Origin of the sequence: Sphingopyxis sp. Geo25 (genome assembly GCF_949769135.1) — a bacterium.
Classification (GTDB): Bacteria; Pseudomonadota; Alphaproteobacteria; order Sphingomonadales; family Sphingomonadaceae; genus Sphingopyxis.
In genome coordinates, this window is the sequence record NZ_CATKOZ010000001.1 from 111,841 (window position 1) to 222,449 (window position 110,609).

General features: G+C 65.9%; 113 protein-coding genes (2 of these 113 only partly in view). 62 read left to right on the top strand and 51 right to left on the bottom strand.

Annotation, left to right across the window (positions count from 1 at the left end; all coding sequences use genetic code 11):
• Positions 1-735, bottom strand: the 5' end (the start) of a protein-coding gene (locus tag QOL68_RS00545; protein ID WP_282945957.1) for an ABC transporter transmembrane domain-containing protein. Its footprint begins 1,047 nt before the window's first position; 735 of the gene's 1,782 nt are visible here — the first part of the coding sequence; the start codon lies at positions 733-735; its stop codon lies beyond the left edge, outside the window.
• Between the two features lie 129 nt (positions 736-864).
• A complete protein-coding gene (locus QOL68_RS00550; RefSeq protein ID WP_058455539.1) occupies positions 865-1,122 on the bottom strand; it encodes a YjhX family toxin in 258 nt (85 codons plus the stop codon).
• 272 nt (positions 1,123-1,394) lie between these two features.
• On the opposite strand from QOL68_RS00550, the gene QOL68_RS00555 reads away from it, so the two are divergent.
• A complete protein-coding gene (locus QOL68_RS00555; RefSeq protein ID WP_282945958.1) occupies positions 1,395-2,615 on the top strand; it encodes a polyhydroxyalkanoate depolymerase in 1,221 nt (406 codons plus the stop codon).
• Between the two features lie 64 nt (positions 2,616-2,679).
• On the top strand, positions 2,680-3,669 hold the full coding sequence (locus QOL68_RS00560) for a dipeptide epimerase (protein WP_282945959.1): 990 nt from the start codon (positions 2,680-2,682) through the stop codon (positions 3,667-3,669).
• On the opposite strand, the gene QOL68_RS00565 is transcribed toward QOL68_RS00560, so the two are convergent.
• Both QOL68_RS00565 and QOL68_RS00570 read right to left on the bottom strand, forming a co-directional pair.
• The gene (locus tag QOL68_RS00565; protein WP_282945960.1) at positions 3,666-4,130 is read right to left on the bottom strand and encodes a pyridoxamine 5'-phosphate oxidase family protein; all 465 of its coding nucleotides are present in this window, start codon (positions 4,128-4,130) and stop codon (positions 3,666-3,668) included. The two genes, QOL68_RS00560 and QOL68_RS00565, sit on opposite strands and share 4 nt — an antisense overlap.
• Positions 4,131-4,197: 67 nt before the next feature.
• The gene (locus QOL68_RS00570) at positions 4,198-4,593 is read right to left on the bottom strand and encodes a VOC family protein (RefSeq protein WP_282945961.1); all 396 of its coding nucleotides are present in this window, start codon (positions 4,591-4,593) and stop codon (positions 4,198-4,200) included.
• 87 nt (positions 4,594-4,680) lie between these two features.
• On the opposite strand from QOL68_RS00570, the gene soxR reads away from it, so the two are divergent.
• A complete protein-coding gene (gene soxR / locus QOL68_RS00575; RefSeq protein WP_282945962.1) occupies positions 4,681-5,151 on the top strand; it encodes a redox-sensitive transcriptional activator SoxR in 471 nt (156 codons plus the stop codon).
• 50 nt (positions 5,152-5,201) lie between these two features.
• Here soxR and QOL68_RS00580 read toward each other — a convergent pair whose 3' ends face one another.
• The 9 genes from QOL68_RS00580 to QOL68_RS00620 form a co-directional block, all read right to left on the bottom strand.
• Entirely contained in the window at positions 5,202-5,876 is a 675-nt protein-coding gene (locus tag QOL68_RS00580; RefSeq protein ID WP_282945963.1) for a hypothetical protein, read from the bottom strand.
• Positions 5,877-5,966: 90 nt separating this feature from the next.
• Positions 5,967-6,257, bottom strand: coding sequence for a putative quinol monooxygenase (locus QOL68_RS00585; protein ID WP_058455544.1), 291 nt, complete (start codon positions 6,255-6,257; stop codon positions 5,967-5,969).
• Positions 6,258-6,275: 18 nt separating this feature from the next.
• Entirely contained in the window at positions 6,276-6,824 is a 549-nt protein-coding gene (locus tag QOL68_RS00590; protein ID WP_282945965.1) for a carboxymuconolactone decarboxylase family protein, read from the bottom strand.
• Positions 6,825-6,861: 37 nt separating this feature from the next.
• Positions 6,862-8,043 carry an acetyl-CoA C-acyltransferase gene (locus QOL68_RS00595; protein ID WP_204992390.1) on the bottom strand — a complete coding sequence of 394 codons (1,182 nt, stop codon included), beginning with the start codon at positions 8,041-8,043 and terminating at the stop codon, positions 6,862-6,864.
• Positions 8,044-8,106: 63 nt separating this feature from the next.
• A complete protein-coding gene (locus QOL68_RS00600) occupies positions 8,107-8,565 on the bottom strand; it encodes a MaoC family dehydratase (RefSeq protein WP_282945968.1) in 459 nt (152 codons plus the stop codon).
• 95 nt (positions 8,566-8,660) lie between these two features.
• The gene (locus QOL68_RS00605) at positions 8,661-9,875 is read right to left on the bottom strand and encodes a mechanosensitive ion channel family protein (RefSeq protein WP_282945970.1); all 1,215 of its coding nucleotides are present in this window, start codon (positions 9,873-9,875) and stop codon (positions 8,661-8,663) included.
• Positions 9,876-9,892: 17 nt separating this feature from the next.
• Positions 9,893-10,903, bottom strand: a complete 1,011-nt coding sequence (locus QOL68_RS00610; protein WP_282945972.1) for a DNA topoisomerase IB — start codon at positions 10,901-10,903, stop codon at positions 9,893-9,895.
• A gap of 37 nt (positions 10,904-10,940) precedes the next feature.
• Positions 10,941-12,323 carry a putative O-glycosylation ligase, exosortase A system-associated gene (locus tag QOL68_RS00615; RefSeq protein WP_282945974.1) on the bottom strand — a complete coding sequence of 461 codons (1,383 nt, stop codon included), beginning with the start codon at positions 12,321-12,323 and terminating at the stop codon, positions 10,941-10,943.
• Entirely contained in the window at positions 12,316-12,480 is a 165-nt protein-coding gene (locus QOL68_RS00620; protein ID WP_204992393.1) for a hypothetical protein, read from the bottom strand. Before QOL68_RS00620 ends, QOL68_RS00615 begins: the two co-directional genes overlap by 8 nt.
• A 110-nt stretch (positions 12,481-12,590) precedes the next feature.
• On the opposite strand from QOL68_RS00620, the gene QOL68_RS00625 reads away from it, so the two are divergent.
• Entirely contained in the window at positions 12,591-13,811 is a 1,221-nt protein-coding gene (locus QOL68_RS00625) for a TIGR04063 family PEP-CTERM/XrtA system glycosyltransferase (protein WP_204992394.1), read from the top strand.
• Positions 13,812-13,869: 58 nt separating this feature from the next.
• Entirely contained in the window at positions 13,870-14,706 is an 837-nt protein-coding gene (locus tag QOL68_RS00630) for a hypothetical protein (protein ID WP_282945977.1), read from the top strand.
• Positions 14,707-14,716: 10 nt separating this feature from the next.
• Here the strand turns inward: QOL68_RS00630 and QOL68_RS00635 are convergent, their stop codons facing one another.
• Both QOL68_RS00635 and QOL68_RS00640 read right to left on the bottom strand, forming a co-directional pair.
• The gene (locus QOL68_RS00635; RefSeq protein ID WP_282945979.1) at positions 14,717-15,028 is read right to left on the bottom strand and encodes a hypothetical protein; all 312 of its coding nucleotides are present in this window, start codon (positions 15,026-15,028) and stop codon (positions 14,717-14,719) included.
• Positions 15,025-15,270 (bottom strand): hypothetical protein, encoded by a 246-nt coding sequence (locus QOL68_RS00640; RefSeq protein WP_282945982.1) that lies wholly within the window; start codon positions 15,268-15,270, stop codon positions 15,025-15,027. The genes QOL68_RS00635 and QOL68_RS00640 overlap by 4 nt, the downstream gene beginning before the upstream one ends.
• 136 nt (positions 15,271-15,406) lie before the next feature.
• Here QOL68_RS00640 and QOL68_RS00645 point away from each other — a divergent pair, with 136 nt between their 5' ends.
• Positions 15,407-16,075 carry a S24 family peptidase gene (locus tag QOL68_RS00645; RefSeq protein ID WP_058455555.1) on the top strand — a complete coding sequence of 223 codons (669 nt, stop codon included), beginning with the start codon at positions 15,407-15,409 and terminating at the stop codon, positions 16,073-16,075.
• Positions 16,076-16,099: 24 nt separating this feature from the next.
• Here the strand turns inward: QOL68_RS00645 and QOL68_RS00650 are convergent, their stop codons facing one another.
• Positions 16,100-16,405 (bottom strand): hypothetical protein, encoded by a 306-nt coding sequence (locus tag QOL68_RS00650; RefSeq protein ID WP_282945986.1) that lies wholly within the window; start codon positions 16,403-16,405, stop codon positions 16,100-16,102.
• A gap of 184 nt (positions 16,406-16,589) precedes the next feature.
• Here QOL68_RS00650 and QOL68_RS00655 point away from each other — a divergent pair, with 184 nt between their 5' ends.
• Together QOL68_RS00655 and aqpZ are read left to right on the top strand one after the other, a co-directional pair.
• Positions 16,590-17,891 (top strand): methyl-accepting chemotaxis protein, encoded by a 1,302-nt coding sequence (locus QOL68_RS00655; RefSeq protein WP_282945988.1) that lies wholly within the window; start codon positions 16,590-16,592, stop codon positions 17,889-17,891.
• 87 nt (positions 17,892-17,978) lie between these two features.
• The gene (gene aqpZ, locus QOL68_RS00660; protein ID WP_282945990.1) at positions 17,979-18,704 is read left to right on the top strand and encodes an aquaporin Z; all 726 of its coding nucleotides are present in this window, start codon (positions 17,979-17,981) and stop codon (positions 18,702-18,704) included.
• A gap of 34 nt (positions 18,705-18,738) precedes the next feature.
• Here aqpZ and galU read toward each other — a convergent pair whose 3' ends face one another.
• The 6 genes from galU to QOL68_RS00690 all read right to left on the bottom strand — a co-directional run bounded on the left by galU (position 18,739) and on the right by QOL68_RS00690 (position 23,680).
• Positions 18,739-19,602, bottom strand: a complete 864-nt coding sequence (gene galU / locus QOL68_RS00665; RefSeq protein ID WP_204992400.1) for a UTP--glucose-1-phosphate uridylyltransferase GalU — start codon at positions 19,600-19,602, stop codon at positions 18,739-18,741.
• A 74-nt stretch (positions 19,603-19,676) separates the two neighbouring features.
• Positions 19,677-20,174: an outer membrane lipoprotein YfiB gene (yfiB, locus tag QOL68_RS00670; protein ID WP_282945993.1), complete on the bottom strand. Its 498-nt coding sequence runs from the start codon at positions 20,172-20,174 to the stop codon at positions 19,677-19,679.
• A gap of 7 nt (positions 20,175-20,181) precedes the next feature.
• Positions 20,182-21,426 carry a diguanylate cyclase DgcN/YfiN gene (dgcN, locus tag QOL68_RS00675; RefSeq protein WP_282945995.1) on the bottom strand — a complete coding sequence of 415 codons (1,245 nt, stop codon included), beginning with the start codon at positions 21,424-21,426 and terminating at the stop codon, positions 20,182-20,184.
• Complete coding sequence (gene yfiR / locus QOL68_RS00680; protein ID WP_282945997.1) at positions 21,423-21,959, bottom strand: regulatory sequestration protein YfiR; 537 nt, start codon at positions 21,957-21,959, stop codon at positions 21,423-21,425. The genes dgcN and yfiR overlap by 4 nt, the downstream gene beginning before the upstream one ends.
• A 138-nt stretch (positions 21,960-22,097) precedes the next feature.
• A complete protein-coding gene (gene msrA / locus QOL68_RS00685) occupies positions 22,098-22,631 on the bottom strand; it encodes a peptide-methionine (S)-S-oxide reductase MsrA (protein ID WP_058455561.1) in 534 nt (177 codons plus the stop codon).
• Positions 22,632-22,687: 56 nt separating this feature from the next.
• A complete protein-coding gene (locus QOL68_RS00690) occupies positions 22,688-23,680 on the bottom strand; it encodes a M48 family metalloprotease (protein WP_282945999.1) in 993 nt (330 codons plus the stop codon).
• An 87-nt stretch (positions 23,681-23,767) separates the two neighbouring features.
• On the opposite strand from QOL68_RS00690, the gene QOL68_RS00695 reads away from it, so the two are divergent.
• From QOL68_RS00695 to rpsI, 4 genes are all read left to right on the top strand, one after another.
• Complete coding sequence (locus QOL68_RS00695) at positions 23,768-24,811, top strand: COX15/CtaA family protein (RefSeq protein ID WP_282946001.1); 1,044 nt, start codon at positions 23,768-23,770, stop codon at positions 24,809-24,811.
• Complete coding sequence (locus QOL68_RS00700) at positions 24,808-25,593, top strand: hypothetical protein (RefSeq protein ID WP_058455564.1); 786 nt, start codon at positions 24,808-24,810, stop codon at positions 25,591-25,593. The genes QOL68_RS00695 and QOL68_RS00700 overlap by 4 nt, the downstream gene beginning before the upstream one ends.
• Before the next feature lie 181 nt (positions 25,594-25,774).
• The gene (rplM, locus tag QOL68_RS00705; RefSeq protein WP_282946003.1) at positions 25,775-26,254 is read left to right on the top strand and encodes a 50S ribosomal protein L13; all 480 of its coding nucleotides are present in this window, start codon (positions 25,775-25,777) and stop codon (positions 26,252-26,254) included.
• A complete protein-coding gene (gene rpsI, locus QOL68_RS00710) occupies positions 26,254-26,751 on the top strand; it encodes a 30S ribosomal protein S9 (protein WP_282946004.1) in 498 nt (165 codons plus the stop codon). The genes rplM and rpsI overlap by 1 nt, the downstream gene beginning before the upstream one ends.
• 242 nt (positions 26,752-26,993) lie before the next feature.
• On the opposite strand, the gene QOL68_RS00715 is transcribed toward rpsI, so the two are convergent.
• The 3 genes from QOL68_RS00715 to ispG all read right to left on the bottom strand — a co-directional run bounded on the left by QOL68_RS00715 (position 26,994) and on the right by ispG (position 30,420).
• Positions 26,994-28,037, bottom strand: a complete 1,044-nt coding sequence (locus QOL68_RS00715) for a phosphotransferase family protein (RefSeq protein WP_282946006.1) — start codon at positions 28,035-28,037, stop codon at positions 26,994-26,996.
• On the bottom strand, positions 28,034-29,125 hold the full coding sequence (locus tag QOL68_RS00720) for an Rv3169 family protein (protein WP_282946008.1): 1,092 nt from the start codon (positions 29,123-29,125) through the stop codon (positions 28,034-28,036). The genes QOL68_RS00715 and QOL68_RS00720 overlap by 4 nt, the downstream gene beginning before the upstream one ends.
• Positions 29,126-29,268: 143 nt before the next feature.
• Positions 29,269-30,420, bottom strand: coding sequence for a flavodoxin-dependent (E)-4-hydroxy-3-methylbut-2-enyl-diphosphate synthase (ispG, locus tag QOL68_RS00725; RefSeq protein ID WP_282946010.1), 1,152 nt, complete (start codon positions 30,418-30,420; stop codon positions 29,269-29,271).
• Positions 30,421-30,679: 259 nt separating this feature from the next.
• Here ispG and QOL68_RS00730 point away from each other — a divergent pair, with 259 nt between their 5' ends.
• The 4 genes from QOL68_RS00730 (at position 30,680) to QOL68_RS00745 (ending at position 41,071) form a co-directional block, all read left to right on the top strand.
• A complete protein-coding gene (locus QOL68_RS00730) occupies positions 30,680-31,432 on the top strand; it encodes a TorF family putative porin (protein WP_282946012.1) in 753 nt (250 codons plus the stop codon).
• Between the two features lie 317 nt (positions 31,433-31,749).
• Entirely contained in the window at positions 31,750-35,928 is a 4,179-nt protein-coding gene (gene rpoB / locus QOL68_RS00735) for a DNA-directed RNA polymerase subunit beta (RefSeq protein ID WP_282946014.1), read from the top strand.
• 53 nt (positions 35,929-35,981) lie between these two features.
• Positions 35,982-40,262, top strand: a complete 4,281-nt coding sequence (gene rpoC / locus QOL68_RS00740) for a DNA-directed RNA polymerase subunit beta' (RefSeq protein ID WP_282946017.1) — start codon at positions 35,982-35,984, stop codon at positions 40,260-40,262.
• Between the two features lie 107 nt (positions 40,263-40,369).
• The gene (locus QOL68_RS00745) at positions 40,370-41,071 is read left to right on the top strand and encodes a TonB-dependent receptor (protein WP_282946019.1); all 702 of its coding nucleotides are present in this window, start codon (positions 40,370-40,372) and stop codon (positions 41,069-41,071) included.
• A 97-nt stretch (positions 41,072-41,168) separates the two neighbouring features.
• On the opposite strand, the gene QOL68_RS00750 is transcribed toward QOL68_RS00745, so the two are convergent.
• Both QOL68_RS00750 and QOL68_RS00755 read right to left on the bottom strand, forming a co-directional pair.
• Entirely contained in the window at positions 41,169-41,348 is a 180-nt protein-coding gene (locus QOL68_RS00750; RefSeq protein WP_058455575.1) for a PspC domain-containing protein, read from the bottom strand.
• A gap of 61 nt (positions 41,349-41,409) precedes the next feature.
• Positions 41,410-41,538, bottom strand: coding sequence for a hypothetical protein (locus QOL68_RS00755; protein ID WP_282946023.1), 129 nt, complete (start codon positions 41,536-41,538; stop codon positions 41,410-41,412).
• Between the two features lie 267 nt (positions 41,539-41,805).
• On the opposite strand from QOL68_RS00755, the gene recF reads away from it, so the two are divergent.
• The gene (gene recF / locus QOL68_RS00760; protein WP_282946025.1) at positions 41,806-42,921 is read left to right on the top strand and encodes a DNA replication/repair protein RecF; all 1,116 of its coding nucleotides are present in this window, start codon (positions 41,806-41,808) and stop codon (positions 42,919-42,921) included.
• Positions 42,922-43,007: 86 nt separating this feature from the next.
• On the opposite strand, the gene QOL68_RS00765 is transcribed toward recF, so the two are convergent.
• Together QOL68_RS00765 and QOL68_RS00770 are read right to left on the bottom strand one after the other, a co-directional pair.
• On the bottom strand, positions 43,008-43,856 hold the full coding sequence (locus QOL68_RS00765) for a metallophosphoesterase family protein (RefSeq protein ID WP_204992414.1): 849 nt from the start codon (positions 43,854-43,856) through the stop codon (positions 43,008-43,010).
• Entirely contained in the window at positions 43,853-44,701 is an 849-nt protein-coding gene (locus tag QOL68_RS00770; RefSeq protein ID WP_282946044.1) for a diacylglycerol/lipid kinase family protein, read from the bottom strand. Before QOL68_RS00770 ends, QOL68_RS00765 begins: the two co-directional genes overlap by 4 nt.
• Positions 44,702-44,866: 165 nt before the next feature.
• On the opposite strand from QOL68_RS00770, the gene QOL68_RS00775 reads away from it, so the two are divergent.
• Genes QOL68_RS00775 through QOL68_RS00785 form a run of 3 tightly spaced genes read left to right on the top strand, consistent with a single transcriptional unit; the run spans position 44,867 to position 47,339 of the window.
• Positions 44,867-45,793: an alpha/beta hydrolase gene (locus tag QOL68_RS00775; RefSeq protein WP_283404268.1), complete on the top strand. Its 927-nt coding sequence runs from the start codon at positions 44,867-44,869 to the stop codon at positions 45,791-45,793.
• The gene (locus tag QOL68_RS00780) at positions 45,790-46,578 is read left to right on the top strand and encodes a nucleotidyltransferase family protein (protein ID WP_282946048.1); all 789 of its coding nucleotides are present in this window, start codon (positions 45,790-45,792) and stop codon (positions 46,576-46,578) included. The genes QOL68_RS00775 and QOL68_RS00780 overlap by 4 nt, the downstream gene beginning before the upstream one ends.
• A complete protein-coding gene (locus QOL68_RS00785; protein WP_282946050.1) occupies positions 46,575-47,339 on the top strand; it encodes a phosphocholine cytidylyltransferase family protein in 765 nt (254 codons plus the stop codon). Before QOL68_RS00780 ends, QOL68_RS00785 begins: the two co-directional genes overlap by 4 nt.
• Here QOL68_RS00785 and QOL68_RS00790 read toward each other — a convergent pair.
• From QOL68_RS00790 to QOL68_RS00810, 5 genes are read right to left on the bottom strand one after another with little or no spacing between them, the layout of a single operon-like run.
• Positions 47,327-47,755 carry an HIT family protein gene (locus tag QOL68_RS00790; protein ID WP_282946052.1) on the bottom strand — a complete coding sequence of 143 codons (429 nt, stop codon included), beginning with the start codon at positions 47,753-47,755 and terminating at the stop codon, positions 47,327-47,329. The genes QOL68_RS00785 and QOL68_RS00790 overlap by 13 nt on opposite strands.
• Positions 47,752-48,858: a CDP-alcohol phosphatidyltransferase family protein gene (locus tag QOL68_RS00795; protein ID WP_282946054.1), complete on the bottom strand. Its 1,107-nt coding sequence runs from the start codon at positions 48,856-48,858 to the stop codon at positions 47,752-47,754. Before QOL68_RS00795 ends, QOL68_RS00790 begins: the two co-directional genes overlap by 4 nt.
• Before the next feature lie 19 nt (positions 48,859-48,877).
• Positions 48,878-49,996, bottom strand: a complete 1,119-nt coding sequence (locus tag QOL68_RS00800) for a CDP-glycerol glycerophosphotransferase family protein (RefSeq protein ID WP_282946056.1) — start codon at positions 49,994-49,996, stop codon at positions 48,878-48,880.
• A complete protein-coding gene (locus QOL68_RS00805) occupies positions 49,987-50,700 on the bottom strand; it encodes an HAD-IB family phosphatase (protein ID WP_282946058.1) in 714 nt (237 codons plus the stop codon). The genes QOL68_RS00800 and QOL68_RS00805 overlap by 10 nt, the downstream gene beginning before the upstream one ends.
• Complete coding sequence (locus QOL68_RS00810) at positions 50,697-52,325, bottom strand: lipopolysaccharide biosynthesis protein (RefSeq protein ID WP_282946060.1); 1,629 nt, start codon at positions 52,323-52,325, stop codon at positions 50,697-50,699. Before QOL68_RS00810 ends, QOL68_RS00805 begins: the two co-directional genes overlap by 4 nt.
• Before the next feature lie 66 nt (positions 52,326-52,391).
• Between QOL68_RS00810 and QOL68_RS00815 the strand changes: the two genes are divergently transcribed.
• The 14 genes from QOL68_RS00815 (at position 52,392) to QOL68_RS00880 (ending at position 67,464) form a co-directional block, all read left to right on the top strand.
• On the top strand, positions 52,392-53,174 hold the full coding sequence (locus QOL68_RS00815; RefSeq protein WP_058455585.1) for a succinate dehydrogenase iron-sulfur subunit: 783 nt from the start codon (positions 52,392-52,394) through the stop codon (positions 53,172-53,174).
• Positions 53,174-54,154 carry an MBL fold metallo-hydrolase gene (locus QOL68_RS00820; protein ID WP_282946063.1) on the top strand — a complete coding sequence of 327 codons (981 nt, stop codon included), beginning with the start codon at positions 53,174-53,176 and terminating at the stop codon, positions 54,152-54,154. The genes QOL68_RS00815 and QOL68_RS00820 overlap by 1 nt, the downstream gene beginning before the upstream one ends.
• A complete protein-coding gene (locus QOL68_RS00825; RefSeq protein WP_282946064.1) occupies positions 54,151-54,642 on the top strand; it encodes a PaaI family thioesterase in 492 nt (163 codons plus the stop codon). Before QOL68_RS00820 ends, QOL68_RS00825 begins: the two co-directional genes overlap by 4 nt.
• A complete protein-coding gene (gene zapE / locus QOL68_RS00830; protein WP_282946065.1) occupies positions 54,639-55,787 on the top strand; it encodes a cell division protein ZapE in 1,149 nt (382 codons plus the stop codon). Before QOL68_RS00825 ends, zapE begins: the two co-directional genes overlap by 4 nt.
• A gap of 274 nt (positions 55,788-56,061) precedes the next feature.
• On the top strand, positions 56,062-57,024 hold the full coding sequence (gene mdh, locus QOL68_RS00835; protein ID WP_282946067.1) for a malate dehydrogenase: 963 nt from the start codon (positions 56,062-56,064) through the stop codon (positions 57,022-57,024).
• An 86-nt stretch (positions 57,025-57,110) separates the two neighbouring features.
• On the top strand, positions 57,111-58,001 hold the full coding sequence (gene sucD / locus QOL68_RS00840) for a succinate--CoA ligase subunit alpha (protein WP_215350449.1): 891 nt from the start codon (positions 57,111-57,113) through the stop codon (positions 57,999-58,001).
• An 81-nt stretch (positions 58,002-58,082) separates the two neighbouring features.
• Positions 58,083-60,905 carry a 2-oxoglutarate dehydrogenase E1 component gene (locus QOL68_RS00845; RefSeq protein WP_282946071.1) on the top strand — a complete coding sequence of 941 codons (2,823 nt, stop codon included), beginning with the start codon at positions 58,083-58,085 and terminating at the stop codon, positions 60,903-60,905.
• Between the two features lie 95 nt (positions 60,906-61,000).
• On the top strand, positions 61,001-62,230 hold the full coding sequence (odhB, locus tag QOL68_RS00850; RefSeq protein ID WP_282946074.1) for a 2-oxoglutarate dehydrogenase complex dihydrolipoyllysine-residue succinyltransferase: 1,230 nt from the start codon (positions 61,001-61,003) through the stop codon (positions 62,228-62,230).
• Positions 62,231-62,273: 43 nt separating this feature from the next.
• Complete coding sequence (locus QOL68_RS00855) at positions 62,274-62,576, top strand: hypothetical protein (protein WP_282946076.1); 303 nt, start codon at positions 62,274-62,276, stop codon at positions 62,574-62,576.
• 45 nt (positions 62,577-62,621) lie between these two features.
• The gene (gene lpdA / locus QOL68_RS00860; RefSeq protein ID WP_282946078.1) at positions 62,622-64,019 is read left to right on the top strand and encodes a dihydrolipoyl dehydrogenase; all 1,398 of its coding nucleotides are present in this window, start codon (positions 62,622-62,624) and stop codon (positions 64,017-64,019) included.
• Between the two features lie 168 nt (positions 64,020-64,187).
• Positions 64,188-64,811 carry a trimeric intracellular cation channel family protein gene (locus QOL68_RS00865; RefSeq protein WP_231729339.1) on the top strand — a complete coding sequence of 208 codons (624 nt, stop codon included), beginning with the start codon at positions 64,188-64,190 and terminating at the stop codon, positions 64,809-64,811.
• A 79-nt stretch (positions 64,812-64,890) separates the two neighbouring features.
• Complete coding sequence (locus QOL68_RS00870; RefSeq protein WP_156416447.1) at positions 64,891-65,148, top strand: hypothetical protein; 258 nt, start codon at positions 64,891-64,893, stop codon at positions 65,146-65,148.
• 33 nt (positions 65,149-65,181) lie between these two features.
• A complete protein-coding gene (locus QOL68_RS00875; protein WP_282946085.1) occupies positions 65,182-66,507 on the top strand; it encodes an oxygenase MpaB family protein in 1,326 nt (441 codons plus the stop codon).
• Positions 66,508-66,561: 54 nt separating this feature from the next.
• Positions 66,562-67,464, top strand: coding sequence for an alpha/beta fold hydrolase (locus tag QOL68_RS00880; protein ID WP_282946087.1), 903 nt, complete (start codon positions 66,562-66,564; stop codon positions 67,462-67,464).
• 128 nt (positions 67,465-67,592) lie between these two features.
• Here QOL68_RS00880 and sppA read toward each other — a convergent pair whose 3' ends face one another.
• The 3 genes from sppA to proB all read right to left on the bottom strand — a co-directional run bounded on the left by sppA (position 67,593) and on the right by proB (position 71,677).
• Positions 67,593-69,578 (bottom strand): signal peptide peptidase SppA, encoded by a 1,986-nt coding sequence (gene sppA, locus QOL68_RS00885; RefSeq protein ID WP_282946089.1) that lies wholly within the window; start codon positions 69,576-69,578, stop codon positions 67,593-67,595.
• Positions 69,579-69,656: 78 nt separating this feature from the next.
• Positions 69,657-70,556: an SDR family oxidoreductase gene (locus QOL68_RS00890; RefSeq protein ID WP_282948239.1), complete on the bottom strand. Its 900-nt coding sequence runs from the start codon at positions 70,554-70,556 to the stop codon at positions 69,657-69,659.
• Between the two features lie 17 nt (positions 70,557-70,573).
• On the bottom strand, positions 70,574-71,677 hold the full coding sequence (gene proB / locus QOL68_RS00895) for a glutamate 5-kinase (protein ID WP_282946091.1): 1,104 nt from the start codon (positions 71,675-71,677) through the stop codon (positions 70,574-70,576).
• A 131-nt stretch (positions 71,678-71,808) separates the two neighbouring features.
• On the opposite strand from proB, the gene QOL68_RS00900 reads away from it, so the two are divergent.
• Positions 71,809-72,870, top strand: a complete 1,062-nt coding sequence (locus QOL68_RS00900; RefSeq protein ID WP_282946093.1) for a class I SAM-dependent methyltransferase — start codon at positions 71,809-71,811, stop codon at positions 72,868-72,870.
• Here QOL68_RS00900 and obgE read toward each other — a convergent pair whose 3' ends face one another.
• Entirely contained in the window at positions 72,871-73,917 is a 1,047-nt protein-coding gene (obgE, locus tag QOL68_RS00905; protein WP_282946095.1) for a GTPase ObgE, read from the bottom strand.
• 40 nt (positions 73,918-73,957) lie between these two features.
• Complete coding sequence (locus tag QOL68_RS00910; RefSeq protein WP_502957383.1) at positions 73,958-74,542, bottom strand: TetR/AcrR family transcriptional regulator; 585 nt, start codon at positions 74,540-74,542, stop codon at positions 73,958-73,960.
• Positions 74,543-74,626: 84 nt separating this feature from the next.
• On the opposite strand from QOL68_RS00910, the gene QOL68_RS00915 reads away from it, so the two are divergent.
• The 3 genes from QOL68_RS00915 to QOL68_RS00925 all read left to right on the top strand — a co-directional run bounded on the left by QOL68_RS00915 (position 74,627) and on the right by QOL68_RS00925 (position 77,103).
• Positions 74,627-75,517 carry a metal-dependent hydrolase gene (locus QOL68_RS00915; protein ID WP_282946096.1) on the top strand — a complete coding sequence of 297 codons (891 nt, stop codon included), beginning with the start codon at positions 74,627-74,629 and terminating at the stop codon, positions 75,515-75,517.
• Positions 75,518-75,951: 434 nt separating this feature from the next.
• Positions 75,952-76,512, top strand: coding sequence for a class I SAM-dependent methyltransferase (locus QOL68_RS00920; protein ID WP_282946097.1), 561 nt, complete (start codon positions 75,952-75,954; stop codon positions 76,510-76,512).
• A gap of 9 nt (positions 76,513-76,521) precedes the next feature.
• On the top strand, positions 76,522-77,103 hold the full coding sequence (locus QOL68_RS00925; RefSeq protein WP_282946098.1) for a GNAT family N-acetyltransferase: 582 nt from the start codon (positions 76,522-76,524) through the stop codon (positions 77,101-77,103).
• Here QOL68_RS00925 and QOL68_RS00930 read toward each other — a convergent pair.
• Both QOL68_RS00930 and QOL68_RS00935 read right to left on the bottom strand, forming a co-directional pair.
• Positions 77,100-77,546 (bottom strand): NfeD family protein, encoded by a 447-nt coding sequence (locus QOL68_RS00930; RefSeq protein ID WP_058455603.1) that lies wholly within the window; start codon positions 77,544-77,546, stop codon positions 77,100-77,102. The genes QOL68_RS00925 and QOL68_RS00930 overlap by 4 nt on opposite strands.
• A 1-nt stretch (position 77,547) precedes the next feature.
• Entirely contained in the window at positions 77,548-78,462 is a 915-nt protein-coding gene (locus QOL68_RS00935) for an SPFH domain-containing protein (protein WP_058455604.1), read from the bottom strand.
• Between the two features lie 84 nt (positions 78,463-78,546).
• On the opposite strand from QOL68_RS00935, the gene QOL68_RS00940 reads away from it, so the two are divergent.
• Both QOL68_RS00940 and QOL68_RS00945 read left to right on the top strand, forming a co-directional pair.
• Positions 78,547-79,356: an HpcH/HpaI aldolase/citrate lyase family protein gene (locus tag QOL68_RS00940; RefSeq protein WP_282946101.1), complete on the top strand. Its 810-nt coding sequence runs from the start codon at positions 78,547-78,549 to the stop codon at positions 79,354-79,356.
• A 68-nt stretch (positions 79,357-79,424) separates the two neighbouring features.
• Positions 79,425-80,927: a M28 family peptidase gene (locus QOL68_RS00945; RefSeq protein WP_282946103.1), complete on the top strand. Its 1,503-nt coding sequence runs from the start codon at positions 79,425-79,427 to the stop codon at positions 80,925-80,927.
• Between the two features lie 89 nt (positions 80,928-81,016).
• Here the strand turns inward: QOL68_RS00945 and QOL68_RS00950 are convergent, their stop codons facing one another.
• Positions 81,017-82,390 (bottom strand): class II 3-deoxy-7-phosphoheptulonate synthase, encoded by a 1,374-nt coding sequence (locus QOL68_RS00950; protein ID WP_204992446.1) that lies wholly within the window; start codon positions 82,388-82,390, stop codon positions 81,017-81,019.
• Positions 82,391-82,653: 263 nt separating this feature from the next.
• Between QOL68_RS00950 and QOL68_RS00955 the strand changes: the two genes are divergently transcribed.
• The 10 genes from QOL68_RS00955 (at position 82,654) to QOL68_RS01000 (ending at position 91,044) form a co-directional block, all read left to right on the top strand.
• Positions 82,654-83,331 (top strand): cyclic nucleotide-binding domain-containing protein, encoded by a 678-nt coding sequence (locus tag QOL68_RS00955; protein WP_058455608.1) that lies wholly within the window; start codon positions 82,654-82,656, stop codon positions 83,329-83,331.
• A gap of 45 nt (positions 83,332-83,376) precedes the next feature.
• Positions 83,377-83,724, top strand: coding sequence for an ArsC family reductase (locus QOL68_RS00960; protein ID WP_282946107.1), 348 nt, complete (start codon positions 83,377-83,379; stop codon positions 83,722-83,724).
• On the top strand, positions 83,721-84,794 hold the full coding sequence (locus tag QOL68_RS00965) for a glycerophosphodiester phosphodiesterase (protein ID WP_282946110.1): 1,074 nt from the start codon (positions 83,721-83,723) through the stop codon (positions 84,792-84,794). The genes QOL68_RS00960 and QOL68_RS00965 overlap by 4 nt, the downstream gene beginning before the upstream one ends.
• Positions 84,791-85,726 carry an aldo/keto reductase gene (locus QOL68_RS00970; RefSeq protein WP_282946112.1) on the top strand — a complete coding sequence of 312 codons (936 nt, stop codon included), beginning with the start codon at positions 84,791-84,793 and terminating at the stop codon, positions 85,724-85,726. The genes QOL68_RS00965 and QOL68_RS00970 overlap by 4 nt, the downstream gene beginning before the upstream one ends.
• Before the next feature lie 56 nt (positions 85,727-85,782).
• Positions 85,783-86,646, top strand: a complete 864-nt coding sequence (gene panB / locus QOL68_RS00975) for a 3-methyl-2-oxobutanoate hydroxymethyltransferase (protein ID WP_058455612.1) — start codon at positions 85,783-85,785, stop codon at positions 86,644-86,646.
• A gap of 100 nt (positions 86,647-86,746) precedes the next feature.
• Positions 86,747-87,550, top strand: a complete 804-nt coding sequence (locus QOL68_RS00980; protein ID WP_282946115.1) for a tetratricopeptide repeat protein — start codon at positions 86,747-86,749, stop codon at positions 87,548-87,550.
• Positions 87,551-88,885: an outer membrane protein assembly factor BamB family protein gene (locus tag QOL68_RS00985; protein ID WP_282946117.1), complete on the top strand. Its 1,335-nt coding sequence runs from the start codon at positions 87,551-87,553 to the stop codon at positions 88,883-88,885. It begins immediately after the preceding gene.
• A 45-nt stretch (positions 88,886-88,930) separates the two neighbouring features.
• The gene (der, locus tag QOL68_RS00990) at positions 88,931-90,307 is read left to right on the top strand and encodes a ribosome biogenesis GTPase Der (protein ID WP_282946119.1); all 1,377 of its coding nucleotides are present in this window, start codon (positions 88,931-88,933) and stop codon (positions 90,305-90,307) included.
• Positions 90,297-90,524, top strand: a complete 228-nt coding sequence (locus QOL68_RS00995; protein WP_282946121.1) for a sulfurtransferase TusA family protein — start codon at positions 90,297-90,299, stop codon at positions 90,522-90,524. The genes der and QOL68_RS00995 overlap by 11 nt, the downstream gene beginning before the upstream one ends.
• 124 nt (positions 90,525-90,648) lie before the next feature.
• On the top strand, positions 90,649-91,044 hold the full coding sequence (locus QOL68_RS01000; protein ID WP_058455617.1) for an Hpt domain-containing protein: 396 nt from the start codon (positions 90,649-90,651) through the stop codon (positions 91,042-91,044).
• Here QOL68_RS01000 and QOL68_RS01005 read toward each other — a convergent pair.
• Complete coding sequence (locus QOL68_RS01005) at positions 91,041-92,294, bottom strand: DUF418 domain-containing protein (RefSeq protein WP_282946123.1); 1,254 nt, start codon at positions 92,292-92,294, stop codon at positions 91,041-91,043. The genes QOL68_RS01000 and QOL68_RS01005 overlap by 4 nt on opposite strands.
• Before the next feature lie 155 nt (positions 92,295-92,449).
• On the opposite strand from QOL68_RS01005, the gene QOL68_RS01010 reads away from it, so the two are divergent.
• A complete protein-coding gene (locus QOL68_RS01010; protein WP_282946124.1) occupies positions 92,450-93,229 on the top strand; it encodes a Coq4 family protein in 780 nt (259 codons plus the stop codon).
• Between the two features lie 77 nt (positions 93,230-93,306).
• Here the strand turns inward: QOL68_RS01010 and QOL68_RS01015 are convergent, their stop codons facing one another.
• The 6 genes from QOL68_RS01015 to QOL68_RS01040 all read right to left on the bottom strand — a co-directional run bounded on the left by QOL68_RS01015 (position 93,307) and on the right by QOL68_RS01040 (position 98,386).
• Positions 93,307-93,708 (bottom strand): hypothetical protein, encoded by a 402-nt coding sequence (locus QOL68_RS01015; RefSeq protein WP_282946126.1) that lies wholly within the window; start codon positions 93,706-93,708, stop codon positions 93,307-93,309.
• Complete coding sequence (locus QOL68_RS01020; RefSeq protein WP_282946128.1) at positions 93,705-94,439, bottom strand: DUF72 domain-containing protein; 735 nt, start codon at positions 94,437-94,439, stop codon at positions 93,705-93,707. Before QOL68_RS01020 ends, QOL68_RS01015 begins: the two co-directional genes overlap by 4 nt.
• Before the next feature lie 120 nt (positions 94,440-94,559).
• Positions 94,560-96,815, bottom strand: coding sequence for a phosphoribosylformylglycinamidine synthase subunit PurL (gene purL / locus QOL68_RS01025; RefSeq protein ID WP_282946130.1), 2,256 nt, complete (start codon positions 96,813-96,815; stop codon positions 94,560-94,562).
• A gap of 83 nt (positions 96,816-96,898) precedes the next feature.
• Positions 96,899-97,183: a hypothetical protein gene (locus QOL68_RS01030; protein WP_282946132.1), complete on the bottom strand. Its 285-nt coding sequence runs from the start codon at positions 97,181-97,183 to the stop codon at positions 96,899-96,901.
• Positions 97,184-97,313: 130 nt separating this feature from the next.
• The gene (locus tag QOL68_RS01035; protein ID WP_282946134.1) at positions 97,314-97,724 is read right to left on the bottom strand and encodes a DUF2177 family protein; all 411 of its coding nucleotides are present in this window, start codon (positions 97,722-97,724) and stop codon (positions 97,314-97,316) included.
• Positions 97,725-97,726: 2 nt separating this feature from the next.
• Positions 97,727-98,386 (bottom strand): metal-dependent hydrolase, encoded by a 660-nt coding sequence (locus QOL68_RS01040; protein WP_282946136.1) that lies wholly within the window; start codon positions 98,384-98,386, stop codon positions 97,727-97,729.
• Positions 98,387-98,470: 84 nt separating this feature from the next.
• Between QOL68_RS01040 and QOL68_RS01045 the strand changes: the two genes are divergently transcribed.
• From QOL68_RS01045 to QOL68_RS01070, 6 genes are all read left to right on the top strand, one after another.
• Positions 98,471-98,719: an exodeoxyribonuclease VII small subunit gene (locus QOL68_RS01045; RefSeq protein WP_058455626.1), complete on the top strand. Its 249-nt coding sequence runs from the start codon at positions 98,471-98,473 to the stop codon at positions 98,717-98,719.
• A 35-nt stretch (positions 98,720-98,754) separates the two neighbouring features.
• Positions 98,755-99,645, top strand: a complete 891-nt coding sequence (locus QOL68_RS01050) for a polyprenyl synthetase family protein (RefSeq protein ID WP_282948241.1) — start codon at positions 98,755-98,757, stop codon at positions 99,643-99,645.
• Positions 99,645-100,151, top strand: coding sequence for a pantetheine-phosphate adenylyltransferase (gene coaD, locus QOL68_RS01055; protein ID WP_282946139.1), 507 nt, complete (start codon positions 99,645-99,647; stop codon positions 100,149-100,151). Before QOL68_RS01050 ends, coaD begins: the two co-directional genes overlap by 1 nt.
• Before the next feature lie 84 nt (positions 100,152-100,235).
• Entirely contained in the window at positions 100,236-100,982 is a 747-nt protein-coding gene (locus tag QOL68_RS01060; protein WP_058455629.1) for a peptidylprolyl isomerase, read from the top strand.
• A 24-nt stretch (positions 100,983-101,006) separates the two neighbouring features.
• Positions 101,007-102,062 carry a tRNA preQ1(34) S-adenosylmethionine ribosyltransferase-isomerase QueA gene (queA, locus tag QOL68_RS01065; protein WP_282946142.1) on the top strand — a complete coding sequence of 352 codons (1,056 nt, stop codon included), beginning with the start codon at positions 101,007-101,009 and terminating at the stop codon, positions 102,060-102,062.
• A 164-nt stretch (positions 102,063-102,226) separates the two neighbouring features.
• On the top strand, positions 102,227-102,829 hold the full coding sequence (locus QOL68_RS01070; RefSeq protein ID WP_282946144.1) for a PEPxxWA-CTERM sorting domain-containing protein: 603 nt from the start codon (positions 102,227-102,229) through the stop codon (positions 102,827-102,829).
• A 112-nt stretch (positions 102,830-102,941) separates the two neighbouring features.
• Here the strand turns inward: QOL68_RS01070 and QOL68_RS01075 are convergent, their stop codons facing one another.
• Positions 102,942-104,063 (bottom strand): YfiM family lipoprotein, encoded by a 1,122-nt coding sequence (locus QOL68_RS01075; protein WP_282946146.1) that lies wholly within the window; start codon positions 104,061-104,063, stop codon positions 102,942-102,944.
• A 417-nt stretch (positions 104,064-104,480) separates the two neighbouring features.
• Here QOL68_RS01075 and QOL68_RS01080 point away from each other — a divergent pair, with 417 nt between their 5' ends.
• From QOL68_RS01080 to tgt, 3 genes are read left to right on the top strand one after another with little or no spacing between them, the layout of a single operon-like run.
• The gene (locus QOL68_RS01080) at positions 104,481-106,682 is read left to right on the top strand and encodes an EAL domain-containing protein (protein ID WP_282946147.1); all 2,202 of its coding nucleotides are present in this window, start codon (positions 104,481-104,483) and stop codon (positions 106,680-106,682) included.
• A 58-nt stretch (positions 106,683-106,740) separates the two neighbouring features.
• The gene (locus QOL68_RS01085) at positions 106,741-107,229 is read left to right on the top strand and encodes a hemerythrin domain-containing protein (RefSeq protein WP_282946148.1); all 489 of its coding nucleotides are present in this window, start codon (positions 106,741-106,743) and stop codon (positions 107,227-107,229) included.
• Positions 107,230-107,273: 44 nt separating this feature from the next.
• The gene (tgt, locus tag QOL68_RS01090) at positions 107,274-108,398 is read left to right on the top strand and encodes a tRNA guanosine(34) transglycosylase Tgt (RefSeq protein WP_282946149.1); all 1,125 of its coding nucleotides are present in this window, start codon (positions 107,274-107,276) and stop codon (positions 108,396-108,398) included.
• Here tgt and QOL68_RS01095 read toward each other — a convergent pair whose 3' ends face one another.
• The gene (locus QOL68_RS01095; protein ID WP_156416445.1) at positions 108,399-108,569 is read right to left on the bottom strand and encodes a NepR family anti-sigma factor; all 171 of its coding nucleotides are present in this window, start codon (positions 108,567-108,569) and stop codon (positions 108,399-108,401) included. It lies immediately after the preceding gene.
• Positions 108,570-108,765: 196 nt separating this feature from the next.
• On the opposite strand from QOL68_RS01095, the gene QOL68_RS01100 reads away from it, so the two are divergent.
• Both QOL68_RS01100 and QOL68_RS01105 read left to right on the top strand, forming a co-directional pair.
• Positions 108,766-109,557, top strand: coding sequence for a response regulator (locus QOL68_RS01100; protein WP_204992467.1), 792 nt, complete (start codon positions 108,766-108,768; stop codon positions 109,555-109,557).
• An 85-nt stretch (positions 109,558-109,642) separates the two neighbouring features.
• Positions 109,643-110,609, top strand: partial view of a bifunctional [glutamine synthetase] adenylyltransferase/[glutamine synthetase]-adenylyl-L-tyrosine phosphorylase gene (locus QOL68_RS01105; protein ID WP_282946151.1) — the start only. 1,742 nt of this gene lie beyond the right edge of the window; the window shows 967 of its 2,709 coding nt (coding positions 1-967); its start codon is at positions 109,643-109,645; the stop codon falls past the right edge of the window.

Here is a 110,609-nt window from a genome sequence, read left to right on the forward strand (position 1 = left end):
CTTGGCGGTCGCGAAATTGGCCTCGACCGCGTCGGCGAAGCGGCCTGCCTCGCGCTGTTCCTGCCCGAAGGCCTGGACGATCTTCATGGCGCCGAGCTGTTCGGCGGTGGTGGCGCCGATGTCTGCGACGCGGTCCTGACTCGAACGCGAGACCTTCTGGAGGCGGCGGCCCAAGAGGACGATCGGCAGGATGATGACCGGGATGCCGACCAATATCCCCGCGGTGAGCTTCGGCGAGAGCGAGAAGAGGTAACCGATGCCGCCGATCCCCATCACCGTGTTGCGGAGCGCGACGGAGACGGTGGTGCCGACGGTCTGCTCGATAATTGCCGTATCGGCGGTCATGCGCGAGGCGATTTCGGAGGGGCGGTTTTCTTCGAAGAAGCCGGGCGCGAGGCGGAGAAGATTCTGCTGCACCGCCTCGCGGACGTCGGCGACGGTACGTTCGCCGAGCCAGCTCACGAAATAGAAGCGGAGCGCGGTGGCGAGCGCGAGGATCACGACGATCACATAGAAGAAGCGGAAATGCGGTGCGACGTCGCCGCCACCGGCGACGAAGCCCGAATCGATCATTTCCTTGAACTGGTAGGGGATCGCAAGCGTCGCGAGCGCGGCGATGCCGAGCGCGATCGCCGCGATCAACAGTTGCAGCGGATATTTGCTGGCGTGATGCCAGACCATGCGCAGGCTCGACAGCTTGCGGGGCGGGACGGGTGGGTCGGATTTGGTCGCCATTGTCATCGCCCTAGCAGCCGCGCCGGTGCCGCTCAACGCCGCAAAGTGGCGTGCAGCTTCATGCGCCATGAAGCTGCGCTGCGCAAAGGGAGCGCGGACGCGAACCCGCGCTCCCCCCAATATGCGCGATCAGCGGTTGTCGAGCTGCGCGCGTACCGCGCGCAGGCCCGCCTGCGTGATCCGGTACGGCATGCCGCGGTGCGACGCGATGAAGCCGCGGCGGCGGAGGCGCTGGAACAGTTCAAGGCCCCCGTTTTCAAGGATATGGCCGTCGCGCGTAACGCAAAGCGCCTCGACAAGGCGGCCGCCATCATCGCGCCGGTGGCGGATCATGCCACCCTGCGCCAGCACGTGCAGCACGCGCTGTTCCGATTTCGAGATGTTCATTGGGATATTGTCCGAGACTATAGGCAACAACAGGCGCGCCGACCCATGGGCCAACGGCGTTTGCACCATCCCGTCCACCGGGATGTTAGCGGTTGCCCGCAATCTCAGACATATTCACTCCGAAGGACGCACCGGCGTCCGCCGTTGCATGATATTGCCGATGAAATGTCGGTGCAATGGCTTTGATGCATTGCACAATGACACCGATAGCCTAGACTGGTCCGAAAGCAGGCGCCGCCAGAGCGCCGCCCCGGACGCAAGGACTATCGATAATGCTGTATCATGCCTTTGAAATGCACAAGAGTTGGCTCGCGGGGGCCAGCGCGCTGGCGACCGCCGGCGCACAGGTGATTCAGCATCCCGCGAATCCCCTCGGCTATTTTGGCGGCAGCCCGATGTTCGCCTCGGCGCTCGAAGTCTTCGCCCATGCTGCCGCGCCGCGCGGCAAGCCGGGGTTCGAACTTTACGAGACCGTGTCCGAAGGCGAGACCGTCCGCGTCACCGAAAAGGTCGAGGCGCGAAAGCCCTTTGGCCAGCTCAAGCATTTCACGCACAAGAAGAGCGCGGGCAAACCCAAGCTGCTGATCGTCGCGCCGATGTCCGGCCATTATGCGACGCTGCTGCGCGGCACGGTCGAGCGGATGATCGGCGAGCATGACGTCTGGATCACCGACTGGCGCGACGCGCGCAACGTGCCGCTCGAAGCCGGCAAGTTCGACCTCGACGACTATATCGATTATGTCATTTCGTGGCTCGAGCACATCGGGCCGGGCGCGCATATGCTCGCGGTGTGCCAGCCCTCGGTGCCGAGCTATGCGGCGGCCGCGATCATGGCGGCGGACAAGCACAAGTGCCGGCCGAAGACGCTGACCATGATGGGCGGGCCGATCGATACGCGCAAGGCGCCGACCGCGGTCAACGAACATGCGATGACGCGGCCCTATGCGTGGTTTCAGGAAAATGTGATCGTCACGGTTCCCGCCTGGTATCCAGGCGCGGGGCGGCGCGTCTATCCGGGCTTTTTGCAACTTGCGGGCTTCATGTCGATGAACCTTGGCAATCACATGATGAGCCATTGGTCGATGTTCAAACATCTGGTCGAAGGCGATGGTGAAAGCGCCGACAAGACCAAGGAATTCTATGACGAGTATCGGGCGGTCTGCGACATGACCGCTGAATTCTACCTCCAGACGGTCGATGTCGTGTTCCAGCGCCACGCACTGCCCAAGGGCGAGATGCTCCATCGCGGCAAGCCGGTCGATCTCACCAAGATCGCCGATATCGGGCTGCTCGCGATCGAGGGCGAACGCGACGATATTTCGGGGCTAGGCCAGACGAAGGCGGCGCTGACGCTCGCCAAGTTGCTGCCGACCGACAAGAAGAAATATTTGATGGCAAAGGGGGTCGGCCACTACGGCATTTTCAACGGCCGCAAGTGGCGCGACGATATTGCGCCGGTGGTCGAAAAGTGGATCCGCGCCAACGGCGCCTGATAGCCGACGGCCCATTGCCGCAAAGCCCGCTTGCGAAACGTCGAAACGGCCATAGGAAGGAATGATGGCCGTTCATCTGAAAAGCGCGCGCGTCGAACGCTGGCCGGTGGCGGGAAGCTTCATCATCAGCCGCGGCGCGACCGCCCATGTCGATGTGGTCGTCGCCGAGGTCGAAGGCGAGGGCGCGATCGGGCGCGGTGAGGGCACGCCGGTCTATTATCTCGGCGAAGATGCCGTCGGATGCCGCGACCAGCTTTTGCGTGTCGCCCCCTACATCGCTGAAATGGGCGCGGCCGAGGCACGGGCGGCTGTGCAGGAATTGATGCCGCCCGGCGCCGCGCGCAACGCGATCGATTGCGCGCTGTGGGATCTCGAGGCGAGGCAGCGTGGCCTCCGGCTGTGGCAGCTTGCGGGATGCGATGGTCCGCCGACCGCGCGGACGACGGCCTACACCATATCGCTCGGCTCGCCCGGCGCGATGGCGGAGGCCGCCGCCACCGCCGAGGCCGACGGCTACCATTTGCTCAAGATCAAGCTGACCGGAGAGGGCGACCGCCTGCGCGTCGCCGGCGTGCGCAAGGGCGCCCCCAATGCGCGACTTATTGCCGACGCCAACGAAAGCTGGGGCCAGATCGATATCTTGAGCGAGGCTGAGGCGCTCGCCGATATGGGCGTGGAGATGATCGAGCAACCGGCGCCGGTCGGCGCCGACGCATTGCTTGACCCAATCTACGCCCCGATTCCATTCGTCGCCGATGAAAGCTGCCATACCGCGGCTGATGTCGCGCGGATCGGCCCTTTCTACGACGGGGTGAACATCAAGCTCGATAAGGCGGGCGGGCTGACCGAGGCGCTGCGGCTCGCCGACGCAGCCGACGCGGCGGGGCTGTCAATCATGGCCGGCTGTATGCTCTGCACCAGCTTGGCGGTTGCGCCCGCTTTCGTACTCGCGCAGCGCGCACGGTGGGTCGACCTCGATGGGCCTGCCTTACTCGAACGCGACCGCGAGGGCGGCTTCGAGTTCCGCGAAGGGCAGATAGCGCCGTCGGTCTAGAGCGCCACTTCCGCGTGCTTGCCGAGGTCGCCTTCCTTCATCGTCATGCCGGTCGCGAGTTTGAACATGCCCTTCAGGCTCGGCTCAGCGGTCCAGATTTCGGCGTCTTCGAGGTCGAAGCGGAGCAGGACGAGTTTGGGATCATCCTTGCCGCCTTCGTACCAGGCCGCGATGCTGTTGTTCCAGAGCTTGTCGAGGACTGCGCGGCTGTCCTCGCGGCGCAACTCACCCGAAATAGAGGCATAGAGATCATGGCCCTTCGACGCGAACTGCGCCATCGCCGGGCCGCCGCCTGCGATGCGATTGTCGGTCGCGGTGAAGAACCAGAAGGCACTGTGGGCGTCCTTGTCGAGCTGCGCGTTCATTGGGATATGATGCAGCCGCTCGCCGGGCAGGCCGACCATGACATAGGGGCTGGCGTCGAGCGCCTTCCAGAATTGCGTGGTAATGTCGTCACTCATCGGTCGAGACTCCTGCTGTTCCCCCTGACAAGCGATGAACGCTTGTGAATGCAGGATGTTGCGCCGTTCAGCGCAGGCGCGGCTCCGCATAGCTGACGACTTCATATTCGATGCCGTCGGGGTCGAAGAAATAGAAGCGGCGGCCGGGTTCGTAATCGCCGTGATTGAAGGGGGTCAGGCCCACCGCCTTCACGCGCATTTCGATCGTATCGAGATCATCGACCTGCACCCCGACATGGTTGAGCGGCTCGCCCTTCGGATAGCGCGCGTCGGCGTGCTGGCCATCGGGGCCGGTATAGAGCGCGACATAGGCGGCATCGCTGCCGAGGTGGATCGTGCGGCCGCCGTCGCGCGCCGGGCCGCGCCAGCGTTCGTGCCAGCCGAAGATGGCCGACAGGATGCCCGCCGTGCGATCGGGGTCGCTGACGGTCAGGTTCACATGTTCGATGAAGGGGTGCGTCATGGTTCTGCTTTCGTGATTCGGGTTGACGCAGCGGGTATGAAAGTTCAAGTGAGGTTTAGGTCAAGCGGAAAGCGAATGAACACGGCCATGCATCGGACCGACCTGATCGCGATCGGCGAATTGGCGGCGCGTACCGGCACCGCCGTGTCGGCGATCCGTTTCTACGAAGCGAAGGGTTTGCTCGAGGCGCTGCGTACCGCCGGCGGGCAGCGGCGCTTTCTGCGCGCCGACATCCGCCGCGTGTCCTTCATCCTGATCGCGCAGCAGATGGGGCTGAGCCTCGATGAGATCGCGGGCGAGCTTGCGCGCCTGCCTGCGGGACGCACGCCGAACGCCGCCGACTGGACGCGGATCAGCACCGGGCTGCGCGAGCGGATCGATGCGCAGCTCGCGGCACTGGCGCGGACGCGTGAGCTGCTCGACCAATGCATCGGCTGCGGTTGTCTGTCCTTGAAGAAATGCGGGCTTTATAACGCGCAGGACAAGGCGTCGCAGCGCGGTGCAGGGCCGCGCTATCTGCTCGGCGACAGGGCTGGAGAGATTGCGGAGGTGGGTTGAGGCCCTGGGGCGCTGATGGCGGCTTTGGGGTGGGAAGCGGACGGATCCCTCTAGGCGGGAAGAGCGCGGAACGGCCCAGCTGAACCCAACTGAATTTCGACCCGATGCCGAATATAATCATCTGGATGGTTTCGAGCGATATGCATCGCTTCGGCTATGAGTGCTGAAGCGTCATAGGAATAGTCGTTTTCATCTAACGACAACATTGGGATGATGCGCTGACGAACATATGTGCTGTCGGTATCAACGAACTGCCGAAGCATCGCGTCCTTGAAACGCTGGCGTGCATCCCGGTAACGCTGTTCGCCCTCGTCGCCTCGAACCCAGTACGCCGCGCTAACTGCTCCCCCCTGCTCATTTTCCGATCCGCTCGAGAGAAGCTTCGTAAGCTGCTCCATAACGCGCCTAGGCCCCATCGCCCTCACAGCGGGCTCCACGAAAAGGCGATTTGCACTCGGATTCCGTTCGTTCACGCCCTTCTGTAAAAATACAGCAGCGAGATGTTTGGGTGCGGCTTGCCTGTGGAAAACAGCGTGAACAAAGGTCCGTCGGTCAGAATCCTCTAGGGACTCTTCAACCCAGCGCCAGCCCTCCGAAACATCCAATGACGCGCCGTTCCGCGCGGCTTTACGGGTCTCAATGACGATCAGTCTCGCTGGACGGTCATCAAAAGGGTTCTCATCCTCAGACTTCACCCATCGCTGAAATTGGCTTTCCCAGTCCACACAGCCCCTCTTTCGAGCACCTTATTCCATCGGACCTCAATGTCCGCAACCGGTCGAAAGCGGCCCTACGCCGCTTCAAGGCAGATGCCCTCAAACCGCCGGCAGGCTTTCGATTTCGGGTGCGCCCGCCAGGCACGGACCGAGCTTGGCGCCGAGGCTGCGGAAATGATCCGACGCACGGTGCGCGGCGATCGCGGCCTCGTCGTCATAGCATTCGAGCACCTTGTAAACGCCGGTCTCGGCCGTGCGGAAGAGCTTGTAATAGCTGTTGCCGGGCTCGTTGGCGCGCACGGCGGGGGCGAGTTCGGCGAAGACGCCTTCGAACTCGGCTTCCTTGCCGGGTAGAACGCGGATGGTCGCGATAACTCCGATGCCGCTCATATCTCTCTCCCTAAATGCTCAGGCCTTGAGGTCGGGATCGACCTCCCAGCCGTTTTCCACCTGGATGCCGAAGCTGTTCAGCATCATCGAAACCTGTGTGTACTGGCCGACGGTCATGACCAGGTCCATGCGGCCCTTGTCGCCGAGCGGGGCAAGCGCGGCCCAGCTGGCGTCGCTGACGAAATGGTTCGAAGTGAGGTCGTCGGTCGCGCGCAGCATCGCGCGGTCGATGTCGCTCCAGTCTGCGGCGTCGGGACCGGCCTTGATCCGTTCGATCTCGTCCTCGGTGAGGCCGATATCGAGCCCGATGCGCTTGTGCTGCGTCCACTCGTAGCCCGAGCGGCAGTTGTAGCCGGTGCGCAGGATGACGAGTTCGCGGTCGCGTTCCGACAGCGCGTTGCGGCGCGACAGGATATAGCTGCCCCAGCCGAGGAAGGCGGTCAGCGCTTTCGGGGCATGGGCTAGGGTGCGGAAGATGTTGAGCACCTTTCCGCCGCCGACTTTGCCGCCGCCATTGTCGAGGAAGGGCGACAGCGCCGCGCGCTGGTCGGCATCGAGCCGGTCCAAATCGACCGGCTCGATACGCGGTTTACTTAAGCGCAAATCAGAAGACCTCGAACAGGCCCGCTGCGCCCTGGCCGCCGCCGATGCACATGGTGACGACGGCATATTTGACGCCGCGGCGCTTGCCCTCGATCAGCGCATGGCCGACGCAGCGCGCGCCGGTCATGCCGAAGGGGTGGCCGATCGAGATCGAACCGCCGTTGACGTTGAGCAGCTCGTTCGGAATGCCTAGCTTGTCGCGGCAGTAGAGCACCTGCACCGCGAAGGCTTCGTTGAGTTCCCAGAGGCCGATGTCGTCCATCTTGAGCTCGAAGCGTTCGAGCAGCTTCGGGATCGCGAAGACGGGACCGATGCCCATTTCGTCGGGCTCGGTGCCCGCGACCGCCATGCCGACATAGCGGCCGAGCGGCTGGAGACCGCGCTTCTCGGCGACCTTGGCTTCCATCACGACACAGGCCGATGCGCCGTCGGCGAGCTGGCTGGCGTTGCCCGCAGTGATCGTGTGGCCTTCGCCCATCACCGGCTTCAGACTGGCAAGCCCTTCGAGCGTCGTGTCGGCGCGGTTGCACTCGTCCTTGTCGGCGACGACGTCCTTGAAGGTGACTTCCTTGGTCTCCTTGTTCACGACCGCCATGGTGGCGGGGCAGGCGACGATTTCGTCGTCATATTTGCCCGCGGCCTGCGCGGCGGCAGTGCGCTGCTGCGACTGGAGCGAATATTCGTCCTGATATTCGCGGCTGATGTTGTAGCGCTTCGCGACAACCTCGGCGGTGCCGATCATCGGCATATAGGTGTCCTTGTGCATCGCGATCAGCTCGGCGTCGGTCTCGATGAACACCTTGCCGCTGCCGCTGACCTTCGAGATCGACTCGATCCCGCCGGCGACCGCGATGTCCTGGCGATCGACGATGATCTGCTTCGCGGCGGTGGCGATCGTCATCAGGCCCGACGAGCATTGGCGGTCGATCGACATGCCGGGGACGGTGACGGGCAGGCCCGAACGCAGCGCGATCAGGCGCGCGACGTTCATCGTCTGCGAACCCTGCTGCATCGCTGCGCCGAAGACGACATCGTCGATCTCGCCGCCTTCGACCCCGGCGCGCTCGACCGCGGCGCGGACCGCATGGGCGCCCAGCGTCGGGGCGAGGGTGTTGTTGAAAGAGCCGCGCGCCGCCTTGGTCAGCGGGGTGCGGGCGGTGGAAACGATGACGGCGTCACGCATGATATCTGTCCTTCTGCTTGGATCCGGTTGTCTTTTCGGGGGAGGTCGGCCGGATATTTCGGTTCAGACGAAGAACTGGCTGATCCATTCGGCAATCAGCGCGGGCTTTTCCTCGCCTTCGATCTCGATCGTCACTTCGTTGGTCTGCTGCCACTGGCCGGGGCGCTTCTCTTCGAGTTCGAGCAGTTTCACGTGGCTGCGGATCCGCTTGCCGGCCCGGACGGGGGACAGGAAGCGGACTTTGTTGCCGCCATAGTTGACGCCCATCTTCACGCCGGCAATCTTGGGTCCGTCGGTGCTCGCGCCGAGCATCGGGATCAGCGACAGCGTCAGAAAGCCGTGTGCGATCGTCCCGCCGAAGGGCGTCAGCTTCGCCTTTTCCTCGTCGATATGGATGAACTGGAAGTCGCCGGTGGCTTCGGCGAACTTGTTGATGCGGTCCTGATCGACGAGCACCCATTCGGACGTGCCGATATGCTCACCGACCTTAGCTTGCAGGTCCTGCGGCGTGATGCTGGCCATGACTCATCCCCTCTGATCGTTCGTTCGGGGCGCGTTCTAGGCCTGTCTTGCGGCGTTGCACAAGGCCCAAGGTTCGGCGCTATGGCGCCGTAGCGTCAGTCGGGCTTCGTGGTCTTTGCCGAGCGCGCCTTGGGCTTCGGGGACTCGGCAAAGGGCATGATCATCGTACCGTCGGGCGCGGCGGTGAAGGTCGTTTGCGTCGGATAGGCGAACTCATAGCCTGCTTTCGCCATCGCCTCGAACAACCGGATGCCGACATCGGTCCGCGCCGCGGCGACGACATCGAAGTCGTCGCTGAAGACGTCGAAGAGCAATTCGAAATCGAGACTGGACGGTCCGAAGGTCAGGAAACTCGACCGGATGAATTCATGGCCCGCGGCGACGACCTGCGCCTCGAGCAGGGCAGGCAGGTCGCGCAGCATTTCGGGCGTCGTCTGATAGATGACGCCGATCCTGAAGGTGATCCGGCGGCGATGGAGATGCGCGAAATTGGTGATCTCCTTGCTCAGCAAATTGGTGTTCGAGATCACCAGCAATTCACCGTTGAGCGAGCGGAGCCGCGTACTCTTCAGGCCTATGCGCTCGACTGTCGCGGTACTCGTGTCATATTTGATCGTCTCGCCGACGCGGAACGGGCGGTCGAAGATGATCGACAGCGACGCGAAGAGGTCCGAGAAAATGCCCTGCGCGGCAAGACCGATTGCGATGCCGCCGATCCCGAGCCCGGCGATCAGCCCCGTGACGTTGACGCCCATATTGTCGAGGATGACGATCGCCGCGATCGCGAACAGCGCGACGCTGATCAGCAAGCGGATGATTCCCATCGCATTGCTGAGCGTCTCGTTGTTCCCCTCGGCGGCGCGGCGCTGGATCAGGCCGAGGATGATCTCGCGCACCCAGATCGCAACCTGCAACACGACCGCGATCGTGAAGACGAACTGGACGATCTGCATGATCGCCGCCGGCGGCTGCGCATAGCCTGCGACCATGCGGATGGCGACGATCGCGATGACGGTCGATCGCGTCTTGTGAATCACGCGGCCCGCGATGTGGGTCAGCGTGAGGTCACCCTCGGCCGACTGCGCATGTTTGAGCGCGAAGGTGCGGACCATCGAAAGCAGGAAATAGATGAGCAGCCCCGCGCCGACCGCGATGCCGATCTGCAGCCAGTGGCTGTTCACCCAGGCGGCGCTGATATCCCAGTAGTGGCGGAGATCCTCGAGCGGGTTGGTTGCTGCGGCCGGCGCCTTGGTGGCCGCGGCCGTCGTGGTGGTGGCCGAATGGGCGGCGGGAAGGATGGCAAAGGTCACGTCGTCCTCTTGGCGGATCAGGCGGAGCGGAGCAAGACTGCGGCGTCGGGCACGCGTTCGAGCCACGCGAGAAAGCCGCGTTCGTAGCGCGAGAGATATCGGGTTGCGCGCGGCAAGGCGCCCGCATCCGCAGCAAAGGGGCGCCGATCCTGCGCCGCCGCGATCATTGCCGGGTGGACATACGCCTTTCGCGCGACCGCGGGCGTGTTCCCGAGCCGGTCGGCGACATGGGCGACCATCGCCTTCAGTGTCGGCGGTCCGGGCGCGTCATACAGGAAGGCGAAGGCCTCGACGCTCGCCGACCAGGTGCGGAAATGCTTGGCGCTGAAATCGGCCCCCATCGCCTCGCGGATATATGCGTTCACATCGGCGGAGCCAACCGCGCAGAGCCCGCCCTCATCCTGATATTGGAACAGATGCTGGCCGGGCAGATCCTGCAGCCGGCGGACGAGCGTCGCAAGGTTCCGGTCGCTGATCGCCACCTCGCGCATCAAGCCACCCTTGGCGCGATAGCTGAGGCGGAGCGTCTGCCCCGAAAGCTTCGCATGACGCCGCCGCAGCGTCGTTGCGCCGAAGCTCTTGTTCGCGGCGGCATATTGCTCGTTGCCGACGCGCAATGCGGCGAGATCGAGCAGCCGGACGACCGCGCCGACGATCCGCTCCCGACACAGCGTCCGGCGGGCCAGATCGTCCGCCAGCCGCGCGCGGAGGAGCGGCAGGGCGTGGCCGAAGGAGGCGCAGCGATCATATTTGTCCGCTTCCTGCGCGAGGCGGAATTCGGGATGGTAGCGATACTGCTTGCGGCCGCGCGCGTCATAGCCGGTCGCAAGGATATGGCCGTTCGGCGCGGGACAGAACCACGCATCCTCATAAGCGGGGGGCAGGGCGACCGAATTCAGACGGCGAATTTCCGCGGCGTCGCGGATGATCCGACCCTGCGCATCGCGGTAGCGCCAGCCGCCATCGATGCGCTGGCGGCTGATGCCGGGCAGGCTGTCGTCGACATGGATCAGGCGCGCGATGGACATGGGGCAATAGCGCCCCGCCCCCGCCGATGGTTCCGCACTAGCGTTCGGCCGGAAAGGCGTGGCGCGCGGGAACCTGCGCCGGACGTGCCATCAGGGGGCGCCAGCCCGACTGCTGCTCGCGCCGCCCGCAATAGGTCGAAAGCCCGATTTCGAGCGCCAGCATCATGTAGATGAAGGGCTGGAAGGCGATGCCCACGAACAGCGACCCGACCATATAGACGATATGCCCGTGCTGCAGCGCGGTGGCGAGCGGCGCGATCCATTGTTCCTCGGCGCGGCGGGTCTTGAGATAGCGCCGCCGCAGCTGCTCCATGCGGAAGAGGCCCGCCGCCTGCAGCACCAGCCAGAGGATCAGGCCGGGATAGCCCTGTTCGCCCAGCATTTCGAAATAGCTCGAATGATAGGCGCGCGCCTTGTCCTCATAGACCGATGGCAGGGCTTCCTGCGGCGCGGCGTTGGCGTTGCTGCTCGCCGCGCGCTCGACGCGGAGGTGGTTTTGCAGATAGGCGTTGAAGCCGCCGCCGAAAGGGTGGTCCTTCGCATATTCCCATGTCCACGCCCACACCGCGACGCGCGTCGAGGCCGATTCGTCGGCGCGGTGGTCGCGGATCGTTTCCATCCGTGCGGTATAGCTTTGCGGCAGGAAGGGGATCGCCGCGGCGGCGAGCAGCCCGGCGCCGACCATGTAGAGCAGGCGGTGCCTGACCGCGCGCAGCGACAGGATGGCGAGCACGATCAGGCAGACGAGGCCGGTGCGCGCCTGCGTGCCGACGGGCAGCAACATGCACGCAAAGCACAGCGCGAAACAGAAGAGCGAGACGCGCCAGTCGGGCTGGAAGACCGTGCCATGCTTGCGGTACCACAGGATCAGCGGGATGATCGCGATGCCGACCGTCGACATGATCGACCCCTCGTAGAGCCCGTAATTCTCGCTCAGCAGCAATTGCAGAGAGCCATAGCCGCCCCCGCCCGCCGCAGTCTTGATTCCCCCCGCGATCGCGATTGCTGCCGCCGACAGCAACATGATCAGCGCGAGCGCCTCGATCCGCAGCTTGGTGCGCAGGGTCAATGGCAGGAAGATCGCCCAGACGAGCGCTTTCCACACCCAGCTCCATTTGTCCTGCGCCTCGACCGGGAAATCGGCGTTGACCGTCGTCGCCCAGCAATAGAGCAGCAGGATCACGAGCAGGCTCTGCCGGCCGGACCAGCGCGTGTCGCGCTTGTCGTCGAAGACCAGCCAACCGACGATTGCGAGCCCGAAGACGATCAGCGAGATCGGAATCGAATTGATCAGGAAGTAGCTGAGCTTTTGCGGCGCGACGATGTCGATGTAGCAAAAGCACAGCACGAACAGGAACGGCTTGCGAAAGCCGACCCCGATGAAGGCGAAGAGAAAGGCGACAAAGGCAAGGTCACGCATCGCCGTGCGTATCCCCCGCCGGAACTTCGGCATCGCGCCGCTGCTGCCACAGCTTGCGCGGGCTGACCTCGTGATCGAGATCGTCACGATAAAGCAGGCGCCACAGCGCGATCGCGATGAGGATGTGGGTCAGGGCAATCGAGAAATTGTCGACCATCGTGCGGCGTGCCCTCGCTCTTTCTTCGCGACGCGAAACCCGGTCGTCGCGGGGAGGATAGTAGAACGGGGTTGACGCCGCGTTAAGGCTGGTGTGCCAAGGGGGCGGCCATGACCCGCATCCTACACGTCCTAGACCACAGCCTGCCCGCGCATAGTGGCTATACCTTCCGCACCCGCGCGCTGATGAAGGCGCAGGCCGCGAAGGGGTGGGATGTCGCGGGCGTGACCGGAATCCGGCACCCGCTTCCGGGACCGGCGGTGGAGACCGTTGACGGGCTGACCTTCTTTCGCACGCCGCCGATCAAACCGGCGCCTTCACCCTTGCGCGAATGGCGCGAAATCGGCGCGCTCGCCGCACGGACCGAGGCGCTGGTCGCCGAATGGAAACCTGACCTGCTCCACGCGCATTCGCCCGTGATGGACGGGCTTGCGGCGCTCCGTGTCGGCAAGCGGCTCGGCATCCCGGTCATTTATGAAATCCGCGCCTTCTGGGAGGATGCGGCGGTCGGCAACGGGACCGGGCGCGAGGGCAGCGCTCGTTACTGGCTGACCAGGCAACTCGAAACATATGCGGTCAAATCGGCCGATGCGGTCGCGGTGATCTGCGAAGGGCTGCGCGGCGACCTGATCGCGCGCGGTACCGATCCCGCGAAGATTATCGTGTCGCCGAACGGCGTCGACCTCGACCTGTTCGGCAGCCCGCCGTCGCGCGACGATGCGCTGGCGGTCGAGCTTGGTCTGGGCGCGGATGATCCCTTGATCGGCTTCATCGGCAGTTTTTACGATTACGAGGGGATCGACGACCTGATCGCGGCGATGCCGGCGCTGATCGCCGCCGAGCCGCGCACGCGCCTGCTGCTGGTCGGCGGCGGGCCGATGGAGGCGGCGCTCAAGGCGCAGGCCGCCGCCTCGCCCGTCGCCGCCCATATCGTCTTCGTCGGCCGCGTGCCGCACGAGCAAGTCGAACGCTATTATTCGCTGATCGATATCCTTGCCTATCCGCGCAAGAAGATGCGGCTGACCGATCTCGTCACGCCGCTGAAGCCGCTCGAGGCGATGGCGCAGGGCAAGCTTGTCGCCGCATCCGATGTTGGCGGTCACCGCGAACTGATCGAGGACGGGGTGACGGGCAGCCTGTTCGCGCCCGACGATCCGGCGGCGATCGCGGCGGTGCTGGCCGATCTGCTCGCGCGGCGCACCTTGTGGGGAGAGCGGCGGCGTGTGGCACGTGCGTTTGTCGAGGCCGAACGGAATTGGTCGTCGAATATTTTGCGTTACGAACCTGTTTACCAAAATTTGCTAGGCAATCCGGGGTCGCGAACTGGTTGAGGACATTCTGGCGGGGCCAGAGTGACCCGGACCGAGGGTGCGAAAGACGTGGGACGATATGGACGACGATAGCGAAGCGCCGAAGACAAGCCGCCTGCGGGCGATGCTGCGCGCCCTGCAAACGACGCTTCCGGCGGTGATCGGCGCTGCCGCGCTCACCTTTCTTTTTGCTGCGGTCATCCCGATGGCATGGGTCGCCGGGATCAGCTGGAATCTCTATCTCGACCGCCTGTCGGACTTGTTCGTGCCACCCGTCGGTAACGGCGCTCGGCTCGCGCTTGCCCTCGCCATGTCGGCGATCGCCGCGCTGATTGCAGCTTTCGTCGCGCTGTTGATCAACGAACCCGAGGCCTCGGGTCTCACGGCGCTGCGCCGCAGAGCCAGCCGGGTGGTCGAGGAAGAGGCGAGCGATTATGTCCCGCCGCGTCGCCGCGCTGACCTGCACCCCGACGATTTGCCGCGCGCGCCGATCCGCGCTGGTCGCGACCTTCCCGCCGAGGGGCTCGGCGTCTGGGCCGCCCCGACCGAGGCCTCGGCCGAACCCGATCCCTTTCTGAGCCCCGCCGTTCCCGAGACGGCAGACTGGAGCGAGGTTGACGAGCTGGTGCTCGCCGACCTCGCCCCGGTCGAAATCGACGAGCCCGGTGCTGAACCATGGCTGCAACCCGTGGCTTCGACCGGCCCCGCGCTTCCCGACCCCGCCGACAATTCGCTCGGCGCGATGGTCGCGCGACTCGAACTCGGTCTGTCGCGCAAGCGCCTGCCGGCCGCGGCGACGCTTCCGATTCCCGTCAACGATCCGGTCGCGGACGAAGAGGGCGAGGCGGAAATCGACTTCGCGCTCGAAGCGGCGCTGAGCACGCTGCAGCGGATGAACCGCCAGACGCAGGGCTGAGCGACCGCGTTCAATCCTCGACGGTCAATATTTCGACGGTGAATTCGTCAGGGCTGAGTGCCTCCACGCTCAGGTCGGCGACGATATGGCCGGGCAAGCGCCATTCGATGGCGGCGAGGCGGTCCTGCAGGGCGCGAGCATCCAGGGACGATCCCGAACACCGAAAGAGGTGGCGCGCCCCGACGAAATTGGCGCTCGCCCATGGCCGCAATATCGAGTTCCCGAGCGCAAAGCCTTCGCCCAACTCGGCGCCGAGCAGGCGGGTCAGGCGCCGGTGCGGGCAGGCGGGGCGGGCGGGCGCGGTGGGCGACCAGCGGATCATGCGCGCTTCTCCTCACGGAATCGTTGGTCGCCCCGCTTCATCACACGGCCCTCGTGAAAGTCGGCACGCCATTTGTTCATGAAATGTTCTACGCGGCAGATCAGGCTGCGACCCGGCGCGCGTCCCCCGCGCAGGTCGCTCACCAGCCGCGGGTCGTGCGCGGCGGCACGACCGAAGACGCTCGGCGGCATCCGCGATTCGGCCAGGAAAGCCTCGATCCGGTGCAGCAGGCTTCGCTCCATAGTTCCTCCTGTTTTCGTCATGCCCCCGGGCGACTCACCCGATAGGATATTTCCTATTTGATGATCATTTTCCTACTTGTCTAGGAAAAATCCTATCGCTATAGGCGAAATAGGAAGGACCAGTTTCCGGTGACCCATGACTGATTTCGATCTCGACCCGCGCGCCACGCTCGACCGCCTGCTGACCGAGAAGGGCGTCGATTATGCGCAGCTCTCGCAACGCATCGGGCGCAACCCCGCCTATATTCAGCAATATATCAAGCGCGGCTCGCCGCGCCGGTTGGCGGAGGAGGATCGCGCACGCATCGCCGCTTATCTTGGCGTGTCGGAAGCGCTGCTCGGCGGCCCGGCGCCGCGTGTCGCGGCGCCGGCGCGATCGCGCGGCGGCGACATGGTGCTGGTGCCGAAGCTCGCGATCGGCGCTTCGGCGGGCGCGGGGGCGAGCGTCGATGGCGAAGCGGTGGAGGGACAGGTCGCTTTCGACCCCAAATGGCTCCGCGACCTCGGCGCCGACCCGCGCGCGCTCAGCATCATCCGCGTCGAGGGCGATTCGATGGCCCCGACGCTCAGCGACGGAGACGATATCATGGTCGACGGCGGCGACGCCGCGGGCCGGCTGCGCGACGGCATCTATGTGCTGCGGATGGACGATGTGCTGATGGTGAAGCGCGTCGCGCGCGCGCCGGGGCAGGGGCGCGTGTCGGTGATCAGCGACAATCCGCACTACAAGAGCTGGGACGATTTACCCCTGAACGCGATCCGGCTGGTCGGCCGTGTGGTGTGGACCGGGCGGCGGGTGCGTTAGCTCGATCGACCGACGTCGGTCCGATCAGATCGGCTGCGCCATCGTCGCTTCGATTTCCTGTTCGAGCACTTCGGCCCGCCGACATTGTTCGTCGTTGCCGTCGCGGCATTTTTTGGCCGCCTTGTCGTGTTGGCGCGACAGCTTACCCAGCCGTTCCTCGCGTTCGCGCATCGCGCGGCCCCGATTGCGGTCCGCTTCGTCCTGGCTCGTCGTCGACCAGTCGGCGACCTGGCCGACCGCCTTGACCGGCGCGGTAACGACCGACTTCACGGCGCCGACGCAGCCGCCGAGCAGAAAGGCGGACAGCAGGGCAAACAGGATGGCGCGCATGATTTCCTCCCTTGGGCGACGGGCGGTCCATGGCATAGGTGACCGCGCCTGAACAGCGGATTGCGGTAAATCGCCGCCTTGTTGCGCTTCCGTGTCACATCACTGAAATAAATGGTTAAATTCGTCTTAACCATGAGTGGCTAGGTCTCGCCCGAGGCAGAGACCGCTAGCCCGAAGAGAGACGATGAACGCCGTATCGCTTATTCCCGTTCCATCCGGTCTGGAGCCCGCATCGGGTCATGCCGTCGCGATCGGCGCCGATGCATCGCTGTCCGACGTGATCGAAGCGTTTCGCCGCAATCCCGAGCTGCGCCTGCTTGCCATCCTCGACGACCGGCGCGCGCCCGTGGGGATCATCCGCGAACAGCGCGTGCGCGAACTGCTCTTTTGCCCCTACTGGTTTTCGCTGATGCAGAATCCGACGATCGGCGGGTCGATCGACTCGATGGTTGATCCCTGCATCATCGCCGACGTTTCCGAATCGACTGCCAGCCTGCTGCGCCGCGCGTCGGACGCACACGGCCATGACGGGCTGGTCCTCGTCGACGAGGGGCGCTTCGTCGAAACGCTCGACGGCGGCCAGCTCGCGCGGCTCGCGATGCTGCGCGAGATCGAGCTGGCGCGCGAGCGCGCCGACCGCATGGCGTGGGTCGACGAGGCCGGGCGTCGTTTCCAACAGGACATCGCCGCGCTCTCCGCAACGCTCTCAGAAACCGCGCGCGAGGTCGAGGGGGTTGCGCAAATCCTGTCCGAGCGCGCCGAACAGACCGGCCGTGACGCGCTGTCGGTCGCGGGCGCGACTGCGCAGACGCTGACCGGGCTGCAGGATCTCGGCGATCGCGGTCATGCGCTCGCGGCGAGCATGGCGCGGATCGTCGACGACGGCACGCGCGCCCGCGCGGTCCGCCACGATGCGCACCAGAAGGTGCGCCACGCCGGCGGCCGCGCGGCGGCGCTGCAGGATGCCAGCCAGTCGATCGAACAGATGCTGGCGCTGATCATCGACATGGCGAGCCGCACCAACATGCTCGCGCTCAATGCCGGGATCGAGGCGGCACGTGCCGGTGACGCCGGGCGCGGTTTCGCGGTGGTCGCTGCCGAGGTCAAGTCGCTCGCGAACCAGACACGCGCGGCGGCAAGCGACATCACCCCCTATATCGAACGCATCCGCGAGATCGTCGCGCAGGTCGCCGACGGCTTCCGCGAGGTCGAGCGCGCGATCGACGCGAACAACGACTTCTCGGATACAATCGATCAGGCGATGAGCGGCCAGAGCGCAACCAGCCTGTCGATCGCGACCTATGTCGAGCAGGCGGTGTTCGCGGGGCGCGAGATCGACAGCCGCGTTCAGTATATCAGCCGCGGCGCCGCTTCGGTCGGCGAGGGCGCGGCGGCGCTCGGCGAGTTGTCGTCGGACCTCGGCCGCGCGGCGCAATCGCTCCATGAGCGCGCGCGCCAGTTCGTCGAGAGCGTCGCGGCGGCTTGATTCCAGAGGTTTGCGCTTCCCTGCAGGCATGATAGCTTCGCCCCAGCGCCGGCGGCGCCTGTGGCCGCCGGTGGGGAGGAGGGTCATATGACCAATGTGCAAAAGGGCGTGGCCGAGTTCATCGGCACCTTCTGGCTCGTCTTTGGCGGATGCGGCAGCGGGGTGCTGGCGGCCGCCTTTCCCGACGTCGGGATCGGCCTGCTCGGCGTCTCGCTCGCTTTCGGCCTGACCGTCGTCACCATGGCCTATGCGATCGGCCATATTTCGGGTTGCCACCTCAATCCGGCGGTCACCGTCGGTCTGTGGGCCGGCGGGCGCTTCGAGGCGCGCGACATTCCGCTCTATGTGGGGGCGCAGGTGTTCGGCGCGATCGTCGCGGCGTTCCTGCTATTTTATATCGCCAGCGGCAATCCGACCTATGACCTTGCGACCAACGGCCTCGCCGCCAACGGTTTCGGCGGGGGATCGCCGGGTGGCTATGACATCTGGTCGGGGCTGATCATCGAGGTCGTGCTGACCGCGGGCTTCCTGTGGGTGATCATGGGCGCGACCGACGGCCGCGCTCCCGCAGGCTTCGCGCCGATCGCGATCGGCCTCGCGCTGACCTTGATCCATCTCATCTCGATCCCGGTCACCAACACGTCGGTGAACCCCGCACGCAGCACCGGCCCGGCGCTCGTCGTCGGCGGTCTTGCCCTGCAGCAACTCTGGCTCTTCTGGCTCGCGCCGCTGGTCGGTGGGGCGGTGGGCGGGTGGCTCTACCGGACGGTGGGCGCCGACAGCTTCCCGAAGCCCAATATAGAGGGCGACTAGAAAGGCGAACGGCGGGGGCGGAACCCCCGCCTGCCTATTTGAGCAGGTCGATCGCGAAGGCCCGCACCTCGTCGGCCATGTCGGGCCGCGCGAGCGCGACCGCCAGATTGGCCTGGATGTAGCCGGCCTTCGACCCGCAGTCGTAACGCGCGCCGTCGAAGGTGACGGCGTGGAAGGGTTGTGATCCGATCATCGTCGCCATCGCGTCGGTGAGCTGGATTTCGCCGCCCGCGCCCTTTTCTTGGCGTTCGAGCACGCGCATCACCTCGGGCTGGAGGATGTAGCGGCCCGAGATGATCAGGTTCGACGGCGCCTCGTCGGCCCTCGGCTTCTCGACCAGCCCCTTCACCTCGGTCAACGCGCCGTCGGCTTTGCCGGGTGCGATCACGCCATAGGAGGAGACTTGCTCCTTTGGCACCTCCAGCACCGAGATCAAATTGCCGCCGACCTTGTAATAGGCGTCGACCATCTGCTTCATGCAGCCGGGCGACCCGTGCATGAACTCGTCGGGCAGGAAGATCGCGAAAGGTTCGTCGCCGACGATATCGCGCGCGCACCAGATCGCATGGCCAAGCCCCATCGGCTCCTGCTGGCGGACATAGGCGCAATTGCCGGGCCCCAGCCGCGTCGGGGCGAGCACCGACAGATCCTTGCCGCGCTCGGACATCGTCTTTTCGAGCTCGAATGCGATGTCGAAATGATCCTCGATCGCGCTCTTGCCACGGCCGGTGACGAAGATCATCTGCTCGATCCCCGCTTCGCGCGCCTCGTCGACCGCATATTGGATCAGCGGCCGGTCGACCACCGGCAGCATTTCCTTCGGGATAGCCTTGGTAGCAGGAAGGAAGCGGGTGCCGAGACCGGCAACGGGAAAAACGGCTTTACGGATCGGTTTCATGCGAGGCCTTCGATTGTTCGCGCGTGGCAATGGAGCGTCCCGGCGCAATCGTCTAGGCCGTTATGGTTAATATTTCAGGCCGGCGGGGTCACGATCACGACGACCCGACGATTGTCCTGCCGTCCCTCCGCCGTGTCGTTCGGCGACAGCGGGATGGTTTCGCCGCGGCCGATGATCTGGTCGGCGTCGAAGCGCATGCCGCTCGTCTGGAGCGCACGCGCCACCGACTGCGCGCGCGCTTGCGACAGCATCTGGTTGTAGGCAGTGGTGCCGGTCGAATCGGTGTGACCCTCGACCCGCGCGGTCAGGATGCCCACCGAAACGAGATTCTTCGCCGTCGCTTCCAGAATCGTGACCTGTTCGGGCTTCAGCGCGCTTTCGTTCGTCGCGAAGAGCAGGCGCTCGTTGATCGTCAGCGTCCAGCCGTCGCCGGTTTCGACGAAACCCTCGGCCTTCAATGTCGCGACCTGCGCGGGCGTGAAGCCCTTGGGTGCGGGCATCGTCTGGCAGGCGGCGAGCAGCAGCGGCAGCAAGATCAGCACCAGGCTGCGGACGGAATCGGTCAGGGGCATGCGCACATCAGGTCTCCGCTTGTCTCTTCTGCGACCGGTTGGTCAGCTTGTCGGCATACATGGCGGTGTCGGCCGCGGTGAGCAGTCCGGCCGCATCGCCGCCATCGTCGGGATAGACCGCGGCGCCGACGCTGATCGCGAGGCGATAGTCGGCGCCGCCGGGCAAAGCCACGGGTTTCGCGGCGATCTGGCGGATGCGCGCGGCGATCGCTTCGGCGCCCGGTCCCTGGTCGAGCGGGTCGACGATCACGACGAATTCGTCGCCGCCGATGCGCGCGGCGAAATCACCGGTGCGGAGCGTCTCCTTGATCCGCGCCGATAGCGCGACCAGCACCGCGTCGCCCGCCGCGTGACCATGATTGTCGTTCGCCGCCTTGAAATTGTCGGCGTCGATGAACAGCAGCGCAAAGCGCCCGTCGCGCCGCGCCGCATTCTCGATCCGCGCTGCGAGCTGCTCGTCGAACGCGGCGCGGTTCGGCAGGGCGGTGAGCATGTCGTGCGAGGCGCGGTGGGCAAGAACCGCATTCTCGCTCTCCATATGTCCCTGCCAGCCCTGAAGCTCGTCGAGCAGCGCGTTGATGTCGCCGCCTAGCCGGTCGAGCTCGGCGATCCGGAGCGGCTGCACGCGTTTGTCGAACCGGCGGTGCAGCCGGACGTCGTGCGCGACGGTCGCGATCTCGCCGAGCGGCTTGACCAGCTCATATTCGAAACGGCGTGCGAGGATGATCGTCCCCAGCGCGGTGACGAGCAGGCAACCGAGCCCGGCAAGCGCGCCGATGCGGACATAGTCGATCAGGGTCGAGCTATCGCCCCAGATCTCGATGCGCCCGATCACCGACCCGTTGCGCCTGATCGGCGTGGAAAAGGGCTGCGGAAAGAACAGGCTGGTCAGCACGGGCGACGGATCGCCCTTCGGCGACTGCCATTCGTAGAGCGGACGGCCCCGATGATCGAGCACGCGCAGCCGTGCGATCCCCGGGATCCTGCGAAGAGGGTCGAGCCCCTCGCGCGCCGCCTCGGGGTCGTTGAACACGAGCGCGGGTTCGGCGCCATAGGCGCCGACGCGCGTCGCAAGCTCCATGTTCCGGTCGGCGTAGCTGCGCAGCGTCGTGATGCCCGCGAGCAGGATCGCGACGCCCGAGAGCGCGACGGCGAACAGGGTGATGCCGAAATGGAACCGCGACAGCAGCTTTTGCAGCGTCGTGTGCGCCGCGGGGCGGGCGGGGCTGCGGGGTGCGAGCGGGCGGGTCATGAGGCGTCCCCGTCGCTGCCGATCTGGAGCACGCGCGGGTCGATGCGCAGCGGACCACGGCCGATGGCGTCGAGATTGACCGAAAAGCTGACGCCTGGGGCGCGGGCGCGGAGGCAGAACATCGCGCCGAAGCTGCAGCCCGGATCGTCGTCGGTGATCGTCAGCACCGGGCGGCCGCGCACCCACGCGATCAGGCGCTGCCGGTCGGCGACCGGCATTCTGCCGAGGAACAGGATGTCGCAGCCGCTGCCGTTGGCGGGCGCGGAAAGGCGTCGCACCGCGATGCTTTGTCCGCCCGGCACGGCGGGTGCGATGTGATCGGTCAGTTGCGGCGTGCCCGCGACGCACATCGTGCGCGGTGCGCGCGGCAGGTCGGCCGGCCAGCGGGCATAGCTGATGATCCCGCCGACGATCCGGTTGACCCCGGTCGCGACACCGGCGGGGCTGCCGTCGACGATCGTCTGGCTCGCCGCCTCCATCGCCAGCTGCGGCGCCGCCAGCGACGATCCGACCAGAAGAAGCGAAACAAACACCGACAGCGACCCCTCACCGCGCCATGGGGCTACCCTGCCCCCGCTGGGCGGGGTCCGCTAGTCTAAACTGCCGCAAAGTCAAGGAAATGTGACGTCATGCGACCATATTGCAACAGTCTGCCGCCATTTTGGTTCTTTTCAGGCGCGCAGCCGCTCTGCGAACCCTTTGCGCAGCTTGGCGAGCTTGGGCGGAATGACGGCCATGCAATAGGGATTGCGCTGGCCTTCGCCGTCCCAATAGGCCTGATGATAATCCTCGGCCGGATACCAGGTCGACGCGGGCTCGATCGTCGTGACGATCGGCGCGGGCCAGTCGGTTGCGGCGCGCTCGATGCCCGCACGCGCCGCATCCTCCTGTCCCGCGTCGAGCGGGAAGATCGCACTGCGATACTGGGTGCCGATATCGTTGCCCTGCCGGTTGAGCTGCGTCGGGTCGTGCGTCGCGAAAAAGACGTCGAGCAGATCGGCATAGGAAATGACCGCGGGGTCGAAGCTGATGCGGATCGCCTCGGCATGGCCGGTGTCGCCGCCGCACACCTGCTTGTAGGTGGGGTTCGCCGTCGTGCCGCCGATATAGCCGCTTTCGACCTTTTCCACGCCGGCCAGCGACTGGAAGACCGCCTCGGTGCACCAGAAGCATCCTCCGGCAAAGATCGCGGTTTCACGGGTCATGGCATGGTTCCTTTGGTGGGGGGAGGGGATGCGCGGTAAATAAGGTGCGTCCCATACTATTCCAAGGGCGGGGGCGCGTCGATCAGAGGTGGTTTCAAGGGTTGACCCGCCGTTCGCGCGCTGTCGATCGCGCGAATTTCCTCCTCGAAGGATGCGACCCGGTCGCGCCAGCCTGGATGCGTCGCCGCCTGGAACGGCGGCGCACCCTTGCGCTGACCGAAACGGGACCAGAAACGGACGGTCGCCGCCGGGTCATAGCCCGCCCCGGCGAGCAGCCACACCGACAGCCGATCGGCTTCGACTTCGGTCTGCTTGAACAGCCGCGCGCTGCGGCCGAATTGCTTGCCGAGCCCGCGGTCGACCCCCGCCGCGTCGAGCCGCGCGCGATGGCGGAGGATGTTGTGCGCAAGCTCGTGCGCGATCGCGGCGGCAAGCTCGTCATCGCTCGCTGCAAAATCGACGAGCCCCGCGCTGACTACGACAAGGCGACCGTCGGCGCCGCCAGCGGCAGCCGCGCGCGCATTGACGCGGAAGTCGCTGGCGCAGCCGGGGACAGGGTCGACCGCGACGGCCTGACCGTCGATCCCCGCTATCATCACACGGGCGCGCGGCGGCAGCGCGGCGAAGAGTTTTTCGAGGGCGGTCATGCGCACAAAGGCGTCATTCCCCTCTGCCACATTCACCGGCTGGCCGTTGACGGCACCGATCGCGGCCCCGGTGCGCAGCCCGGCGGTCGCGGCGGGCGATCCCGGCGCCACCGCCGCGACAAAGGTCGTATCGGCGTCGGTCGCATGATAGGCCGCCAGCGCTTCGGCGCGGTCGTTCGCGTCATAAAGCCGGGGGTCGCCCAATATCCAGCCGAACTGCGGCTGGATCGCGGGGCACCAGGCGGCGTTGGCGGTGGTCAGGCGAAAGCCGATCGTCGCGACGCGCGCCTCCTGCCGGGCGAGCAGGGCATAGCCGGTGGCGGGCGCGTCCGCCGATGCCCAAGCGGGTGCGGCGCACACGAGACCGATCAGGATCGAAAACGAACGGAGGCGGGGATGCATCGCTGCCGCTTATCAACCCGCGCCTGTCGCGACCATGAATTTTCGCCCTCTTGCCTATCGGCGGACAAGCGGCGATAGGGCGAGGCGATGACGCAAGCCTCCGTGACCGTCCGGCCCTCTATCCCCCGTCCCGCCGCCCTCGCCCGCTGGCTCTGGGCTGTCGCCCTGCTCGTGATCATGGTCGTCGCGGTCGGTGGTATCACTCGCCTTACCGAATCGGGGCTGTCGATCACCGAGTGGAAGCCGGTGTCGGGCGTCCTCCCGCCGCTGACCGAGGCAGGCTGGCAGGCCGAGTTCGAGAAATACAAGCAGATTCCCGAGTATAAGGAGATCAATGCCGGAATGTCGCTCGCGGCGTTCAAGGGGATTTTCTTCTGGGAATGGCTGCACCGCATCCTCGGTCGGCTCGTCGGCATGGCGCTGCTCGTACCGCTTGCCTTCTTTGCCTGGCGGCGCGCGATCCCTGCGGGTTTTGGCGCGCGCCTGCTCGGCCTCGCGGCACTGGTGGGGCTGCAGGGCGCGATCGGCTGGTGGATGGTCGCCTCGGGCCTCGTCGACCGGACCGATGTCAGTCACTTCCGGCTGGCGCTCCATTTGCTGACCGCGCTCTTTCTGCTCGCGGCGCTGGTCTGGACCGCGCGCGATTTCGCCCTGATGGCGCGCGATCGCGTGGCCGTCAGGCCGCGGCTGATCGGAGTTGCGTGGGCCGTGATCGCGATCCTCTTCGTTCAGTTGCTGCTCGGCGCATGGGTCGCCGGACTGAACGCGGGTTATGTCGCCAGCACATGGCCGTCGATGAACGACCATTTCGTGCCCGAGGGGATCGACTGGTCCCGCGGCGCCTGGTTCGCCTTCACCAACGATCCCTTCCTCCTCCATTTCCTCCATCGCTGGTGGTCGTGGGCGGCTGCGATCGCGCTGCTGCTGCTCGCGCGCACCCTCGGCCGGCGTGGTGCGCGGACCGAGGCGATGCTGCTGATCCTCGTCGTCGCGGCGCAGATGACCCTCGGCATCCTGACCGTCGTCACCGGCGTGTCGATGTGGATCGCGGTGCTGCATCAGGTCACGGGAGCGATCCTCGTCGCGACGACCGCCGCATCGCTGCACCGGCTGGGACGCCCCGCAGCATGATCGCCGCGGTCCTGCTGCTGTTGGCGGGGCAGGCCGGTCCTGCTGTCCTTCCTGCGCCCGCTCCGGCGGTCGCCGGGCCGCGGGTCTTCGCGCCGCCGCTCGGGTCGCCGATGCGCTATCGTGTCACCACACGGCGGCTGTCGCGCGACGGAACGATCGCGAGCTATACGCTCGACTATCTCCTGCAATGGGAGCGTGCCGGTCGCGGCATCCGGCTTGTCGCCACGCTGCAGCGAACCGGCTCCGACGCGCGGCCCGAGCTTGCCGGGGCGTTTACCAGCCTGATGCAGCCACTCGTCGGTGAGCCTGTCACCTATCTTGTCGCGGCCGACGGCAGCAGCATCGACCTTGTCGACCCCGACGGCCTGTGGGCGCGCGTGATGGCGCAGACAGAGGCGATGGCGGCGGCCGCCGACCGGCCCGAGGCGAAGAGCGCCGCGCGACTGCTCGCTGCCCTGTCGCCCGGCGACCGCGAAAAACTCGCGACCGCCGACATTCGCGCGCTGGTCGCCACGGCCAACGCCGATATCCCGGCGTCCTCCGGCGCGGGGGTGGCGGTGCGCCAGGACGGCAACTTGCGCACGATCGCGCGCACCGAGCGAGGCGAAGTTTCCGCGCGGGCAGGGGCGCCGCAGCCCCTCGTGGTGGAGCGGAACTGGACCGTCGACACCGCGACCGGGCTTCTGATCGCCGAGCGGCGGCAAAGCTGGCTGACCGGCCCCGCAGGCGACGAACGACAGCTCGCCGAGGAGCAGATTCGCGAACTCGATGCCGACAGATAATTGCGCGGTATCATAATACCCGTCAGCAAAGCCGCCGAATCATTGACTTTCGCTGCATTTGCCGTCATTGGCCCGCTTCGAAGCGCCGCTGCGTCCATTTGCGACAGGCGGCGCGGTTTGTTTCGGAGCGGCCGGCAATAAGGCTGGGGCGTTCCGGTCCATATCTGTCAAGGAGCGTGCCATGAAGGCGCTGACCAAGACGACCGCTTCGGCCAATGCCGGTACGGTCGAAAAGAAATGGGTGCTGATCGACGCCGACGGTCTCGTCGTGGGCCGCGTCGCGTCGATCATCGCCAACATCCTGCGCGGCAAGCACAAGCCGTCGTTCACCCCGCACGTCGATTGCGGTGACAATGTCATCGTCATCAACGCCGAGAAGGTGGCGTTCACCGGCAAGAAGCTGCAGGACAAGCGCTATTACAAGCACACCGGCTACGCCGGCGGGATCAAGGAAACCAGCCCCCAGAAGATTCTGGAAGGCCGTTTCCCCGAGCGCGTGCTCGAAAAGGCCGTCGAACGCATGATCCCGCGCGGCCCGCTCGGCCGCCAGCAGATGCGCAACCTGCGCATCTTCGCGGGCACCGAACATCCGCACGAAGGGCAGAGCCCCGAAGTGATCGACGTCGCGTCGATGAACCGCAAGAACAAGGTGGGTGCATAATGGCCGACGAACAGACCATGACCGATCTCAAGGATCTCGCCGGCGCCGTCGAAGGCACCGTCGCTCCGGCCACGCCGACCGCTCCGCTTCGCGAGAAGCAGGTCGACAAGCAGGGCCGCGCCTATGCAACCGGCCGCCGCAAGGACGCCGTCGCCCGCGTGTGGGTCAAGCCCGGCACGGGCAAGATCACCGTCAACGGCCGCGACCAGGAAGTCTATTTCGCGCGTCCGACGCTGCGCCTCGTCATCAACCAGCCCTTCGGCCTGACCGAACGCACTGGCCAGTATGACGTGATCGCGACCGTCAAGGGTGGCGGCCTGTCGGGCCAGGCCGGTGCGGTTCTGCACGGCATCGCGCAGGCGCTGACCCGCTTCGAACCGGCGCTGCGCAGCCCGGTCAAGGCGGCTGGCTTCCTGACCCGCGACAGCCGCGCGGTCGAGCGTAAGAAATACGGCAAGGCAAAGGCCCGCCGCAGCTTCCAGTTCTCGAAGCGCTAAAAGTTTCTTCCGCCGACGGGTGGAGAAGGAAAGGGCGGTCCGGCAACGGGCCGCCCTTTTTCGTGTCGGCTTTGGGGTGGTTTCCAGCCTTTCCATTCTCGTCATCCTGAACTTGTTTCAGGATCCATGATCCGCCATTGCCTTAAGCGCCGCGCCGGACGAACGCTCAGTCCATGGATGCTGAAACAAGTTCAGCATGACGATGCAGGATAGGTTAGCCTCCGGTCGGAAGCAGCCATTTTCTATAGCAGCTCCAAACTTCCCAGCGCCAGCGCCTGTCGCGCCGGGCGTTCGGCCATGACCGCGAACATCTCGTCGCCGCGCGCCGTGCGCTCGACATTCATCGACGCAAACACCGCCATGAAATAGCCGCTGAGCGCGCCGACGCGATAGTCGGTCCAGAGCGCGTCGGCGTCGGGGGCGATCCCGCGCGTGCGGAGTGCCGCGATCCAGTGATCGAAGGCCGGTCGGTCGGCGGCCGCACGCTCGAACGGATCGGCGATGCTGGTGCCGACCAGATAGGCGAGATCGGTAGCGCCGCTGCCGCGTCCCAGCGTCTGCCAGTCGACGAGCCAGCAGCGCTCGCCGTCGGGCGCGAAGAGGATATTGTCGATGCGCAGGTCGCCGTGAACGATCGTGCGCGCCGATGTCTGCCGTGAGAGATAGGCGTCGAGCCGGTCCACGATCCCCGCGCCGAGGTCGAGCACCTCGGGGGCGAGCCGCGTCGTGTAGCGTTCGCGAAAGCCCGCGTAGAGCTGCGGGAAAAGCGAGCGGATCACATCGCCGTTGTCGCGTGCGAGCCAGGGCAAGGTGTCGAGGCGGACGTCGTTCCAGAGGAGAGCGTGCAGCCCGGCAGCGGCGTCGATGCAGGGAATAAGGCTCGCTAGACCCAGCCCGGCGAGCTGGTCGCCTTGCCGCGCCGGGGCGAGGTCCGAGAGGATCAGGATGAAGTCGACGTCATCGTCCGCGATCTCGGCATGATGGCACACCGGCGCCGCGACACCACTGCCCGCCGCGAGTTCGCGGTACCAGCTCACTTCCTTGACATAGGTGCCGACGACCTTGGCGATATGGCGGCTCGCCGGATCATGGCTCGGGCATTTGGCGATGACCGAGGCGGGCGCGTCGACCCCGTCCGCCCAGTCGAGCGTCAGGCGAAAGCTGTCGCACATCTGCCCGGTGCCGACCTTGGCGACGGTAAAGCCGTGGAGCGCGGTGGCTTCCTGCCCAAGCTTGCTGGCGAGCCACGCGGGCGACATTGCCTCGGGCGAGGTCGGGAAGCTCAAGCGACGGGGTCCAGCAAGCCGGAAAGGCCGGTCGGTGCGTGCGGGCCGACGAACAATTGTTCGAGGACACCGACGCCGCGATGCGTGCCGCCGCCGTCGGTCAGTTCGGCGGTAACGAGCGCCTGGATGTGCATAGCGAGCGGATTGCCCCAGCCGCGCTCGGCCTCGGTCATGCGGTCGTGGGCGATCGCCGGTTCGGGGCCGTGGTCGAGACCGTGCCCCCAGAGTGGATGGGTGTAGCCAAGCCCGCTCATCGCAAAGACGGCGCCCGCAGGCGCCAGCGCGAGCGACCTGCCGCCACCGAGCTCGGCCGCCATCCGCGCGACCCGCCGCGTGCCCGGTTGCCAGCCGATGGTAAAGCTCGCGGCGTCGAAATGCTGTTCGGTGCCCCCGTCTCCGACGATCACCGCGCGCCGATTCCACGGATTGCCTTCGCGATCGTCGTTGCTGTGGAAGAAGAGCGAGCGACCCTCGAAATTGCATGGCGTCCACAGCCAGAAGAACTGGGTGAAATTGCCCTCTGGCGGCGGCTGCGGCTCGCTTGCGCCGACGGGACGCACGCCCCAGCTGCGGTCGCGCGTTCCGCTCCAGCTATCGTCGACCGCGATCCGCTCGCCGTCCACCGACAGCCAGCCCGACCAACGGCCGTTCTGCGTCATCCGCGTATAGTCCATGAACAGCCGCGTGCCGTTGCGGCGGATGAAGCGCGGTTCCTCGATCGGGAAATGGCGGCCGGTAAAGACCAGTTCGGCGGCGAGGGGGCCGTCGTTGGCCGCGATGCGCAGGGTCAGGCTTTCGAGCGGCGCGTCGATGCCGATGGCGATCGGGCCGACCGACAGGTCGAGCCGTTCGCCGCCCGAACGGCGACTGGCGCGCAGGTTATACTGCACCCCGTCGACGATGACGCAGAAACTCGCGTCGACGATGCCGAGCTGCGGATAGAAGCCCATCGCGGCGGCGAAGAAGACCGACCCGTCGGGGCTGTAGCCGTTGAAGAAATAGCGGTCGTAGAAGTTGCGGTCGGTTCCCGCGAACGCAACCGGTTCACTGGTCTGGTGGAGCGGAAAGTCGTCGCCCTTGGTCAGCATATGTCCTCGTCCCGTTTTTTGTTGCAACGTATCGCGGGACTTGACGGAAGGGAAGGGATGTCGGGTTGGGGGCGATCGCTGCCATTGCTGACGTGATCCCCGGCGAAAGCCGGGGCCGACCGAAGCCCGTCTTATCGTTGCTGTCAGGCCGCCTTGCCGTGCAGCGTGTCCATGCTCATCGCGCTGCCCGCGTCGATCTCCGCCGCCTTTGCCTCAACCAGCTTGACGATGTGCGCGATCATGTCGTCGTCCTCAACATGGTGGTCGGTGACGCCCGAGAGATAGACCATGTGACGCCCGTTGCCGCCGCCGGTGATGCCGATGTCGGTTTCGCGGGCCTCGCCGGGGCCGTTGACGACGCAGCCGAGGACCGAGAGTGACATCGGGGTCTTGATGTGGCCGAGCGCATCCTCGAGCGCCTGGACGGTACGGATGACGTCGAAGCCCTGCCGCGCGCAGCTGGGGCAGGAGACGACGCGGACGCCGCGGGTGCGGAGGCCCAAGGATTTCAGGATTTCATATCCGACGCGCACTTCCTCTTCGGGTTCGGCCGACAGGCTGACGCGGATCGTGTCGCCGACGCCCGCCCAGAGGAGATTGCCGATGCCGAGCGCGCTCTTCACCGTGCCGCCAATCAGCCCGCCCGCCTCGGTGATGCCGAGGTGCAGCGGGCAGTCGACCGCGTCGGCGAGCTGCATGTACGCGGCGACCGCGAGGAACACGTCGCTGGCCTTCACCGCGACCTTATAGTCGTGGAAATCATGATCCTGGAGCAGCTTGATATGGTCGAGCGCGCTTTCGACGAGCGCCTCGGGGCAGGGCTCGCCATATTTTTCGAGCAAATCCTTTTCGAGGCTGCCGGCGTTGACGCCGATGCGGACCGCGCAGCCGTTCGCCTTGGCGGCGCGAACCACCTCGCCGACGCGTTCGGACGAGCCGATATTGCCGGGGTTGATGCGCAGGCATGCGGCGCCGGCGTCGGCGGCTTCCAGGGCGCGCTTGTAGTGGAAATGAATGTCGGCGATGATCGGGATGCGCGCGGCGCGGACGATCTTGCCGAGCGCGGCCGTCGAATCGGTGTCGGGGCACGAGACGCGGATCAGGTCGGCGCCGGCCTCCTCGCAGCGGCGAATCTGGTCGATCGTCGCCACGGCGTCGCTGGTCAGCGTGTTCGTCATCGTCTGCACCGTGATCGGCGCGCCGCCGCCGACCGGGACGTTGCCGACCATGATCTGGCGACTCGTCCGTCGCGCGATGTCGCGCCAGGGGCGCAGGCCGGGATTGTGATCGCTCATGAGACTGCCTGAAAATACCGGAATATGTGCCGCTCTTTAGCCGCCCCTTACGGACTTGGCAAAGCGCAAGCGCGGAGGCCGCTGCTGTTGCCTGAAAGACACAGCTGGTCGGTTATTACGTGCTTCAGCGCAATTTTCGTTTGTGCAATGCAACAAAATCGGCAATTTTCACGGTGTTCGTCGCTACATGCCCGTGTCGAGGCGTGAGCACGCACGGCAGGTCGGGACGATCCGGTTTATTTTTTAGGGGGATCAACCCATGAAGTTTCTCACCAAAGCCTGCTTCGGCATGCTGCTCGCCGCGTCGGCCATGTCGACTCCTGCTTTCGCCGAGGAAGAAGAAGGCGCCAGCGGTCCGCTGACGCTCAACGGCGGGATCGCCGTCACGAGCGACTATCGTTTCCGCGGCGTTTCGCTGTCGAACGAAAAGGTCGCGGTGCAGCCGTGGCTGACGCTGAGCCACGAAAGCGGCTTTTACGTCGGTGCCTGGGGTTCGACTTTCCCCGACAGCCCGGCCTACGGCAAGTTCGAGCTCGACCTCTATGGCGGCTATGCGACCGAGATCGCGCCGGGCACCAAGGTCGACGTCGGCGTCACCTATTACACCTATCCCGGCAGCGACGACGGCGGCGCCCCGACCGACTATTTCGAAGTCATCGGCAAGCTGACGCAGAGCCTCGGTCCCGTTTCGGCGACCGGCACCGTCGCCTATGCCTGGGATCAGAAGTCGCTGGGCAGCGACGACAATATCTATCTGAACCTCGGCCTCGGCTATGGCATCCCCGATTCGCCGGTCACGCTGACCGCGGGTGTCGGTTACACCGACGGTTCGCTCGGCCTCGTCTCGGCCGATGGCAACTATCTCGACTGGTCGGTGGGCGCGTCCTTCGCCGCCGGTCCGGCGACGCTATCGGTCCAGTATATCGACACCGACGTCAAGAAGTCGGGCGTCAAGGCGATCGACACGCTCTACGATCCGACCGTGGTCTTTACGCTGGGCGTCGCATTCTGATCGCCTAGCGGGTCAGCGACCACGCGCTCGAGGGGGCGGTCTCTGGGGGGAGGCCGTCCCCTTTTGCTATGCGCGGGCCAATGCGTTCCGGTCTTGCGCTACCGCTCCCGTTGACAGCGCGGTGCCCAAATCCTATATCGCGTTCACACCCGATCGTCCGGGAAGCGGCCTGACTTTGCGCAACGGGCCACAGGAATAGGGCGGTAGGGATTTCGAGATGCGTTGGAAAGCTGCGGTAAACCGGCAACGGTTGCTTGCGGCTTTTTTGCGTCTCTCCTGCGCTCGCGAGCTATTTTCTTAAGGCGAGACAATCACTTATGGCGACCAAGGCGAAGTCGGTGGGCAAGGCCCTCGAAGCAACCGCGACCAAGCGAATCCGCAAGCTGTTCGGCAATATCCACGAAGCGGTGGAGATGCCCAACCTCATCGAGGTGCAGCGCGAATCCTATGAGCAGTTCCTGCGCTCGGATCCCTCGATCGGTTATGTCTCGGGCCTCGAAAAGACGCTGCGCAGCGTTTTCCCGATCCGCGATTTCGCCGGCACCGCCGAGCTCGACTTCGTCCATTACGAGCTCGAAGAGCCCAAGTACGACGTCGAGGAATGCCGTCAGCGCGGCATCACCTATGCGGCGCCGATGAAGGTCACGCTGCGCCTGATCGTCTTCGAAGTCGACAGCGAAACCGACACCCGTTCGGTCCTCGATATCAAGGAGCAGGACGTTTACATGGGCGACATGCCGCTCATGACCGAGAACGGTACCTTCTTCGTCAACGGCACCGAGCGCGTCATCGTGTCGCAGATGCACCGTTCGCCGGGTGTGCTGTTCGACCATGACCGCGGCAAGACCCACTCGTCGGGCAAGTATCTCTTTGCCGCGCGCGTCATTCCGTACCGCGGTTCGTGGCTCGACTTCGAATTCGACGCCAAGGACATCGTCAACGTCCGTATCGACCGCAAGCGCAAGCTGCCGGTCACCAGCCTGCTCTATGCGCTCGGCATGTCGGGCGAGGAAATCCTCAACTATTTCTACGACCGTCTGGTTTTCGAGCGTGCCTCGAACGGCTGGAAGGTGCCGTTCGTCGTCGAAAACTGGCGCGGTTCGAAGCCCGCGTTCGATGTCGTCGACGCGAAGACCGGCGAAGTCGTCTTCGCCGCCGGCCACAAGATCAGCCCGCGCCTTGCCAACAAGGCCGCGAAGGACGGTCTCGACACGCTGCTGATTCCGACCGAGGAAATCTTCGGCCGCTATTCGGCCTATGACCTGATCAACGAGGCGACCGGCGAGATCTATATCGAAGCCGGCGACGAAGTGACCGCCGACAATCTCGAAAAGCTCGACGCCGCCGGGATCGACAAGCTCGTCCTGCTCGACATCGACCACAACAACACCGGTCCCTGGATCCGCAACACGCTGAAGGCCGACAAGGCCGAGGACCGCGACCAGGCGCTCAGCGACATCTACCGCGTCATGCGCCCCGGCGAACCGCCGACGCGCGAAACCGCGGAAGCCTTGTTCGGCGGCCTGTTCTTCGACCCCGAGCGCTATGACCTGTCGGCCGTCGGCCGCGTCAAGCTCAATATGCGCCTCGGCCTCGATGCCGAGGATACGGTCACCACGCTGCGCAGCGAGGACATCCTCGCCGTCGTCAAGGAGCTGGTGAACCTGAAGGACGGCAAGGGCGAGATCGACGATATCGACAATCTCGGCAACCGCCGCGTCCGTTCGGTCGGCGAGCTGCTCGAGAACCAGTATCGCGTCGGCCTGCTTCGCATGGAGCGCGCGGTGAAGGAGCGCATGTCGTCGGTCGACGTTTCGACGGTGATGCCGAACGACCTGATCAACGCGAAGCCCGCGGTCGCCGCGGTGCGCGAATTCTTCGGCTCGTCGCAGCTCTCGCAGTTCATGGACCAGACCAACCCGCTCTCCGAAGTGACGCACAAGCGCCGCGTTTCGGCGCTCGGGCCGGGCGGTCTGACCCGCGAACGCGCAGGCTTCGAGGTCCGCGACGTTCACCCGACACACTATGGCCGCATCTGCCCGATCGAAACGCCCGAAGGCCCGAACATCGGTCTGATCAACAGCCTCGCGACGTTTGCGCGGGTCAACAAATACGGCTTCATCGAGACGCCGTACCGCAAGATCATCGACGGCAAGGTGACCAACGAGGTCGTCTATCTGTCGGCGATGGAGGAATCGAAGCACACGGTCGCGCAGGCGAACGCCGACCTCAACCCCGACGGCAGCTTCATCGACGAGCTGATCTCGGCGCGCGAGGCGGGCGAATTCCTGATGGCGCCGCGCGACCAGATTACCCTGATGGACGTGTCGCCGAAGCAGCTTGTTTCGGTCGCGGCGTCGCTGATCCCGTTCCTCGAGAACGACGACGCCAACCGCGCGCTCATGGGTTCGAACATGCAGCGTCAGGCTGTGCCGCTGCTCCGCGCCGAGGCGCCGGTCGTCGGTACGGGCATGGAAGGCACCGTGGCGCGCGATTCGGGCGCGGCGATCGCGGCGCGCCGCGGCGGCGTGATCGACCAGGTCGACGCGACGCGTATCGTGATCCGTGCGACCGACATGGTCGAACCCGGCAAGTCGGGCGTCGACATCTATCGCCTGCAGAAGTTCCAGCGTTCGAACCAGTCGACCTGCATCAACCAGCGTCCGCTGGTGAAGGTCGGCGACGTCGTCCGCTCGGGCGACATTATTGCCGACGGTCCCTCGACCGAGCTCGGCGAACTGGCGCTCGGCAAGAATGTGCTCGTCGCGTTCATGCCGTGGAACGGCTACAATTATGAGGACTCGATCCTCATCAGCGAGCGCATCGTGAAGGACGACGTCTTCACCTCGATCCACATCGAGGAGTTTGAAGTCACCGCACGCGACACGCGCCTCGGGCCCGAGGACATCACCCGCGACATCCCGAACGTCGGCGAGGAAGCGCTGCGCAACCTCGACGAGGCGGGCATCGTCTATATCGGTGCCGAGGTCGGTCCGGGCGACATTCTGGCCGGCAAGATCACCCCCAAGGGTGAATCGCCGATGACGCCGGAAGAAAAGCTGCTGCGCGCCATCTTCGGTGAAAAGGCTAGCGACGTGCGCGACACCTCGCTCCGCCTGCCGCCGGGCGTGTCGGGTACGGTCGTCGAAGTCCGCGTCTTCAACCGCCACGGTATCGACAAGGACGAACGCGCGATCGCGATCGAACGCGAGGAAATCGAGCGCCTGAAGCAGGACGCCGACGACGAGCGCGCGATCCTGAACCGCGCGACCTTCTCGAGCCTCAAAGAACTGCTGGTCGGCCAGACCACCAGCGCGGTTCCGAAGGGCCTGAAGAAGGGGGACGAGGTGACCGAGGACATGCTGGTCGACCTCGACCGCGCCGACTGGTGGAAGCTGGCGGTTGTCGATGACACCGCCCAGACCGCCCTCGAGGCGATCAAGGCGCAGTATGACGAGGCGATCAAGCGCATCAACGCCAAGTATGAAGACCGCGTCGAAAAGCTGCAGCGCGGCGATGAGCTCGCCCCCGGCGTGCTCAAGATGGTCAAGGTCTTCGTGGCCATCAAGCGCAAGCTGCAGCCGGGCGACAAGATGGCCGGCCGTCACGGCAACAAGGGCGTCATCAGCCGCATCCTGCCGAACGAGGACATGCCGTTCCTCGAAGACGGGACGCCGGTCGACATCGTGCTGAACCCGCTGGGCGTGCCGTCGCGCATGAACGTCGGGCAGATCCTCGAAACGCACCTTGGCTGGGCTTCGCGCGGCCTCGGGCGGCAGGTGACGCAGGCGCTGGAGGATTGGCGTGACGCCAATCCCGACGCGACCGGCGGCCAGATGCCCGAAGCGGTGCGCGACACGCTGGAGCGTGTCTATGGCGCCGAGTATGTCGACGACATCAAGGCGCGCAACGCCGACAGCGTCGTCGAACTCGCCGAGAATCTGAAGGTCGGCGTGCCGTTCGCGACGCCGGTGTTCGATGGCGCGAAGGAAGCCGATGTGACCAACATGCTGACCCTCGCGGGCCTGCATGAATCGGGTCAGTCGGATCTGTACGACGGCCGCACCGGCGACAAGTTCGACCGCAAGGTGACCGTGGGCTACATCTATATGCTGAAGCTCCACCACCTCGTCGACGACAAGATTCACGCGCGTTCGATCGGGCCGTACAGCCTCGTCACCCAGCAGCCGCTGGGCGGTAAGGCGCAGTTCGGTGGCCAGCGCTTCGGTGAAATGGAGGTCTGGGCGCTCCAGGCCTATGGCGCGGCGTACACGCTGCAGGAAATGCTGACGGTGAAGTCCGACGACGTGATCGGCCGCACCAAGGTTTACGAGGCGATCGTCAAGGGCGACGACACCTTCGAGGCCGGCATTCCCGAAAGCTTCAACGTGCTCGTCAAGGAAATGCGCTCGCTGGGCCTCAACGTCGAGCTTTCGTCCTATGCGGATGAAGACGAGGGCGAAGGTCCGGACGCTCTTCCCGAAGCCGCCGAATAAGATTTTTCCTCACCCCTCTCGCCCTGCGCGAGAGGGGAAGATGGAGCAGATAAATGAACCAGCTTACCAACTTCATGAACCCGGTCGCGAAGCCCGAAACCTTCGACATGATCAAGATCGGCATCGCGAGCCCGGAGCGTATCCGCTCGTGGTCGTTCGGCGAGATCAAGAAGCCCGAAACGATCAACTACCGCACGTTCAAGCCCGAGCGTGACGGCCTGTTCTGCGCGCGCATCTTCGGTCCGATCAAGGATTACGAATGCCTGTGCGGCAAGTACAAGCGTATGAAATACAAGGGCATCGTCTGCGAAAAATGCGGCGTCGAAGTCACGGTCACGAAAGTGCGCCGCGAGCGCATGGGCCATATCGAGCTCGCCGCGCCGGTCGCGCACATCTGGTTCCTGAAGTCGCTGCCGTCGCGCATCGGCCTGCTGCTCGACATGCAGCTGAAGCAGCTCGAGCGCGTCCTCTACTTCGAGGCCTATATCGTCCTTGAGCCCGGCCTGACCCCGCTCGAGAAGTTCCAGCTGCTGACCGAAGACGAGCTGCTCGACGCGCAGGACGAATATGGCGAAGACGCCTTCTCGGCCGGCATCGGCGCCGAGGCGATTCGCGTGCTCCTCGAAAATCTCGACCTCGAGCAGGAACGCGTCGACCTGATGGAAGAGCTGGCGACGACCAAGTCGGAGCTCAAGCCCAAGAAGATCATCAAGCGCCTGAAGGTCGTCGAGAGCTTCATCGAATCGGGCAACCGCCCCGAGTGGATGATCCTCGAAGTCGTGCCGGTCATCCCGCCCGAACTGCGCCCGCTGGTGCCGCTCGATGGCGGCCGCTTTGCGACGTCGGATCTCAACGACCTCTATCGCCGCGTGATCAACCGCAACAACCGTTTGAAAAGGTTGATGGAGCTGCGCGCGCCGGACATCATCGTCCGCAATGAAAAGCGCATGCTGCAGGAAGCCGTCGATGCGCTGTTCGACAACGGCCGCCGCGGCCGCACGATCACGGGCGCCAACAAGCGTCCGCTGAAGTCGCTCAGCGACATGCTCAAGGGCAAGCAGGGCCGCTTCCGCCAGAATCTGCTCGGCAAGCGCGTCGACTATTCGGGCCGTTCGGTCATCGTGACCGGCCCCGAACTCAAGCTACACCAGTGCGGCCTGCCGAAGAAGATGGCGCTCGAACTGTTCAAGCCGTTCATCTACGCGCGCCTCGACGCCAAGGGTCTGTCGATGACCCTGAAGCAGGCGAAGAAGTGGGTCGAAAAGGAACGCAAGGAAGTCTGGGACATCCTCGACGAAGTCATTCGCGAGCACCCGGTCCTGCTGAACCGCGCCCCGACGCTTCACCGCCTCGGCATTCAGGCGTTCGAGCCCGTGCTGATCGAGGGCAAGGCGATCCAGCTTCACCCGCTGGTCTGCGCCGCGTTCAACGCCGACTTCGACGGTGACCAGATGGCCGTTCACGTCCCGCTGAGCCTCGAGGCCCAGCTGGAAGCACGCGTGCTGATGATGTCGACCAACAACATCCTCAGCCCCGCGAACGGCAAACCGATCATCGTTCCGTCGCAGGACATGGTCCTCGGTCTCTATTATCTCTCGCTGGAGCGCGAAGGCGAACCGGGCGAGGGGATGCTGCTCGCCGACATGGCCGAGGTGCATCAGGCGTTGTTCACCGGCGCGGTGACGCTGCACACGAAGGTCATCAGCCGCGTTCCGCAGACCGACGAGGAAGGCAACACCTACCTCAAGCGCTACGAGACCACGCCCGGCCGCATGCTGATCGGCGAATGCCTGCCGAAGTCGCACACCGTGCCTTTCGACGTCGTCAACCGCCTTCTGACCAAGAAGGAAATCGGCGACGTGATCGACCAGGTCTATCGTCACACCGGTCAGAAAGAGACCGTGCTGTTCGCCGACGCCATCATGGCGCTGGGCTTCCGCAACGCGTTCAAGGCGGGCATCTCGTTCGGCAAGGATGACATGATCATCCCGGCGTCGAAGGAAGGGATGGTCGACGAAACCCGCGCGCTCGTGAAGGATTTCGAGCAGCAGTATCAGGACGGCCTGATCACGCAGCAGGAAAAGTACAACAAGGCGATCGACGCCTGGTCGCAGTGCGGCGACAAGGTCGCGAACGCGATGATGGACGAGATCCGCGCGACGCCGAAGCTGCCCGATGGCCGTATGGCCCCGATCAACTCCATCTACATGATGGCGCATTCGGGTGCCCGTGGTTCGCAGGCGCAGATGAAGCAGCTCGCGGGGATGCGCGGCCTGATGGCGAAGCCGTCGGGCGAGATCATCGAAACGCCGATCATCTCGAACTTCAAGGAAGGCCTGACCGTCCTTGAATATTTCAACTCGACCCACGGCGCCCGCAAGGGCCTCGCGGACACGGCGCTCAAGACGGCGAACTCGGGGTACCTGACCCGCCGTCTGGTCGACGTGTCGCAGGACTGCGTCGTGATCGAGGATGATTGCGGCACCGAACGCGGGATGGAAATGCGCGCGATCATCCAGGGCGGTTCGACGATCGCCTCGCTGGGCGAACGCATTCTCGGCCGCACGACGCTCGAAGATGTCACCGACAAGGACGGCAATATCATCGCAGCGGTGGGCACCCTGCTCGACGAAGCGATGGTCGCGAAGATCGAGGAAGCCGAAGTGCAGGCGGTCAAGATCCGCTCGCCGCTGGTTTGCGAAGCGACCCTCGGTGTTTGCGCCAAATGCTACGGTCGCGATCTCGCGCGCGGTACGCCGGTCAACATCGGTGAAGCGGTGGGCGTCATCGCCGCCCAGTCGATCGGTGAGCCCGGCACGCAGCTGACCATGCGGACCTTCCACATCGGGGGCGCGGCGCAGGTCAACGAGCAGTCGAACCTCGAAGCGATCTCCGACGGCACGATCGAATATCGCGACATGGCGACGATCGTCGACCAGCGCGGTCGCCGTCTGGCGCTGTCGCGCTCGGGCGAAATCGCGGTCATCGATAGCGAAGGCCGGGAACGTGCGACGCACAAGCTGCCCTATGGTGCGCAGATCATGCACAAGGACGGCGAGAAGGTGAAGAAGGGCGACCGGATTGCCGAATGGGATCCGTTCACCATGCCGCTGATCACCGAAAAGCCGGGTGTCGTGAAGTATCAGGATCTGATCGATACCAAGACCCTGATCGAACAGGTAGACGAAGCGACCGGCATCGCGCAGCGCGTCGTGATCGAGTATCGCGCCGCCGGCCGCGGCAAGAAGGAAGACCTTCAGCCGCGCCTGACCTTGCTCGACGACGCCTCGGGTGAAGCTGCGCGCTATTTGCTCGCGGTCGGCACGATGCTGTCGGTCGAGGACGGCCAGGAAGTGCAGGCGGGCGACGTTCTGGCCCGTGTGACCCGCGAAGCGTCGAAGACGCGCGACATCACCGGCGGTCTGCCGCGTGTTGCCGAGCTGTTCGAAGCGCGCATCCCGAAGGACAATGCGGTGATCGCCAAGATCAGCGGCCGCATCGAATTCGTGAAGGATTACAAGGCGAAGCGTAAGATCGCGATCGTCCCGGAAGAGGGCGATCCGATCGAATATCTGATCCCGAAGTCGAAGGTTCTCGAAGTGCAGGAAGGCGATCAGGTCCGCCGCGGCGACGCGCTGATCAGCGGTTCGCCGAACCCGCACGACATCCTCGACGTGATGGGCGTGGAAGCGCTGGCCGAATATCTCGTCGCGGAAATCCAGGAAGTCTACCGACTTCAGGGCGTGAAGATCAACGACAAGCACATCGAGGTGATCGTTCGCCAGATGCTGCAGAAGGTCGAGATCACCAGCGGCGGCGACACCACGCTGCTGCCGGGCGAACAGCTCGATTATCTGGAGATGATGGAGTATAACGCCAAGCTGCCGAAGAATGGTGTTCCTGCGGAGGGCCGCCCGGTCCTGCTCGGCATCACCAAGGCCAGCTTGCAGACCCGCAGCTTCGTTTCGGCCGCGTCCTTCCAGGAAACGACCCGCGTCCTCACCGAAGCGTCGGTGCAGGGCAAGGTCGACTCGCTGCAGGGCCTCAAGGAAAATGTCATCGTCGGCCGCCTCATTCCGGCGGGTACCGGTGCTGCCATGAACCGCGTCCGCGTCACCGCGTCGTCGAAGGATGCCGCGCTCCGTGCCGCGATGCGCAACGCCACCGAGGCGCATCTGATCGCGCCGCAGTCGGCGGCCGAGGAACATGCCGCCGAACTGGCGCAGGGCCCCGAAGCCGCGATCGGCGACGATCCGCTCGGCGCGGTCGAGGGTGAAACCCACGGCACTGACGCCGATGCCGGCGATTATCTGATCCAGAGCGACGGGGAATAAACCCCTCGGAGCCTGACAGAAACAAGCCCCGCCGGAGCGATCCGGCGGGGCTTTTTCTTTGCCGTCAAACTGATAGCCTGCGCCTTCGTTCGGGAGGGAGAGGGATGATGCGGGCTTATCTGATCGGTGCCGGGCTGTTGCTGGCGGTCTCGCCGGCGGCGGCGCAGGACAACAGCAATATCGAAGGCGAGGTGGTGGTGACGGCGCAGCGCGCGTCGGCCGACTATCTCTCGGACGAGCAGACCGTGGTCGGGCTGCGGCGGACCGCCGATAGCGCGATCCAGCCGGTCCAGTTCACCTCTGACTCGCGTGATGAGGATATGCGAAAGCGCGAAATTCATGCGATGCTCGAGGCCGCGATCCGTCGCGCCGATAGCGCCGGCGTCGAACTCGTCACCGGCGAATTCGAACTCACCAAGCTGACACTCGCCAACTTCAAGGATTTGGTCTTCGGGCGCGGCCAGCGCCCCGACACCAGCGAGATCGAGCTCTATGTGAAGGCTAGCCTCGCGGGATCGGTCGGCAGCGCGCAGGGACGGATCGACAATTTCATCAAGGCGGTGCCGCCCAACGGGCGCGCGCTGCTGGAGAAGAATGGCGAGATCACGCTGACGATCATCAATCCCGACCAGTATCGGCCCGAGATCGTCAAGCTGGTCGCAGGCGAGGCGCTCAAGACCGCGGGTGCCTTCGGTCCCGACTATGGCGTCGAGGTCGCGGGGCTCAATGAACAGCTCATCTGGGCGCAGGCGAGCGCGACCGAGGTGTTCCTCTATATCCCCTATCGTTTCACCGTGCGGCCCAAATGAAAAGGGCCCACCGGTCGAGGCCGGTGAGCCCTTGGTCTTTTGGGAAATTTGCGGGCCGGTGCGACTGCGCCTGAAAGGCGGGCCGGCCCGGGCTGCGTTACGGCGCGAGGATCGCGACGGTCAGGTACAGCAGCAGCGGAAGGCCGAAGCCGAGCAGCGTCAGGGCGACAAAGGCGACGCGCGTCCACAAGACGTCGAAGCCGAACTGGTCCGCAATCCCGGCACACACGCCGAAGATCACCCCATCGCGACGATTCTTGCGAAAACCCTGTTTCATTTCTTTCCTTTCCATCCCGGCCCATCGGGACCGGCGTTGTTCGCGGGGGACGGAGGGCTGGTTAAGCAACCAGCCCGCCGAAGTGCACTGCGTTCGGACCGACAGCGGCGAGGAACATGAGCGAGCAATAAGCCGAAGCAACCGCGGCGATCGCGTAGCTCTTGAGCGATTCAACATTGAAGTGGGCCATTTACCTATCCTTTTTCATCCTCCACCCGGACCATCCGGTGGATGCCCGATGTAATGCAGGAGCCGTGCCAATTTCATTCAGCGCCGGTTAACCGCCGTTTTTGAGCTGGAGATAGAATATTTCAGCGCGCGTTTTGCGGGTCTATGGCGAAAATTCCCAATTTTGTGAAAAATTTTATATCGCTATTCGAGATGCGCTTGGGGATGACGCGTGAAGAGGCGTGCGGTGGGCTGGCGTCGCCCCTTATGGTGCGGTAGCGCCGTCGCCATGACGCTCGCCCGCCTCTCGCTGACCGACTTTCGCAATCATGCCGGCGCGGACATGGCGGCGGGGCCGGGGCTTGTGGCGCTGCACGGCGACAATGGCGCGGGCAAGACCAACATATTGGAGGCGATCTCGCTGCTCGCGCCGGGCCGCGGGCTCCGCCGCGCCGCGCTGTCCGACATGGTGCGCGACGGGGCGACCGGCGGCTTCGCGATCTTTGCCGAGCTGCTTGCCGCGGCCGATGCCGACTTGCCGCCGGTCGCGCTGGGCACGGGGATCGAGCCCGCGCATCCCGGGCGGCGGATCGTGCGGATCAACGGCGCATCGGCGGCGGCGGCCTCGCTCGGCGAATGGCTCGCCGTGCTGTGGCTGACTCCTGCGATGGACCGGCTGTTCGTCGAGACGGCGGGCAACCGCCGCCGCTTCCTCGACCGCCTCGTCCTCGCGCTCGACCCGCGCCACGCGCAGCACAGCAACCGCTATGACGCCGCCTTGCGCGCGCGCGTCAAGCTGCTCGCCGATATGGCGACCGCCGACCAGCAATGGCTCGCCAGCCTCGAGGCGCAGCTTGCCGAACATGGTGCGGCGATGGACGCTGCGCGGCAGCGGACGCTCGCGGCGCTGTCGGCCGAGCTCGCGGGTCAGCCCGACGCGCCCTTTGCGCGCCCGCTGCTGACGCTTGTCGATGCCGACGGGGCGCCGCGTCAGGCGCCGCACACGGTCGAGGCGCTGAAGACGCTCTTCGCATCGCGCCGCCGGATCGACGCTGCCGCCGGACGCGCGACCGCCGGGCCGCACCGCGACGACCTCTCGGCCGTCCACGCCGCGACCGGCCGCGCCGCGGCGCGCTGTTCGACCGGCGAGCAGAAGGCGATGCTGCTCTCGCTCGTCCTCGCGCACAGCGATTGCGTCGCGCGCGCGCGCGGCCAGCGCCCGGTGCTGCTGCTTGACGAGGTGGCGGCGCATCTCGACCCGCTGCGCCGCGCCGCGCTTTACGACCGGCTGGCGGCGCAGGGCGGACAAGCCTGGCTCACCGGGACCGAGGCGGCGCTGTTCGCCGACATGCCGGGGCCGGTAACGCGCTTTCACATTGCGGGCGGCCGGATCGGACCAGGCTAAGTTCGGCTGGCGATCGCCTGGCGGTCGAAGCTGTTGCCGTCCTCATCGCACCTGAAAGGCCGCTCTCCGACTTGACGCCTTCCCCTTCAGCGAACCGGCGGGTCGATCGGTGGCACCGCGCCGACGGGCGCGACGGGCTCGCCGGGGGTGCGAGGCGGCAGCGCGTCGGGCGGGACGGCGCCGATCTGCATGTCGGGGGTGGCGACGTGCTCGAGGTTGCGGACGCGGGCGTCGATCCGGCCGCTTGCGATGGTGAGTTCGTTGAAACCCGGCGGGGTCGAACGCAGCCGTTTCGACAGCGTCCCCGCGCCGATCATGCGGATCGGGCCGGCGTTTGTTTCCTTCAAGAGGTCGAAGGCGTCATGGACGTGGCCGGTGAGCACCGCCGCGACCCCGCGTGCCGCGAGTTCGGTCAGCGCGCGCTCGCCGCCGCGCGTGAGGGCGCGGCCCTCCGTCCCTGCCTCGACGAGCGGATGATGCGCTGTCACCAGCACAGCGGTGCCGGCGGGCAGCGCGTCGATCGCCGCCAGCGTCCGGTCGAGCGCCCGCCGCGTGACCCATCCTTTGGACCAGTCGAGCCGCCACTGCGCGCGCGCCGTGGTCTTGAGCGGCACGACTGCGACGCCATCTAGGTCGAGTTCGCGTTCGACCAACCCCTCGATCCGGCGGATGCGCGCATAGGGACGGAAAAAGCGCGCCACGGGGTTGAAATAGGGCAGGTCGTGATTGCCGACCTCGACCGTCACCGGCACGTCGAGGGCTGCGATCCAGTCGCAGGCCGCGGCGAATTCGTGGCTGCGCGCACGCATCGTCAGATCGCCGGTGATCAGCACCGCAGCCGGACGTTCGACGCGCACGCAGCGGGCGAACCAGTCGAGGGCATTACGATCCTCAAGCCCGAAATGCAGATCGCTGATATGGAACAGCCGCTTCATAGGGTGGCGACGAAATCGACTGCGCTCGCCGCAAGTCCGAAGCGCGCGGGCGATCCGGTCTCGGTCAGTTCGCCATCATATTCGAGGCTGATCGGCGCATCGCTTTCGAGCACGATCGTCTCGCTTTGCACGATCTCCTCGCTTGGCCCGTCGCGGAAATCGCCGCCCAGCCAGGCGAGTCCGTGGCGCAGCACGTCGATTGTCCCTTCGGTCAATATGCCGTCGACGCGTACCCCGGCCTCGGTCGGGGTGAGGATGACGGCCGGATAGGCCTTGCCGTGCCCCACGACGCGCACGCCGGGCGCGTTTATCATCGCCTCGAGCGCGTCGGGCGCCGCGCGCCCCGCTTCGAGCAGCCCCTCCTGGCGCATCGTCTCGCGCACCCCGGCCCAGTGCGTTGCCGGCCCTGCGACGATGGTGATGAACGCCTCGCCGACTGCCGAGCGGATCGTCGGGACCGGCCGGCGGCGTCCTTTGCCCATGAGCGCATCGGTCAGTATCTCGGGCGCCGGGCGGTCGCCGTGAAGCGCCTTGGACAAAAGGTTGAGCGTGCCCCCGGGCAGCGGGAGGATCGCGCCATTCCAGCCGACCGCCGATCGGGCCGCGGCGTTGATCGTCCCGTCGCCGGTCCACACGAGCAGCAGGTCGATGCCCCGCTCGCGAAGAGTCGTCGCGTCGGGAACCGCGCCATCGGGCAGTTCGAAAGTGGCGATGAGCGGCGTGCCCGCATCGCGGCACGCCGCCTCGATCGCAGCGCGGATCGCGGGATCGTGGCTGCCGCTCTGGATGTTGCAGACGAGGGCGGGGCGGGTGAAGGGGGCGGGGCGGGTAAAGGGGCTGGTCATGGCCTGTCCTACGCACGAGCGGGGAAAAGGTCGCCTCCTCCCGTCCTCGTCGGCCGGACTTGATCCGGGTCCATGCGTCCCGCCCCGCTGCGCCATCTTGTTCGGCGCCGCGCCGCCCTGTAGGGCGCGATAGCTATGACCGCGCGCGCAGCCAAAGGACGGCGTTTGATCAAGTTCATCATCGTTCTGGTGTTGCTCCTGCTGCTGTTCGGCAGCGGTGCGAAGATGGTCGTGGCGGGCGGCGCGAAGTCGCTCGATCTGGCCGACAAGTTGCTCGGGTCGGATGGCGGCGCGCGGCTGGTGATCGGCGATCAGCCCTATGGCAACGGGCCGCGGCAGTCGCTCGACATATGGGTGCCGGAGAATGCGAAGCAGGGCGACAAGCTGCCCGTGATCGTCTTTTTCTATGGCGGCGGCTGGGACAGCGGCGCGCGTGAAAGCTATGGCTTCGCGGGCCGCGCGCTGGCACAGAAGGGCTTCGTCGTCGTCATCCCCGATTACCGGCTGGTTCCCAAGGCGCATTGGCCCGATTTCCTGGAGGACAGCGCCAAGGCGGTCGCATGGACGCATCGACACATTGGCGACCTCGCGGGCGATCCCGATCGCATCGCGCTGATGGGCCATTCGGCGGGCGCCTATAATGCGGTGATGCTGGCGCTCGATCCGCAATGGCTGCGCGGCGCGAAGAGCGACCCGTCGATCATCCGCGGCGTCGCGGGGCTTGCGGGCCCCTATGATTTCCTGCCGATGGAAAAGGGCGGCAGCGCCGAAAAGGCGATGGGCAAGGTCCGGCCCGCGGAGAAGACGCAGCCGATTGCCTACGCGCGCGGCGATGCGCCGCCGCTGTGGCTCGCGACGGGCGACGAGGATGAAACGGTGCGCCCGCGCAACAGCCAGAACCTCGCGGCGGCGATCGAAAAGGCCGGCGGATCGGCGGCGCTGCGCATCTATCCGGGCGTGGGGCACACCGGCATCGTCATGGCGCTGTCGGCGCCCTTCCGGTCGCGGGGGCCGGTGCTCGACGACGCGACCGACTTCCTGCGCGGCGTCACCGGCCGCCGTGTCGCGCCCGCGACGGACGCAGCCGAATGACGATCCCTGCGATCGTCCTCGCCGGCAGCCGCCCCGGCCCCGATCCGCTGCTGAGCGGCAGCGGCGTTTCGACAAAGGCGCTGCTGCCGATCGCGGGGAAGCCGATGCTCGTCCATGTCGTGACCGCGCTGCGCGCCTCGCCGCACATCGGGCCGATCACCATCCTTGCGCAGAACAGCGCCGAGCTGGCCGCCGAGCCGATGCTTGCCGGTGTCGCGGGGCTGCATTTTTCAGACTCGGGGCAAGGGATCAGCAGCTCGCTCGCCGCGGCGCTGCCCGACAGCGACGCGCCCATTTTGGTAACGACCGCCGACAATGTGCTGCTGACGCCATCGATGATCGCCGAATTCGTTACGGGCGCTCGCGACAGCGACGTCGCGGTGGCGATGGTCGAGAAAGCTGTTTTGCTCGCGCGCTATCCCGAATCGCAACGCACCTGGCTCAAGTTCCGCGGCGGCTGGTGGTCGGGCGCGAACCTGTTCCGCCTCGGCGGGCGGCGCGTGCTGCCCCTGCTCGACTTCTGGGGGCGGATCGAGCGTGACCGCAAGAAGGGCTTGAAGATCATCGCGGCGTTCGGCCCGTGGTTGCTGCTCGGCGCGCTCCTGCGGCTCTTCACGATCGAGCAGGGGATCGCGCGTGCAGGCCGGCGGTTCGGGCTGCAGGCGAAGGTGGTGCCGATGTCCGAGCCCGAGGCGTGCATCGACGCCGACAAGCCCGCGGACATCGAGCTGATCGAACGGATATTTGCCGCGCGCCGCCAAGGCGCTATAGGGGCGCCCCTATGAGCATCGACAAAGCCATCATCCTGTCGGCCGGGCAGGGCTCGCGCCTGCTGCCGCTGACCCGCGATATCCCCAAATGCCTGATCGAGTTCAATGGCCGCAGCCTGATCAGCTGGCAGGTCGCGGCGCTCGTCGCCAACGGCATCAAGGATATCGTCGTCGTCACCGGCTTTCGCACCGAGCGGGTCGAGGATCATGCGCTGCAGCTCTATCGCGACACCGGCGCGCGCATTCGCACGCTGTTCAATCCCTTCTTCCAGGTCGCCGATAATCTAGGCACCTGCTGGATCGCGCGCGAGGAGATGGACCGCGATTTCATCATCCTCAACGGCGACACCATCGTCTCGGACGAGATCGTCGCGAAGCTGATCGAAGGCGCGAGCGAGCCGATCAACGTCACCGTCGACGTCAAGGACGAGTATGACGACGACGACATGAAGGTGAACCGCGACGCCGAGGGGCGGCTTCACGCGATCGGCAAGCGTCTGCTGCCCCCCGACACCAATGCCGAATCGATCGGGATGCTCGCTTTTATCGGCGATGGCCCGTCGATCTTCCGCAACCAGGTCGACCAGATGATGCGCACCCCCGACGGGGTCGAACGCTGGTATCTGCGCGCGATCGACATCATCGCGAAGGGCAACCGCGTCGGCACCGTGTCCATCGAGGGGCTCGAGTGGCAGGAAGTCGACTTCCCGCAAGACGTCGAAGCCGCCGATGCGCTCACCGCGAAATGGGCGGCCGAAGGCCGCTACGCGAAATAGGGTTTGAGCCAGCCGACAAGCGCGGCGATTTGCGCGTCGTCGAGCTTCACCGCCTGCCCGAGGTCGGGCTGTCCCGGCCAGCCGGCATCGGCGACCGTCAGTCCCGCGCCGCTGCGTTCGCCATCGTAACGCGGCAGGACGTGGAAATGGACGTGCGGGTCGACCATCATCAGCATCAGATAGTTGATCTTGGAATAGCCGACCGCTTTGCCGAGCGCGGTTTCGATTGCCGAGGTCGCGGCCTTGAGTTCGGCGTGCGCCGCGGCGGAGAGGTCGCCAAAGGCCGTCGCATCGGATTTCGCCGCGAGGACCAGCGCGCCCAGCGTCGGCTGCGCGGGGCGGAGCAGGACGACCCAATGCTCGAACTCGGCAACCAGCGTGGCGGGGAAGCCGAATTTCTCGATCGTGGCGTTCATGGCTGCGCTTCCTCCATCCAGCTGACGATCGGACGGCCCGCCCGGTGCTGCGCATAGGCCTGCACCAGCCGCACCGCGTGGACGACCAGCGAGATGACGGTCCACCACGCAAGCGCGATCAGGCCGAGGTCGGGGCGTCCGGCGAGCGTCGCGACGAACAGGATCACCATGTTCGGATTGCGCCGCGCGGTGATCAGGCGGAACTGGCTGTCGAATTTCTGCCAGACATGGATGTCCATGCCGAAATCCTTGATGAACAGCCCCTCGATCACGCGCTGGAGGACATAGCCCGCGATCACCGCGACCATAATCCAGACGAAGGTCGAGGTCGGCAGCGCCAGCCCCCAGCTCGCAAGGCCGACCCCCCAGAAATACCACCAGAAGGGCGGATGGATCAGATCGACGCCATGGTCGGCGACATTGCCCCATTTGGACGAGGTGATCGTACAGCGCGCGAGCTTGCCGTCGACGGTGTCGAGCACCATGAAGATGAAGCCCGCGAGCATCCCCCACCAATAATCGCCGATAGCAAAGAGATAGGTCGCATAGACGCAGAGCGTCGCGCCGATCGCGGTGACCATGTTCGGCGTCATGCCGATGCTGGCCGCGATGCGGGTCAGCCAGAGGGCGAGTTCGGGCCAGAGATATTTGGTCAGCGCGTCGGTGACGCCCTTGTAGGCACCGAAATAGCTTTTCCGCTCGATCTGGCGCCGCGTCTCTGGGGTCAGCCGCTGGATGAACGGGCAGTCGAGTTTGCGGAGCTGGCGGTTGTAGATTTGCGGATTGTCGCGATATTCGATGATCCGCACACGGCTGTCCTGTGCCGCCACCTCGGGCGTGCGGCCGCCGGTCAGATAAGCGAGCACGGGTTCGCCGCCATCGACGACCATCGTGTCGGGAAGCGTCAATATGTGCCGCAACCAGAGCGGGTCGAAGACATAGGCGAGGTTGGCATAGAGATGCGCGCCCGTTGCATCGGTGTCTTCGGGCAGACCCTCGGCGCGCGCGAGGCGGCGCAGCCGTTCGGCGTTGGTCATGCCCCACAGCAGGGTCGAATTGTCGCCGAAAGCGATCAGGGCGGGCGGCGCGGAGGCAGTGGTCATCACCTGCGCTCTTACCCGCTCAGCCGTCCTTTGCAAGAAAGCGCAGGATCGCCTCGGCGCCGCGCCGCGCCGCACCGGCGGGATCGCCGCCGATCGATTCCGCGAGCCGTTCGCATTGCGCCGGGCTATAGAGCTTGTGACGCGCCTGCGCCGCGTCGAGCGCAGCCCCCAGTCCTGCAGGATCGTCGAGGACGTCGCCGAGCGTCCAGAACAGATAGTCGGGGTCGCCGCGCCAGTCGACGTCATGCGCATTCAGGAACAGGCACGGCCGGGGCGTCGCGAGAAATTCGTAAACCTGACTGCTGACATCGCCAAGATAGATGTCGGCGCCGCCGGTATAGCTCATGTCGAACAGGCGATCGGAGCCGAGGTCGATCAGAATCTTGTCCGGCACCGCGCGCTCCATCACCGCCTCGCGCTCGGAATCGCTCGCCTCGGCGAACAGACGGACGTGCGGGGCGACCACGAGGTTGTAGCGATCCTGCCCCGCGAACCAGTCGATCACCGCGGCCCCGAACTTGTCCCACGACGACAGCGCGCGCTGGAAATGTGGGGCGTAGAGCACGGTCGGCCGGCCATTGTCGAACAACGGCGGGCGCGATTTTTGCAGCCGCGCCATCAGGTCGAGCTTCACATAGCCGTTCACCGCATAATGGCCCGGCCGGATCGTTCCGGCATCGAGCAGACGCTTCTCGCTCTTTTTGCCGGCGACGAGCACGAAGTCGAAATGGCGGTCGCGCGGGTCGAGCATGATCGCGCGGTCGCCCGCGCCATGCGGCGTAAAAACCAGGCGGGTGCGTCGCGGCAGGAAATGGCGAATGGCGGTCGTCGTTCGTTCGGGCACCACGATCGCGTCGAAGCCGCGGAGGAACGGCAAGGCCCCCAACAGGATCGGCAGCCGCGGGTTGCGCATGATCCCCGCATCGCGCAGCCAGCGCGCCGGACCTGTCTGGCCGAGCAGGGTGATGCGCGGGTCGAACCCCGGATAGACGAGATCGATCTGTTTGAGGATGCGCAGATGGTCGGGGCCGGCGACTGCCACCTCGACGTCGGCACCCATCGCCGCCATCTCTGCCGCAATCGGCAGGGCGTGGAAGATGTGGTGCGGCTCGCCGATAAAGGGGAAGATTATGCGCATGGCTGCGCCTCGGGACTCTCTTCAAAATCGAGCGCCTGCCAGCCATGCTCGGCCGCGATGGCCGTCAGCTTCGCCTTGCGGCCGATCAACCAGGCCTCGGTCGCGAGCGCGAACATCGGGGCGTCGCTGAGGTGGTCGGAATAGGCGCGGACGTGGCTGGTTCCGCCCGGGGCGTTCGCGTCCAGCCACTCACCGATCCGGCGCGCCTTTTCGGCGCCATAGCAATTATGGCCATCGATTTCGGGAAGCCAGTTGCCGTTGGCGTCACGGCGGTGGCGCGTCGCAAGCACCGCATCGAAACCGAGCGCGTCGGCGATCGCGCCGGCGTAGAATTCGGGTGCGGCGGTCGCCATCAGCAGGCGAAAACCCTGATCCCGGTCGCGGGCGATGGCGGCGCCTGCCCCCGGCGGGACGTCGGCGGGGACGCGCCACGCGGCGAAGCGCGCCGCAAGGCCGTCCGCCTCGCCCGGGGTCAGGTGCGTGCCGAGAAACAGGCGAAAGGCGGCGGGCTTGAAACGGTCGCGGCCATAAAGGCGCAGCGCATAGCCGATAGCGAGCGCGGCATAGAGCGGCAGCAGCAGCAGGCGCGCGGGCGCGCGCGTCCATGCCGCCCACAGCAGGAACAGGGTGAAGGTCGGCGTTCTAAGTACCGTCCGGTCGAGATCGTAGATCGCGATGCGGAGCGCGTCGACGGGCGTCGTCATGCCGGGTCTCCCGCCTCCGCAACCCGGGCATCGGGACCGATCAACCGTAGCCGGCGTCCCGTCTTGCCGAGCGAGGCGCGGTCGGCATAGGGCAGGCCGAACCGCACCGACAGCCAGATCGCGCCAACCGCGATGGCGACGATCAGCGGCAGCGCGACCGGATCGGGAAGGCGGCTCACGAGAAGGGCCAGCGCGCCCGCGACGATCGTGATCGCAAGGCCGCGCAGCGCCACCATCGGGAACTGGTGGTCGAAGGGATGCAGCCCTTCGCCGATCGCGAGCTGGAGCATCGGAATGCCCGCCATCACGACGAGGCCGATCGACATCGCGAGCGTGACGCCGGTCAGCGCGTCGACATGGTCGACGAACAGCCAGCCCGCGCCGACCGCGACAAGCACGCCGAGCAGGCTGGCGGTCAGCTGGTGACGGAACGCCGCGACCACCTGCAGCACCGGTAGCGAAATGCCCAGCACCGCCTCGGCCGCGCGCGCGAGGAGCAGGATGATCACCGCGCCCTGCGCGACATGAGCCTGCGCGCCGAACAGGCTGAGCAGCGACGAACTGCCCGCCGCGAGCACCGCCGCCATCGGCAACGCGATCGCCGAAATCAGCCGCGTCGCATAGGCATAGATATCGGCGACCTGCTCGCGCCCGCCGCGCTCGGCACTCGCGGCCAGCGGCGCCACGACATAGGCGAAGGCGATACGGACGAGCTGGACGACGCTCGACAGCTTGCGCGCGATGGTGAAAAGACCGGCTGCGGCGGCTCCCGACGCCCCCGGGAGCATCAGGTTCAGGATCAGCGCGGGTGCGTCGCCGAACAGCCGCGTGATGATGTTCGACGGCAACACCGACAGCCCGGCCCAGAAGGTATTGCGTTCGACCTCGCTGCCGCGTCCGCCGCGGAGCAGGTCGCCGAAGCTGTAATAGCGACGGAGCAGCCGCACGCTGAGGATCGCGGTGACCGCGAGCGAACAGAGGTGGGCGATGAACAGCCCCTCGAGCCCGAAGCCGAGCGCGAAGAACAGTACCGCGAACACCACCCGCATCACCTGTTCCCAAACGATGCGCAGGCGGATTTCGGCGCCGAACACCATCCGCGCGCGCAGCGCCGAGGTCGCGATCTCGACGAAGGCCCAGAGCGGCAGCGCCCAGACGAAAATCTGGATCGCAGGGGTGACGAGCGCGCGGTCCTTTTCGGCGACATTGAGCCAAGGCGCGAGGTCGGCGGCAAAGATCGCGATCAGCGCCGCGACGACCAGGCAGGGGCCGACCCCGAACAGCAACGCGGTGCGCAGCGCCGCCGCGGCCTCGGCATCGGTGGCGGATTGCGGCACGGTACGCTGCATCGCGCTCGTCATGCCGAGGTCAAAGATATTCTCGATCAGGTTGATGGCCGCCCAGAGCACGGCGTAGAGGCCGAAGCCCGCGAGGCCGAACATCAGGACATAGAGCGGCTGGGTCACGATCTCCACCACCGCGCCGAGCCGCGCCAGCACGGTCGTGCCGAGCCCGCGTGCGACGTGGCGGTTGGTAACGGCGGGTTGGACGGCCTCTTCGCTCATCGGCTGCGGCCCTAGCGGCTTGCGCGGACGGGTGCCAGCGGCTTTCGCTTTTGCGAACATGAACCCCTTGTCGACTCCGTCTTTCGGGTCTAGTCCGACCGCGACTACATCAGGGGAGCCAGAGACATGGCCGAATTTCGTCTGCCCAGGAACAGCCGCCCTAAAAAGGGCGGGACGGTCCACAAGGCCGAGGGCGCGACCAAAGTCCGGAAGTTCAAGGTCTATCGCTACGATCCCGACAAGCGCGAGAACCCGCATTTCGACACGTTCGAGATCGATCTCGAAAAATGCGGCCCGATGGTGCTCGATGCGCTGATCAAGATGAAGAGCGAGCAGGACTCGACCCTGACCTTCCGCCGCTCGTGCCGCGAAGGCATCTGCGGTAGCTGTTCGATGAACATGAATGGCAAGAACGGCCTCGCCTGCACCACCGCGATCGAGGATCTGAAGGGCGATATCCAGATCACTCCGCTGCCGCATATGGAAGTCATCAAGGATCTCGTCCCCGACTTCACCCATTTCTATGCGCAATATGCGTCGATCGAGCCCTGGCTGAAAACCAAGACGACGACCCCGAGCGGCAAGGAGCGCCTCCAGTCTCCCGCCGAGCGCGAGAAGCTCGATGGCCTCTATGAGTGCATCCTCTGCGCCTGCTGTTCGACGAGTTGCCCGAGCTATTGGTGGAACAGCGACAAGTTCCTCGGCCCCGCGATCCTGCTCCAGGCCTATCGTTGGCTTGCCGACAGTCGCGACGAATATACCGGCGAACGGCTCGACGAGCTGGAAGATCCCTTCCGCCTCTATCGCTGCCACACGATCATGAACTGCTCGAACGCTTGCCCCAAGGGGCTGAGCCCCGCGCGCGCGATCGCCGAGATCAAGAAGCTGGAAGCCGAGCGGCAGGTCTGATGCGTCGCTGGCTGCCAGCGCTGATCGCGCTGGGGCTGGCTGGCTGCGCGGCAGAATCCGCCGTCGAAACCGTGCCGCCGCCGCGTGCCTATGCGCACGGCATCGGCGGCGCGACCTTCCTGATCGGCGGGACGTTTCCTCCCGGCCGCTCGCCCGACGGAAACAGCCTGATCCTCTATGGACCCGAGGGTGCCTTCCTGATCGACAGCGGGCGCCGCGCCGAGCATCTCACCCTGATCCGTCAGGGGTTCAGCGGGATCGGCATGACGCCCGTCGCGATCATCAACACGCACTGGCATCTCGACCATGTCAGCGGCAATCCGGCGCTGAAGGCGGCTTTCCCCGATATCAAGGTCTATGGAACGTCGGCGATCGACGGCGCGCTGTCGGGGTTCCTCGCGAAGAGCGCCGAAGCATCGCGCAAGGCGCTGGCCGAAGGCGCCATCCCGGCCAGCGCGATCCCCGATGTCGAGGGCGATCTCGCGACGATCGCGCGGGGCGCCGAACTCAAACCCGATATTGTCGTCGACGAGTCCCGGGACGTGCTGATCGCGGGCCGGCCGCTATCGCTGCGCGTAGCCAACCATGCCGTTACCGAACGCGATCTCTGGATCTACGACGCGGCGGAGAAACGCGCGATCGTCGGCGATCTTGTGACCGTGCCGGTGCCGTTTCTCGATACAGCCTGCCCCGAGGGTTGGCTGCAGGCGCTCGACGAGGTGGCGAGTTCGGGGGCCGAACAGGTCGTGCCTGGGCACGGCCCGATCATGCCGATCGCCGATTTTGCCATCTGGCATCGCGCTTTCGTCGACTTTATCGCTTGCACGCGCGGCACGGGCGCGCTTGAGGGCTGTTCGGCCGGCTGGGTGGCGGGCGCCGCGAAGTGGATCGCGGACGACGCGCCGCGCGCGAAGGCGATGGCCGATTATTATGGCGAGCTGATACGCTCGGGGAAACTGGACGGATATTGCAAGGCATGAATGACGGGATCGAGGAGCCGAAACGCCGCGAAAATTTCAGCGCCGAGGAACTGGATGGGGGCTGGATCAGCTGGAACCTCAAGGACAAGGACCGTTTCAACAGCTTCATCGAGCCGCTGTCGGTGCGCTCCGAGCGCCCGACCGAGGATGGCCGTCCGCGCGCACGGGTGCGGATGTTGCCCGAGCGTCGGCACAGCAACCTGGGCGACAATGTTCACGGCGCGGTGACGCTGGCGCTGGTCGATGTCGGGCTGTTTGCGGCGTCGCACCAGTTCGGCTCGCTCGACGCCGGCCATTCGGTGACGCTCGACCTGTCGACGCAATTCGTCGGCGCGGGTCGGGTGGGCGAGCCGCTCGACGCGATCGTCGAACTGGTGCGCGAAACCGGTCGCCTGATCTTCCTGCGCGGGCTCGTCGTGCAGGGCGAGGGTGACGGCCATATCGTCCTGACCTTCGCCGGGACGATCCGCAAGGCGAGCAAGAAGTGATCGGCGTCCTCGCCGCCTATGACCGGCTGGTCGCGTCGGGCGAACTCAAGCCCGATCCCGAGCAGCGCGGCGCGGCGGTGCGGCTCAACCGCTTGCAGGAGGAGCTGGAGGCGGCGCCGCCTCGCGGCAGCCTGCTGTGGCGGATCGCGGGCCGCAAGCCCGACAGCCCGCGCGGCGTCTATCTGTGGGGCGCGGTCGGGCGCGGCAAGTCGATGCTGATGGACCTCTTCTACGACCAGCTCCATATCCAGCGGAAGCGGCGCGTCCACTTCCACGCCTTCATGCTCGACGTCCATGCACAGATGCGCGAGGTCAGGAAGACCGAGAGCGGCGACCCGATCCCGCAGGTCGCAGCGGCGCTGACGCAGGATGTCCGCTGCCTCGCCTTCGACGAGATGGTGGTGAACAACAGCGCCGACGCGATGATCCTGTCGCGCCTGTTCACCGCGCTGATCGACAAGGGCGTGACGGTCGTCGCGACCTCGAACCGGCCGCCCAAGGATCTCTACAAGGACGGGCTCAACCGCGAGCATTTCCTGCCCTTCATCGCGCTCATTGAGGCGAGGCTCGACGTGATGGGTTTGAACGGCCCGACCGACTATCGCCGCGACCGGCTGGGCGACGGCGCGCGCTGGTTCGTGCCCGCCGACGATGCGGCGAGCGCGGCGCTGTCGGCGGCTTTCTTCCGCCTCACCGACTATCCGCCCGAGGATCGCGCCAATGTGCCGACGCTCGACCTCGATGTCGGGGGCGGGCGGACGCTGCACGTGCCGAAGGCGCTGAAGGGCGTGGCGGTCTTTTCGTTCAAGCGCCTGTGCGGCGAGGCGCGCGGCGCATCCGATTACCTCGCGGTCGCACGCCATTTCCATGCGGTGATCATCGTCGGCATCCCGCGCATGGGGCCCGAGAACCGCAACGAGGCGGCGCGCTTCGTGACATTGGTCGACGCGCTCTACGAGTATAAAGTCAAGCTGCTCGCCAGTGCGGCGGCGATGCCCGACGAACTCTATGTCGCCGGCGACGGCGCGTTCGAGTTCGAGCGCACGGCGAGCCGTTTGTCGGAGATGCAGTCGGACGACTATCTGGCGCTGGGCCATGGCCAGGATGACGTCGCGGGTAGCCCTTCTCTGACGGGATGGACGTGACCGTCATCGCGGCGAGATCGCGGACGTGACGTCGCTCGTGCGCAAGGAAGCCGTAAAGGAGCCTGCCCCGACGAGCGCCCGGCCACATGATTAAATGATATTGCGAACTATTTGCATAAAAACCCTGATTTTGGTCCTTTTCGCGGTTGTTTCGTTAAGGGAATCGGCGTAGTGGCGGCCCGAGTCTTGGGATCGGAATGGCGGCTTTAGCCCGTGGCCGCACCGGTCCGATATTGCATTGCCGGGCTTGCCACAGAAGGGAGTGCCGCGCGCCATGGGACGCAAGAAGATCGCATTGATCGGAGCCGGGAATATCGGCGGAACGCTGGCGCTGCTCGCCGCGCAGAAGGAACTGGGCGATGTCGTCCTTTTCGACGTCGTCGAAGGCGTGCCGCAGGGCAAGGCGCTCGACCTGTCGCAGGTCGGCCCGATCGCCGGTTTCGATGCCAAGATCACCGGCTCGAACGATTACAAGGACATCGCGGGCGCCGACGTCATCATCGTTACCGCCGGTGTCGCGCGCAAGCCGGGCATGAGCCGCGACGACCTGCTCGGCATCAACCTCAAGGTCATGAAGGCCGTGGGCGAGGGCATCAAGGCCAATGCGCCCGACGCCTTTGTTATCTGCATCACCAACCCGCTCGACGCGATGGTCTGGGCGCTGCGCGAATTCTCGGGGCTCCCGCACAACAAGGTCGTCGGCATGGCCGGCGTGCTCGATTCGGCGCGCTTCAGCCACTTCATCGCCGACGAATTCGACGTGTCGGTGAAGGATGTGAACACGTTCGTGCTCGGCGGGCATGGCGACACGATGGTTCCCGTCGTGCGCTATTCGACCGTCAACGGCATCCCCGTTCCCGACCTCGTCAAGATGGGCTTGTCGTCGCAGGACAAGATCGACGCGATCGTCAAGCGCACCCGCGGCGGCGGCGGCGAAATCGTCGCGCTGCTCGGCACCGGTTCGGCCTTCTACGCGCCCGCAGCCTCGGGCATCGCGATGGCCGAAGCTTATCTCGGCGACCAGAAGCGCATCCTGCCCTGCGCCGCCTATGTCGACGGCCAATATGGCGTCGACGGCCTCTATGTCGGCGTGCCGGTGATGATCGGCGCGGGCGGTGTCGAGAAGATCGTCGAAATCGAACTCGACGATGCCGACAAGGCCGGCCTGCAAGTCTCGGTCGATGCGGTCAAGGAACTGCTCGACGCGTGCAAGGCGCTGGATCCCAGCCTCGCCTGATAATTTGCTCCCCGGCGAAAGCCGGGGTCCATTCTCCCCAGCTGGATCCCGGCTTTCGCCGGGGAACGCGAAACGGAAGCCAGACTATGTCCATCCTCATCGACAAGAATACCAAGGTCATCACGCAAGGGATGACCGGTGCGACCGGCACTTTCCACACCGAGCAGGCGCTCGCCTATGGCACGCAGATGGTCGGCGGAGTGACGCCGGGCAAGGGCGGCACGACGCACATCGGGCTGCCGATGTTCAACACGGTCGAAGAAGCCAAGCACGCGACCGGCGCGACCGCGTCGGTCATCTATGTGCCGCCGCCGTTCGCCGCCGACTCGATCCTCGAGGCGATCGATGCCGAGATCGAGCTGATCGTCGCGATCACCGAGGGCATTCCGGTGCTCGACATGGTCAAGGTGAAGCGCGCGCTCTCGGGCTCGAAATCGCGCCTGATCGGCCCGAACTGCCCCGGCGTGCTGACCCCCGAAGAATGCAAGATCGGCATCATGCCCGGCAACATCTTCAAGAAGGGCAGCGTCGGCGTCGTCTCGCGCTCGGGCACGCTGACCTATGAAGCGGTGTTCCAGACCTCGAACGTCGGGCTCGGCCAGACCACCGCGGTCGGCATCGGTGGCGACCCGGTCAACGGCACCAACTTCATCGACGTCCTCGAACTCTTCCTCGCCGATGACGCCACGAAGAGCATCATCATGATCGGCGAAATCGGCGGCGACGCCGAGGAACAGGCGGCCCAGTTCCTGATCGACGAAGCCAAGCGCGGCCGCAAGAAGCCGATGGCCGGCTTCATCGCGGGCCGCACCGCACCTCCGGGCCGCCGCATGGGCCACGCAGGCGCGATCGTGTCGGGCGGCAAGGGCGACGCTGAAAGCAAGATCGCGGCGATGGAAGCCGCCGGCATCAAGGTGTCGGCGAGCCCTTCGGAACTCGGCACCACGCTCGCCGAAGTGCTGAAGGAACGCGTCTGAGCAGGCGGCCCGCCGGCACCCTTTGTCGGCGGGCCTCCGCTCCCCATATAGCACCCACCCCCCCTCCCCGTGGAAAAGCAGATGAACCTCGAACGACAAAGCTTCGACGTCGATGAAGTCCAGGCCGGCCCCAGCTGGGCGCCGAAGAACTGGCCCGTCATCGACAGCGACGACCTGACCGCCGCGCTCGACCCGCAGCAGATGCAGGTCGCGGTGAAGGCCGCCGCCGCCAAGGCCGGTGCGCCCTTGTCGAACGCCGAGGTCGAGCGTGCGGCGAACGATTCGATCCGCGCGATGATGCTGATCCGCACCTATCGCGTCCGCGGCCATCTGGCGGCGAACCTCGACCCCCTCGGCCTCAGCACGCGCGAGCTCCCAGCCGACCTGACCCCCGAATATCATGGCTTCGTCGGCGCCGATCAGGACCGCCCGATCTGGATCGGCGGCACGCTCGGCCTCGAAAAGGCGACGATCCGCGAGATCGTGGCGATCCTGCGCGCGAATTATTGCGGCAATGTCGGCCTTGAATATATGCACATCGCCGACATCGAGGAGCGCCAGTTCCTGCAGGAACGGATGGAGGGCGCCGACAAGATCATCGAATTTTCGGTCGAGGGCAAACGCGCCATCCTGAACAAGGTGATCCAGGCCGAGGAGTGGGAGAAATTCCTCGCGCGCAAATATGTCGGGACGAAGCGCTTCGGCCTCGACGGCGGCGAATCGATGATTCCGGCCATGGAATCGATCATCAAATATGGCGGCCAATATGGCGTGAAGGAAATCGTCTATGGCATGGCGCACCGCGGGCGCCTCAACATGCTCGCGAACGTCATGGCCAAGCCGTACAAGGTGATCTTCCACGAATTTGCCGGCGGCAGCGCGAACCCCGACGACATCGGCGGTTCGGGCGACGTCAAATATCACCTCGGCACCTCGACCGACCGTGAGTTCGACGGCATTTCGGTGCATATGTCGCTCGTCCCCAACCCCTCGCACCTCGAGGCGGTCGATCCGGTCGTGCTCGGCAAGGTGCGCGCCCAGCAGGTGGTGCGCGACGACCTCGACAAGCATGAGCAGGTGCTGCCGGTGCTGATCCACGGCGACGCGGCCTTCGCTGGGCAGGGGATCGTCTGGGAATGCCTCGGCTTCTCGGGCATTCGCGGCTACAACACCGGCGGCTGCATCCACTTCATCGTCAACAACCAGATCGGTTTTACGACCAGCCCGCAGTTCGCGCGCTCGTCGCCCTATCCGTCGGACGTCGCCAAGGGCGTCCAGGCGCCGATCCTGCACGTCAACGGCGACGACCCGGAGGCGGTCACCTTTGCGTGCAAGCTCGCGATCGACTTCCGTCAGCGTTTCAAGCGCGATGTCGTGATCGACATGTGGTGCTATCGCCGCTTCGGCCATAACGAGGGCGACGAGCCTTCGTTCACGCAGCCGCTGATGTACGAACGCATCCGCAAGCACCCGCCGGTGTCGCAGCTGTGCGCCGCGAAGCTGGAAGACGAAGGCGTGATCGACGCCGGCTGGGCCGACGCCCGCCGCGCCGAATTCGTCGCACAGCTCGAAGGCGATTTCGAGGCGGCGAAAAGCTACAAGCCGAACAAGGCCGACTGGTTCGCAGGCCGCTGGTCGGGCCTCTATGCCCCGACCGATCCCGAGGGCGCGCGCCGCAACATCGCGACGGGCGTCTCGGACAAATTGTTCGACGCGATCGGCCGCACGCTGACGACGATCCCCGCCGACCTCGAAGTGCACAAGACGCTGCGCCGCGTGATCGACGGCCGCGCCGCGATGTTCGCCGACAAGAGCGATACCGAAATCTTCGATTGGGCGACGTCCGAGGCGCTCGCCTTCGGCACGCTGCTCAGCGAGGGCTATCAGGTGCGCCTGTCGGGCCAGGATTCGGGTCGCGGCACTTTCAGCCAGCGCCACGCCGTCTGGGTCGACCAGAAGGATGAGCATAAATATATTCCGTTGACGACCGTGCCCCACGGCCGGTTCGAGGTGCTCGACAGCCCGCTCTCCGAATATGGCGTGCTGGGCTTCGAATATGGCTATGCGATGGCTGACCCCAAGAGCCTCGTGCTCTGGGAAGCGCAGTTCGGCGACTTCGCCAACGGCGCGCAGATCATGATCGACCAGTTCATCGCGGCGGGCGAGGCCAAGTGGCTGCGCGCCAACGGCCTCGTGATGCTGCTGCCGCACGGCTACGAAGGGCAGGGGCCCGAGCATAGCTCGGCGCGTCTCGAACGTTTCCTTCAGCTGTGCGCGGGCGACAATATCCAGGTGTGCAATATTTCGACCCCGTCGAACTATTTCCACGTCCTGCGCCGCCAGATGCTGCGTCCGTTCCGGAAGCCATTGGTCATCATGACGCCGAAGTCGCTACTCCGCCACAAGCTGGCGGTGTCGCAGCGCTCCGACTTCATCGGCGACGCGCATTTCCGCCGCATCATGTCCGACCGCACCCCGCCCGCCGACGCCGATATCAAGCGCGTCGTGCTCTGTTCGGGCAAGCTCGGCTACGACCTGATGGAAGCGCGCGATGCGGCGGGCCAGACCGACACGACGGTGATCCGCATCGAGCAGATCTATCCCTTCCCCGGCGAACCGCTTGCCGTCCGCCTGAAGCGGATGCCGAAGCTGGAAGAAGTCGTCTGGGCGCAGGAAGAGCCGCGCAACAATGGTAGCTGGTTCTTCGTCGAACCCTTCATCGAAGAGGCGCTCAATGAATCCGGCCACAAAGGCATGCGCCCGCGCTATGCCGGCCGCGCCGCCGCCGCGTCGCCCGCGACCGGCCTGATGAGCCGCCACCAGACCGAACAATCGGCGCTCGTCGCCGATGCGCTCGGCCTTTCGGTTCGCGCCGAAATCCGCCGCGCCAAGAACAAGGCTTAGGATTACAGGGTGTGCCCCTGCGAAGGCAGGGGCCCATCTCCAACCGTTTGATGATGGGCCCCTGCCTTCGCAGGGGCACGGAAAGAGAAGAAGCGATGAGCACCGAAGTCAAAGTCCCCACGCTGGGTGAAAGCGTCACCGAAGCGACGATCGGCGAATGGCTGAAGAAGCCAGGCGAAGCGGTTGCGCTCGACGAGCCGATCGCCAGCCTCGAAACCGACAAGGTCGCGGTCGAGGTGCCTTCGCCCGTCGCGGGCGTGATGGGCCAGCAGCTCGCCGGCGTCGGCGACACGGTCAATGTCGGCGCGGTGATCGCGACGGTCGAGGCTGGCGGCGCGGCCGCTGCCGCTCCTGCGCCTGCCGCCGCGGCTCCCGCGCCGGCGCAGGCGGCCCCGGCAGCGCCCGCTCCGGCGACCGCGAGCGAAGACGGCGTCACGACGCTGTCGCCCGCCGTCCGCCGTCTCGTGCTCGAACATGGCGTCGACCCGACGAAGATCCAGGGGACCGGCAAGGACGGCCGCCTGACCAAGGAAGATGTGCTCGCCGCCGCCAGCGCCGCGCCGGCCGCCGAAGCCGCTCCGGCACCGGCGCCTGCTGCGGCCCCCGTTGCGAGCGGTGCGCCGGGCCGTCAGGAAGAGCGCGTCAAGATGACCCGCCTCCGCCAGACGATCGCCAAGCGGCTGAAGTCGGCGCAGGAAACCGCGGCGATGCTGACGACGTTCAACGACGTCGACATGTCGGCGGTGATCGCGACGCGCGACCGCTACCGCGAAAGCTTCGAGAAGAAGCATGGCGTGCGCCTCGGCTTCATGAGCTTCTTCACCAAGGCCGTCGCGCTCGCCGCGCATGACATTCCCGCGGTCAACGCCCGCATCGAGGGCGACGAGATCGTCTATCACAATTACCTCGACGTCTCGGTCGCGGTCAGCGCGCCGAACGGCCTCGTCGTGCCCGTCGTCCGCAACGCCGACAGCATGAGCTTCGCCGAGATCGAAAAGGCAATCGCCGACCTCGGCAAGCGCGCCAAGGACGGCACGCTGACGATCGACGACATGACCGGCGGCACCTTCACCATCTCGAACGGCGGCGTGTTCGGCGGCCTGATGTCGACCCCGATCATCAACCCGCCGCAGTCGGCGGTGCTCGGCCTCCACCGCATCGAGGATCGCCCGGTCGTCCGGAACGGCGAGATCGTGATCCGCCCGATGATGTATCTGGCGATGAGCTATGACCACCGGCTGGTCGACGGACGCGAGGCCGTGACCTTCCTCAAGACGATCAAGGAAGCAATCGAGGATCCGACGCGGCTGCTCATCGATCTTTGATACGCCTTCGAACCCGGTTTTATTGGCAGGGGAGTATTGGGCTATGACGGTCAGGACTGGTGCGGTGTTCGGCCTCGCGATGCTCGCGACGCTGGCGGGGTGCGGCGAGGCGGCGTCGAGTTTCGACGAGAGCTACAAGAAGCAGTTCCTCGACAACTTCAACGCGTCCTGCCAGTCGAGCGCCGCGGGCAGCGGAGCGCCGGCCGCCACGATTGCCGAGGTCTGCAAATGCACGGGCGAGGCGATCCTCGCCAAGCACAGCCCGGCCGAAGTGCTGACGATGAAGCCCGAAGACGGCCTGCCGCTGATGAAGGAATGCGCCGCGAAGTCGGGGCTGACCATGTAAGGCATCCGGCGACGCCCGCGATGCAGTTTGTTGAGGTAAGACAAAATGGCTGATTACGACTACGACGTCCTTGTCATCGGTGCCGGTCCCGGCGGTTATGTCGCGGCGATCCGCGCGGCGCAGCTGGGTCTGAAGACCGCTTGCGCCGAAGGGCGCGAGACGCTGGGCGGCACGTGCCTCAACGTCGGCTGCATCCCGTCGAAGGCGATGCTCCACGCGTCGGAATATTTCGACGCCGCCGCCAATGGCGCGATGGCGAAGATGGGCATCAAGGTGAAGCCCGAGCTCGACCTGCCGACGATGCACGGCCAGCGTATCGATGCGGTGAAGGGCCTGACCGGCGGCATCGAGTTCCTGTTCAAGAAGAACAAGGTCGACTGGCTGAAGGGCTATGCGCAGTTCACGTCGGCCGACACCGTCGAGGTGGCAGGCAAGAGCGTCCGCGCGAAGAACATCATCGTCGCCACCGGCTCGTCGGTGACCCCGCTTCCGGGCGTTGCGGTCGATAACGACAAGCAGATCATCGTCGATTCGACGGGCGCGCTCGAACTCGCCAAGGTGCCGGGCCACATGGTCGTGATCGGCGGCGGCGTGATCGGGCTCGAACTCGGCAGCGTCTGGCGCCGCCTCGGCGCCAAGGTCACCTGCGTCGAATTCCTCGACCAGATCCTGCCCGGCATGGACGGCGACGTCCGCAAGGAAGCGAACAAGATTTTCAAGAAGCAGGGCATCGAATTCAAGCTCAAGACCAAGGTCACCAAGGCCGAAGTCAAGGGCAAGAAGGCGGTGCTGACGCTCGAGCCCGCGGCGGGCGGCGACGCCGAAACGCTCGAGGCCGATGTCGTCCTCGTCTCGATCGGCCGCCGTCCTAACACCGAGGGTCTCGGCCTCGACAAGGCGGGGCTGGCGACGAACCAGCGCGGCCAGATCGAAACCGACCATGATTTCCGTACCTCGGTCCCCGGCATCTGGGCGATCGGCGACGTGATCCCCGGCCCGATGCTCGCGCACAAGGCCGAGGACGAGGGCATCGCCTGCGCCGAGAATATCGCCGGGCTGACCGGCATCGTGAACCACGATGTCATCCCGTCGGTCGTCTATACCTGGCCCGAAATCGCCGGTGTCGGCCTGACCGAAGAGGCGGCGAAGGAGCGCGGCGAAGTGAAGGTCGGCAAATTCCCGATGCTGGCGAACAGCCGCGCCAAGACGAACCACGAGCCCGACGGCTTCGTGAAGGTGATCGCCGATGCCAAGAGCGACCGCGTTCTCGGCGTCTGGTGTATCGCCAGCGTCGCGGGCACCATGATCGCGCAGGCGGCGCAGGCGATGGAATTCGGCGCGACGAGCGAGGACATCGCCTACACCTGTCACGCCCACCCGACCCACAGCGAGGCGATCAAGGAAGCCGCGATGGCGGTAACCGGCAAGCCGATCCACATTTGACCTCTGAATCCTCCCTGTGGCGAAGCCATGGGGAGGTGGCAGCCCGCAGGGCTGACGGAGGGGCTGAGACGTAGCAGCCCCTCCACCATCCTTCGGATGGTCCCCCTCCCCATCGCTACGCGACGGGGAGGATCGTGTAACGTCGGCGAGAATGATATGCCGCTGCTCGTGGAGCCCCAAACCCTCATCCGCCTGCTCGATCTTGCAGGGATCGGCGTCTTCGCGCTGTCGGGCGCGCTGATGGCGGTGCGCCTGCGGCAGACGCTTGTCACGGCCTGCTTCTTTGCGCTCGTCACCGGGGTCGGCGGCGGCAGCGTGCGCGACCTGCTGATCGGCGCACCGGTCTTCTGGGTGCAGGACGGGGCGATCGCCGCGGTGTGCATCGCGATCGCGCTGATCGTCTGGCTGACCCCCGAGCGCTGGTGGCAGGGGCAACTCCTCGAATGGGCCGATGCGGTCGGGCTGGCCGCATATGCCGTGTTCGGTACCGCGAAGGCGCTTGCCTGGGGCGTGCCGCCGGTGCCGGCGCTGATGATGGGCGTGATCACCGGCTGCGTCGGAGGAACGATCCGCGACATCCTGGCAGGGGTGCCGTCGATCATCATGCGGCCCGAAATCTATGTCACTGCGGCGGCGCTCGCAGCGGGACTGTTCCTTACCCTCTTGTGGCTCGGCGCGGGCACTCCGGTCGCCGCCGTCGCCGGTGCGGTCGCCGGATTTATTCTGCGCGGGCTCGCAATTCGCTGGTCATTGGCGCTTCCGGCCTATAGGGGCCCCCGCGAATCGCGGTAAACAGCGGCCTAATCGAGCCGCAACGCTCCGTTTAACTTTGATCCGATAGGATCGCGGCTGGCGCGCAGGGGAGCGCGTCGTGGGGACTGGCCGAATTTTGTCGACATTGCTGATCCTTTTCGGCGCCGGGGTCGAGGCGCCCGGCTGCGCGAGCGCGTGCGGCGATCCGGTGTCGACCGGGCGCTGGATCGTCGGGCTGTCGCTGATCATCTTCATTCTGCCATTCGCCGCCGCGTCCCCGGCGCGCCACCTTCTGCGCCGGCTCGTGACACCGGTAACCCGCCGTAAACCACGGTCGGGGCCGCGCCGGTCGATCCGGTCGCGATTGATGGGCTGACAACAGGGTAAATAATGTGGCACTGTTTGTGCCATGACCGCTGCGCTCGACACCATCGCCCGCCAGGTCCGCGACCAGGCCACCGCCTTGCCCGACCTGTTCGGGCGTTTCGATTTCGACCGTCCCCCCGAACGATGGGCGGCCGAGGCAGAGGCCGTGAGCGAGCTTGGCGGCGTGAAGGGGATCGATCGCGCCGCCTATCTGGGCGATGCCGACCTCGTCGCGCGCATCCGCGAATATACGATGCTCGGCGACCGCACCGGCGATGCCTATGCCGCACTGATGCCGAAGCTGGGGTTTCAGCGCAGCGTCGCGATGCTGGTCGAGGCATGCGACAAGGGGGTCGAGGCGGTCGAGGATGCGCCGCCCGAACTCGTCGCGCTGATCCGCGAAATGGAGGCGAAGCCTGACTGGGTCGATATGGAACTGGTCGAGGAGGGCGCGGCCTATGAGCGCAACGCGACCGCAAACCTCGCGCCCTTCCTGATCCGCGGCGCCTTCATCGCGACCTTTCTCAACAAATATTCGGCGCTGCCGATGGCGCTCACCGGCACGCTCGGCCATGCGACCGCCGCGAGGCGGGTGAAGGAGACCGCAACCTTTTTCGCCACCACCGCGCTGCCGGGTGCGCTGCGCCGCTTCGGGCCGGGGTTCAAGGCGGCGGCGATGGTGCGGCTGATGCATTCGATGGTGCGCGTCAACGTGCTATCGCGGCCGGGGATGTGGGACGCCGACACCTATGGCGTGCCGATCCCGCAGCTCGACCAGATGCCCGCGGGGCTGATCCCGATCTATTTCCTGTCGCAGGATGTGCTGAAGAGCGGGCGGACGTCGTTCAACCGGCTCGAGCGCGGGCGCGTCGAACTGGCGCGTTATCGCTGCTTCCTGCTCGGCCTGCCCGAGGATCTGCTCGCCGACACTCCGCAAGAGATCGTGCGCATCTGGCGCACGCGCAGCGCGACCTTGCGCTATGAATATGACGACCCGATCTGTGGCGGGCTGCTTCGCGCGACGATGGAGGCCGAACTGTCGACCGATCCGTCGCCCGCGGGGCGGGTCAAGCGCCGCCTCGAGCGCTCGGTGAGCCGCGTCTTCTTCGTGAAGGCGTTCCTGAACGGCGACACCGACCGCGCCGACGGCGTCGGGGTGCCCGTCGGCCGCCGCGACCATCTGATCTATGGCGCGACGATGCTCGCGCTCGCGGGACGCATGACGGCATATCGCGTCGCCTCGCGCATTCCGGTGCTGCGTCACCTTGCCGACCGCCGCCTCGTCCGGCGTATCAACCGCCAGCTCGCGGGCTATGGCCGCGCCGAGTTCCGGTCCGACGCCGCGCATTATCGTCCCGCGACGGCTTGACCGCGCCGCGCTTCGCGGCATGTTGGTCGGCTAACGGCAGAGGATGAGAGTGGAATGACGACCGAGCAGGCGACGGCGAACGGGATCAGCATCACCTATGAGGACAAGGGGCCGAAGGACGCGCCCGCGATCCTGCTGGTGATGGGGTTAGGCGGACAGCTGACTTTATGGCCCGACGAATTCGTCGACGCGCTCGTGGCGCACGGTTTCCGCGTCATCCGCTACGACAATCGCGACGTCGGTCTGTCGACGCGCTTCGATGCGGCGGGCGTGCCCAACCTCAAATGGATGTTCGTCAAGGCGGCGCTCAAGCTGCCGGTGCGCAGCGCCTATACGCTCGCCGACATGGCGGCCGACGGCATGGCGCTGCTCGACCATCTCGGCATCGAGCAGGCGCATGTCGTCGGGGCGTCGATGGGGGGGATGATCGCGCAGCATATCGCGGCGCGCTATCCGGGGCGCGTGCTGTCGCTGACCTCGATCATGTCGACCACCGGCAACCCCCGGCTGCCGCGCGCGCAGAAGGAGGCGATGCGCGTCCTTGCCAACCGCCCGATGAGCGGAGATCCCGAGGCGATGATTGCCTATTCGATCAACGCCGCGCGCGTGATCGGCAGCCCCGATTATCCGGCCGAGGAGGAGCGGCTGCAGCGTCGCGTCCGCAATGACCATGAGCGCGGCTGGTATCCGCAAGGCGTCGCGCGGCAGATGGCGGCGATCGTCGCCGACGGCGACCGGCGGCCGATGCTGAAATCGATCAAGGCGCCGACCCTGGTGATCCACGGCGAGGCCGACCCGCTCGTCCCGCTCGCCGGCGGGCGCGACACAGCGGAGAATATTCCCGGCGCGCGTTTGCTGACGATCCCCGGCATGGGGCACGACCTGCCGCTCGCGCTCGTCGATACGCTGTCCGGGGCGATTGCGGAGCATGCGCGGGGCGTCGCGTTGGCGGCGTAGTGGGCGGGCGCATTGAAAACGCTGTGCGTCCCCGCGAAGGCGGGGACCCATCTCCCGAAGGCTCGAAATAGCACCGATGGGTGATGGACCCCCGCCTCCGCGGGGGAACATGCAATTCCCGCTTCCGTCTATTTCAGCAACAGCGCCAGCGTCGCGAGGAACCCCTGCGCTTCGCGCCCACTCGCGCGCGGCACGGCGGGCAGGAACGCACGGCAGTCGAGGCACGCGGCCTGCACCGACCCGGTTTTCGCGAGCAGCGACAGGTCCTGTACCAGCCGGCGCTGGACGAGATCGCGGTTCATCGCCGCGATGCCGAACCAGCCGCGGGGTGCCGCCGCTTCCTGCTCCTGCTCGCCGCCGGTCAGGCTTGCGATCATCTTCGAAAATTCGCTCTGCTCTTCCTCATAATATTTGGCGTGGAAGGCGCCGTCGATCTTCGCGAGCTTCGCCGCGGCCGCCAGCGCGTCGGGAAGCCCGCCGAACTGGTCGACAAGGCCGATCTGGCGCGCGGTGCCGCCTGCCCAGACGCGGCCTTCGGCGATCGTGCGGATTTTCTCGATCGGCTGCTTGCGGCTCTTCGCGACCAGGCCGGTGAAGCGCGCGTAGATGTCCTCGACGCTTGCCTGCGCGAGCGCATTGAACTCGTCGTTCACGCCGCCGAACACGTCGGGCTGGCCCGACAGCGGCGTCGTCGCGATGCCGTCGGCGTTGACGCCGATCTTCGCGAGCGTCTGGTCGAAGCTCGGGATGATGCCGAAGACACCGATCGATCCGGTGATCGTCTCCGGCTCGGCGAAGATGCGGTCGGCGGGGGTCGAGACCCAATAGCCGCCCGACGCGGCGACATTGGCCATCGAGACGACGACAGGCAGTTTCTTCGCCTTCGCCTGCAAAAGCGCCTGGCGGATCTGCTCGGACGCGAGCACCGATCCGCCGGGGGAATCGACGCGGAGCACGATGGCTTTCGTGCCGCTGTCGGCCACCGCGTCGAGGATATGCTGCGCGACGGTGTCGCCGCCGGCGCTGCCGTTCGGTGCCTCGCCATCGACGATTTCGCCGACCACCGGTACGACCGCGATCGCGGCGCCCGCCTCGCTCACCGGATTGGCGGCGACCCAGTTTTCGAGCGGGATCGCGGCGAATTCCCACGGCCGGTTGTCGTCGCTGGTGCCGCTGATTTCGGCGACGCGCGCGCTGAACGCCATGCGGCTGCCGACCTTGTCGATCAGGCCGGCATCGACGCCCGCCTTCGACAAGTCGTTGCCCGCGGCCTTCACGGCGCCCGCCGTGTCGGCGATAAACGCATCGATCTTGGCCTTCGGTCGGGCCTTCTTGACGTCGGTCAGCCAGTTTTCCCAGAGCGCCCCGGCATAGGCGAGGTCGGCTTCCTTCGCCTCGGGCGACTGGTCGCTGCGCAGATAGGGTTCGACCGCGCTCTTGAAGGTGCCGACGCGATAGATGTGCGCGGTGACGCCGAGCTTGTCCATCAGCCCCTTGTAATAAAGGCGCGATCCGCCCGGGCCGGCGATCGCGACGCCACCGATGGTGTCGGCCCAGATTTCGCTCGCATGGGCGGCGATCTGGTAGCTGTCGGTGGTGTAGGCGGTCGCAAAGGCGAGCACGGGCTTGTTCTTCGTGCGCACCTTGTCGACTGCGGCGCCGATCTCGGCGAGCGAGACCTGCCCGCCGCCGAGGAAGCGGTCGAGGTCTAGCACGACCGAGGTGACGCGTTTGTCGGTCGCCGCGGTTTCGAGCGCGTGGACGACATCGCGGGTGCGAAGTTCCTTGAGCTGGTTGCCCCCCGACAGCGCCGCGAGCGGATCGACGTCGGACGGCTGTTCGGACACGACACCGTTGAAATCGATCAGCAGCGCGCCCTCGCTGACCGGCAAGGCGGCGTTCGGCCGCCCGGCGAGCAGCCCGAAGAGGAGCGCAAAGAACATCAGGAGGAAGATCAGCGCCAGCGCGTCCTTGATCCCGACGAGCAGGTTCCAGACCTTGCGCGGGAAGCTGGTGCCGCTCTTGCGCTTGTCCTCGCCCGGCAGCGGGCGGCGGACGGGGATGGCCCAGGGGCTGGCGGGGTCGGTCGGAGGCGTCGCGCTACTGTCTGTCATGCGCCGGAACCTAGGGCTGCGCCCCGTCCTTGGCAATGCACGCTTCGACCGGTGTGCCGCCGTGGGCCACGAGCGCCGTCAGAGCCAGCCTTCGGCGCGATACCAGCGCACCGTTTCGGCGAGCGCGTCGGCGGTCGGGAGCGATGGTTGCCACAGGTCGGCGGGCGGGCGCGCGCCCTCGCTCGCCGCCCAGTCGGGATGCGAAATATAGCGCGCGCGGTCGGGGGTCAGCTTGGCGCGATCGCCGCGAACGAACCGGTCGAGTCGCCCGCCCGCCCTGATCAGGGTCGCCGGGATCGCGAGCGTCGCAACGCGATCGCGTCCGACCGCGCCACTGATCGCCTGCGCGAAGTCCTTGTGCGACCAGCCGCCGGCGGTGCCGTCGTCGGGCTCGTAAGTCTGGCCGATGCTCGTCGCGTCGTCGCTCGCCAGCGCGACGAGCAGGCGCGCGAGTTCCTCGACATAGATCGCCGACATCCGACCGCGCGGGGGCAGCATCATCACCCCGCGCTGCGCCATGCGGAACAGGTCGAGCATCTCGGTATCGCCGGGGCCGAACACCGCGGGCGGGCGCACGACCGTCCAGTCGAGCCCGCTCGCCAGCACGACGCGTTCGGCGCGCTCCTTCGACCAGCCATAGTTCGACAGCTCGGGTTCGCGCGCCGCGAGCGACGAGACGTGGATGAAGCGCCGCACCCCGGCGCCGCGCGCCGCGTCGACGACATTGGCGGTCGCGACGGCGTTGCCCGCTTCGAACGCGGCGCGCGTCGGCACGTTCACGACGCCCGCGATATGCATCGCGACCTCGGCGCCCGATACCATCGCGGCAAGGCTTTCGGGGTCATCGAGCGCGCCGGCGATCCAGGTGACGCCCTCGCGCAGCTCCTGCGGACGGCGGGTCAGGGCGCGGACGTGCCAGCCCGCTTCGACCGCCTGCCGCACGGTTGCACCGCCCACGAAGCCGGTCGCGCCGGTCATCGCGAGCACGCGGTTCGTCACAGCAGCACCATATGATCGCGGTGGACGATCGCCGTGCGGGGAGCATAGCCGAGCGCCGCCTCCTGCGCGTCGCGGCCGAGGCCGAGGATCGCCCTGGCGTCGGCCACCGGATATTCCGAAAGTCCGCGCGCGATCACGCGGCCGTCGGCTCCCGCGATGTCGAGAATGTCGCCGCGTGCGAAGTTGCCGCTCGCGTCGGTCACCCCGGCGGCGAGCAGACTTGCACCGCCGCGCAGCGCCTTCGCCGCGCCCGCGTCGATGGTCAGGCGGCCCTTCGCGGTCAGCCCGCCCGCGAGCCATGCCTTGCGCGCGCTCGCGCCTTTTTCAGCGACGAACAAGCTGTGCCGGGCCTCGGTCGACAGCGGCCGATCGATGTGACCCGATGCAATCGCCAGATGCGCCCCCGCGGCGTTGGCGATGCGCGCCGCCGCAATCTTCGATACCATCCCGCCCGACCCCATGCCCGACGCCGATCCGGCGTCGGCCATCGCCTCGATCGCGCCATCGATGCGTTCGATGCGCGCAATATGGGTGGCGCCGGGGAGGGCGGGGTTTCTGTCGTAGAGCCCGTCGATGTCCGAAAGCAGGATCACCCCGCCCGCCGCCGCCGCCTGCGCGACGCGCGCGGCGAGCCGGTCGTTGTCGCCGAAGCGGATTTCCTCGGTCGCGACGCTGTCATTCTCGTTGATCACCGGCACGACGCCGAGGTTCAAAAGCCGGTCGAGCGTCGCCGAGGCGTTGAGATAGCGGCGGCGATCCTCGAGGTCGTCGAGCGTCACGAGCATCTGCGCCGCGGTCAGCCCTTCGGCGCCCAGCACTTCGGCCCAGACATGGCTGAGCGCGATCTGCCCGGTCGCCGCCGCGGCCTGTGCATCCTCGAGGCTGGCACGGCCGCCCTTGGCCAGCCCCAGCCGCCGCGCGCCGAGCGCGATCGCTCCCGAAGAGACGACCGCGACCTGCTGGCCGGCGCGGATGCGCCCGGCGATGTCGGCGGCGATCCCCTTGAGCCATTCGCGCCGCACCGCGCCGTCCTCATCGACGAGCAGCGCCGATCCGATCTTGACGATCAGCCTGGGGCAGGAGGCGGGCGCGAACAACATGCGCCGCCGATAGCGTGCGCGGGCAGGGGTGCCAATGCGAATATCGCAGGCTTCGCGCGGCTATGCTATGCTGAGCGGGCCTCATCGAGCCTTCTGGAGAGTCGCAAGCCAATCGGGTGAGGAGCGATGCGATGGCGACCGCTTTGGACGAAGAAAGACTGCACGCGTTCGTCGGCAAGATGCTCGGCGATCTTGGTGGCGGAATGAGTGTGCCCACGGTGCGGCTGGGATTCAGCCTCGGGCTGTTCGACGCGCTGGCGGAGGGGCCCGCGACCGCGGCCGATCTCGCGGCGCGCGCGGGCAATCTCCACGAACGCTATGTCCGCGAATGGGCGTTGGCGCAGGCAGCGAGCGGCTATGTCGACTATGATCCGGCGAGCGAGCGGTTCAGCCTCTCGCCCGAACAGGCAATGGTGTTCGTCCATCGCGACAGCCCGGTCTTTCTTGCCGGTGCCTTCGACCTGATCGCCGCGATGATCGAGGCGCAGCCGAAGGTCGAGGATTGTTTCCGCCACGGCACGGGGGTGCGCTGGGGCGACCATGCCGGTTGCCTCTTTTGCGCGACGGGCGCTTTCTTCCGCCCCGGCTATGTCAACAATATCGTCCAGAACTGGATTCCCGCATTGGATGGCGTCGAGGCGAAACTGCGGAGCGGTGCGGCGGTCGCCGACGTCGGCTGCGGGGTCGGCTTCTCGACCCTGCTGATGGCCGACGCATACCCCGAAAGCCGGTTCGTCGGCTTCGATTTCCACGCGCCGTCGATCGAGGAGGCGCGGCGCCACGCCGCTGGTCATGGTTATGGCGATCGCGTGCGTTTCGAGGTCGCGGCGGCAAAGGAGATCGCCGAGGAGGGGTTCGACCTGATCACCATGTATGATTGCCTGCACGACATGGGCGACCCGCGCGGCTGCGCCGCGCAAATGCGCCGCATAATGGCGCCGGACGGGACGTGGATGATCGTCGAGCCGGTCGCGGGCAATACGCCCGCCGACAATATGAACCCGGTCGGGCGCCTCTATTACAACGCGTCGACGATGATCTGCGTCCCGACCTCGCTCGATCAGGAGGTCGGCGAGGGGCTGGGCGCACAGGCGGGCGAGGCGCGGCTGTCCGATGTCGTGCGCGCGGGCGGCTTTGCGAGCGTCCGCCGCGCGACCGAAGGGCCCTTCAACATGGTGCTGGAGGCGCGGTGATCAGATCGGCGACCAGTCGCCCGATGCGTCATCCTCGTCGGGATCGGCGCCCGGTTCGGGTTGGCCGACGGCTTCGAGCAGCTTGTCGAGCACCGCTTCGATGCCCGCGCCGCTGGCGCCCGAAAGCGCCATGACCGGATAGCCGCTTTCGGCTTCGAGCTCGGCCGAGAGCGCCGCGATCAGTTCCTCGTCGAGCGTGTCGACCTTGTTGAGCGCCACGACCACCGGCTTGTCGGTCAGGCCTTCGCCATAGGCTTCGAGTTCGTCGCGCACGATGCGATAGCTGGTCGCGACATCCTCGTCATTCGCATCGACGAGGTGGAGGAGGACGCGGCAGCGTTCGATATGGCCGAGGAAGCGATCGCCGATCCCCGCGCCGTCGGCGGCGCCCTCGATCAGCCCCGGAATGTCGGCGACGACGAATTCATGCCCCTTGTGGCTGACCACGCCGAGCTGCGGGCGCGTCGTCGTGAAGGCATAGGCGCCGACCTTCGCCTGTGCGTTGGAGACGGCGTTGATGAAGGTCGACTTGCCCGCGTTGGGCAGCCCGACGAGCCCCGCATCGGCGAGCAGCTTCAAACGCAGCCACACCCATGCCTCTTCGCCCGGCCAGCCCGGGCCGTGCTGGCGCGGCGCGCGGTTGGTCGAGGTCTTGTAGCTGGCGTTGCCGCGGCCGCCGTCGCCGCCGCGCAGGAAGCGGACGCGCTCGCCCTCCTTGGTGAGGTCGAGCAGCAGGGTGCGCTCGTCATCGTCGGCCAGGATCTGCGTGCCGATCGGGACCTGGATCACCAGATCGTCGCCGCCCGCGCCGGTGCGGTCGCGGCCCGCGCCGGGGGTGCCGCGGCGCGCCTTGAAATGCTGGGTATACCGAAAGTCGATCAGCGTGTTGAGGCCGGCGACGGCTTCGAACACAATATCGCCGCCCTTGCCGCCGTTGCCGCCGTCGGGACCTCCATATTCGATATATTTCTCGCGCCGGAACGACACGGCGCCGGGGCCGCCGTCGCCGGACTTCACGAAAATCTTTGCTTGGTCGAGGAAATGCATCGGGCGCCTTTAGTGGGAAAGGCGCGATTTGGCTAGGGCATCACCCGCGCTTGCCGATCCCGCTGTTGATCATCGATTCATAGGCGATCTCGCGTGCGCGGTTGCGCGGCAGGCCGAGGGCGCGGGCGAGCGGGGCGCCGAACAGTGCGTCGCCGAGCGCCATCAGCACCAGTCGCAGCGTCTCGTCCTCGATCGGCGCCTCGTCCTCGCTATGCTCCTCGCGCAATTCCTCGACGAGGTCGTGGATCGCCTGCAGGATCGGGGTGAGCGCATCCTCGTTGCCCGACAGGATCATCCAGCTTGCGAGCGCCCCGGCGCCGCCGGTGTCGAAGGCGTCGAAGGCGAGGTCGACGACTTCGCGCGGATTCTGCTCATTCGCGCGCTGGCGAAACACCGTCTCGCGGATCGTCGTCGTCACGAATTCCGCCATGCTTTCGATCAGCGCCTGGTGCAGCCCCGCCGCGCTGCCGAAATGATGCAGCAGGTTCGCGTGTGTGCGGTCGACACGCGCCGCGACCGCTTTCAGCGTTACCGCCTGCGGTCCGCTCTCGATCAGGATCTGGCGGGCGGCGTCGAGCGCAGCCGCGCGGCTTTCCCCGGGACTCAGACGCTTCTTGACTGCAATTGACACCACTGTAAGTAACCTCTATTATTCACCCCACGGGACGTCCCCACGTCCTTGACACCCCTTTCCGACGGTGAGGATCATATGTCCAGCCTTTCGCACTCCCCGACCCCGAATGACCTTACGATAACGCCGCGCGACGTCCGCTTCGGGCGCGAGGACAGGCAGGGCCGCTGGTGGCTGAACGGCGACCCGATCGCCTCGGCGTTCCACACCGCGCTGTCGGTGACCTTCCCGAAGGGCGAGGCGATGTTCATCGAGGCGGTGAAGGAGCACCGCGAGGGCGTGCCCGACAAGCTGGCGCGCGAGATCCGCGCCTTCACCCAGCAGGAGGTGATCCACAGCCGCGAGCATGTCGTCTTCAACCGGAAGGCGGCCGAAGCCGGCTATGATCTCTCGGAACTCGAGGGCGACGTCGACGAGGTGATGGCGCTGATCAAGGCGCGTCCGCCGATCGTCAACCTGATGGCGACGATCGCGCTCGAACATTACACCGCGATGATGGCGGCGGTGATGCTGAAGGATCCCAAGATGTACGAGGGCGCCGAAGCGGAATGGGCGGCCTTGTGGAAATGGCATGCGATCGAGGAGATCGAGCATAAGGGCGTCGCCTACGACACCTGGCTCCACGCGACGAAAGACTGGAGCCGCTTTCGCCGCTGGCGCGCCAAGTCGCTGATGATGCTGCTCGTCACGACGCGCTTCTGGCCGCGCCGCGTCAAGGGGATGAAGGCGCTGCTCAGGCAGGACGGCCTCACCGGCTGGCGCGTCAGCGCGCGAATCTGGTGGTATCTGCTCGGCAGCCCCGGCATCCTGCGCCGCAGCTTCTTCCCCTGGCTCGCCTATTTCATGCCGGGCTTCCATCCGTGGAACCACGACGACCGCGCGCTGATCGGCAAATATGAAAGCGACTATGCCGATGCCGTTGTGACGGCGCAGTCGTCGGCGCCCGAACTGGCCGCGGCCGCTGCTTAAGCGGACGGCGGAATTCGACCGATTGCGGGCATTGTGATCCCCGGCGAAAGCCGGGGCCCAGAGCGGCAAAGCACCAGGCTTGTGTGAGAATTCCCTGGGCCCCGGCTTTCGCCGGGGATCACAGAAGGATGTCCGCTCCCCACTCCAAAGCCGCCATCGCCTTCAAATAAGCCTTTCCTACATTATCCGGCTGTGTCAGCCTTCATCCTACGCTCTTACGTGGGGAATCAACGCGGCGAGGCGGGCGAGAGGCGTTCGGCACCCCCCCCCCGGTCCCAAACCGGTGACGCAATGGGCTGAACTTTCCTGAACTTTGAAAAATCAATGCCGCGATGACAAGGCAAGGCATGGCAGCTTCCCGCCCAAGGCCGCCGCTTGCCACTGGACGTCCCTGTCTCTGTCCCATATCCCCGCTTGGGGTCAGGGGAGGCGTCATGCAGCCACGGATGTCGGCGGCGGAAATCACGCAGCTTGAGCTGCAACTCGCGGGGCGGGATTCGCTGCTCGAGTTCGGCTGCGGCAACGCGACGCTCGTCGCGGCGCGGCAGGTGCGCAAGATCGTCGCGGTCGACGGCGACGCGGCCTGGCTCGACGAAGTGGGGCAGAATCTGGCGCGCGCCGCGATCGATTTCACCCCCTTCCATGCCGATATCGGCCCGACGCGCGAGGGCGGCTATCCCGCCGACGCGGGCCGGGCGCGCGACTGGCCGCGCTATCATGTCGATGTCTGGCGAAAGCTTGCGGGCAGCCCCGATGCCGTGCTGCTCGACGGCCGCTTTCGCGTCGCCTGCCTGTTGCAGTCGATCATCCACTGCAAGCCCGACTGCATCTTCCTGTTCCACGATTTCGTCGATCGCCCGCCCTATCAGGTGGTGACGCGGCACGTCGACGTGCTGGCGCGCGTCGATACGCTGGCGGTCATGCGGACCAAGCCGCAGGTCGACGGCAAGGCGGTGCTCCACGACCTGTTCGACCATTTCTTCGTCGCGGATTGATCGGGCGGATTGACCGGCGCCCCGGCGCTGCGGCATGTCGGGTCGATGTTCACCGCCCCGAAACTCGCCGCGCCCCCGACGATCGAGACCGATCGCCTTCGCCTTCGCCCGACGCGCTTTTCGGACAAGGACGTCCATATCGCAATGTGGGCCGACGCGCGCGTCACGCGCTTCATCGGCGGCGAACCGCGCACACCCGACGTCAGCTGGGGCAAGTTCCTGAGCTCGGCGGGGCTCTGGCCGGTGATGGGGTTCGGCTATTGGGTCTTCGCCGACCGCGCGAGCGACGCGCTCGTCGGCATGGGCGGGCTGAGCTATTTCTGCCGCGGCATCCCCGAGCTCGAGGGCGTACCCGAAGCGGGCTGGGCGTTCGACGCCGATCATTGGGGCGCCGGCTATGCGACCGAGGCGATGACCGCTGCGCTCGGCTGGGCTGACGAGAATCTCGACGCGACCGAAGTGCGCTGCATCATCGACCCCGGCAACGGCGCGTCCGAACGCGTGGCCGCGAAGCTCGGGTTCCGGCGCATTGGAGAGAGCGACGCGCTGGGCGATGTCGTCGCGATCTATGCGCGGCCGCGCGGGGGCTAGAGCGCCTCGACGACCAGCACGCCGCCCTCGGCGCTGACGACGCGAACCTTGGACCCCTCGGCGATATCGGGCCCGCGTACCGGCCATTCGCCGTCGCCGACCTTGGCGCGGCCGCGGCCGTCCTCGATCGCCTTGGTCACCGTCAGCACCTCGCCGACGAGGCGGCCGCCGCGCTGGTTGAGGTGCGGGTCGGTGGTGGTGATCGGGTTCGCCTTCAGCCAGCGGCGCCCGCCATAGAGCGCGACGAACGACAGGATCGCGAAGATACCGAGCTGGAGCGGGATGCTCAGCGGCACGACCCATGCGATCACCCCGGTGACGACCGCCGCGGCGCCGACCCAGATCAGGAAAAAGCCCGGCGCGACGATCTCGGCGGCGGCGAGCAGGACGCCGAGCGAGAGCCATGCCCAATGCGGTTCCATATTGGCGATGAAGTCGGGCATGTCAGGCTCCCGTCTTGCGTTCGAGCGCGTCCCTGGCGAGTTCGCCGATGCCGCCGAGCGTGCCGATCAGCTGCGTCGCCTCGACCGGGAAGAGGATCGTCTTGCTGTTCGGGCTGGTCGCGAACTGGCTCACCGCTTCGACATATTTCTGCGCGATGAAGTAATTGATCGCCTGCGCGTTGCCGCTGGCGATCGCCTCGCTCACCATCTGCGTCGCTTTCGCTTCGGCCTCGGCTTCGCGCTCGCGCGCCTCGGCGTCGCGGAAGGCGGCTTCACGGCGACCTTCGGCTTCGAGGATCTGGCTCTGCTTCTGCCCCTCGGCGCGCAGGATTTCCGACGCGCGGCTGCCCTCGGCCTCGAGGATGTTGGCGCGCTTCTCGCGCTCGGCCTTCATCTGCCGCGCCATCGCGTTCGAAATGTCGGCGGGCGGGCGGATGTCCTTGATCTCGACGCGGGTGATCTTGACCCCCCAAGGCGTCGTCGCATCGTCGACGACGTGCAGCAGCCGGGTGTTGATCTCGTCGCGCTTCGACAGCGTTTCGTCGAGGTCCATCGAACCCATCACGGTGCGCAGGTTCGTCGTCGTCAGGTTCATGATCGAGAGATAAAGGTCGCTCACCTCATAGGCGGCCTTCGCGGCGTCGAGCACCTGGAAGAAGACGACGCCGTCGACCGCGACCATCGCATTGTCCTTGGTGATGATCTCCTGCCCCGGAATGTCGAGCACCTGTTCCATCATGTTCACCTTGCGCCCGACGCGGTCGAAGATCGGCATGATGAAGTTGAGGCCGGGCTGCGCGGTGTGGGTGAAGCGGCCGAAGCGTTCGATGGTATAGGCATAGCCCTGCCGGACGGGCGTCAGCGCCCAGATCAGGAACACCAGAGCCAGAACCACCAGCGCGAGCGCGAATTCCATCGATCATCCCCTCTTGCAAGATTGCGTCGTTGCAAACCCGCTTCCTTATTGCGGCAATGCTGCGGGTGCGCCACAGAAAAGAGCATGACGACCGACGCCGCACCGCCCCGCTCGCTGCTCTATGTCCCCGGATCGAACGCGCGCGCGCTCGAAAAGGCCCAGGGGCTCGCCGCCGACCTGCTGATCATCGACCTTGAGGATGCGGTACCCGCGGACCGCAAGATCGAGGCGCGCGAGGCGATGCGCCGCGCGGTCGAGGCGGGCTATCCCGGCAAGCGTATCGCGGTGCGCGTCAACGCGACCGGAAGCTGGGAACAGGAGGCCGACATCACGGCGCTCTACGGCCTTGCGCTCGACGCGGTCGTGCTGCCGAAGGTCGATGCGGTCGCCGATCTGGATCCGGTGCGCGCGCTGGGCGTGCCGATCCTGGCGATGATCGAGACGCCGGTCGCCATCTATGCCGCGCGCGACATTGCAGCGGACCCGGCCGTTGTGGGTTTGATCGCCGGTCTTAACGATCTGGCGCATGAATTGAAGCTGCCGGACGGCATGGACCGCAGCGCGATGAGCGTCGCGATCCAGACCATCGTGCTTGCGGCGCGCGCGGCCGGCGTCTGGGCGTTCGACGGCGTATATAACGCGCTCGACGATACGGCGGGCTTCGCCGCTGAAGCGGCCGAGGCTCGACGGCTCGGTTTCGACGGCAAGACGCTGATACACCCGTCGCAGGTCGACCCGTGCAACGCTGCCTTCGCGCCGTCGGCGCGCGAGATTGCCGAGGCCGAGGCGCTGATCGCTGCTGCGACCGGCGGCGCGCAGCGGCACGAAGGGCGGATGATCGAGGATATGCACGTCGCGGCGGCGCGCGCGCTGCTGGAGCGAGCGGGGCGGTAGCGGCTGCCGTTCGTCGTTCGACGAACGCGCCTTGTCTGTCGGTGGCGGAAATGCCATGCGGCAGCCCCATGAAAATCACGAAATTCCATGCCGCTATCGCGGCCGTCGCCCTTGTCGCCGTCGCTCCTGCCGTTTCCGCCGCTCCCGCCAAGCGCGACGCGCCGGTGACCGAGGCCGAGCTTGCCGATCATATAAAAATCCTGTCGAGCGATGCCTTCGAAGGCCGCGCCCCCGGCACCGAGGGCGAGGATCGCACGATCGCCTATGTCGTCGGCGAGTGGGCGAAGCTCGGGCTCGAACCCGTTCCGGGCAGCGCGACGCCCTGGCTGCAGGGCGTGCCGCTGATCGAGACGCAGGCGACGGGTGGGACAGCGACGTTCAGGCTGAAAGGCAGCGATCTCGGCGTTGGTGCAGACGGCGTACTGCTGACCGGGCGCGATGCCAAGGTTTCGCTGGCAAACCTGCCGGTCGTGTTCGTCGGCTATGGCCTTGACGGCGCGGGCAAGGTCAATGCCGACGTCAGCGGCAAGGTCGCCGTGATGCTCTATGACAATGCGCCTTTCGGCGAGAATCTTCCGCGCTATCGCGAACGGCGGCAGAAGCTGGCCGATGCGGGTGCGAGCGCGGTGCTGGTCGTTGCCACCGATGACGCGTTGTGGAGCCAGCTCCAGAGTTCAGTCGGCGGCAAAGCAACTCGCCTTGCTTCGGCCGCGCCGGGCGCACCCGTAACCGGCTTCCTGTCGCCCACGGCCGCCGATACGCTGTTCCAGAAGGCGGGACAGGAAGGAGCCGCGCTTCGCGCCGCAGCAAAGGCGGCCGATTACAAGGGCGCGGCGCTCCCCGCGACCGCGGACTTCGCGACGACCTCGGTCGTGCGCGCCTACGAGAGCAACAATATCATCGCAAAGCTGCCGGGCGCGAAGCCCGACGGCAAGGCGGTGCTGTTCCTCGGCCATTGGGATCATCTCGGCATCTGCGCGCCCGACGATCCCAAGGACCGAATCTGCAACGGTGCGGTCGACAACGCGAGCGGGATTGCGGTGCTGACCGCGGTCGCAAAGCGCCTCGCGAGCGGGAAGCGCCCCGATCGCGATATCTATTTCATGGCGACCACCGCCGAGGAAAAAGGCCTGCTCGGCGCGCACTGGTTCGCCGACCATCCGGTGGTGCCGCTCGCCGACATCACCGTCGCGCTCAACATCGACACGATTGCCATCTCGCCGCGCGGCACCCCCGTCGCGACGATCGGGCGCGGCAAGCCCGCCTATGATATGGTGGTGCGCGCCGCCGCGACCAAGCTCGGCCGCAAACTCGACGAGGATGGCGAGGCCGACGCCTTCGTCCAGCGGCAAGACGGCTGGGCGCTGGGTGCGAAGGGTGTCACTTCGCTGATGGTCGGTGGCAGCTTCTCGGACATGCCGCTGCTCGAGAAATTCCTCGAAAGCGACTATCACGGTACCAGCGACGAATTTTCGGACAAGGTGCCGCTCGGCGGCGCGGCGGAGGATGCCGACCTGCACGTCGCGCTTGGGCATGTTTTTGCCGACAGGAAGCTGTGGCCCGGAAAATAACAACCTCGTCATTGCGAGCGAAGCGAAGCAATCCAGGGTCGCGTAACCCGCCCCGGATTGCTGCGCTTCGCTCGCAATGACGGGCCTTGTCAGGCCGCCTGCCGGGCCCGCTCCGACATCTCCTGATTGAGCATTTCTGCGAGCAGGAAAGCAAGCTCGAGGCTCTGCCCCGCGTTGAGACGCGGGTCGCAATGCGTGTGATAACGGTCGGCCAGATCCATCTGGGTCACATCCATCGCGCCGCCGGTGCATTCGGTGACATTCTGGCCGGTCATCTCGATATGGATGCCGCCGCCATGCGTGCCCTCGGCGCGGTGGACGGCGAAGAAGCCGCGCACTTCGGCGAGGATGCGTTCGAACGGGCGCGTCTTGTAGCCGTTGTTCGTCTTGATGACATTGCCGTGCATCGGGTCGCACGACCAGACGACGGGATGCCCCGCCTCCTTCACCGCGCGGACGAGCTTCGGCAGATGCGCCTCGATCTTGTCATGGCCATAGCGGGTGATCAGCGTCATCCGGCCGGGGATGCGGTTCGGGTTCAGCGTGTCGAGCAGGCGCAGCAGCACGTCGGGCTCGAGGCTCGGGCCGCACTTCATGCCGATCGGATTGCCGACGCCGCGCAGATATTCGACATGCGCCGACCCCTCGAAGCGGGTGCGGTCGCCGATCCACAGGAAATGGCCGGACAGGCCGTACCAGCCGCCGGTCAGGCTGTCCTGCCGCGTCAGCGCCTGCTCATAGGGGAGCAGCAGCGCCTCGTGGCTGGTGTAGAAGCTGGTGCCCTTGATCTGCGGTACCGTCTCGGGCGTCACGCCGCACGCTTCCATGAAAGCGAGCGCCTCCGAAATCCGCGCGGCGGTTTCCTGATATTTCTTCGCCCACGGGCTGCGGTCCATGAAGTCGTGCGTCCAGGCGTTGACCTGATGCAGGTTGGCATAGCCGCCGCCGGCGAAGGCGCGCAGCAGGTTCAGCGTCGCCGCCGACTGGTTGTACGCCTTGACCATGCGCTGCGGATCGGGCGCGCGGCCGCCGGCCTCGAACGCGATGTCGTTGATGATGTCGCCGCGATAGCTCGGCAGTTCGACGCCGTTCACCTCTTCCATGTCGGCCGAGCGCGGCTTCGCGAACTGGCCCGCCATGCGGCCGAGCTTCACCACCGGCATTTTCGACGCGAAGGTCAGCACGACCGCCATCTGGAGCAGCACGCGAAAGGTGTCGCGGATGTTGTTCGGGTGGAATTCGGCGAAGCTCTCCGCACAGTCGCCGCCCTGGAGCAGGAAAGCCTTGCCCTCTGCCACGCGGCCGAGGTCGGCGGTCAGATCGCGTGCCTCGCCCGCAAAGACGAGCGGCGGATAGCCCGCGAGTTCCTTTTCGGCCGCCGCGAGGGCCGCTTCGTCGTTGTAGATCGGGAGCTGTCGGGCCTCGTGCGAGCGCCAGCTGTGCGGTTGCCATTGTTTCGTCATATCGACCGTCTTCTACGCCAATTTCGATCCAAACGCGAATCGCCCGCCGCCATGAAGCCTATGCCCCTGGGAAGCAAGCAAGAGTGATTAAATTAGCCGAGAGGAGTATTTTGCGCAGCGAAGCTTTTCTCTTCTGCCAGGAAATGATAGTTTATTTCAGATTTTTGTAGGTCCATGCCGATTTTTCATCAAGGCGTTGGGCAATCGGTAACGTTATCGGCCTAGTGGTCCGCTTGGGGACCGTACCGTAAAAGTCGTTGGATATGGCCAATTTCGATCCGGCCTGGTTCGGTTATGGGGCTCTCGTCGCGCTGCTGGCGGCCAGTTTCGTTGCGCGCGTCAATCACGTCCGTTTCGGCCTTGCCATCGCCGCGCTGCTCGCGCTGCCCGTCGCGCTCTATGGCTGGCGCGGAACGCTGTTCACGCTGCTGATCCTCGCGATCCTCCTCGTGAACCTGGGCTTGATCGCACGCCTGTGGTTGCAGGGATCGCAAGTCCGCTTCTCGCCCGAGGAACAGGAATTGCGCGACCTTCATTTCAAGGGCCTGCCGCCTGCGACCGCGCGGGCGCTGATCGACGAAGGCTTCTGGATTTCGGCCAAGCGCGGCGAAGTGCTGATCCGCGAAAATGAAGCCGCTCCCTGCCTTTTCTATCTTGCCGAGGGGCGGGCGGCGATCCGCCGCGACGGCGCCGACGTCGGCGCGCTTGCCGACGGCGCGCTGATCGGCGAGGCGACGGTGCTCGACGGCGCCCACGCGACGGGAACCGTCGTGCTGACCAGCAACGCGCGGCTGTGGTTCATCCCCGCTGCCGGGCTACGCGCCTATCTGGGGACGCACCCCGATGTCGCGGGGGCACTCCACGAGGGCTTCGCGCGGGCGCTCCGCGGAAAGCTGGCGAGCGCGAATGGCCGCATTGCAGGCGCCGCGTCGCTGTCCTAGGGTCGCTGCCTTCGATCTGTAATCGGCAGGCTCTACGCGGCATTTATGACACTGACACTCTATGGCATTCCGAACTGTGACACGGTTAAAAAGGCGCGCCGCTGGCTCGACGATCACGGTGTCGCTTATGACTTTCACGATTATCGCAAGGACGGGCTCGACGCGGCGCGGCTGCAGGGCTGGATCGACACGCTTGGCTGGGAGAAACTGCTCAACCGGAGTGGTACGACCTTTCGCAAGCTGCCCGAAGCCGCGAAGGAAGGGCTGGGCGCCACATCGGCGAAGGCGCTGATGCTCGACCAGCCCGCGATGATCCGCCGCCCGCTCGTCGATGCCGACGGCGATCTCAGCGTCGGATTTTCGGCCGAAGACTGGCAGCGGCGTTTTGCATGATCCGCTGGCTCGCTGCGCTGCTCGCGCTTTCGCTTGCCGGATGCGGGGCTGATCCCGTGGCGGCCGAACCGACGCTCGACGGCCAGCCGCCGATCGTCATCGCGCATCGCGGCGCGTCGGGCGAACGGCCCGAACATACGCTGGCGAGCTACCGCCTTGCGATCGAGCTTGGCGCCGACTTTATCGAGCCTGACCTCGTGCTGACCAAGGACGGCGTTCTCGTCGCGCGGCACGAGAACGAGATTTCGGAGACGACCGACGTCGCCGATCATCCCGAATTTGCGGGTCGAAAGGCGACGAAAACGATCGACGGCAAGCCGGTGACGGGCTGGTTCACCGAGGATTTCACACTCGCCGAACTCAAGACGCTACGCGCGAAGGAGCGGTTGCCGCAGCTTCGCGGCACCGCGCACGACGGCGAATATGAAATCCCGACCTTCGCCGAAATCCTCGACCTTCTGGCCGAGACCAACAAGAGCCGGGTGAAGCCGGTGGGCGTCTATCCCGAAACCAAGCATCCGACCTATTTCGCGTCGATCGGCCTGCCGCACGAGGCGCCCTTGCTCGCGATCCTCGACCGATATGGCTATCGCGGCCGCAAGGCGCCGGTGTTCATCCAGAGCTTCGAAGTCGCCAACCTGAAGGCGATCCGCGCGAAGAGCGATCTGCCGCTGATCCAGCTGATGGACGGCGAGGGCGGTCCCGCCGACGATCCGAAGCTCAGTTATGCCGCGATGGCGACGCCGGCGGGGCTCAAGGCAGTCGCCGCCTATGCCGACGGGATCGGGCCATACAAGGAAATGATCATTCCGCGGAGCGCGCTCGGCACGCTCGGCGATCCGACAAAGCTTGTCCGCGACGCCCATGCTGTGGGCCTCAAGGTCCATCCCTGGACGTTCCGCCGCGAGAATTATTTCCTGCCGCTCGCCGACAAGGGCGGGGTCGATCCCGCCGGGCACGGCGATCTGGCGGCCGAGATTCGCACCTATGTGGCGACCGGTATCGACGGGCTGTTCAGCGACAATCCGCGCGAGGCGGTCCCCACGGTGAAGGAACGAGTTACGAAATGACCGAGAAGACCCTTGGCCAAAGCGGGCTTTCGATCGAGCCTTTCGTGCTTGGCGGCAATGTCTTCGGGATGACCGCGGGCCGCGACGCGAGCTTCGCGATCCTCGACCGCTTCGCCGAACGGGGCGGCGGGATGATCGACACCGCCGACGTCTATTCGGCATGGGTTCCCGGCCATAGGGGCGGCGAGTCCGAAAGCATGATCGGCGCCTGGCTGAAGGCGCGCGGCGCGCGCGACAAGATACTGATCGCGACCAAGGTCGGGATGATGCCCGGCGGCCTGAAGCCCGATCGCATCCGCGACGCGGCGCAAGGCTCGCTCGACCGGCTCGCTACCGACACGATCGACCTCTACTTCGCACACAAGGACGATCCCGACGTACCGCTGGACGAGGTGCTCGGCGCGTTCGCCGAGCTTGTCGATGGCGGTATGGTTCGCGCGATCGGCGCGTCCAACTATTCGGCCGACCGGCTGGCCGAGGCGCTGCGCGTTTCGGACGCAAATGGCCTGCCGCGCTACACGGTGGTGCAGCCCGAGCTCAACCTGCTCGACCGCGGACAATATGAGGGCGCGCTGCAAAAGCTCTGCATCGCCGAGAGGCTGGGGGTGGTCACCTATTTCAGCCTGGCCTCGGGCTATCTGTCGGGCAAGTACCGCACCAGCGACGACCTTGGCAAAAGCCCGCGCGGCGCGCGCGTCGGACGCTATCTCGAGGGCAAGGGGCCGATGGTGCTGACGGCGATGGAAGCCATCGCGGCCGAAACCGGCGCGACGCTGTCGCAGATCGCGCTCGCCTGGGTCGCCGCGCAGCCCGGCGTCACTGCGCCGATCGCCAGCGCGACGACGGTCGAGCAACTCGACGACATCATGGGAAGTCTGGACCTCGCGCTCACCGTCACGCAGCGCGCGGCGTTGACCGCCGCCGGGGCCTGACCGGACGGGCGGATAAGGTTGGCAAACCGCGGTCGCATCGGCTAGACCCCCGCGCCATGTCCACGACCCCCAAAACACTCACGCTCGACACGTCGACGAGCCGCGCCAACCCGACTCCGCAGCCGATGAAGCGCCTGACGGTGCCGCGCATCCGCCAGCGCAAGGGTGGCGAGCCGATCGTCATGCTTACCGCCTACACCGTCCGCATGGCGCAGCTGCTCGACCCGCATTGCGACATGCTGCTGGTCGGCGATTCGCTCGCGCAGGTGATCTATGGCCTGCCGCATACGGTCGGCGTGACGATGGACATGATGGCGCTGCACGGCGCGGCGGTCGTGCGCGGCAGCTATCACGCCGCGGTGATCGTCGACATGCCCTTTGGCAGTTACGAGGGCAGCCCGCAGCAGGCGTTCGACAATGCCGCGCGTCTGCTCAAGGAAACCGGCGCGGCGGCGGTGAAGGTCGAGGGCGGCAAGGTGCTCGCTCCGACGATCGAATTCCTGACCCAGCGCGGCATCCCGGTGATGGGGCATGTCGGGTTGACCCCGCAGGCGGTGAACATCCTCGGCGGCTATGGCGTGCGCGGCAAGAGCAAGGAGGAGGCGCGGTCGATTGTCGAGGACGCGGTCGCGGTGGCGCAGGCGGGCGCCTTTTCGATCGTCATCGAGGGCGTGCTCGAATCGATCGCGATCGAGATCACGAACAAGGTTGCCTGCCCGACGATCGGTATCGGCGCCTCGGCGCAATGCGATGGGCAGGTGCTGGTCACCGACGACATGCTCGGCATGTTCGAACGCGTCCCCAAGTTCGTGAAACGCTACGGGACTTTGTCGGGCGCCGTTACCGAAGCGGTGAAGGATTATGCGGACGAAGTCAGGTCCCGTTCATTCCCGACGGGGGATCAGATTTACGAAGGATGAGGCGCCGAGTGAAACGCTTGGCCTTTGCCAGCGCCGCCGCTAAGGAAGCGGCCGGCGGGCGCTGCTCATGCGGAGCCGGCGCTGGTTTATGGAGGTTTGATTGGCCCTGAGCCCGACGAACAATAATGCGGCGCTGCTGCAGGAAGTCGATGAGGCGGTTCGCAAGGATCGGCTCGACACGATCATGCAGCGCTTCGGCCGCTGGATCGTCGCGGGCGTGATCGCGGCGCTGCTCGCTTTCGGCGGTTACCTCTACTGGGGCCACCGGCAGGAAGTCGCGCGCGGCGAAAAGGCCGAAGAACTGCTCGCGGCGTTCGACAAGGTGGCGAGCGGCCAGCCGTCGGCGGCGGCTGCGGCGCTGAAGACGCTGGAGGGCGAGGGCGATCCCGCGTACCGTGCCGCCGCGCTCCTCGAACAGTCGAACCTGAAGGCGCAGTCGGGCGACATCAAGGGCGCCGCCGCGCTCGTCGCGAAGGTAGCTGCGGACACGAAGCTCGACCAGTCGCTGCGCGATATGGCGCTGATCCGGCAGACCGCGCTCGAATTCGACACGTTGAAGCCCGAAGCGGTCATTGCGCGGCTGAAGCCGATCGTCGATGCGAAGGATCCGGCGTCGAGCTGGTTCCCGAGCGCCGCCGAACTCAGCGCCGCGGCCTATTACCAGCAGGGCAAGTTCGACGAGGCGGGCAAGCTGTACGGCCGGATCGCCAAGACGCCGCAAATTTCGAAATCGCTGCAGTCGCGCGCCGTCCAGATGGCGGGAATGCTCGGCGTCGATGCGGTCGCCGACCGCGCGGCAGCGAGCATCGCGGCCGATGCGAAGCGGGTGGCCGAACGCGTCGCCGCGAACCAGAAAGGCACGCCGGACGCAGCGGCGGCCGCAACGAGCGAGGAAGCCAAGTAAATGCGGAAACTTCAGTATGTGGCGGGCGCGATGCTGATTGCGCTGCCGCTGGCGGGCTGCGGCGCGTTCAAGGGCAATGGCGGTCCCAAGACCCCGACGGTCGGCCAGCGCGTGTCGATCCTGTCGAACGACAACAGCATCAAGGTCGATCCCGCCACCGAATCGGTCGCGGTCGTACTGCCCGAGCCTGTCGTGAATCCGAACTGGGCGCAATCGGGCGGCAACGCTTCCAAATCGATGGGCCATCCCGCGCTCGGCGCGGCGCGGACCAAGGTCTGGGAAGCGAGCATCGCGGGCAGCAACAACAAGCAACGCCTCGCCGCTTCGCCGGTGATCGCCGATAACCGTCTGTTCGTCGTCGATACCGATGCGGTCGTTTCGGCCTTTGCCGCCGATACCGGCACGAAGCTGTGGAGCGTGTCGATCGGCAGCACGGGCAAGGATTTCAAGAATTCGCTGTTCGGCGGCGGCGCGGCCGTGGACGGCACCACCGTCTATGCCACCAGCGGTTCGGGTGATGTGGCCGCGCTGAATGCCACCGACGGCTCGGTGCTGTGGAAGGCTAAGCCTGCGGGTCCGCTGCGCGGCGCGCCGACGGTCGCCTTCGGCGGCGTCTACGTAATCAGCCAGGACAACCAGATTTTCGCGCTCAACGCTGCGAACGGCGCGGTGCAGTGGCAGGCGACGGCCTCGCTCGAGGCTGGCAGCATCTTCGGCGCGGGGTCGCCGGCGGCGGCGCAGGGCACAATCGTTGCCGGCTATTCGTCGGGCGAGGTGCAGGCCTATCGCTACGAGAACGGTCGCGACCTCTGGGAAGACGCTCTTGCGCGCACCTCGATGGCGCTGTCGGTGTCGACCCTGTCGGACGTCGACGCCGACCCGGTCATCGACCGCGGCCGCGTCTTCGCGCTCGGTCAAGGCGGCCGCATGGCGAGCTACGAGCTCGTGACCGGCCAGCGGAGCTGGGAAATCTCGATCGCAGGCATCTCGACACCCTATGTGGTCGGCGAGTGGGTCTATGCGATGACCGACGACGGCAAGCTGCTCTGCGTTGCGCGCGGCAGTGGCAAGGTCCGCTGGCTCCAGCAGCTTGCGCGCTTCCGCGTCGAAACCGAGAAGAAGAAGAAGGACCCGATCCGCTGGACTGGCCCGATCCTGGCGGGCGGCCGACTGATCGCGGTGAACAGCGAGGGGCAGCTCGTCGAATTCTCGCCGACCGACGGATCGACGATCGCGACGACCGAATTCAAGGCGCCGCTGTCGCAGTCGCCGGTGGTCGCGAACAATATCTTGTATATTTTGGCAGACGACGGGCGCATCACGGCCTGGCGCTGATCGCGTCCGGGCCCGGGGCGGCCCGGATTAGATAGGAACCAAGCCATGTCGCGACTTGCGACGATCGCCATTGTCGGCCGGCCCAATGTCGGCAAATCGACGCTGTTCAACCGGCTTGTCGGCAAGCGCCTCGCGCTCGTCGACGACCAGCCGGGCGTGACGCGCGACCGGCGCGAGGGCGACGGCAAGCTGCTCGGCCTCGAATTCCTGATCGTCGACACCGCGGGGTTCGAGGATCAGGACGCGGCGACGCTGCCGGGGCGGATGCGCGTCCAGACCGAAAAGGCGGTACGCGAGGCCGACGCCGCGTTGTTCCTGATCGACGCGCGCGCCGGGGTGATGCCGCTCGACGAGGAAATCGCGCGCTGGCTGCGCAGCGAGGACACCCCGATCATCCTCTGCGCGAACAAGGCCGAGGGCAAGCAGGGCGAGACGGGGCTGATGGAGGCTTACAGCCTCGGCTTCGACAATGTTCTCGCGCTCAGTGCCGAACATGGCGAGGGGCTGGTCGACCTGTTCGACGCGCTGCGCCCGATCGTCGAACCCTTTATGGATGCCGGTGAGGAACAGGCGGTCGATGGCGATGAAGAGGACGCGCCGCTCGGCCCGCTCAAGCTCGCGATCGTCGGGCGCCCGAACGCGGGCAAGTCGACCTTGATCAACCGCATGATCGGCGAGGACCGCCTGATCACCGGGCCCGAGGCGGGGATCACGCGCGATTCGATCCGGGTCGACTGGCAGTGGGAAAAGGACGGCGAGGTCCATCCGATCCAGCTGTTCGACACCGCCGGGATGCGCAAGCGCGCCAAGGTACAGGACAAGCTCGAGAAACTGTCGGTCGCCGACGCGCTCCACGCGGTCGACTTCGCCGAGGTCGTCGTGCTGCTTCTTGACGCCACAAAGGGGCTGGAGGCGCAGGATCTGCGCATCGCCGACCGCGTGATCGAGGAGGGGCGCGGGCTGATCGTGGCGCTCAACAAATGGGACGTCGCCGAAGATCCCTCGTCGCTGTTCAACGGCGTGCGCGCGGCGCTCGACGACGGGCTGTCGCAGATCAAGGGCGTGCCGCTGCTCAGCATCTCGGGCGCGACGGGGAAGGGAATCGACACGCTGGTGCGCGTGGCCTTCGAACAGCGCGCGATCTGGACCAGCCGCGTCTCCACCGCAAAGCTCAACCGCTGGTTCGAACGCGCGATCGAGGCGAACCCCCCGCCCGCGCCCGGCGGCAAGCGGATCAAGCTGCGCTATATGACGCAGGCGCGCACGCGTCCGCCGACGTTCGTCGTCTTCGGCAGCCGCACCGACGCGCTTCCCGCAAGCTACCAGCGTTACCTGACCAACGGGATGCGTAAGGAACTGGGCTTCCAGGGGGTGCCGATCCGCCTCAATTTCCGCAACACGCGCAACCCCTATGACGATTGAGATAGCCGGGGACGCGGCGAGCGTCGTCGTCGATGCGCGCGGCATGCGCTGCCCGTGGCCCGCGCTGCGGCTCGCGCGGGCGATGCGCGAGGCGCGCGACGTGCTGTTGCTCGCCGACGACCCGCAGGCAGGGCGCGAGGCCGCGGCGCTGGCCGCCGAACATGGCTGGACTCTCGAACCTGCAGGGGAAGCCGGCTGGCGCGCGCGCCGCGACTGACCCAAAACGGGGCGGCTTTCGTGCGCGGTTCGGAACAGCGTAACCTCTTTTTTACCGACTTTGGCGCATGGTGCGGCCGGGACCAAGGCCGAGCTGAATACCGAGGGACGCAACGTTGGACGAGATGCTGGTCGATTGGAACGAATTCCGCGCGACGCGCACCCAGTTGGGGGCAGCGTTCGTGCGCATTCTCGGCTATTTCCGTGAGGATGGCATCAAGTCGGTCGCCGCGATCGAAGAGGCGATGCGCGCCCGCGACGCGCGCGGACTCGTGATGCCCGCGCACACGCTGAAGAGCGAGGCGCGCCAGTTCGGCGCCGAACGCCTTGGTGCGCTGTCCGAAGATATCGAGATGTTCGGTCGCCATTGTGTCGAGGCGCAGGTCAGCCCCGAGGAATATCTGCCGCGCGTCGTCACGCTACGCCCGCTGTTCGAGGAAACGCTGGAAGCGCTGGAACGCGAGGCGAACCCCCTCGTCCAGCGTCGCCCGTCGACCTTCGGCCGCGCCGCCAGCGCTTAAGCCCGCGCGGCTTTCCGCATCGGTTGCAACTGTCGCCGCGACAGGCTGCGCCAGATCCATTCGAGCGGGCCATAGTTGAACCGGTCGAGCCAAGGCTTCGACCACAGCAGCATCGCCGCCCACATGCCGAAGCAGAAGAGATAAAGCGCGGCGCGCCCGACGCCCCCGTACAGGCCGAAACCATAGCCGTAGAAGATCGTCGTCATCACGATCGAGGTGGTCAGGTAGTTGGTGAAGGCCATCCGCCCCGTCGCTGCCAGGCGCGCGCGCACCGCGTCGCTAGCGGCGGTCTTGATCAGCAGCATGATCAGCGCTGCCCAGCCGATCGTCATCGCGACGTCGAAGGGCACCGATAACGACAGCGAGGCGCCGAAGGTCGAGACCGCGCTGAATCCGCTCGCGACCTGATAGCAAGCGAGGGCGATCAGTGGGGGGATGCCGATCAGGAACCCGCGGATCGCCCATTTACGGTAGCGCGCCGGCTCCCATGCGCCGGTCAGCATCTGCGATTTGAACAACGCCATGCCGACCAGCATCAGCCCCATCGTCTCCCACAGGAACATGAGTGCCTGGACGAACGGCTCGGCCGCGTGGTCGCCGAGCTTGGCCGCGACGATGCCGCCATAGCCGCCGAGATGGACGGCAACATCCTTTGCATAGCTCGCCGCGCCGGGGCCCATGTCGGCGTTCATCTTGGCAAGATCCTCGGCCAGCCCGGAGGCGACGTCGGGCGGCAGATTGCCCGTTTCGGCGAGCAGGAACATCAGCCAGCCGGAGGCGAGCAGACCGATCCCGACGAGAAAGAAGGCGGCTGCCCAGCGTAGCAGCGCTTTCACCGACAGGTCGCGGAAGGCAAAGAGCAGCAGACCGCACACCGCGTAGAGGAACAATATGTCGCCGAACCAGATAAAATAATAATGGATGAGTCCGAAGATCGCCAGCCAGGTCATCCGCGCATAATGGGCCTCGGCCGCGCTGCGGCCGCTCGCCGCGGCGCTCTGGATCACCAGCAGCGTGCTCGCGCCGAACAACATCGAGAACAGCCCGCGCATCTTCGAATCGATGAAAACGAAGTTGAAGAACCAGGTCGCGAGATCGAGATTTCCGACCGGGCCACCGGCGACGGGGTTGACGTAAGCCGCAAAGGGAGCGGCGAAGGCGACGATGTTCATCGCCAAGATCCCCATCACTGCGACCCCGCGAATGGCATCGAGGCTTTCGTAGCGTGTCGGCGTCGCCTGCGTTTCCATGCCGTTTTCCCCTTCGCCCATGATGAGGGGTATCGCGCGGCCGGGGAGGCGTCGAGGGAATTTTCGATCGCGTTGAACAGTTATTGACATCTATGTCAGTAATGCTATTCGGACAGCATTAGATGATTCGCACGAGTTCGCAAAAGAGAGCCGCCATGATCCCGACCATCTTCTCCCATCCTGATCGTCAGCCTGCGAAGTTCCGGCCGGTCAAGGCGTTCGGTCACTTCCGCAAGCTGATCAAGGACAAGGAAGACACCGAACAGGTCTTTCACATCTTCGAGAATCTGCCCCGCAAGGGCTTCGTCGACGATGCGCGCGCGTTCGTGGAGAGCGAGAAGGGCCGGCAGCTGATGGCCAGCGAGCCCTATCTGCCCGACCTGCTCGACGATCACAGCTGGATCGACGCGCTACCCGAGGGCACCGTAGGTCACGCCTATGTCACCTTCATGCGCCGCGAAGGCCTGTCGGCTGCAGGCCTTGTTGCCGAGGCCGAGAAGATGGGCCGCCCGAAGTTCGACGACCAGCTCCAGTGGTATGCCAATCGCCTGCGCGACACGCACGACCTGTTTCATATCCTGACCGGCTACGGCCGCGACGCGCTCGGCGAGCAATGCGTGCTCGGCTTCACCTATGGCCAGACCGGTAACTACGGCAATTTCTTCATCGCCTATGCCGGCGGTTACGAGCTGAAGCGCAGCGTCAAGGGCGACGCGCCGGTGATGGGCGCGATCCGCCAGGGCCAGCGCCACGGCAAGGCGTCGAAGCCGATTATCGAGCAGGACATTCGCGCCCTGCTCGCCGAACCGCTCGACGCCGCGCGCGCGCGCCTCGGGATCGGCGAGCCGACGCTCTACAAGGAAGCGCACCGGGCGTACCGCAGCCGCGGCATCGACCCATACAACTTCCTCGCGGCGAAGGCTGCGGCGGCTTGAGTTGAGTGCTTCCCCGGCGAAAGCCGGGGCCCAGCTTTCCATCTTCATGAGCCCCGGCTGTCGCCGGGGTTCATTTTTTAGCGCAGCTCTTTCCTGATCATCAGTTTGAGGCCGGACCAGGTCGCGTCGACGGCGCAGACCTTCACGTCGACCCAGCCCATCGGCAGGCAGATTTCGCGGATCACATCTTCGGTGATGTCGGTCGGGACCTTCGCGGCTCGCTTCGGCCAGCTTACCCAGACGAAGCCGGCCGAATCGATCAGCGTGCGGAGGTCGGTCAGCAGGCGTTCGAGTTCATCGCGCTCGGTCGTGAAGATATGTGCGGCCTGAAGCCCCGCTTCGGGCGCATCGCGTTCATTCAGCGAAATATCGCCGATCTCGGCGCGAACGCTTGCCGGCATGGCATGGAACCACGTCGACATGCCGTCCTTCAGCGACAGTTTCTTTGCGAGCGGCGTGCCCGAATAGCCTGCGGTCATAGCCGCGCGATCAGCGCCTGCGCTGCCGCCGGGTTGCGGACCTTGGCGCCCGCGATGAAGAAGAGGAAGACGTCGCGGTCGCCCTTCGCCCAATCCTTTGCCTGCTTCGCCCAACCATCCAGCGCTGCCTCGGTGTAGCCGGTCTCGACATCCTCCTGGCTGCGCTGGAGGCGGGCATAGGTGAAGTCGGCGGTCTGCTCGTCGATGCACGGGAATTCGTCGCTGTCGGCATAGACCACCGCCATGTTGCGCGCGCGCAGCATGTCGATGAACGCCGGATCGCGAAAGCTTTCATGCCGCACTTCGATCGCATGGCGCAGCGGCAGGCCGTCCTGACTGTCGGGAAGCAAGTCGAGGAATCCCGCGAAATCGTCGCGGTCGAACTTCTTGGTTGCCATGAATTGCCAGTGGATCGGGCCGAGCCGGTCGCCGAGGCGGATCAGTCCTTGCGTCAGGAATTTCTCGATCGAGGCGGCGCCTTCCTTCAGCACCTTGCGGTTGGTGGTGAAGCGTGACGCCTTGACGCTGAATTTGAAGCCGTCGGGGACCGATGCGGCCCAGCTGGCGAAACTCTCGGGCTTCTGGCTACCATAATAGGTACCGTTGATCTCGATGCCCGTCAGATGCTGCCCGGCATATTCGAGCTCGCGTTTCTGCGCGAGGCCGGCGGGATAGAAGGGGCCGCGCCATGGCTCGAAGGTCCAGCCGCCGACGCCTACATGGATGCTCATGAGTCCGTCACCTCCGCGCAAAATGGAGCGTCGTCATTGCGAGGAGCGAAGCGACGCGGCAATCCAGCGTAGCGTAAACCGCTCCGGATTGCTTCGCTTCGCTCGCAATGAAGACTTCTGTCACGCAAGCGCCGCGTCGGCCCCCATCAGGTTCGGAAAGAAGCCTTCGTGCGCTTCGCGGAGTTCGGCAAGCGTCACCTGATGGTCGCTTTCGGGCAGCTCGAAGACGATGCGGTCCTTGATTGTGCGGCCGATCGGGTCGACCGGCACATCGGCGCGGCCCGCGGCGTCGAGGAAGTCGGCGAGGCAGGTGTCGCAGACGGTGACCAGGTAGAGCCCCTGATCCTCGCCGAAGAAGCTTTCGGCGACGCCGAAGGGCTGTTCCTCGCTGACCAGAACGCCAATGTTCGATTTCAATGCCATTTCGGCGAGCGTCACCGCGATGCCGCCGTCCGAGACGTCGTGGCAGGCGGTAATCCAGCCGGCGTTGATCGCGCCACGGATGAAGTCGCCGGTGCGCTTTTCGCAGCGCAGGTTGACCGGCGGCGGGGGGCCTTCCTCGCGGCCGTGGATTTCGCGGAGCCACACCGACTGGCCGAGATGCCCGGCGCGTTCGCCGACCGCGAGCACGATGTCGCCGGTGCGCTTGAAGCCGATCCCGACCGCCTTGTTCAGATCCTCGATCACCCCGACCCCGCCGATCGCGGGGGTCGGCAGGATCGCGCTGCCGCCGCCGGTCGCCTTGCTCTCGTTATAGAGGCTGACGTTGCCCGAAACGATCGGATAGTCGAGCGCGCGGCACGCCTGCGCCATGCCGTCGAGGCAGCCTACGATCTGCCCCATGATCTCGGGGCGCTGCGGGTTCGCGAAATTGAGGCAGTTGGTGATCGCGAGCGGCGTTGCGCCGACCGCGCTGATGTTGCGCCACGTTTCGGCGACCGCCTGCTTGCCGCCCTCGACGGGGTCGGCGTAGCAATAGCGCGGGGTGCAGTCGGTCGACATCGCGAGCGCGCGGTTGGTGCCGTGGATGCGGACGAGCGCCGCGTCGCCGCCGGTCTGCACCGTGTCTGCGCCGACCTGGCTGTCATATTGTTCCCAGATCCAGCGGCGGCTGGCGATATCGGGGGTGCCCATCAGCGTTTTGAGGTCGGCGGCGACGTCGGTGGTCTCCGGGACGTTCGTCAGCTCGGCCTGCTTCGGCGTCGCGACGTGCGGGCGGTCATAGAGCGGTGCATCATCGGCGAGCGGCGCGAGCGGGATGTCGCAGACGATCTCGCCATGATGTTCGAGCACCATGCGGCCGGTGTCGGTGACGGTGCCGATGACCGCGAAATCGAGTTCCCATTTTTGGAAGATCGCCTTGGCGAACTCTTCCTTGCCGGGCTTCAGGACCATCAGCATGCGTTCCTGCGATTCGGACAGCATCATCTCATAGGCGGTCATGCCCGTTTCGCGCTGCGGAACATCGTCCATCTTGAGGTGGAGGCCGACGCCGCCCTTCGACGCCATCTCGACCGACGAGGAGGTGAGGCCCGCGGCGCCCATGTCCTGAATCGCGACGATCGCGTCCGACGCCATCAGTTCGAGGCACGCCTCGATCAGCAATTTCTCGGTGAAGGGGTCGCCGACCTGCACGGTCGGGCGCTTCTCCTCGGCATCCTCGCCGAAGTCGGCCGATGCCATCGTCGCGCCATGGATGCCGTCGCGGCCGGTTTTCGATCCGACATAGACGATCGGATTGCCGACGCCGCTCGCGGCCGAATAGAAAATCTTGTCCTGCTCGGCGACGCCGACGGTCATCGCGTTGACCAGGATGTTGCCGTCATAGGCCTTGTGGAAATTGACCTCGCCGCCGACCGTGGGAACGCCGACGCAATTGCCGTAGCCGCCGATGCCGTGGACGACGCCCGAGATGAGATGCTTCATCTTCGGATGATCGGGGCGGCCGAAGCGCAGCGCGTTGAGGTTGGCGACGGGGCGCGCGCCCATCGTGAAGACGTCGCGGAGGATGCCGCCCACCCCGGTCGCCGCGCCCTGATAGGGTTCGATGTACGACGGGTGGTTGTGGCTCTCCATCTTGAAGATCGCGGCGAGCTTCTTGCCGTCCGGCCCTTCGCCGATGTCGATGACGCCCGCATTTTCGCCGGGGCCGCAGATCACCCAGGGGGCTTCGGTCGGCAGTTTCTTCAGATGGATGCGCGAGCTTTTGTAGCTGCAATGTTCGGACCACATGACCGAGAAAATGCCGAGCTCGACGAGGTTCGGTTCGCGCCCGAGCGCGGCGAGGACGCGATCATACTCTTCCGGCGAGAGGCCGTGTTCGGCGACGATCTCGGGGGTGATGACGGAGGCGGGCGCGGCTGCTGTCTGAGTCATGGCGCGCCTTTAGCGCCGCGCACCTCAAACGAACAGACCCCATGATGCGAAAACATCATGGGGTCTGCGGTCGGAGGGAGGGTTCAGCGCGACGCGAGCGTGCTAGCTTTTCCCAGCGGCGCAACGTCGCGCAGCGGGAAATTGACCTGCTGCGTGCCGACGGTGCCGCGGACGCGATGTTCGCCGACGCGCAGCTTGAACCGCTTGCCGGTCTTTTCCTCGACGCCGCTGATCACGCGGTAGCCGTCGACCTCGGTCACCGTGTAGGCATAGATGCGCCCCTGATGCTCGAAGCGCTGCTCTTGGGCATGCGCGGCGGCGGGTGTCAGTGCGAACAGGGCCAGGGCCGGAACGAGAATCTTTTTCATGGTGCAAGTCCTTGTTGATGAAACAAAACTTGCCTTCGAGCCCCTCTCTCTTGTGCAATGCAACATGACTTGCCGGATGCGACCCAGCAATTGCAAAAAGCGGAATCGTGATTGCGGAAAGGCGAAAGGGTCAGGCGCCGCGCGGCAGCAGGGCAAGTAGCAGCCAGGTGGCCGCGCCCGCCGCGATGCCGGTGGCGACGGTCCCCCACGCAATGTCCATCAGCGTGACTTTGGTCGACCAGACCCGCATCGTCGCCTGATTGGTGAGGTCGTAGGTCATGTAGCAGAAGAAGCCGAACAGCGCGCCATATTGGGCCGCGACCTGCCACCGGCCGGCGGCGAGCGCGGGTTGCACCGCAAAGATCTGGATGCCCAGAATGTAGAGAACGTAGAAGATGAGCGCCGGGGCAGGGCGCCATCCGTCCATTAGCAACTCGCCGATCTCGGGCCGGTAGAGCTTCGGCCCGACCTTTGTGAGCCAGATCGCATCGAGGGCGCCGAAGATCAGTGCAGTCGCGATATAGGCGGCGAGCGGTTGCATGCTTAATCGCGCGCCAATGCAGGGGTTCGATTGGCGCCAGCCCATGCAGCAGTCGCCGCAAGCAGGGCATAGGCAGCGAGCATCGTTGCGGGAATCGCGAGCGAATAGACGGGCTCCTTCGGCCCGAACCAGTCGATCGCCTGGCAGATCAGCAGCAGGGCGGCGAGAATTCCCAACCGGAAATTGCCCGACGGGGCACCAGTGCGGCGGACATAATAGACGAATGCAACGCCGATCAGCAGAAGCTCGAGCGGCATCGCGATGAGCGGGTGGTTCCAGAGCCCGAGCCCCAGCTTCGGCCGCGCCCCATAGAGCGTCAGGTCGGGAATATGGACGACGAGATCGATGAACCAGTGCGAGAGCACGACCAGCGCGGCGCCGATTGCGGCCGCCTTGCGCCGCGTGACGGCCCACACCAGCAGCCCGAACAGCTTGGCCCAGATGATCGCGCCGAGCAGGCTGTGCGTATAGGGCATGTGGTGAAGGTCCATCGGGTTCATGGCCGTGATCCCCGGAACGATCCGCATCGCCTCGATCCCGGGTATCAGCAACACCGCGAAGCCGATGTCGACAAGCTGCGCGGCGACGAACAGGGTGCCGAGCCCCACGGCGCTCGGCCGGGCGGCGGCGACGAGCGCCGGTGCATAGTGCCCGATGAACATGAACGCGATGCTATCGCGGCGCGGGGCGACGTCAAGCTCGACCGCACTTGACCATGGGGGGGCGAAAGGGCCAAAGCAGGGTGCATGACGGACACCCCCCATACCGATATCGCGTCGCTGTCGTTCGAGGCCGCGATGGGCGAGCTTGAAACCATCGTCCGGCGGCTCGAGGGCGGCGATGTCAGCCTCGAGGAATCGGTGACGCTCTATGAACGCGGACATGCCCTCCGCGCGCATTGCGAAGCGCGCCTCGCTGCCGCGCAGGCGCGTATCGAGCAGGTCAGCCTCGTCGACGGCCAGCCGGCGGGAACCGCACCTTTCGGGCAGGGCTGATCGCGGTGGCGCTTGTCGGTGGCGATACGGGTCAGGTGGCGGATCTGCTGCGCGTCGCGCAGGATGACGTCGCCGAGGGCATCGACCAGCTGTTCGACCGGCTGCTGGCGGTTCCAGCCGATCCGCGCGAGCGGCTGTACGAGGCGATGCGCCACGCCGCGATTGCTGGCGGCAAGCGGCTGCGTCCGCTGCTGGTGCGCGCTGCCGCCGATCTTTTTCATGTCGATCGCTCGATCAGCCTGCGTGTGGGCGCAGCGGTCGAGGCGATGCACGTCTATTCGCTGATCCACGACGATCTGCCCTGCATGGACGACGATGATCTGCGTCGCGGCAAGCCGACGGTTCACAAGGCGTTCGACGAGGCGACCGCCGTGCTCGCCGGCGATTCGCTACATGCACTCGCCTTTGAATGGCTCTGCGATCCGGCGACGCACGCGGATCCCTTCGTCCGCGCCGAACTCTGCTCCGAACTTGCGCGCGCGGCCGGCCCTGCAGGTATGGCAGGCGGACAGATGATGGACCTGATGGCAGAGACGTCGGACTTCGACCTCTCGACCGTGACGCGGCTCCAGCAACTCAAGACCGGCGCGCTGATCGCCTTCTCGGTCGAGGCGGGGGCAATCCTCGCGCGCATCCCGATCGAGGGACGCCGTCCGTTGCGCGGCTACGCGCGCGATATCGGCCTCGCGTTCCAGATCGCCGATGACATCATGGACGTCGAGGGTGACGAGGAACTTGCGGGCAAGGCGCTGCACAAGGATGCCGACGCCGGCAAGGCAACCTTCGTCACGCTGATGGGACTCGAACGTGCGCGGGCGCAGGCGCGCCTGCTGGTCGACCAGGCGATTGCGCATCTCGCCGGTTTCGGCGAAGAGGCAGCGCTGCTGCGCGCGATCGCACGCTATGTCGTGGAAAGGGACCATTGATGCGCATTGGGGTTTATCCCGGAACCTTCGACCCGATCACGCTTGGCCACATGGATATCATCCGCCGCGGCGCGAAGCTGGTCGACCGGCTGGTCATCGGGGTGACGACCAATATCACCAAGTCGCCGCTGTTCGACGACGACGAGCGGATCGAGATGGTGCGCCGCGAGGTCGCGAGCATCGGCGGCGACATCCGCGTTGTCGGCTTCAATTCGCTGCTGATGGACTTCGCCGAGCGCGAGGGCGCGGGGGTGATCGTCCGCGGGCTACGCGCGGTCGCCGACTTCGAATATGAATATCAGATGGCGGGCATGAACCAGCAATTGAACGACCGCATCGAGACCGTCTTCCTGATGGCCGACGTCGGGTTGCAGCCTATCGCTTCGCGTCTCGTCAAGGAAATCGCCATCTTCGGGGGCGATATCCACAAATTCGTTACGCCGTCGGTGCGCGACGCCGTGGTCGCGCGCATCGCCGATCGCGGCCTTCGCCAGGGCGACGGCTGACTCCAATCATTGAGCGTTCAGCTTTTTGCCGCTAGGCCGCCTCGCGGGGCGTAGAGCAGTTTTTCGAATAAAGGCCGATACAGAATGAAATCCATCTTCCGCCCCCTGGTCCTGACGGCAATGGCGTTCGCGCTCGCAGCCCCGCTCGCGGCGCAGGAAGAACCGGCGTCGTCTCCCGCGCCTGCGGCGACCGAAACCCCGGCGCCGCCTGCGGCCGACGCTCCGGCGGCCCAAGCGCCCGCCGCCGCGCCCGCGATGACCCCCGAGCAATATATGGGCAACCCCGAATATATGCTCGACATCGACCTTTCGACGGGCGGCCGGGTGGTGATCCAGCTCTATCCGAACGCAGCGCCGAACCACGTCGAGCGCGTCAAACAGCTCGCGCGTCAGGGCTTTTATGACGGGGTCAAGTTCCACCGCGTGATCGACGGCTTTATGGCGCAGACGGGCGACCCGACCGCCACCGGGCAGGGCGGATCGTCGCTTCCCGATCTCAAGGCCGAGTTCAACGACGTCCCGCACATGCGCGGCACGGTGTCGATGGCGCGCGCCGAAAGTCCCGACAGCGCGAACAGCCAGTTCTTCATCATGCTGCAGCCGCGCTTCAGCCTTGATCACCGTTACACCGCCTTCGGGCGCGTCGTGTCGGGGATGCAATATGTCGACGCGATCCAGAAGGGCGAGCCGCCCGCGGTGATGTCGCGCATGGTGCAGGTGTCGGTGGCCGCCGACAACAAGCCGATGCCGCCGGCGTCGGCGCTGGTCGAGGCGCAGCCTGCGCCCGCCGAAGTCACCGTCGACCAGCTCAACGCCCCGCTGCGGCAGTAAGCGCGGGACTGCGCGCCAAAAGCCATGCGCGTCGACGCCTTCGATTTCGACCTTCCGCCCGAACGCATCGCGCTCCGGCCCGCGCGCCCGCGCGATGCCGCGCGGATGCTCCTCGTGCAGGGCGATGCGATGTCCGATGCGGGCGTCCGCGACCTGCCGTTGCTGCTGCGCGCGGGCGACTGCCTGGTGTTCAACGACACGCGCGTGATCCCCGCGCAGCTCGAGGGACGACGGGGCGCTCGTGAGGAGGAGGGCGCGCCTGGGGCGAAAATCGGCGCGACGCTGCACAAGCGGATCGACCTTCGTCGCTGGCAGGCATTCGTGCGCAACGCAAAGCGGCTCCGCGTCGGTGACACCGTCGATTTTGGTGCGGGCGTCGAGGCACTGGCCGAGAACCGGCTCGCCGACGGCAGCTTCATCCTCGCTTTCGGCGGCGACGAGCCCGTCGAGCTATTGCTCGAACGCGCGGGCACGATGCCGCTGCCGCCCTATATCGCGGGCAAGCGCCCGACCGACGCCGACGACCGCAGCGATTACCAGACGATGTTCGCGCGCGAGGACGGCGCAGTCGCCGCTCCGACTGCGGCGCTCCACTTCACTCCCGAGCTGCTCGCGGCGCTGGAGGCAGCGGGAATCCTGACCGAGACGCTGACGCTTCACGTCGGCGCGGGGACATTCCTGCCGGTCAAGGCCGACGACACCGACGACCATGTGATGCACGCCGAATGGGGGCGGATCGACGCCGCGACCGCCGAGCGGCTGAATGCCGTGCGTACGCGCGGCGGGCGGGTGATCGCAGTTGGCACGACCAGCCTCCGCCTCCTTGAAAGCGCGGCGCACGATACCGGCGAAATCGCGCCGTTCGAGGGCGATACCGCGATCTTCATCACCCCCGGCTATCGCTTCAAGGCGATCGACGGGTTGATGACCAATTTCCACCTGCCGAAATCGACCCTATTCATGCTGGTCAGCGCGCTGATGGGGCTGGAGGTGATGCAGGCCGCCTATGCGCACGCGATCGATAGCGGCTATCGCTTCTACAGCTATGGCGATGCGAGTTTGCTACTACCGCAGCGATAATATGGATCGCCCGCCTCTGGTGCGGGGCTGGGCGGTATCGATGCCGTCGTCCTTGCCCCTCCGGTCCTGTCTCGATATGGGACAATAAAAGACTAACGCGATCTCAACGATTTGCTAAGGATGGCAAATTGTTCCTGCATGGGAATCGCGTAGGGGGTATTTCGATGAAGTTCGCATCGACCGCACTTTCGGCGGCAGCGCTCGCGATTGCGGCCTTGGCCGCTTCGCCGGTTCAGGCCGCGACGATCGTCAACCTGAACGGCGTGACCAACGCCTCGCTCAACGGATCGAACGGCGTTACGCTCAATCTTGCCGCCGGTACCTACAGCCTGTCCTTCGTCAAGGATGCGTACACAGCGTTTACCCGCTTCAGCGCGCCGACCGGATGCGATGGCGCCGGTATGAACTGCAGTCAGGGCTGGGAAAACAGCGCGCGCTACATCATCGGTGGCACCACCTATCTCTTCGGTGACGGCGCTGCATCCGGCGGGATTGGACCGCTCGGCGTTGGCGACGGCTATTACAGCAGCGAAGCGCTGTCGTTCGCCAACTCGGGTGGCTATCTCGACAGCTTCACGCTGAACAGCGCGGGCGCGGTGACCTTCTACCTCTACGACGATTTCCTCGGCGACAATTCGGGCGGCGTATCGCTGTCGGTCGCCGCCGTGCCCGAGCCGGCAACCTGGCTGATGATGTTCGTCGGCATCGGGGCGATCGGCGGCTTCATGCGCCGGAAGCGCGTTACGGCAACCGTTCGTTACGCCTGATGCGATCGATGCACCGGGCGGCCGACCGGCCGTTGCATGCTTCAGGTGAGTAGGAGCGATGGCCCGGTTGGCCCAAGCCGGAACGACGCGTCGGTTATTGGCGAAGCGTATTTCACCGCGGGAAGGATTTGGCCAATTCTTCGTCAATTTGGCGGACTTTTTCGAGAAACCGGGCATCTCGGATCGTGCCATATTTCTGCACGAAAACGCTTTCGGGTAGGCCCTCTTCCAGTGTCATCAGCGGTGACGGCAGGATTGCGTCCTGATCGATCCGCGACATCCTGATAGCCATCGATGGCGCGCGCTCCGTATCGGTCGCGGTTTGTGCCACCAAAAAGCCCGATCGATCCGCCGCGATGTCGATGAAGGAAAATCCGCTCGGATCGCCCTCGGCAAATTCCGACTGTTTCGAGACGCTGTCGGCGAGTTCTTTCCATTCGCCCATTGCCTGGCTGAATTGGGCTCCGCTTGTGGCCGCGAGCGCTGCCGACAAAGTCCAATGTTTCGCTAGATCGAAGCGGTCATGGAGCTTGAGGGCGACAGGCTCGCTCCGGCAGTCCTTGATATCCTCGTCCGACAAGCCGATGAGGTCGCCCACCCGTGGGGACACAGCGAACATCGCAAGCGCCACAAAACCGGCCCGATTGGAGGAGGCTGTCGCCGCGCCGGCTGTCTGCGCGGGATAGGTTCGGCGTACCGCTTCAGCCAGCTCGTCGGTCGGTTTCAAAGATTGCAACACGGTCAGCCGGCAATAGGTGGCGAGCACGGCCTTTGCGTCGATACGGCCCCGACCATCCCCGAACTGATCGACGATACCCGTCTTGGGCGGCACCTGCACCAGCGCTACCGCATCTGAGCCCTCGATCACGAAACGCCGGACCAATCTGTCGAGAGGAGGAATGTCCGCGCCGCGCAGATTGACCAAGCTGCGAGTGCCCTCGAGAATTAGGCGGCTGATCCTCGCGGGGAACGAAACCGATCCGACGGTAAGATAGACTTTGGGGAAGCCGTTTTTGCTTCCGTGACCGACGATTCCGACGTTAAGCCACCGGCCAAAGGGGAGCTTGTGGCTGCCCGTGACGTTGATCCGGTCGCCGTCGATTTCGATCAGCAGGCGGTCTGGCTTAAACGCATCACTTGCCAAGGCCCCCGCGGCCGCCAGCTGCCGGGAGGTCAAGCGTACTATTTGGGGTTCATCGGCGTCCGGGATGGCATTGTTGCGTAGCTGGTTCACGGCAATCTTGACAGCACTCGCCTGCTCGGCATCCGGCGGGGCGGGCTGCTCAACCAGCGGAGCGGGATCGGTAAGCAGGAAAGCGGCGCCCGCTAAGGTCAGCGGGATTACCGATGACCATATCCAAATCCAGCGCTTCCGGCGCGGCTTGTCCGGTCTTGCTGATGCTTGGCGCTTGGAAATCTTGGGTGCTTTCTCTTGCCTGGCCCTAAGTCATGGATCAAAGAATTGCAACGGCGGCGAAGGATGCGGCGCTCGGCGGTGCGCCAGGCGATCACGTCGGCGGGCGACGACAGGCCGCTTGCCGTTTCCCCGAATGGTACAGTTTTGAACCGCGTCGGCCGAACACTTAACATTATCGCAAGGCATTGCGGGCATTGCGAACCGCTGACTTATGGGAACGTCAAGGTTTCATTGATGGACAATCCATCGCGGATCAGTTCGGACGGCCAGGACCAGGACTCGACCGAAGAAAGCGGACGCGGCTTTTTCGGCAAGCTTGGCTCGCGCATGGCGCGTCCGCGCGGCGAGGCGCCGGCTGTCCCGTCGGGTCTGGACACGCGCGAAGCCCGTCTGCTGCTCCAGAATTATGAGGAAAGCGGCCGCGGCTGGTTCTGGTCGACCGACGCGAAGGGCCGCATCACCTATATCACCGATGCCGTCGCGCGGCTGATGGGACGCACCGGGACCGGCCTGCTCGGGACGCCTTTCACCGACCTGTTCCTTCCCGTCGACAGCCATGGCGAACGCCAGCGCACCCTGCCGTTTCTGATGACCAAACAGTCGAAGTTCGACGAGCTGCCGCTACGCAGCGCGTTCGAGGGCGACGATCGCTGGTGGGCGATCTCGGGTCGGCCCTATTTCGACCAAGGCGGCGACATGGCCGGCTATCGCGGCAGCGGCACCGATATCACCGCGCAGCGCCGTTCGGCCGAGGATGCCTCGCGCCTCGCCCTTTACGACTCGCTGACCGGGCTTGCGAACCGGTTCAATATCTCGAAAAAGCTCGACACGACGCTTGCCGCCTTTTCGCAGCAGCAGCGCAGCTGCGCGATCATGCTGCTCGATCTCGACCGCTTCAAGCAGGTCAACGACACGCTGGGGCATCCCGCCGGCGATGCGCTGCTCAAGCAGGTCGCCGAACGGCTGCTGAAGATCGTCGGCGACAAGGAAATGGTCAGCCGGCTTGGCGGCGACGAGTTCCAGATCATCCTCCCCGACGTCGAGGATCGCGGCAAGCTCGGAGACATGGCTGCCGACATCATCGGCAGCCTGTCGCAGCCCTATTCGGTCGAGGGCAGCCGCTGCATCATCGGGGCGTCGGTGGGCGTCGCGATCGCGCCCTTCGACGGACAGACCAGTGACGATCTCGTCCGTAACGCCGACCTCGCGCTCTATGCCGCGAAGGGCAATGGCCGTGGACGCTTCCGCTTCTATTCGAGCGACCTGCATCAGGCCGCCGAGGATCGCCGCGCGCTCGAGGAGGATCTGCGCGATGCGCTTGCGCGCGGCGAGATGGAGCTGACATACCAGCCTGTCGTCCAGGCGAAAACGAACCTGGTCACCGGCGTCGAGGCGCTGATTCGCTGGACGCACCCGGAGCGTGGCCTCATTTCACCCTCGGTGTTCGTGCCGATCGCCGAGGAAACCAATCTGATCTGGCCACTCGGCGAATGGGTGCTCCGCAAGGCGTGCGAGGATGCCGCCCGCTGGCCCGGCGACCTTCGCGTCGCGGTCAACGTATCGCCGATCCAGTTCGCCAACGAGGATCTGCCGAAGGTCGTCGCGAGCGCACTTGGCGCGGCGGGGCTGTCGCCCGACCGGCTTGAACTCGAGATTACCGAGAATGTGTTCCTGAGCGACTCGGCCGAGACCGCGCGGATGTTCAAGGCGCTGAAGGACCTTGGCGTTCGTCTCGCCCTCGACGATTTCGGGACCGGCTATTCTTCGCTCGGCTATCTCCAGTCGGCGCCATTCGACAAGATCAAGATCGACCAGAGCTTCGTGCGTGGGGCCACCGTGCCGGGGTCGCGCAACGGCGCGATCATCGCGGCGATCGTCGCGCTCGCCGAAGCGCTCGACATGGAAACGACCGCCGAGGGCATCGAATCGCATGACCAGCTCGACCTGATCCGCAATCTCCATGTCAGCCATGTGCAGGGCTATATCTACAGCAAGCCCGTAGGCAACGACGAGCTCGTCGACCATGCCGAGGCAGGATCGTGGATGATCAAGCCATCGGGACCGGCAAAGCAGCGCAACGACCGCTTCCAGATGTTCCGCAAGGTCGGCGCGATCCACGGCAATCACCGTTACAATGTCGTGATCCGAAACCTGTCGGCAACTGGGGCCTTCATCGAGGGGATATTGGACGTGCCCACGGGCACGCGCTTCGTCATCGATTTCGGCGAAGGCCAGCTCGTCACCGCGACGGTGCGCCGGTCGATGAAGCACCAGCAGGGCATCGAGTTCGAACAGACGATGGTGAGCGACGGCAACGGCGGGCTGTGCACGCGTCATCGCGTGTCGCCCTATCTGATCGCTGCGGCGACGCAGCAGACGCCGGGCCAACTCGCCCTGCCGACCTTTACGACGACCAGCGACTGGAAGGCCGCCTGACGCGGGAACCAGAGGCGGCGCGATCCGTTTCCTGTCCGATTCAAGCAAAGGAGACGACATGGCAGAGACCCAGATCTTCGCGCGGCTGAAAGCCGATCACGACCGGCACCGCGACCTTCTCGACCGCATCGACCAGACGCACGGCGACAGCGACGACCGCCGCACCTTGTTCGAGAGCTTCCGCGTCGAGGTGACCGCGCACGCGGCATCGGAGGAGATGTCGCTCTATGCGACGATGCTCGCCAGACCCGACCTTCGCGACGAAGCGCAGCACAGCGTTGCCGAGCATAAGGAGATCGAGGATTTCCTGATCGAGCTCTATGAAATGGATTTCGCCTCGACCGGCTGGCTCACGCGCTTCCGGACGATGAAGGAGCGCTACCTCCACCACATCGACGAAGAGGAGGAAGAGATGTTCCCCGAGGCCGAGAAGGGCCTTTCGCAAACCAAGAAGAAGGAACTCGCCGCGATCTTCGAAAAGGAGAAGCCGAAAGAAAAGGCGAAAGCCGCCGAGGAAAAGCCGTCGAGCGAGGAGGAGCGCGCTTAAGCGCGTCCCTCGACTTTTGGCGCGCGCCGTCATAGGCGCGCGCCATGACCGACAGATTCGCTTTTCAGGTCGCCGCGACCGACGGCGCCGCGCGCACGGGTGTCATCCGGATGCAGCGCGGCGAAATCCGTACCCCCGCCTTCATGCCCGTCGGGACCGCGGCGACGGTTAAGGCGATGCGCCCCGTCGAGGTTCGGGCAACCGGCGCCGACATCATCCTCGGCAACACCTATCATCTCATGCTGCGTCCGGGTGCAGAACGCGTGGCGCGGCTCGGAGGCTTGCATGACTTCATGGGCTGGGACCGCCCGATTCTGACCGACAGCGGCGGCTATCAGGTGATGAGCCTGTCGGCGCTGACCAAGCAGAGTGAGGAAGGCGTGTCGTTCAAGAGCCACCTCGACGGCTCGCGGCACATGCTGACCCCCGAACGCTCGATGGAAATCCAGCGACTGCTTGGAAGCGACATTGTGATGGCGTTTGACGAATGCCCCCCGAACGGTGTCGATGCGAAGCGCGCCGCCGCGAGCATGGAGCGCTCGATGCGCTGGGCGGCGCGTAGCCGCGCGGGGTTCGACGCCGGCGAGGAACATGCGTCGCGCTCGGCGCTCTTCGGCATCCAGCAAGGGTCGCTCGACGAGACATTGCGCGCGCGCTCCGCCGAGGCGCTGATCGACATCGGCTTCGACGGCTATGCGATCGGCGGCCTTGCGGTGGGCGAGGGGCAGGAGGCGATGTTCGGCGTGCTCGACTATGCGCCGGGCCAGCTTCCCGCCGACAAACCGCGCTATCTGATGGGCGTGGGCAAGCCCGACGACCTGGTCGGCGCCGTCGCGCGCGGGGTCGACATGTTCGATTGCGTGCTGCCGACGCGCTCGGGGCGCAATGGGCAGGCCTTCACCTGGGACGGCCCGGTCAACATCCGCAACGCGAAACATGCCGAGGATATGGGGCCGCTCGACGGGTCGTGCGATTGCCCAGTCTGCACAACCTGGTCGCGCGCCTATCTCCACCATCTCGTGCGCGCGGGCGAGATGCTCGGCGCGATGCTGATGACTCAGCACAATCTTCACTTCTATCAGGCGTTGATGCAGCGGATGCGCGATGCGATCGCGGCGGGCAGGTTTGCGGCCTTCCAGTCGGATTTTTCCGACCGCTATCGGAAATAATCAGTCGAGCTTGTTGAGCAGGTCGAGCAAAGATTGCGGAATCGTCTCGTCGACCGCCGACTCATAGGCCCTGCGCAGGGCGATATTGACGTCCTGCACCTTCCCGGGGAGTTTCTTCTCGGCGTCCTTTCCGGCCGGCTTTTCGGGCGGCGATCCGGTTTTAGACGTCATCTTGTTGCCATCCGCTCGACATGGGTGCCTGTGCTAACCGCGCATAAACCAAAGCGCAATGTGCCTTTGTTGCTTTGCTGGGAAACTAATTTACGGCTAAATCGTTCCCATAGAGTGAAAACATGCCGGCCGACGGCAGGATTCTTGGCGCCCATGCAGGGAATCTGCGGTTTTCGGCTGGAGCAGGAGGCTATATATGTCATTGGGTCAAGCGATCGCACCCTATCTTCCCTATCTGCGGCGCTACGGCCGGGCGATTTCGGGAAGCCAGCAGAGCGGCGATGCCTTGGTCGCCGGACTGCTCGAAACGCTGGTGGCAAACCCCGGCGCGGTCGACCCTTCCGGCGATCTCCGAATCCAGCTGTACCGGATGGTGCATGATAATTTCGGATTGATGGCCGGGCAGTCGGCCGCGGATGAAAATGCCCCCGCCGAAGTGGCGATTGCCGACGCGCGGCTCCGCCGCATCCCGTCGCTGGCACGGCAGGCGCTGCTGCTCACTGCGGTCGAGGGCTTCAACTCGGAAGAAACCGGCCGCATCATCGGCCGCGATACGGCCTCGGTCGACGAGCTGATCGCGCAAGCGACCGACGAGATCGACCGCCAGACACGCGCGCGTATCCTTATCATCGAGGACGAGCCGATCATCGCAATGGACATCGAAATGATCGTCCGTGATCTCGGCCACGACGTTGTCGCGGTCGCGACCACCCATGCCGAGGCGGTCGCCGAGGCGCAGAAGCACCAGCCGGGCCTCGTCCTCGCCGACATCCAGCTCGCCGACAACAGCTCGGGGATCGAGGCGGTGCAGGAGATCCTGCAGGACGTGAAGCTGCCGGTCATTTTCATCACCGCGTTCCCCGAGCGGTTGCTGACCGGCGACCGCCCCGAACCGGCCTTCCTGCTCACCAAGCCGTACCAGCCCGCGACCTTGCGCGCCGCGATCTCGCAGGTGCTGTTTTTCGACGAGAGTACCGTTCCGGCCTGAATTCTTCGCCCTTGTGAACGGCGAAGTCGCGTACCAACGAGGTTGGGGTTGATACGTCGCCGGGCGCAGGCAATACCCTCGCTTGATGATTGCTTCGGATGCTTCCGCGCGCCGGTCGGCGCTCGATCGACTGACGGCGAATGCGCCGTTCCTCGCCCGGCTTGCGGAGCTCAATCCCGACGATGTGACGCGCTTCCTTGGCGAGGGGGCCGACGCGGCGCTCGCGGAGGTCGCACCGCCGCCCGTCGACGACGACATCATGCGCACGCTCCGCCAGTGGCGTGGGCGGATCGCGCTGCTCGTCGCGCTCGGCGACATGTCGGGCGAGCATGATGTCGGGCTCACGACGCGGCTCCTGTCGGACTTCGCCGACACAGCGTGCGACATCGCGCTCGCCGCCGCTTTCGCCGAGCGCGTGCCAGGCGAGGAGCCGCGCGGGATCGCGGTGATCGCGCTCGGCAAGCTCGGCAGCCACGAGCTCAACTATTCGTCGGACATCGACCCGATCCTGATCTTCGACCCCGAGACCATGCCGCGGCGCGCGCGCGACGATCCGGGCGAAGCGGCGGTGCGGATCGCGCGGCGGATGGTCGAAATATTGTCGGCGCGCACCGCCGACGGCCATGTGCTGCGTGTCGACCTGCGGCTCCGCCCGCATCCTGAAGTGACGCCGATCGTGCTGCCCGAGAGCGCGGCGATTTCCTATTATGAATCCGAGGCGCTGGCGTGGGAGCAGGCCGCGTTCATCCGCTCGCGCGCCTCGGCGGGCGACCGTGCGCTCGGCAACCGCTTCCTCGCCGCGATCCAGCCCTTCATCTGGCGCCGCAGCCTCGATTTCCGGCAACTCAAGGAAATCGGCGCGATGAGCGACCGCATCCGCGACCATTTCTCGCAAGGCCAGGCCTTCGGCCCCGGCTATGATCTGAAGCGCGGGCGTGGCGGCATTCGCGAGATCGAGTTTTTCGCGCAGGTCCACCAGCTCATCTACGGCGGCCGGGATCCTTCGCTGCGCGTCCCCGCGACGGTCGACGCGCTCGCCGCCCTGGCGAAAG

Bases quoted from the DNA above. Each gene is read 5' to 3' on its own strand.
- QOL68_RS01030 (WP_282946132.1), bottom strand. From the start codon at position 97,183: ATGAAAAAGATTCTCGTTCCGGCCCTGGCCCTGTTCGCACTGACACCC.
- QOL68_RS00585 (WP_058455544.1), bottom strand. From the start codon at position 6,257: ATGAGCGGCATCGGAGTTATCGCGACCATCCGCGTTCTACCCGGCAAG.
- QOL68_RS00890 (WP_282948239.1), bottom strand. From the start codon at position 70,556: ATGACCGGCGCGACCGGCTTCGTGGGCGGTGCAACCGTGCGGCAGGCG.
- QOL68_RS00950 (WP_204992446.1), bottom strand. From the start codon at position 82,390: ATGACGAAACAATGGCAACCGCACAGCTGGCGCTCGCACGAGGCCCGA.
- QOL68_RS00625 (WP_204992394.1), top strand. From the start codon at position 12,591: ATGACCCGCATCCTACACGTCCTAGACCACAGCCTGCCCGCGCATAGT.
- QOL68_RS01020 (WP_282946128.1), bottom strand. From the start codon at position 94,439: ATGAGCATCCATGTAGGCGTCGGCGGCTGGACCTTCGAGCCATGGCGC.
- QOL68_RS00810 (WP_282946060.1), bottom strand. From the start codon at position 52,325: ATGTTCGCAAAAGCGAAAGCCGCTGGCACCCGTCCGCGCAAGCCGCTA.
- QOL68_RS00745 (WP_282946019.1), top strand. From the start codon at position 40,370: ATGCGGGCTTATCTGATCGGTGCCGGGCTGTTGCTGGCGGTCTCGCCG.
- QOL68_RS00620 (WP_204992393.1), bottom strand. From the start codon at position 12,480: ATGGTCGACAATTTCTCGATTGCCCTGACCCACATCCTCATCGCGATC.
- QOL68_RS00920 (WP_282946097.1), top strand. From the start codon at position 75,952: ATGCAGCCACGGATGTCGGCGGCGGAAATCACGCAGCTTGAGCTGCAA.
- QOL68_RS01015 (WP_282946126.1), bottom strand. From the start codon at position 93,708: ATGACCGCAGGCTATTCGGGCACGCCGCTCGCAAAGAAACTGTCGCTG.
- coaD (WP_282946139.1), top strand. From the start codon at position 99,645: ATGCGCATTGGGGTTTATCCCGGAACCTTCGACCCGATCACGCTTGGC.
- QOL68_RS00610 (WP_282945972.1), bottom strand. From the start codon at position 10,903: ATGTCCATCGCGCGCCTGATCCATGTCGACGACAGCCTGCCCGGCATC.
- QOL68_RS00965 (WP_282946110.1), top strand. From the start codon at position 83,721: ATGATCCGCTGGCTCGCTGCGCTGCTCGCGCTTTCGCTTGCCGGATGC.
- QOL68_RS00845 (WP_282946071.1), top strand. From the start codon at position 58,083: ATGAACCTCGAACGACAAAGCTTCGACGTCGATGAAGTCCAGGCCGGC.
- QOL68_RS00755 (WP_282946023.1), bottom strand. From the start codon at position 41,538: ATGGCCCACTTCAATGTTGAATCGCTCAAGAGCTACGCGATCGCCGCG.
- QOL68_RS00750 (WP_058455575.1), bottom strand. From the start codon at position 41,348: ATGAAACAGGGTTTTCGCAAGAATCGTCGCGATGGGGTGATCTTCGGC.
- QOL68_RS01040 (WP_282946136.1), bottom strand. From the start codon at position 98,386: ATGTTCATCGGGCACTATGCACCGGCGCTCGTCGCCGCCGCCCGGCCG.
- QOL68_RS00875 (WP_282946085.1), top strand. From the start codon at position 65,182: ATGACCGCTGCGCTCGACACCATCGCCCGCCAGGTCCGCGACCAGGCC.
- QOL68_RS00640 (WP_282945982.1), bottom strand. From the start codon at position 15,270: ATGGAGCGAAGCCTGCTGCACCGGATCGAGGCTTTCCTGGCCGAATCG.
- mdh (WP_282946067.1), top strand. From the start codon at position 56,062: ATGGGACGCAAGAAGATCGCATTGATCGGAGCCGGGAATATCGGCGGA.
- QOL68_RS01010 (WP_282946124.1), top strand. From the start codon at position 92,450: ATGATCCCGACCATCTTCTCCCATCCTGATCGTCAGCCTGCGAAGTTC.
- QOL68_RS00790 (WP_282946052.1), bottom strand. From the start codon at position 47,755: ATGAACGCCACGATCGAGAAATTCGGCTTCCCCGCCACGCTGGTTGCC.
- QOL68_RS01100 (WP_204992467.1), top strand. From the start codon at position 108,766: ATGTCATTGGGTCAAGCGATCGCACCCTATCTTCCCTATCTGCGGCGC.
- QOL68_RS00730 (WP_282946012.1), top strand. From the start codon at position 30,680: ATGAAGTTTCTCACCAAAGCCTGCTTCGGCATGCTGCTCGCCGCGTCG.
- QOL68_RS01080 (WP_282946147.1), top strand. From the start codon at position 104,481: ATGGACAATCCATCGCGGATCAGTTCGGACGGCCAGGACCAGGACTCG.
- QOL68_RS00595 (WP_204992390.1), bottom strand. From the start codon at position 8,043: ATGCGTGACGCCGTCATCGTTTCCACCGCCCGCACCCCGCTGACCAAG.
- galU (WP_204992400.1), bottom strand. From the start codon at position 19,602: ATGAAACCGATCCGTAAAGCCGTTTTTCCCGTTGCCGGTCTCGGCACC.
- QOL68_RS00570 (WP_282945961.1), bottom strand. From the start codon at position 4,593: ATGACGCACCCCTTCATCGAACATGTGAACCTGACCGTCAGCGACCCC.
- QOL68_RS00825 (WP_282946064.1), top strand. From the start codon at position 54,151: ATGAATGACGGGATCGAGGAGCCGAAACGCCGCGAAAATTTCAGCGCC.
- QOL68_RS01005 (WP_282946123.1), bottom strand. From the start codon at position 92,294: ATGGAAACGCAGGCGACGCCGACACGCTACGAAAGCCTCGATGCCATT.
- purL (WP_282946130.1), bottom strand. From the start codon at position 96,815: ATGACTCAGACAGCAGCCGCGCCCGCCTCCGTCATCACCCCCGAGATC.
- QOL68_RS01070 (WP_282946144.1), top strand. From the start codon at position 102,227: ATGAAGTTCGCATCGACCGCACTTTCGGCGGCAGCGCTCGCGATTGCG.
- aqpZ (WP_282945990.1), top strand. From the start codon at position 17,979: ATGACCAATGTGCAAAAGGGCGTGGCCGAGTTCATCGGCACCTTCTGG.
- QOL68_RS01035 (WP_282946134.1), bottom strand. From the start codon at position 97,724: ATGCAACCGCTCGCCGCCTATATCGCGACTGCACTGATCTTCGGCGCC.
- QOL68_RS00855 (WP_282946076.1), top strand. From the start codon at position 62,274: ATGACGGTCAGGACTGGTGCGGTGTTCGGCCTCGCGATGCTCGCGACG.
- QOL68_RS00555 (WP_282945958.1), top strand. From the start codon at position 1,395: ATGCTGTATCATGCCTTTGAAATGCACAAGAGTTGGCTCGCGGGGGCC.
- QOL68_RS00560 (WP_282945959.1), top strand. From the start codon at position 2,680: ATGGCCGTTCATCTGAAAAGCGCGCGCGTCGAACGCTGGCCGGTGGCG.
- QOL68_RS00795 (WP_282946054.1), bottom strand. From the start codon at position 48,858: ATGACCACTGCCTCCGCGCCGCCCGCCCTGATCGCTTTCGGCGACAAT.
- der (WP_282946119.1), top strand. From the start codon at position 88,931: ATGTCGCGACTTGCGACGATCGCCATTGTCGGCCGGCCCAATGTCGGC.
- QOL68_RS00600 (WP_282945968.1), bottom strand. From the start codon at position 8,565: ATGGCCAGCATCACGCCGCAGGACCTGCAAGCTAAGGTCGGTGAGCAT.
- dgcN (WP_282945995.1), bottom strand. From the start codon at position 21,426: ATGACCCGCCCGCTCGCACCCCGCAGCCCCGCCCGCCCCGCGGCGCAC.
- QOL68_RS00645 (WP_058455555.1), top strand. From the start codon at position 15,407: ATGACTGATTTCGATCTCGACCCGCGCGCCACGCTCGACCGCCTGCTG.
- QOL68_RS00960 (WP_282946107.1), top strand. From the start codon at position 83,377: ATGACACTGACACTCTATGGCATTCCGAACTGTGACACGGTTAAAAAG.
- QOL68_RS01095 (WP_156416445.1), bottom strand. From the start codon at position 108,569: ATGACGTCTAAAACCGGATCGCCGCCCGAAAAGCCGGCCGGAAAGGAC.
- tgt (WP_282946149.1), top strand. From the start codon at position 107,274: ATGACCGACAGATTCGCTTTTCAGGTCGCCGCGACCGACGGCGCCGCG.
- QOL68_RS00780 (WP_282946048.1), top strand. From the start codon at position 45,790: ATGACGATCCCTGCGATCGTCCTCGCCGGCAGCCGCCCCGGCCCCGAT.
- recF (WP_282946025.1), top strand. From the start codon at position 41,806: ATGACGCTCGCCCGCCTCTCGCTGACCGACTTTCGCAATCATGCCGGC.
- QOL68_RS00765 (WP_204992414.1), bottom strand. From the start codon at position 43,856: ATGAAGCGGCTGTTCCATATCAGCGATCTGCATTTCGGGCTTGAGGAT.
- rpoB (WP_282946014.1), top strand. From the start codon at position 31,750: ATGGCGACCAAGGCGAAGTCGGTGGGCAAGGCCCTCGAAGCAACCGCG.
- QOL68_RS00785 (WP_282946050.1), top strand. From the start codon at position 46,575: ATGAGCATCGACAAAGCCATCATCCTGTCGGCCGGGCAGGGCTCGCGC.
- QOL68_RS00565 (WP_282945960.1), bottom strand. From the start codon at position 4,130: ATGAGTGACGACATTACCACGCAATTCTGGAAGGCGCTCGACGCCAGC.
- QOL68_RS00930 (WP_058455603.1), bottom strand. From the start codon at position 77,546: ATGCCCGACTTCATCGCCAATATGGAACCGCATTGGGCATGGCTCTCG.
- sucD (WP_215350449.1), top strand. From the start codon at position 57,111: ATGTCCATCCTCATCGACAAGAATACCAAGGTCATCACGCAAGGGATG.
- panB (WP_058455612.1), top strand. From the start codon at position 85,783: ATGTCCACGACCCCCAAAACACTCACGCTCGACACGTCGACGAGCCGC.
- QOL68_RS00800 (WP_282946056.1), bottom strand. From the start codon at position 49,996: ATGCGCATAATCTTCCCCTTTATCGGCGAGCCGCACCACATCTTCCAC.
- QOL68_RS00820 (WP_282946063.1), top strand. From the start codon at position 53,174: ATGCGTCGCTGGCTGCCAGCGCTGATCGCGCTGGGGCTGGCTGGCTGC.
- QOL68_RS01000 (WP_058455617.1), top strand. From the start codon at position 90,649: ATGCTGGTCGATTGGAACGAATTCCGCGCGACGCGCACCCAGTTGGGG.
- sppA (WP_282946089.1), bottom strand. From the start codon at position 69,578: ATGACAGACAGTAGCGCGACGCCTCCGACCGACCCCGCCAGCCCCTGG.
- QOL68_RS00970 (WP_282946112.1), top strand. From the start codon at position 84,791: ATGACCGAGAAGACCCTTGGCCAAAGCGGGCTTTCGATCGAGCCTTTC.
- QOL68_RS00700 (WP_058455564.1), top strand. From the start codon at position 24,808: ATGATCGCCGCGGTCCTGCTGCTGTTGGCGGGGCAGGCCGGTCCTGCT.
- lpdA (WP_282946078.1), top strand. From the start codon at position 62,622: ATGGCTGATTACGACTACGACGTCCTTGTCATCGGTGCCGGTCCCGGC.
- QOL68_RS00995 (WP_282946121.1), top strand. From the start codon at position 90,297: ATGACGATTGAGATAGCCGGGGACGCGGCGAGCGTCGTCGTCGATGCG.
- QOL68_RS00945 (WP_282946103.1), top strand. From the start codon at position 79,425: ATGAAAATCACGAAATTCCATGCCGCTATCGCGGCCGTCGCCCTTGTC.
- QOL68_RS00815 (WP_058455585.1), top strand. From the start codon at position 52,392: ATGGCCGAATTTCGTCTGCCCAGGAACAGCCGCCCTAAAAAGGGCGGG.
- obgE (WP_282946095.1), bottom strand. From the start codon at position 73,917: ATGCATTTCCTCGACCAAGCAAAGATTTTCGTGAAGTCCGGCGACGGC.
- QOL68_RS00615 (WP_282945974.1), bottom strand. From the start codon at position 12,323: ATGCGTGACCTTGCCTTTGTCGCCTTTCTCTTCGCCTTCATCGGGGTC.
- QOL68_RS00935 (WP_058455604.1), bottom strand. From the start codon at position 78,462: ATGGAATTCGCGCTCGCGCTGGTGGTTCTGGCTCTGGTGTTCCTGATC.
- QOL68_RS00690 (WP_282945999.1), bottom strand. From the start codon at position 23,680: ATGCATCCCCGCCTCCGTTCGTTTTCGATCCTGATCGGTCTCGTGTGC.
- QOL68_RS00940 (WP_282946101.1), top strand. From the start codon at position 78,547: ATGACGACCGACGCCGCACCGCCCCGCTCGCTGCTCTATGTCCCCGGA.
- QOL68_RS00805 (WP_282946058.1), bottom strand. From the start codon at position 50,700: ATGACGACGCCCGTCGACGCGCTCCGCATCGCGATCTACGATCTCGAC.
- yfiB (WP_282945993.1), bottom strand. From the start codon at position 20,174: ATGCCCCTGACCGATTCCGTCCGCAGCCTGGTGCTGATCTTGCTGCCG.
- queA (WP_282946142.1), top strand. From the start codon at position 101,007: ATGCGCGTCGACGCCTTCGATTTCGACCTTCCGCCCGAACGCATCGCG.
- QOL68_RS00630 (WP_282945977.1), top strand. From the start codon at position 13,870: ATGGACGACGATAGCGAAGCGCCGAAGACAAGCCGCCTGCGGGCGATG.
- QOL68_RS00635 (WP_282945979.1), bottom strand. From the start codon at position 15,028: ATGATCCGCTGGTCGCCCACCGCGCCCGCCCGCCCCGCCTGCCCGCAC.
- QOL68_RS00650 (WP_282945986.1), bottom strand. From the start codon at position 16,405: ATGCGCGCCATCCTGTTTGCCCTGCTGTCCGCCTTTCTGCTCGGCGGC.
- soxR (WP_282945962.1), top strand. From the start codon at position 4,681: ATGCATCGGACCGACCTGATCGCGATCGGCGAATTGGCGGCGCGTACC.
- QOL68_RS00720 (WP_282946008.1), bottom strand. From the start codon at position 29,125: ATGCTGACCAAGGGCGACGACTTTCCGCTCCACCAGACCAGTGAACCG.
- QOL68_RS00900 (WP_282946093.1), top strand. From the start codon at position 71,809: ATGGCGACCGCTTTGGACGAAGAAAGACTGCACGCGTTCGTCGGCAAG.
- odhB (WP_282946074.1), top strand. From the start codon at position 61,001: ATGAGCACCGAAGTCAAAGTCCCCACGCTGGGTGAAAGCGTCACCGAA.
- rpsI (WP_282946004.1), top strand. From the start codon at position 26,254: ATGGCCGACGAACAGACCATGACCGATCTCAAGGATCTCGCCGGCGCC.
- QOL68_RS00655 (WP_282945988.1), top strand. From the start codon at position 16,590: ATGAACGCCGTATCGCTTATTCCCGTTCCATCCGGTCTGGAGCCCGCA.
- QOL68_RS01045 (WP_058455626.1), top strand. From the start codon at position 98,471: ATGACGGACACCCCCCATACCGATATCGCGTCGCTGTCGTTCGAGGCC.
- QOL68_RS01060 (WP_058455629.1), top strand. From the start codon at position 100,236: ATGAAATCCATCTTCCGCCCCCTGGTCCTGACGGCAATGGCGTTCGCG.
- QOL68_RS00985 (WP_282946117.1), top strand. From the start codon at position 87,551: ATGCGGAAACTTCAGTATGTGGCGGGCGCGATGCTGATTGCGCTGCCG.
- QOL68_RS01085 (WP_282946148.1), top strand. From the start codon at position 106,741: ATGGCAGAGACCCAGATCTTCGCGCGGCTGAAAGCCGATCACGACCGG.
- QOL68_RS00550 (WP_058455539.1), bottom strand. From the start codon at position 1,122: ATGAACATCTCGAAATCGGAACAGCGCGTGCTGCACGTGCTGGCGCAG.
- QOL68_RS00915 (WP_282946096.1), top strand. From the start codon at position 74,627: ATGTCCAGCCTTTCGCACTCCCCGACCCCGAATGACCTTACGATAACG.
- QOL68_RS00955 (WP_058455608.1), top strand. From the start codon at position 82,654: ATGGCCAATTTCGATCCGGCCTGGTTCGGTTATGGGGCTCTCGTCGCG.
- msrA (WP_058455561.1), bottom strand. From the start codon at position 22,631: ATGACCCGTGAAACCGCGATCTTTGCCGGAGGATGCTTCTGGTGCACC.
- QOL68_RS00695 (WP_282946001.1), top strand. From the start codon at position 23,768: ATGACGCAAGCCTCCGTGACCGTCCGGCCCTCTATCCCCCGTCCCGCC.
- rplM (WP_282946003.1), top strand. From the start codon at position 25,775: ATGAAGGCGCTGACCAAGACGACCGCTTCGGCCAATGCCGGTACGGTC.
- QOL68_RS00880 (WP_282946087.1), top strand. From the start codon at position 66,562: ATGACGACCGAGCAGGCGACGGCGAACGGGATCAGCATCACCTATGAG.
- rpoC (WP_282946017.1), top strand. From the start codon at position 35,982: ATGAACCAGCTTACCAACTTCATGAACCCGGTCGCGAAGCCCGAAACC.
- ispG (WP_282946010.1), bottom strand. From the start codon at position 30,420: ATGAGCGATCACAATCCCGGCCTGCGCCCCTGGCGCGACATCGCGCGA.
- QOL68_RS00770 (WP_282946044.1), bottom strand. From the start codon at position 44,701: ATGACCAGCCCCTTTACCCGCCCCGCCCCCTTCACCCGCCCCGCCCTC.
- proB (WP_282946091.1), bottom strand. From the start codon at position 71,677: ATGTTGTTCGCGCCCGCCTCCTGCCCCAGGCTGATCGTCAAGATCGGA.